The sequence below is a fragment of the Bradyrhizobium pachyrhizi genome, assembly GCF_029714545.1.
GTDB lineage: Bacteria > Pseudomonadota > Alphaproteobacteria > Rhizobiales > Xanthobacteraceae > Bradyrhizobium > Bradyrhizobium pachyrhizi.
Window position 1 is genome coordinate 3,480,242 of sequence record NZ_CP121667.1, and the last position, 115,343, is coordinate 3,595,584.

Annotated in this window: 100 protein-coding genes (2 of these 100 running past the window's edge); 67 read left to right on the forward strand and 33 right to left on the reverse strand. The window is 64.2% G+C overall.

Translation table 11 applies throughout. The features are described 5' to 3' along the window. Positions 1–325, reverse strand: the start of a protein-coding gene (locus tag QA639_RS15940) for a LysR family transcriptional regulator (protein WP_050387089.1). Its footprint begins 536 nt before the window's first position; the window shows 325 of its 861 coding nt (coding positions 1–325); it begins with the start codon at positions 323–325; the stop codon falls past the left edge of the window. A 91-nt stretch (positions 326–416) separates the two neighbouring features. Here QA639_RS15940 and QA639_RS15945 point away from each other — a divergent pair, with 91 nt between their 5' ends. Beyond that, positions 417–1,259 (forward strand): MBL fold metallo-hydrolase, encoded by an 843-nt coding sequence (locus QA639_RS15945; RefSeq protein ID WP_283090199.1) that lies wholly within the window; start codon positions 417–419, stop codon positions 1,257–1,259. Here QA639_RS15945 and QA639_RS15950 read toward each other — a convergent pair. The 3 genes from QA639_RS15950 to QA639_RS15960 are packed head-to-tail and all read right to left on the reverse strand — an operon-like array spanning position 1,256 to position 4,726. After that, on the reverse strand, positions 1,256–1,876 hold the full coding sequence (locus QA639_RS15950; RefSeq protein WP_283090200.1) for a DUF1254 domain-containing protein: 621 nt from the start codon (positions 1,874–1,876) through the stop codon (positions 1,256–1,258). The genes QA639_RS15945 and QA639_RS15950 overlap by 4 nt on opposite strands. Further along, positions 1,873–2,451 (reverse strand): DUF1214 domain-containing protein, encoded by a 579-nt coding sequence (locus tag QA639_RS15955; RefSeq protein ID WP_028331627.1) that lies wholly within the window; start codon positions 2,449–2,451, stop codon positions 1,873–1,875. Before QA639_RS15955 ends, QA639_RS15950 begins: the two co-directional genes overlap by 4 nt. Before the next feature lies 1 nt (position 2,452). After that, positions 2,453–4,726: a transglycosylase domain-containing protein gene (locus tag QA639_RS15960; protein WP_283090201.1), complete on the reverse strand. Its 2,274-nt coding sequence runs from the start codon at positions 4,724–4,726 to the stop codon at positions 2,453–2,455. 288 nt (positions 4,727–5,014) lie between these two features. Between QA639_RS15960 and QA639_RS15965 the strand changes: the two genes are divergently transcribed. The 7 genes from QA639_RS15965 to QA639_RS15995 all read left to right on the forward strand — a co-directional run bounded on the left by QA639_RS15965 (position 5,015) and on the right by QA639_RS15995 (position 13,693). Further along, positions 5,015–5,551, forward strand: a complete 537-nt coding sequence (locus tag QA639_RS15965; protein WP_028331625.1) for a YcgN family cysteine cluster protein — start codon at positions 5,015–5,017, stop codon at positions 5,549–5,551. Between the two features lie 157 nt (positions 5,552–5,708). Continuing rightward, a complete protein-coding gene (locus QA639_RS15970) occupies positions 5,709–7,304 on the forward strand; it encodes an MDR family MFS transporter (RefSeq protein ID WP_283090202.1) in 1,596 nt (531 codons plus the stop codon). 502 nt (positions 7,305–7,806) lie between these two features. Beyond that, on the forward strand, positions 7,807–9,030 hold the full coding sequence (locus QA639_RS15975; protein ID WP_157347391.1) for an ABC transporter substrate-binding protein: 1,224 nt from the start codon (positions 7,807–7,809) through the stop codon (positions 9,028–9,030). A gap of 94 nt (positions 9,031–9,124) precedes the next feature. Next, on the forward strand, positions 9,125–10,000 hold the full coding sequence (locus tag QA639_RS15980) for a branched-chain amino acid ABC transporter permease (RefSeq protein WP_283090203.1): 876 nt from the start codon (positions 9,125–9,127) through the stop codon (positions 9,998–10,000). Between the two features lies 1 nt (position 10,001). Further along, positions 10,002–10,928, forward strand: coding sequence for a branched-chain amino acid ABC transporter permease (locus QA639_RS15985; protein ID WP_028331622.1), 927 nt, complete (start codon positions 10,002–10,004; stop codon positions 10,926–10,928). Then, a complete protein-coding gene (locus tag QA639_RS15990) occupies positions 10,929–12,407 on the forward strand; it encodes an ATP-binding cassette domain-containing protein (RefSeq protein WP_028331621.1) in 1,479 nt (492 codons plus the stop codon). It begins immediately after the preceding gene. Between the two features lie 41 nt (positions 12,408–12,448). Further along, positions 12,449–13,693, forward strand: a complete 1,245-nt coding sequence (locus tag QA639_RS15995) for an ABC transporter substrate-binding protein (protein ID WP_028331620.1) — start codon at positions 12,449–12,451, stop codon at positions 13,691–13,693. Positions 13,694–13,868: 175 nt separating this feature from the next. Here QA639_RS15995 and QA639_RS16000 read toward each other — a convergent pair whose 3' ends face one another. After that, a complete protein-coding gene (locus tag QA639_RS16000) occupies positions 13,869–15,083 on the reverse strand; it encodes an NAD(P)/FAD-dependent oxidoreductase (RefSeq protein ID WP_157347389.1) in 1,215 nt (404 codons plus the stop codon). Positions 15,084–15,167: 84 nt separating this feature from the next. Further along, on the reverse strand, positions 15,168–16,802 hold the full coding sequence (locus QA639_RS16005; RefSeq protein ID WP_157347387.1) for a thiamine pyrophosphate-requiring protein: 1,635 nt from the start codon (positions 16,800–16,802) through the stop codon (positions 15,168–15,170). Positions 16,803–17,226: 424 nt separating this feature from the next. Between QA639_RS16005 and QA639_RS16010 the strand changes: the two genes are divergently transcribed. Continuing rightward, positions 17,227–17,391 carry a Flp family type IVb pilin gene (locus QA639_RS16010; RefSeq protein ID WP_016841801.1) on the forward strand — a complete coding sequence of 55 codons (165 nt, stop codon included), beginning with the start codon at positions 17,227–17,229 and terminating at the stop codon, positions 17,389–17,391. Between the two features lie 30 nt (positions 17,392–17,421). Here the strand turns inward: QA639_RS16010 and QA639_RS16015 are convergent, their stop codons facing one another. Continuing rightward, positions 17,422–17,649 carry a hypothetical protein gene (locus QA639_RS16015; protein ID WP_016841800.1) on the reverse strand — a complete coding sequence of 76 codons (228 nt, stop codon included), beginning with the start codon at positions 17,647–17,649 and terminating at the stop codon, positions 17,422–17,424. Positions 17,650–17,709: 60 nt separating this feature from the next. Next, entirely contained in the window at positions 17,710–18,687 is a 978-nt protein-coding gene (gene ku, locus QA639_RS16020; RefSeq protein ID WP_283090204.1) for a non-homologous end joining protein Ku, read from the reverse strand. Positions 18,688–18,952: 265 nt separating this feature from the next. On the opposite strand from ku, the gene QA639_RS16025 reads away from it, so the two are divergent. The 7 genes from QA639_RS16025 to QA639_RS16055 all read left to right on the forward strand — a co-directional run bounded on the left by QA639_RS16025 (position 18,953) and on the right by QA639_RS16055 (position 23,391). Then, complete coding sequence (locus QA639_RS16025; RefSeq protein ID WP_016841798.1) at positions 18,953–19,105, forward strand: hypothetical protein; 153 nt, start codon at positions 18,953–18,955, stop codon at positions 19,103–19,105. Positions 19,106–19,418: 313 nt separating this feature from the next. Then, positions 19,419–19,577 (forward strand): hypothetical protein, encoded by a 159-nt coding sequence (locus QA639_RS16030; protein WP_167350445.1) that lies wholly within the window; start codon positions 19,419–19,421, stop codon positions 19,575–19,577. Between the two features lie 525 nt (positions 19,578–20,102). Beyond that, complete coding sequence (locus QA639_RS16035) at positions 20,103–20,381, forward strand: hypothetical protein (protein ID WP_028331615.1); 279 nt, start codon at positions 20,103–20,105, stop codon at positions 20,379–20,381. Positions 20,382–20,437: 56 nt separating this feature from the next. Then, positions 20,438–20,854 carry a hypothetical protein gene (locus QA639_RS16040; RefSeq protein ID WP_028331614.1) on the forward strand — a complete coding sequence of 139 codons (417 nt, stop codon included), beginning with the start codon at positions 20,438–20,440 and terminating at the stop codon, positions 20,852–20,854. 94 nt (positions 20,855–20,948) lie between these two features. After that, positions 20,949–21,977, forward strand: a complete 1,029-nt coding sequence (locus QA639_RS16045) for an NAD-dependent epimerase (RefSeq protein ID WP_410712161.1) — start codon at positions 20,949–20,951, stop codon at positions 21,975–21,977. 221 nt (positions 21,978–22,198) lie between these two features. Continuing rightward, complete coding sequence (locus tag QA639_RS16050) at positions 22,199–22,414, forward strand: hypothetical protein (protein ID WP_050387174.1); 216 nt, start codon at positions 22,199–22,201, stop codon at positions 22,412–22,414. A gap of 767 nt (positions 22,415–23,181) precedes the next feature. Continuing rightward, positions 23,182–23,391 (forward strand): hypothetical protein, encoded by a 210-nt coding sequence (locus QA639_RS16055; protein WP_016841790.1) that lies wholly within the window; start codon positions 23,182–23,184, stop codon positions 23,389–23,391. Positions 23,392–23,571: 180 nt separating this feature from the next. Here QA639_RS16055 and QA639_RS16060 read toward each other — a convergent pair whose 3' ends face one another. Beyond that, positions 23,572–23,760 (reverse strand): hypothetical protein, encoded by a 189-nt coding sequence (locus QA639_RS16060; protein WP_028331611.1) that lies wholly within the window; start codon positions 23,758–23,760, stop codon positions 23,572–23,574. A 667-nt stretch (positions 23,761–24,427) separates the two neighbouring features. On the opposite strand from QA639_RS16060, the gene QA639_RS16065 reads away from it, so the two are divergent. Beyond that, a complete protein-coding gene (locus QA639_RS16065) occupies positions 24,428–24,802 on the forward strand; it encodes a helix-turn-helix domain-containing protein (protein ID WP_018270679.1) in 375 nt (124 codons plus the stop codon). Between the two features lie 13 nt (positions 24,803–24,815). Here QA639_RS16065 and QA639_RS16070 read toward each other — a convergent pair whose 3' ends face one another. Beyond that, on the reverse strand, positions 24,816–25,121 hold the full coding sequence (locus QA639_RS16070) for a hypothetical protein (protein WP_050387077.1): 306 nt from the start codon (positions 25,119–25,121) through the stop codon (positions 24,816–24,818). Positions 25,122–25,216: 95 nt separating this feature from the next. Between QA639_RS16070 and QA639_RS16075 the strand changes: the two genes are divergently transcribed. Beyond that, complete coding sequence (locus tag QA639_RS16075; RefSeq protein WP_283090206.1) at positions 25,217–26,659, forward strand: exopolysaccharide biosynthesis polyprenyl glycosylphosphotransferase; 1,443 nt, start codon at positions 25,217–25,219, stop codon at positions 26,657–26,659. Positions 26,660–26,692: 33 nt separating this feature from the next. Here the strand turns inward: QA639_RS16075 and QA639_RS16080 are convergent, their stop codons facing one another. From QA639_RS16080 to QA639_RS16100, 5 genes are all read right to left on the reverse strand, one after another. Continuing rightward, the gene (locus QA639_RS16080) at positions 26,693–27,277 is read right to left on the reverse strand and encodes a hypothetical protein (protein ID WP_157347381.1); all 585 of its coding nucleotides are present in this window, start codon (positions 27,275–27,277) and stop codon (positions 26,693–26,695) included. Between the two features lie 16 nt (positions 27,278–27,293). Next, entirely contained in the window at positions 27,294–28,070 is a 777-nt protein-coding gene (locus QA639_RS16085; protein WP_283090207.1) for a metallophosphoesterase family protein, read from the reverse strand. A gap of 7 nt (positions 28,071–28,077) precedes the next feature. Then, positions 28,078–29,361, reverse strand: coding sequence for a hypothetical protein (locus tag QA639_RS16090; RefSeq protein WP_283090208.1), 1,284 nt, complete (start codon positions 29,359–29,361; stop codon positions 28,078–28,080). A 110-nt stretch (positions 29,362–29,471) separates the two neighbouring features. Beyond that, positions 29,472–29,756, reverse strand: coding sequence for a hypothetical protein (locus QA639_RS16095; RefSeq protein ID WP_160321813.1), 285 nt, complete (start codon positions 29,754–29,756; stop codon positions 29,472–29,474). 106 nt (positions 29,757–29,862) lie between these two features. After that, the gene (locus QA639_RS16100; RefSeq protein WP_152977856.1) at positions 29,863–30,171 is read right to left on the reverse strand and encodes a hypothetical protein; all 309 of its coding nucleotides are present in this window, start codon (positions 30,169–30,171) and stop codon (positions 29,863–29,865) included. Positions 30,172–30,468: 297 nt separating this feature from the next. Between QA639_RS16100 and QA639_RS16105 the strand changes: the two genes are divergently transcribed. The 11 genes from QA639_RS16105 to QA639_RS16155 all read left to right on the forward strand — a co-directional run bounded on the left by QA639_RS16105 (position 30,469) and on the right by QA639_RS16155 (position 42,927). After that, entirely contained in the window at positions 30,469–31,581 is a 1,113-nt protein-coding gene (locus tag QA639_RS16105; RefSeq protein WP_283090209.1) for a polysaccharide biosynthesis/export family protein, read from the forward strand. 31 nt (positions 31,582–31,612) lie between these two features. After that, positions 31,613–33,115 carry an O-antigen ligase family protein gene (locus QA639_RS16110; RefSeq protein WP_283090210.1) on the forward strand — a complete coding sequence of 501 codons (1,503 nt, stop codon included), beginning with the start codon at positions 31,613–31,615 and terminating at the stop codon, positions 33,113–33,115. A 58-nt stretch (positions 33,116–33,173) separates the two neighbouring features. Continuing rightward, a complete protein-coding gene (locus tag QA639_RS16115) occupies positions 33,174–33,839 on the forward strand; it encodes a hypothetical protein (RefSeq protein ID WP_244482553.1) in 666 nt (221 codons plus the stop codon). A gap of 129 nt (positions 33,840–33,968) precedes the next feature. Then, complete coding sequence (locus QA639_RS16120) at positions 33,969–36,242, forward strand: polysaccharide biosynthesis tyrosine autokinase (RefSeq protein ID WP_283090211.1); 2,274 nt, start codon at positions 33,969–33,971, stop codon at positions 36,240–36,242. Positions 36,243–36,255: 13 nt separating this feature from the next. Beyond that, the gene (locus QA639_RS16125) at positions 36,256–37,068 is read left to right on the forward strand and encodes a hypothetical protein (protein WP_283090212.1); all 813 of its coding nucleotides are present in this window, start codon (positions 36,256–36,258) and stop codon (positions 37,066–37,068) included. Continuing rightward, positions 37,065–37,823 carry a class I SAM-dependent methyltransferase gene (locus QA639_RS16130; RefSeq protein WP_050387071.1) on the forward strand — a complete coding sequence of 253 codons (759 nt, stop codon included), beginning with the start codon at positions 37,065–37,067 and terminating at the stop codon, positions 37,821–37,823. The genes QA639_RS16125 and QA639_RS16130 overlap by 4 nt, the downstream gene beginning before the upstream one ends. 3 nt (positions 37,824–37,826) lie before the next feature. Further along, positions 37,827–38,942, forward strand: a complete 1,116-nt coding sequence (locus tag QA639_RS16135; RefSeq protein WP_283090213.1) for a glycosyltransferase family 4 protein — start codon at positions 37,827–37,829, stop codon at positions 38,940–38,942. Then, the gene (locus tag QA639_RS16140; protein WP_050387069.1) at positions 38,939–40,231 is read left to right on the forward strand and encodes an O-antigen ligase family protein; all 1,293 of its coding nucleotides are present in this window, start codon (positions 38,939–38,941) and stop codon (positions 40,229–40,231) included. The genes QA639_RS16135 and QA639_RS16140 overlap by 4 nt, the downstream gene beginning before the upstream one ends. Continuing rightward, complete coding sequence (locus tag QA639_RS16145; RefSeq protein ID WP_283090214.1) at positions 40,228–41,547, forward strand: MATE family efflux transporter; 1,320 nt, start codon at positions 40,228–40,230, stop codon at positions 41,545–41,547. Before QA639_RS16140 ends, QA639_RS16145 begins: the two co-directional genes overlap by 4 nt. Then, the gene (locus tag QA639_RS16150) at positions 41,544–42,170 is read left to right on the forward strand and encodes a class I SAM-dependent methyltransferase (RefSeq protein WP_157347366.1); all 627 of its coding nucleotides are present in this window, start codon (positions 41,544–41,546) and stop codon (positions 42,168–42,170) included. The genes QA639_RS16145 and QA639_RS16150 overlap by 4 nt, the downstream gene beginning before the upstream one ends. Before the next feature lie 79 nt (positions 42,171–42,249). Beyond that, the gene (locus QA639_RS16155; RefSeq protein WP_283090215.1) at positions 42,250–42,927 is read left to right on the forward strand and encodes a class I SAM-dependent methyltransferase; all 678 of its coding nucleotides are present in this window, start codon (positions 42,250–42,252) and stop codon (positions 42,925–42,927) included. A 20-nt stretch (positions 42,928–42,947) separates the two neighbouring features. On the opposite strand, the gene QA639_RS16160 is transcribed toward QA639_RS16155, so the two are convergent. From QA639_RS16160 to QA639_RS16170, 3 genes are all read right to left on the reverse strand, one after another. Next, positions 42,948–43,667, reverse strand: a complete 720-nt coding sequence (locus QA639_RS16160; protein WP_050387067.1) for a class I SAM-dependent methyltransferase — start codon at positions 43,665–43,667, stop codon at positions 42,948–42,950. Between the two features lie 8 nt (positions 43,668–43,675). Further along, a complete protein-coding gene (locus QA639_RS16165) occupies positions 43,676–44,986 on the reverse strand; it encodes a nucleotide sugar dehydrogenase (RefSeq protein WP_157347364.1) in 1,311 nt (436 codons plus the stop codon). A 78-nt stretch (positions 44,987–45,064) separates the two neighbouring features. Further along, entirely contained in the window at positions 45,065–46,369 is a 1,305-nt protein-coding gene (locus QA639_RS16170) for a glycosyltransferase family 4 protein (RefSeq protein ID WP_157347362.1), read from the reverse strand. A gap of 117 nt (positions 46,370–46,486) precedes the next feature. Between QA639_RS16170 and QA639_RS16175 the strand changes: the two genes are divergently transcribed. The 11 genes from QA639_RS16175 to QA639_RS16225 all read left to right on the forward strand — a co-directional run bounded on the left by QA639_RS16175 (position 46,487) and on the right by QA639_RS16225 (position 65,451). Further along, the gene (locus QA639_RS16175) at positions 46,487–47,737 is read left to right on the forward strand and encodes a glycosyl hydrolase (RefSeq protein ID WP_244978716.1); all 1,251 of its coding nucleotides are present in this window, start codon (positions 46,487–46,489) and stop codon (positions 47,735–47,737) included. 111 nt (positions 47,738–47,848) lie between these two features. Continuing rightward, entirely contained in the window at positions 47,849–50,029 is a 2,181-nt protein-coding gene (locus QA639_RS16180; protein ID WP_283090216.1) for a bi-domain-containing oxidoreductase, read from the forward strand. A 1-nt stretch (position 50,030) separates the two neighbouring features. Continuing rightward, a complete protein-coding gene (locus QA639_RS16185; protein WP_157347361.1) occupies positions 50,031–52,019 on the forward strand; it encodes a heparinase II/III family protein in 1,989 nt (662 codons plus the stop codon). After that, the gene (locus QA639_RS16190) at positions 52,016–53,170 is read left to right on the forward strand and encodes a glycosyltransferase (RefSeq protein ID WP_157347359.1); all 1,155 of its coding nucleotides are present in this window, start codon (positions 52,016–52,018) and stop codon (positions 53,168–53,170) included. Before QA639_RS16185 ends, QA639_RS16190 begins: the two co-directional genes overlap by 4 nt. 671 nt (positions 53,171–53,841) lie before the next feature. Further along, on the forward strand, positions 53,842–55,113 hold the full coding sequence (locus QA639_RS16195; RefSeq protein WP_050387064.1) for a calcium-binding protein: 1,272 nt from the start codon (positions 53,842–53,844) through the stop codon (positions 55,111–55,113). A gap of 451 nt (positions 55,114–55,564) precedes the next feature. Further along, on the forward strand, positions 55,565–56,179 hold the full coding sequence (locus QA639_RS16200; RefSeq protein WP_028331586.1) for a class I SAM-dependent methyltransferase: 615 nt from the start codon (positions 55,565–55,567) through the stop codon (positions 56,177–56,179). A 196-nt stretch (positions 56,180–56,375) separates the two neighbouring features. Next, positions 56,376–58,613 (forward strand): peptidase domain-containing ABC transporter, encoded by a 2,238-nt coding sequence (locus QA639_RS16205; protein WP_050387063.1) that lies wholly within the window; start codon positions 56,376–56,378, stop codon positions 58,611–58,613. Continuing rightward, the gene (locus QA639_RS16210; RefSeq protein WP_050387062.1) at positions 58,603–59,949 is read left to right on the forward strand and encodes an HlyD family type I secretion periplasmic adaptor subunit; all 1,347 of its coding nucleotides are present in this window, start codon (positions 58,603–58,605) and stop codon (positions 59,947–59,949) included. Before QA639_RS16205 ends, QA639_RS16210 begins: the two co-directional genes overlap by 11 nt. Further along, positions 59,949–61,982: a tetratricopeptide repeat protein gene (locus tag QA639_RS16215; RefSeq protein ID WP_428841177.1), complete on the forward strand. Its 2,034-nt coding sequence runs from the start codon at positions 59,949–59,951 to the stop codon at positions 61,980–61,982. The genes QA639_RS16210 and QA639_RS16215 overlap by 1 nt, the downstream gene beginning before the upstream one ends. A gap of 322 nt (positions 61,983–62,304) precedes the next feature. After that, positions 62,305–64,515, forward strand: a complete 2,211-nt coding sequence (locus tag QA639_RS16220) for a glycosyltransferase WbsX family protein (protein ID WP_157347353.1) — start codon at positions 62,305–62,307, stop codon at positions 64,513–64,515. 12 nt (positions 64,516–64,527) lie between these two features. Next, entirely contained in the window at positions 64,528–65,451 is a 924-nt protein-coding gene (locus QA639_RS16225; protein ID WP_028331581.1) for a glycosyltransferase family 2 protein, read from the forward strand. A 65-nt stretch (positions 65,452–65,516) separates the two neighbouring features. On the opposite strand, the gene QA639_RS16230 is transcribed toward QA639_RS16225, so the two are convergent. Then, complete coding sequence (locus tag QA639_RS16230; protein ID WP_050387059.1) at positions 65,517–66,677, reverse strand: glycoside hydrolase family 71/99 protein; 1,161 nt, start codon at positions 66,675–66,677, stop codon at positions 65,517–65,519. A 169-nt stretch (positions 66,678–66,846) separates the two neighbouring features. Here QA639_RS16230 and QA639_RS16235 point away from each other — a divergent pair, with 169 nt between their 5' ends. Then, positions 66,847–67,815, forward strand: coding sequence for a hypothetical protein (locus QA639_RS16235; protein WP_028331579.1), 969 nt, complete (start codon positions 66,847–66,849; stop codon positions 67,813–67,815). 102 nt (positions 67,816–67,917) lie between these two features. On the opposite strand, the gene QA639_RS16240 is transcribed toward QA639_RS16235, so the two are convergent. The 3 genes from QA639_RS16240 to rfbA form a co-directional block, all read right to left on the reverse strand. Beyond that, positions 67,918–68,466, reverse strand: a complete 549-nt coding sequence (locus tag QA639_RS16240) for a hypothetical protein (protein ID WP_283090218.1) — start codon at positions 68,464–68,466, stop codon at positions 67,918–67,920. 271 nt (positions 68,467–68,737) lie between these two features. After that, positions 68,738–69,805: a dTDP-glucose 4,6-dehydratase gene (gene rfbB / locus QA639_RS16245; RefSeq protein WP_283090219.1), complete on the reverse strand. Its 1,068-nt coding sequence runs from the start codon at positions 69,803–69,805 to the stop codon at positions 68,738–68,740. Next, positions 69,795–70,706, reverse strand: a complete 912-nt coding sequence (gene rfbA, locus QA639_RS16250) for a glucose-1-phosphate thymidylyltransferase RfbA (protein ID WP_018270712.1) — start codon at positions 70,704–70,706, stop codon at positions 69,795–69,797. Before rfbA ends, rfbB begins: the two co-directional genes overlap by 11 nt. 109 nt (positions 70,707–70,815) lie before the next feature. On the opposite strand from rfbA, the gene rfbC reads away from it, so the two are divergent. Continuing rightward, on the forward strand, positions 70,816–71,370 hold the full coding sequence (gene rfbC, locus QA639_RS16255; protein WP_028331576.1) for a dTDP-4-dehydrorhamnose 3,5-epimerase: 555 nt from the start codon (positions 70,816–70,818) through the stop codon (positions 71,368–71,370). Then, positions 71,370–72,281, forward strand: coding sequence for a dTDP-4-dehydrorhamnose reductase (gene rfbD, locus QA639_RS16260; protein ID WP_157347347.1), 912 nt, complete (start codon positions 71,370–71,372; stop codon positions 72,279–72,281). The genes rfbC and rfbD overlap by 1 nt, the downstream gene beginning before the upstream one ends. A gap of 135 nt (positions 72,282–72,416) precedes the next feature. On the opposite strand, the gene QA639_RS16265 is transcribed toward rfbD, so the two are convergent. After that, positions 72,417–73,724, reverse strand: coding sequence for a UDP-glucose dehydrogenase family protein (locus QA639_RS16265; RefSeq protein WP_028331574.1), 1,308 nt, complete (start codon positions 73,722–73,724; stop codon positions 72,417–72,419). A gap of 232 nt (positions 73,725–73,956) precedes the next feature. Between QA639_RS16265 and QA639_RS16270 the strand changes: the two genes are divergently transcribed. Next, positions 73,957–76,296: a glycosyltransferase family 2 protein gene (locus tag QA639_RS16270; protein ID WP_244978714.1), complete on the forward strand. Its 2,340-nt coding sequence runs from the start codon at positions 73,957–73,959 to the stop codon at positions 76,294–76,296. Here the strand turns inward: QA639_RS16270 and QA639_RS16275 are convergent. Together QA639_RS16275 and QA639_RS16280 are read right to left on the reverse strand one after the other, a co-directional pair. After that, complete coding sequence (locus QA639_RS16275) at positions 76,237–78,519, reverse strand: glycosyltransferase (RefSeq protein WP_346283744.1); 2,283 nt, start codon at positions 78,517–78,519, stop codon at positions 76,237–76,239. The genes QA639_RS16270 and QA639_RS16275 overlap by 60 nt on opposite strands. A 298-nt stretch (positions 78,520–78,817) precedes the next feature. Beyond that, positions 78,818–79,741: a hypothetical protein gene (locus QA639_RS16280; RefSeq protein ID WP_283090220.1), complete on the reverse strand. Its 924-nt coding sequence runs from the start codon at positions 79,739–79,741 to the stop codon at positions 78,818–78,820. Between the two features lie 194 nt (positions 79,742–79,935). On the opposite strand from QA639_RS16280, the gene QA639_RS16285 reads away from it, so the two are divergent. From QA639_RS16285 to galE, 5 genes are all read left to right on the forward strand, one after another. Then, a complete protein-coding gene (locus QA639_RS16285; RefSeq protein WP_028331571.1) occupies positions 79,936–81,171 on the forward strand; it encodes a glycosyltransferase family 4 protein in 1,236 nt (411 codons plus the stop codon). Positions 81,172–81,186: 15 nt separating this feature from the next. Beyond that, entirely contained in the window at positions 81,187–81,849 is a 663-nt protein-coding gene (locus QA639_RS16290; protein WP_028331570.1) for a ParA family protein, read from the forward strand. Between the two features lie 323 nt (positions 81,850–82,172). Next, the gene (locus QA639_RS16295) at positions 82,173–82,802 is read left to right on the forward strand and encodes a transglutaminase-like cysteine peptidase (protein ID WP_283090221.1); all 630 of its coding nucleotides are present in this window, start codon (positions 82,173–82,175) and stop codon (positions 82,800–82,802) included. A 158-nt stretch (positions 82,803–82,960) separates the two neighbouring features. Then, the gene (locus QA639_RS16300; RefSeq protein ID WP_152977855.1) at positions 82,961–83,215 is read left to right on the forward strand and encodes a hypothetical protein; all 255 of its coding nucleotides are present in this window, start codon (positions 82,961–82,963) and stop codon (positions 83,213–83,215) included. 139 nt (positions 83,216–83,354) lie between these two features. Further along, a complete protein-coding gene (galE, locus tag QA639_RS16305; protein WP_283090222.1) occupies positions 83,355–84,350 on the forward strand; it encodes a UDP-glucose 4-epimerase GalE in 996 nt (331 codons plus the stop codon). Between the two features lie 100 nt (positions 84,351–84,450). Here galE and QA639_RS16310 read toward each other — a convergent pair whose 3' ends face one another. Both QA639_RS16310 and QA639_RS16315 read right to left on the reverse strand, forming a co-directional pair. Next, the gene (locus tag QA639_RS16310) at positions 84,451–85,437 is read right to left on the reverse strand and encodes a UbiA family prenyltransferase (RefSeq protein ID WP_028331567.1); all 987 of its coding nucleotides are present in this window, start codon (positions 85,435–85,437) and stop codon (positions 84,451–84,453) included. A 36-nt stretch (positions 85,438–85,473) separates the two neighbouring features. Beyond that, entirely contained in the window at positions 85,474–87,042 is a 1,569-nt protein-coding gene (locus QA639_RS16315) for a hypothetical protein (RefSeq protein ID WP_283090223.1), read from the reverse strand. A gap of 126 nt (positions 87,043–87,168) precedes the next feature. Between QA639_RS16315 and QA639_RS16320 the strand changes: the two genes are divergently transcribed. Both QA639_RS16320 and QA639_RS16325 read left to right on the forward strand, forming a co-directional pair. Beyond that, positions 87,169–88,323 carry a hypothetical protein gene (locus QA639_RS16320; RefSeq protein WP_283090224.1) on the forward strand — a complete coding sequence of 385 codons (1,155 nt, stop codon included), beginning with the start codon at positions 87,169–87,171 and terminating at the stop codon, positions 88,321–88,323. Beyond that, a complete protein-coding gene (locus QA639_RS16325; RefSeq protein ID WP_244482546.1) occupies positions 88,320–88,553 on the forward strand; it encodes a hypothetical protein in 234 nt (77 codons plus the stop codon). Before QA639_RS16320 ends, QA639_RS16325 begins: the two co-directional genes overlap by 4 nt. 18 nt (positions 88,554–88,571) lie before the next feature. Here the strand turns inward: QA639_RS16325 and QA639_RS16330 are convergent, their stop codons facing one another. Beyond that, positions 88,572–88,931, reverse strand: a complete 360-nt coding sequence (locus tag QA639_RS16330; RefSeq protein WP_283090225.1) for a VanZ family protein — start codon at positions 88,929–88,931, stop codon at positions 88,572–88,574. Between the two features lie 410 nt (positions 88,932–89,341). On the opposite strand from QA639_RS16330, the gene QA639_RS16335 reads away from it, so the two are divergent. From QA639_RS16335 to QA639_RS16400, 14 genes are all read left to right on the forward strand, one after another. Then, positions 89,342–90,004, forward strand: coding sequence for a response regulator transcription factor (locus QA639_RS16335; RefSeq protein WP_028331562.1), 663 nt, complete (start codon positions 89,342–89,344; stop codon positions 90,002–90,004). Between the two features lie 216 nt (positions 90,005–90,220). Then, complete coding sequence (locus QA639_RS16340; RefSeq protein WP_050387046.1) at positions 90,221–91,597, forward strand: sensor histidine kinase; 1,377 nt, start codon at positions 90,221–90,223, stop codon at positions 91,595–91,597. 385 nt (positions 91,598–91,982) lie between these two features. Then, entirely contained in the window at positions 91,983–92,984 is a 1,002-nt protein-coding gene (locus QA639_RS16345) for a helix-turn-helix transcriptional regulator (protein ID WP_160321812.1), read from the forward strand. A 284-nt stretch (positions 92,985–93,268) separates the two neighbouring features. After that, positions 93,269–93,403 (forward strand): hypothetical protein, encoded by a 135-nt coding sequence (locus QA639_RS16350; RefSeq protein ID WP_283090226.1) that lies wholly within the window; start codon positions 93,269–93,271, stop codon positions 93,401–93,403. A gap of 162 nt (positions 93,404–93,565) precedes the next feature. Next, entirely contained in the window at positions 93,566–93,937 is a 372-nt protein-coding gene (locus tag QA639_RS16355) for a hypothetical protein (protein WP_051375973.1), read from the forward strand. A gap of 264 nt (positions 93,938–94,201) precedes the next feature. Continuing rightward, positions 94,202–95,596, forward strand: coding sequence for a hypothetical protein (locus tag QA639_RS16360; RefSeq protein ID WP_283090227.1), 1,395 nt, complete (start codon positions 94,202–94,204; stop codon positions 95,594–95,596). 358 nt (positions 95,597–95,954) lie between these two features. Further along, positions 95,955–97,076, forward strand: coding sequence for a c-type cytochrome biogenesis protein CcmI (gene ccmI, locus QA639_RS16365; protein ID WP_283090228.1), 1,122 nt, complete (start codon positions 95,955–95,957; stop codon positions 97,074–97,076). Between the two features lie 59 nt (positions 97,077–97,135). Continuing rightward, complete coding sequence (ccmE, locus tag QA639_RS16370; protein WP_283090229.1) at positions 97,136–97,621, forward strand: cytochrome c maturation protein CcmE; 486 nt, start codon at positions 97,136–97,138, stop codon at positions 97,619–97,621. Continuing rightward, entirely contained in the window at positions 97,618–99,600 is a 1,983-nt protein-coding gene (locus tag QA639_RS16375) for a heme lyase CcmF/NrfE family subunit (protein WP_283090230.1), read from the forward strand. The genes ccmE and QA639_RS16375 overlap by 4 nt, the downstream gene beginning before the upstream one ends. Further along, a complete protein-coding gene (locus tag QA639_RS16380) occupies positions 99,600–100,106 on the forward strand; it encodes a cytochrome c-type biogenesis protein (protein WP_283090231.1) in 507 nt (168 codons plus the stop codon). The genes QA639_RS16375 and QA639_RS16380 overlap by 1 nt, the downstream gene beginning before the upstream one ends. 170 nt (positions 100,107–100,276) lie before the next feature. After that, positions 100,277–101,860 (forward strand): Do family serine endopeptidase, encoded by a 1,584-nt coding sequence (locus tag QA639_RS16385; protein ID WP_028331553.1) that lies wholly within the window; start codon positions 100,277–100,279, stop codon positions 101,858–101,860. Positions 101,861–102,125: 265 nt separating this feature from the next. Then, positions 102,126–102,806, forward strand: a complete 681-nt coding sequence (locus QA639_RS16390; RefSeq protein ID WP_028331552.1) for a response regulator transcription factor — start codon at positions 102,126–102,128, stop codon at positions 102,804–102,806. Continuing rightward, the gene (locus tag QA639_RS16395) at positions 102,790–104,244 is read left to right on the forward strand and encodes a sensor histidine kinase (RefSeq protein WP_050387037.1); all 1,455 of its coding nucleotides are present in this window, start codon (positions 102,790–102,792) and stop codon (positions 104,242–104,244) included. Before QA639_RS16390 ends, QA639_RS16395 begins: the two co-directional genes overlap by 17 nt. Next, positions 104,241–107,195: a bifunctional [glutamine synthetase] adenylyltransferase/[glutamine synthetase]-adenylyl-L-tyrosine phosphorylase gene (locus tag QA639_RS16400; RefSeq protein WP_283090232.1), complete on the forward strand. Its 2,955-nt coding sequence runs from the start codon at positions 104,241–104,243 to the stop codon at positions 107,193–107,195. Before QA639_RS16395 ends, QA639_RS16400 begins: the two co-directional genes overlap by 4 nt. Positions 107,196–107,375: 180 nt before the next feature. Here QA639_RS16400 and QA639_RS16405 read toward each other — a convergent pair whose 3' ends face one another. The 5 genes from QA639_RS16405 to QA639_RS16425 are packed head-to-tail and all read right to left on the reverse strand — an operon-like array spanning position 107,376 to position 113,351. Then, the gene (locus tag QA639_RS16405) at positions 107,376–107,597 is read right to left on the reverse strand and encodes a formate dehydrogenase subunit delta (protein WP_028331549.1); all 222 of its coding nucleotides are present in this window, start codon (positions 107,595–107,597) and stop codon (positions 107,376–107,378) included. Next, entirely contained in the window at positions 107,581–108,417 is an 837-nt protein-coding gene (gene fdhD / locus QA639_RS16410) for a formate dehydrogenase accessory sulfurtransferase FdhD (RefSeq protein WP_050387035.1), read from the reverse strand. The genes QA639_RS16405 and fdhD overlap by 17 nt, the downstream gene beginning before the upstream one ends. Positions 108,418–108,419: 2 nt before the next feature. After that, the gene (gene fdhF, locus QA639_RS16415) at positions 108,420–111,296 is read right to left on the reverse strand and encodes a formate dehydrogenase subunit alpha (protein ID WP_157347321.1); all 2,877 of its coding nucleotides are present in this window, start codon (positions 111,294–111,296) and stop codon (positions 108,420–108,422) included. A 13-nt stretch (positions 111,297–111,309) separates the two neighbouring features. After that, positions 111,310–112,878, reverse strand: coding sequence for a formate dehydrogenase beta subunit (locus QA639_RS16420; protein ID WP_028331546.1), 1,569 nt, complete (start codon positions 112,876–112,878; stop codon positions 111,310–111,312). Then, positions 112,875–113,351 (reverse strand): formate dehydrogenase subunit gamma, encoded by a 477-nt coding sequence (locus QA639_RS16425; RefSeq protein WP_028331545.1) that lies wholly within the window; start codon positions 113,349–113,351, stop codon positions 112,875–112,877. Before QA639_RS16425 ends, QA639_RS16420 begins: the two co-directional genes overlap by 4 nt. 256 nt (positions 113,352–113,607) lie before the next feature. Between QA639_RS16425 and QA639_RS16430 the strand changes: the two genes are divergently transcribed. Beyond that, positions 113,608–114,504 carry a LysR family transcriptional regulator gene (locus tag QA639_RS16430; RefSeq protein ID WP_018270739.1) on the forward strand — a complete coding sequence of 299 codons (897 nt, stop codon included), beginning with the start codon at positions 113,608–113,610 and terminating at the stop codon, positions 114,502–114,504. A 242-nt stretch (positions 114,505–114,746) separates the two neighbouring features. Then, positions 114,747–115,343, forward strand: the start of a protein-coding gene (locus tag QA639_RS16435) for a glucan biosynthesis protein G (protein ID WP_283090589.1). It continues 870 nt past the right edge of the window; the window shows 597 of its 1,467 coding nt (coding positions 1–597); it begins with the start codon at positions 114,747–114,749; the stop codon falls past the right edge of the window.

Here is a 115,343-nt window from a genome sequence, read left to right on the forward strand (position 1 = left end):
TCAGCAGTGCGATGGTCCGGGCCTGATCGAGCGTCCGCAACAGGCCGAGCGTCAGCGCCTGCCGCGTCGCCGGCTTGCGGAAGAGATTTCGCGCCGCGTCCGCCTCGTCGATGATCCTGCGGGCGATGCCGTGAAACTGCGCGGCTGAGGCGGTCGGGGCCATGCCTTTCTTGTGCCGGATGAACAGCGTGGTGCCGAGCTCGGCCTCGAGATTGGTGATCGCCGCCGAAATCGACGGCTGCGAGATGAAGCAGCGCTTTGCTGCGGCGGTCAGATTGCGCTCGCGGTAGACCGCGGCGAAGTAGCGGAGTTCGCGGATATCCATAGGTGTATCCTATCACATGGATAGAAAGACAATATTTTACCTATGGAAACGCGAGTGGCAAGTCTGCGCCCGTTACAGCGGAGGACCTGTCATGCGCATCCACCATCTCAACACCGGCACGATGTGCCCGATCGGAAAGCGGCTCGTGAACGGCAGCGGCAGCATCTTCCAGCGCGCGCGGATGGTCTGTCATTGCCTGCTGGTCGAGAGCAATGATGGCCTCGTGCTGGTCGACACCGGCATCGGGCTCGACGACATCGGCGACCCGCCGCGGCTCGGACGCAAATGGGTGCGGCAGACGACGCCGCGGCTCGATCCGGCCGAAACGGCGGTGCGGCAGGTCAAGGCGCTCGGCTTCTCGCCAGACGATGTGCGCCATGTGCTGCTGACGCATCTCGATCGCGATCACGCCGGCGGCGTACCGGACTTTCCGATGGCCAAGGTGCACGTCCATCGCAAGGAGTACGACATGGCAGTGACGCATCAGGTCGCGCCGCCGATAGGGCGCTACATCACGGCGCAGTGGCAGCACGGGCCGGACTGGACGTTCTATGGTGCCGACGGCGAGGACTGGTTCGGCTTCAAGGGCGTGCGCGCGCTCGGCGACCGCGAGCCTGACATCCTGATGATCCCGTTGCCGGGCCACACACTCGGCCATTGCGGGATCGCGGTGCGCGACAAGGACAGGTGGCTGCTGCACGCCGGCGACGCTTATTTCCACCACGCGCAGCTCGATGCCAGGCCGCGGATCCCGCTGGTGCTCGGCATGTTCCAGCGCCGGGCGGACATGGATCGCGCGACGCGCATCCAGAACCAGGAGCGGCTGCGGCAATTGAAGGCGGCGCATGGCGCCGATGTGATGATCGTCAACAGCCACGATCCCGTCGACTACGAGACCTGCCGCTGCGGCCGGCACGCGCTCGCAACCAACTAGCGCTTGCGGGCGGCGGGCGGCGAGGCCGGCACAGGCAGCGGCGGCGGCGCCTCCTGCTTGGCCGCGACCGGCTCGGTCTGCACCTTGCAGGAGGAGGCGGCGAGCGAGGCCTGCGCCTGCGGCATCAGGCCGGGCTCCGGCGCCAGCGCCTTCAGCAGGATCAGGCCGGTTGAGGTCGGCGAGTCGATGATCAGCCGGTCGGCGGCGGTGATTTCCTCGTCTTCCGGCAGCTCGTTGTGCTGCGCCTCCGTCATCAGGTCGAGTTCGATCACCTTCTTGCCGGCGGAGCGGTCGTTGATTGCGTAATAGGCGACCTCGTTGCGGGTATAGAACGACACCGACGTATAGGCCTGGCTGACCGGCACGGTGAGCTTGAGTGGACCGGTCGAGAGATCGTAGCGGCAGATCGCGACCGCGAAGGCCGGATCCATCAGCGGCATCGGCGAATGGCTCGGGTCGGCCAGCGGCAGCTGCGTCACCTCGTTGAGCTTGGTCATCGGCGTCAGCCGCGAATAGGCGTCCTGCGAGGCGATGCGCGGCAGCGCCAGCACGCTGACGAGATGCACCACGCCGCCGAGCAGCACGCCTGCGAGGATGGTGAGCAGCACGCGAATCATGGGCAGCCCGTCGTCGTGATCGAGGGCATCGGCGCGTCGCGCTGGGTGCGGGTCGCGACCCCGACCGGTGTGTCGTAGAGGCGCAGCATCAGCGCGTAGCGCTCGATGCCGCCGGTCGGCAGCCAGTTGCCGGCGCGCGAGCGCGAGGCGATGTGGATCTCGAACGTGCCGTCGGAGGCGCGCATGATCTCCTGGCTGGTGAAGCCGTAGCGCTGCAACGTGTTGGCGACCAGGTGCCCCTTGCGGTCGAAAAGCGTCAGCGTCCAGAACCGCGCCGCCGGCGTCACGCCGCTGACCACGATGTCGCAGCGGCCGTCGAGCGGCTTGTTCTTGTCGTCTGATGTCGCCGAGAACGCGATGCCGTCACCGGTGCCGATCGGCAGCTCGCCGCTGCGCGCGATGGTGGCGCGCGAATAGGGATCGACGTCGGAGGTGCCGCTCTTCGGCCGCGCGGTCCAGGCGCCGATCTTCAGCGTGCCGAGATCGGTGCCGCGCGTCGCCGTCGCGTAGGTCAGGCCGAGGCCGACGGCCGTGGCGATGACGAGTGCCAGCAAGGTGGTGAGGAGGAGCCGCACGTCAGTTCTTGCGTGGCGCTGCCGGTGTCGCGCCGTCCGGCCCGGCCGCGGCAACGTAGTTTTCGGGGAACGCCAGCGCGCTCGAGGACTCGGCCTTGCCGGTCTTCGAGGGCTCGTTCAGCGTGGTCTTGCCGGCGGTCCTGGCGGCGTCATCGAGCAGCTTCTCGACCCGCACCAGGATATCCGCGCCGCGCTTGGTCAAGACCGGCGGCGGGCCCGGCTTGGTTTCCAATACGCGCGGCGCCGCGTTGGCCTGGGCATTGGCCTGCGCCGGCTGCGGCGGCAGCTTCTGGCCCATGCCGACGCCGACGAGCTCCTTGACCTCCACGCCCTGATGCGCCGCGACCATGATGTCGTGCCAGGTTTGCGCCGGCAACGAGCCGCCGGTCATGCGGTTGGTCGGCGAATAGTCGTCATTGCCGTACCAGACCGCGCAGGTGAAGTTACCTGTGTAGCCGACGAACCAGGCGTCGCGATAGGCGTTGGTGGTGCCGGTCTTGCCCGCGGTCGGAATGCCGTCGAGCGCCGCGCGGCGCGCGGTGCCTTCGCTGACCACGTGGCTCATCATGCCGGCCATGTCGGCGGCGATGTTCGGCGGAATCGCCTGCCGCGGCTTCGGACCGTCGCGGTCCCAGCGCCAGACCAGGTCGCCGGCGCCGGTGCGCACCTCGAGCACGGAATGCGGCGTCACCGCCTTGCCGCGGTTCGGGAAGGTCGCATAGGCGACGGCATGCTCCAGCACCGTGACTTCGTCGGAGCCGATCGGCAGCGACGGCGTATCGGGCAGCGGCGCCTTGAGGCCGAAGCGGCGCGCGACCTCGACGATCTTGGCGCGGCCCGCCTTCGGTCCTTCCTTGCCGCCCATCATGATCGAGAGCTTGACCGGCACCACGTTGATCGAGCGGGTGATCGCCTGCGTCAGCGTGACCTGACCCGAATAGGAGTGGCCATAGTTCTGCGGGCACCAGTTGCCGATGCAGACCGGGCCGTCCACGATCTTCGAGTTCGGCGTGAAGCCGTTCAGCAGCGCCGTGGTGTAGACATAGGGTTTGAACGACGAGCCCGGCTGGCGATAGGCATCGGTGGCGCGGTTGAACTGGCTTGCACCATAGTCGCGGCCGCCGACCATGGCGCGGATGCCGCCGTCGAGATCGGACACCACGGTCGCGGCCTGCGTCGCGTGATAGTCGCGCCCGAACTGGCGCAGCTGGTTCTCGATCGCTTCCTCGGCTGCCTTCTGCACGTTCATGTCGATCGCGGTGCGGACCACGAAGACGCGCTCGGTGTAGGATTTCGGGAAGGTGTCGACCAGCTTGCGCATCTCGTCGAAGGCGTAGTCGAGATAGTAGTTCGGCGAGTTCTCGTCGCGCCGGTCGACCGCGACCGCGGGATTGCGACGGGCGCCGAACACCTGGCCCTCGGTCATGAAGCCGGCATCGACGAGGTTGTCGAGCACGACATTGGCGCGGGCGCGGGCCGCGGGCAGGTTGATGTGCGGGGCGTATTTGGTCGGCGCCTTGAACAGGCCGGCGAGCATCGCGGCCTCCGCGAGGTTCACGTCGCGCACCGACTTGTTGAAGTAGAAGTGCGCCGCGCCGTCGACGCCGAAGGTGCCGCCGCCCATATAGGCGCGGTCGAGATAGAGCTTCAGGATCTCGTTCTTGGTGAGCCGCGTCTCCAGCCAGATCGCGAGGAAGGCTTCCTTCACCTTGCGCTCGATGGTGCGCTCGTTGTTCAGGAACAGGTTCTTGGCGAGCTGCTGGGTGATCGACGAACCGCCCTGGCGGACGCCGCCGGCCTGCGCGTTGGTGACCAGCGCGCGGGCGAGGCCCGGCACGTCGATGCCGAAATGGTCGTAGAAGCGGCGGTCCTCGGTCGCGAGCGTCGCCTTGATCAGATTGTCCGGAAAATCTTCCAGCGGGATCGAGTCATTATGCTTGATGCCGCGGCTGCCGATCGGGTTGCCGTAACGGTCGAGGAAGGTCACGGCGAGGTCGGACTTCTTCAACCAATCCTCGTCGGCGGTCTCGCGGAAGGCGGGGATCGCGAGCGTCAGCATCAGGATCATGCCGCCGAGCCCGAGGGTCGCGGCCTCCGACAGCGGCTCGATGAACACCCAGCGCTTCCAGCGGCCAACATAGAAGCGGTCCATGAAGGTGGAATAGCGCTCATAGAGCTCGCGCAGGCCCTTGCCCGACGAGAACAGCGTCGAGTCGATACGCGCATCGAGGTCCAGGAAGAAGTTCCGGACCCTCTGTTTCCAATGCGACGGCATGATCTGAAAGGACCGGACCCTTGATCAGTTCGACAGCGCTGCGGGCGCCCAAACCGGGCACAGGGCAGCGTCTTGCTTCGATGTTGCGGCAATCCCAAGGCGCTTTTGCGTCGATGGGGACTCGTTCGTTGTTCTATCCGAGCGGCTGCCATAAACCAATGGCGCGGCTTGTGAATTTAATGGGAGCCCTAACGCTGCCCACCGGCTTTTTCGACTCCGCAATACCACCCCCTTGCGCAAGCGTTGCCGGCATCCCAAGAAGAGTTGCACCGCCATTCCAGGGATATCATGACCGCACCGCCCAAGCGCCCGTCGGACCAGGAGGGATTCTTCTGGAAAACCAAGACGTTGGAAGAGATGTCCAACGCCGAATGGGAGAGCCTGTGTGACGGCTGCGCACGGTGCTGCCTGGAGAAGCTCGAGGACGAGGACACCGGCAAGATCTATTTCACCCATATCTCCTGCAAGCTGCTCGATGCCGGCCTTTGCACCTGCAAGGACTACCCGAACCGTTCCGACCAGGTTCCGGATTGCGTCCGCCTGACGCCCGAAAACGTCCGGACGTTGAACTGGCTGCCGCCGAGCTGCGGCTACCGGCTGGTGGCCGAGGGGCGGGACCTTTATTGGTGGCACCCGCTGATCTCGGGCGATCCCAACACCGTCCATGAAGCCGGGGTCTCGGTGCGCGGGCGGGTGGAAGGCACCGAGCTCGACGTCAACGACGCCGATCTCGAGGATCATATCGTGCGATGGCCGGCGTTGCTGCCGAAACGGGCACAATTGAAGAAGCGGCCAAAAATGCTGGGCAAGACGACCAAAGCGTGACGTCGTCGCCGCGTCCGCGATCACGTCACCGCGAGAACATCGCGGCGGGATGCACCCATGCGCTGGGGTGCCTGCCTCAGCATTCAATTGCTGCATAAGTTGCGAAGCAGAGAATGATTCCATCGCGGGACGCGCCCGCAGCAGCATTACGCCTCAAATGAACAAGTATGAACGGCAGAGCCGGATTCCTGCCGACCAAGCGACATTGCCCGACGACATTGCCGAAGAGCTGTCCCGCCTTCCGAGCGAGGTGATCGAACTCAGCGAAGCGCCGCCGCTGGCGCCGCCGGCCCCGCTCAATCCGGACGAAGTCCGCACCATCGTCATCAGCCTGATGCTGACGATGTTCCTGGCCGCGCTCGACCAGACCATCGTCGCGACCGCGCTGCCGACGATCGGGCGCCAGTTTCACGACGTCACCAACCTGTCCTGGGTGATCACGGCCTATCTCTTGGCCTCCACCGCGGTGGCGCCGGTGTTCGGCACGCTGAGCGACATCTATGGCCGCCGGGTCATGATCATCACCTCGCTCAGCCTGTTCGTGGTCGGCTCGGTGCTGTGCGCGATCGCGCCCAGCATGACCATGCTGATCGTTGCCCGCGGCCTGCAGGGGCTCGGCGGCGGCGGCATCATGCCGGTGGTCCAGACCGTGATCTCCGACGTGGTGAGCCCGCGCGAGCGCGGCCGCTATCAGGCATATTTCTCCAGCGTCTGGATGGCCGGCGGCATCCTCGGCCCGGTGGTCGGCGGCGTGTTCGCCGAGCATCTGCACTGGTCGATGATTTTCTGGATCAATTTGCCGCTCGCGGCGGCGGCGCTGGCGCTGCTGCTGCCGAAGATGGGCAAGATCCCGGTGTTCCACCGCAAGCGCAAGGTCGACTGGCTCGGCGGCATCCTGCTGATGGCCTCGGCCGTGGTGTTGATGCTGGTGCTGACCTGGGGCGGTACCCGTCTGTCCTGGCTGTCGCCGACCATCACCGCGATGGTGGGCGCCTCGATCGCGCTCGCCGGCGCCTTCGTCTGGCACGCGCGCCGCGCCGACGAGCCGTTCCTGCCGCTGTCGCTGCTCGGCGGCTCGGTGGTGCCGTTTGCGATGGGGGCGGGCGGCTGTGCGCTCGGCGCCATGGTCGGCCTCACCGTCCACCTGCCGCTCTATTACGAGGTGGTCTATCACCTCACCGCCAGCGAGGCCGGCCTCGCGCTGATCCCGCTCGCGGCGATCTCGACCTTCGGTGCGGCGATCGCCGGCCGGACCATGGCGAAGGCCAAGCACTACAAGCGCGTCGCGATCGTCGGCACCTCGGTGGCGGCGATCTGCGCCGTCGGCATGGCGGTGACGACGCTGCCGCTGTGGGGATTGTTGCTGTTGATGAGCGTGTTCGCGCTCGGGCTCGGCACCACATTCCCGATCAGCGTGGTGTCGTTGCAGAACGCGGTGGCGCGGCCGCAGGTCGGCACCGTGACCGGCGCGATGAACTTCTTCCGCGCGATGATGGCCTCCTTCACGGTCGCCGCCTTCACCACCATCCTGCTGATGACGCTCGGGACCGACATCTCGCTCGCCGGCGAGCATCATGCCGGCTCCGCCAGCACCGTCAGCGCGATCCCGATGGCCGACATGATCCATGCGTTCCGCTACGTGTTCGGCGCCGCCGCCGTGCTGCTGACCACCGCCTCGATCTGCATGATCACGATGGAAGAGCGCCCGCTCGCCGGTCCCGCCGCCCACCCGCCGGCGGAGATGGCGGAGTAGGGGCGCTCGCCTCATTCACCAATGTCGTCCCGGCGAAAGCCGGGACCCATACGCCGCGGCGGATGTTGTGAATGGCACTCGTCGTTCCAAATCGCGTAACAATCAGCAACCGTGGTTGTGGGTCCCTGCTTTCGCAGGGACGACACTGAGCTTGTCGCACGGCCAGCGGGCAACAATCCGCGTTCTCGCGATGAATTGCCCGAGCCTTGCTTTTCGTTCAGCTCTCTCCGCTTCGCTCACCCTGCGTAATTTGCGCAGCGGGGAACGACGATCTGAGAGATCGGCGCCCCACGACCTTTTATTCCCCCTCTGCCTCAAATTTATTCAGCCGCACCGCGCCGACCCACTACTTTAGTCGCCGTCCATGCATGGCGATCTGCACGCAGTTTCACTTGCTGCGCATTTTGTCGCGGCTATAGTCGCGCCCCAAGAGCTCGAAGCAGCCGAAGAACAAGAGGAGAGAAACAGGGTGACAAGAACATCGCGACTCCCCGTGCATGCGATGCAGAAACTTGCAGGAGCGGCCGTGTTGGGCCTGTTGGCTGCGGCGCCCAGCGGAGCGCTGGCTGCCGACACCCTCAAGATCGGCGTGATCGCCGAAGCGCAGGCGATTGCCGGTGCATCGATCCCGCAGGCGGCGCAGCTGGCCGCCGACGAGATCAACGGCAAGGGCGGCATCGACGGCCGCAAGATCGAGATCGTCAGCTACGACAACCACTCGTCCTCGGCGGATTCGGTGCGTGCGTTCCAGCGCGCCGTCAACGAGGACAAGGTCAATGTCGTCATTTCGAGCTATATCAGCGAAGTGGTGCTGGCGCTCGAGCCCTGGGCTTCGCGCCTGAAGACACCGTTCGTCACGCCCGGCGCCGCCTCCAACGAGATCAGCAAGAGCGTCCACGCCGATTACGAGAAGAACAAGTACACCTTCCACGGCTACCTGACCTCGGCTGCGCTGGCGTTGTCGGTCTGCGACGCCGCCAAGGAGCTCCTCGTCGATCAGAAGCACATGAAGACCGCGGTCATCATGAGCGAGGATGCCGCGTGGACCAAGCCGCTCGATGTCGGCTACGAGGAGTGCCTGCCGAAAATCGGGCTCAAGGTCGTCGACCATATCCGTTTCTCGCCCGACACCACCGACTTCACGCCGATCTTCAACAAGGTCGAAGGCTCCAAGCCTGACGTGATCATCACCGGCATCTCGCATGTCGGCGTGCAGCCGACGGTGCAGTGGAAGAACCAGCAGGTGCCGATCCCGATGTTCGGCATTTCCTCGCAGGCGACCAACGAGACCTTCGGCAAGGACACCAACGACGCGGCGGAAGGCGTGCTGTATCAGGGCGTGTCCGGCCCGAACGTCGCGGTGACGCCGAAGTCGGTGCCGTTCGCGGAGGGCTTCAAGAAGCGCTACGGCAACTATCCGTCCTATGCGGGCTACACCGCCTATGACGAGGTCTACTACATCGCGGATGCGGTGAAGCGCGCCGGCTCGGTCGAGGCCGACAAGATGGTCGATGCGCTGGAGAAGACCGACTGGGAAGGCACCATCGGACGTGTCCAGTTCTACGGCAAGGACGATCCGTTCACCCATTCGATCAAGTACGGCAAGGGCCTGATCACCGGACTGATGCTGCAGTGGCAGGGCGGCAAGCAGGTCGCGGTCTGGCCGAAGGAGGTCGCCAAGAGCGACCTCAAGTTCCCGAGCTTCATCAAGCTCACCACCAACTAGCTGATGGCAATGCTCCCGGGCTGTTCCCGGGAGCATCCCTATTCAGTTCCGCGTCCTCCACAACAGGCAGCCTTGCTGCCGCGGCCAATCTGAGATGCTTGCCCTACAAATCCTGATCGATGGCTTTGCCATCAGCGCGCTCTATGCGCTCGGCGCCACCGGTTTCACCCTGATCTTCGGTGTCTCCGGCGTCCTCAACCTCTCCCACGGTGCCATCATGGTGGCCGCAGCGGTCGCGGCCTGGGCCGCGGCCAGCGTGCTGCACCTCGACATCTACACCGGCGCGCTGTTCGGTGTCGGCGTCGCGCTGATCGTGTCGTTCGCGACCTATTTCGCGGTCGTCAAGCCGATCCAGAATTCGAGGCGGATCCCCAACGAGGAGAAGGAAATCTTCGTCCTCACCGGCACGTTGCTGTGGGGCATCATGATCCAGGAGCTGATCGCCTATTTCTTCACCAACAACGCCAAGACGGTGTTGCCGATCGTCGAGGGCGTCGTCGATATTTTCGGCAACCGCACGCCGCGCAACAATATCTTCACCGCGCTGGTCTGCTGCCTCGTGATCGGCCTGCTGTGGCTGCTGGTGAACCGCACCAGGACCGGCAAGGCGGTGCTGGCGGCCTCGATGAACCCGCGCGGCGTCACGCTGCTCGGGCTCGAGCTCACCCAGATCTACATCGTGGTGTGGGGCATCTACGGGATTCTCGCCGGCATCGCCGGCGTGCTGCTCGGCATGTTCCTCGGCGTCAGCTCCTACAGCGTCGGGCCGCTGACCGCGAGCGCGTTCTCGATCGTCGTGCTCGGCGGCCTCGGCAGCGTGTCGGGCTCGCTGATCGCAGCCTTCGTCGTCGGCTATCTCGAGACCATCACGGCCTACATGATCTCGCCGGCCTATCGCACCATTCCGGCGCTGCTGCTTCTGGTGCTCGTGATGTATATCCGGCCTCAAGGCCTGCTCGGGAGGCGCTGAGATGGCCAGCTTCTTTTCCTCGCGCCTGTTCTTCATTTCGCTGGTCTGCGTGGTGATCGCCGCGACGCTGCCGTTCTACGTCTCGGGCTACATCCTCGGGCTGCTGACCGTCGCGTTCTATTTCGGCGTGTTCGCGATGGCCTGGGACCTCTTGTTCGGCTTCGCCGGCGAGGTCAATTTCGGCCCGACCTTCCTGATCGGCACCGGCGCCTACACCGCCGGGATCCTCAACAATCAGTTCGGCTGGTCGGTCTATCTCTGCATCCTGCTCGGCGCGCTGGCCTCGGTCGTCGCAGGCTTCGTGCTGGCGCTGCCGGCGCTGCGGGTGAGGGGGCCGTATTTCGGCCTGACCACGCTGGTGGCGGTCTTGATGCTGCAGAACTTCGTCGTGGTGTTCGCCGATCTCACCGGCGGCGAGATCGGGCTCACCATCCCCGACGTCATCACCATCAATGCCGGTGCCAATTACTGGATCGCGCTCGGCTTCATGACCGTGAGCGCGGCCATCCTCTATGGCCTGTCGCAATCGCCTGTCGGTCTCGTGCTGCAGGCCAGCGGGCAGGACCCAGTGCAGGCCGGCGCGCTCGGCTTTAACATCGTCAAGCACAAGCTCGCAGCCTTCATCGTCAGCGCCTTCTTCTCGGGATTGTCGGGCGCGCTGCTCGTGTTCTACTTCGGCACCGCCTCGGTCGGCACAGTGGTCGACGTCGCGGTCGGCGTGAACGTGATCGTTTCCGCCGTGCTCGGCGGCCGGCGCACGGTGCTGGGGGCCGCGCTGGGCGCGATCTTCCTGATCGTCGCCGGCGAATTCCTGCGCCCGACCGGCGAGCTTGCGACCTTCATCGTCTCGGCGGTGGCGCTGCTCGTCGTCCTGTTCTTCCCCGGCGGTTTCCTCGGAGCGGCCCTGTCACGCGAGGCGCGCTCTTAAATGGATCAGACTGTGACCACAGCAACGCTCACCGTCCGCGGGCTCACCAAGCGATTCGGCGGGTTGACCGCGGTGAAGAACCTGTCGTTCGATCTGCATCCCGGCGAGATCCTCGGCCTGATCGGGCCGAACGGCTCGGGCAAGTCGACCGCGATGAAGAGCGTGATGGGCATCGAGCGCCCGACCGCGGGCGAGGTGCTGTTCGAAGGCGAGAACGTCGCCGGGCTGCCTGCGCACAAGATCGCGCGCAAGGGTTTTGGCATGGTGTTCCAGCACTCGCGGCCGCTGAATCGGCAGACCGTGCTGGAGAACATCATGGTCGCGCTGTTGCCCGACAGCCTGTTCATGCTGTTTCCCGACAAGGCGCTGACCGAGCGCGCCAAGTGGATCGCCGAGCGCGTCGGGTTGGGGGCAGTGATGGACCGCCGTCCGCCGACGCTGCCGTTCGCCGACCTGCGCCGGCTGGAGTTGGCGAAGGCGATCGCGCGCGACCCCAAGGTCGTGCTGGTCGACGAGCCCTTCGCCGGTCTCACCAGCGCCGAGGTCGGCACCTTCTCCGCATTGATCCGCAGCTTCCGCGACGAGGGCCGCGCGGTGATGCTGGTCGACCACAACGTCAAGAGCGTCGCGGCGCTGGTCGACCGCGTGCTCGCGATGTATCTCGGCGAGGAGATCACGACCGGCCGCGCCGAGGACGTGATGAAGAACGAGACCGTGCGGCGGGTCTATCTCGGCGGCGCGATCGAGACCCATGCGCGGCCCGAGACCTCGTTCAAGGACAAGGTGCCGCTGCTGCAGGTCGAGAATGTCAGCGTGCATTACGGCAAGGCGCAGGCGCTGGAGAACGTCTCGATCCACGTCCATGAGGGCGAGTTCGTCTCCGTCGTCGGCCTCAACGGTGCCGGCAAGACCACACTGTTCAACACCATCTCGGGTTTCCTGCCGTATACCGGCGAGATCCTGCGCGGCGGGCAGCCACTGCGCGGCACGGGACCGGCGAAGATCGCCCGCTCCGGCCTCGTGCAATGTCCGGAATCGCGCGAATTGTTCGGCGAGATGACGGTGCGGGAGAATCTCGACCTCGGCGGCCAGCATCTCGACGACGCGGCGAGGGCCAAGCAGCTCGCCTGGCTGTTCGAGCTGTTCCCGATCCTGAAGGAGCGCCAGGGCCAGATGGCGCAGACGCTGTCCGGCGGCGAGCAGCAGATGCTGGCGATCGGCCGCGCGCTGATGATGCAGCCGCAGATCCTGATCCTGGACGAGCCGACGCTGGGGCTTGCGCCGGTTATCCTCGAGCTGCTGTCGAAGGCGCTGGAGAAGCTGCGCCAGACCACCAAGATCACGGTGCTGCTCGGCGAGCAGAACGTGACGTTTGCGCTCCCGCATGCCGACCGCGTCTATGTGCTGGAGCACGCGCGGATCGTCTGGGAAGGCGATCCGGGCCGGTTCGCCGCGGAGGCCGGCAAGGACTTTCTGTGACGTTCGATCATTAACAACAAGAAAGCAAAGCAAGGGAGATCATGATGACAGCATATTCAACCGCGACCCGCGTCAGCCTGTTGGCCTCGGCGCTCGCGCTCTGCCTCGCGGCGCCGGCCTATGCGCAGTCCAAGGACCCGATCAAGATCGGCATCATTGCCGAAGTGCAGTCGATCGCGGGTGCGGCGACGCCGGGCGGCGCGCAGATTGCAGCCGACGAGATCAACGCCAAGGGCGGCGTAATGGGCCGCAAGATCGAGATCGTCACCTACGACAACAAGAGCTCGTCGGCCGATTCAGTGCGCGCCTTCCAGCGCGCGGTGAGCGAGGACAAGGTTTCGGCCGTGATCGCGAGCTATATCAGCGAGGTCGTGCTGGCGCTCGAGCCGTGGGCTGCGCGGCTGAAGATGCCGCTGATCACGCCCGGCGCCGCTTCGAACGAGATCACCAAGGCGATCCACAACGACTATGAGAAGAACAAGTACACCTTCCACGGCTACCTGACCTCGGCCGCGCAGGCGCAGCTGGTCTGCGACGCGGCCAAGGAGCTGTTGGTCGACCAGCTCAAGTTCAAGTCGGTCGCGATCATGAGCGAGGACGCGGCCTGGACCAAGCCGCTCGATGTCGGCTACGAGGCCTGCCTGCCGAAAGCAGGCCTGAAGGTGGTCGAGCACATTCGCTTCTCGCCCGACACCACCGACTTCACGCCGATCTTCAACAAGATGGAAGCCGCCAAGCCCGACGTGATCGTCACCGGCATCTCCCATGTCGGCGTGCAGCCGACCGTGCAGTGGAAGAACCAGCAGGTACCGATCCCGATGTTCGGCATCAGCGCGCAGGCGCTGAGCCCGACCTTCTGGGGCGACACCAATGGCGCGGCCGAGGGCGTGCCCTCGCTCGCGGTGGCAACGCCCGATGTTGCCGTCACGCCGAAGACCAAGCCGTTCGCGGCGGCGTTCAAGGCCAAGTTCGGCACGCCGCCGGCCTATACCGGCTACACCGCCTATGACGAGGTCTACATCATCGCCGAGGCGATCCAGCGCGCCGGCTCGACCGATCCGGACAAGATGGTGACCGAGCTCGAGAAGACCGACTTCGAGGGCACGATCGGCAAGATCCAGTTCTACGGCAAGAACGACGAGTTCACCCACGGCATCAAGTCCGGTCCGGGCGCGGTGACCGGCCTCGTGTTCCAGTGGCAGGGCGGCAAGCAGATCACGGTCTGGCCGAAGGCGATCGCCGAGGGCCAGATGAAGTTTCCGAACTTCGTGAAGCTGTCGCAGTAGCAGACGTACTCGCCGTCATTGCGAGCCACCCGGTAGGCGCGAAGCGCCGCCGGATGACAGGCTCCGCGAAGCAATCCATCATACCACTCGGGATGGATGGATTGCTTCGTCGCTTCAGCGCAAAATTGCTTTGCAATTTTGTCGCGAGCTCCTCGCAATGACGGCGTGGCTTCTCTTATGACTTCGTCGGCGGCGCCGTCTGGATCGTCGGTGCGGCCGCCGCGAGCAGCGCGGCGCGGTCGCCGTTGCGCGGCGGATAGATGCGCTGCTGGTTGATGGTCTGCTTCGTGAGCTTTGCGGCGGCACCTGTGGTGTGCACCTCGCGATCCCAGCCGGTGGTGTAGAGCGCGCCCCAGGCGCCGAGATCGAGCACCGTCACATACCAGTCGATATTGAGCGGCAGCAGCTTCTCGCCAAACAGGTCCGCGACCACATTGTGGCCGGCGAAGCGGCCCATCGGCCGCGCGAACTGACACGACATCACGGTCGGGTGCTCGCCGTCGATCAGGCAGGCGGCGACGTCGCCGGCGGCGAAGACGTCCGCAAGGCCTTCGACGTGCATGGTGTGGTCGACTTTGATCCGGCCGAGCGCGTCGCGCCTCGCCGGCAGCGAGGCGGCGAGGGGGCTGGCGCGCATGCCGGCGCACCAGACCACGGTTTTGGTCGGAATGATCTCGCCGCTATCGAGCGTGATGCTGTCGGCGCCGACGGCACGGACCCGGACATTCAGCCGCATCTCGACGCCGAGCGTGGCCAGCGCCTCGTTGATGACCGGGCGGCCATGCGCGCCGAAGGTCGCGCCGACCACGGGATTGGGATCGATCAGGATGACCCGATGATCGCCGGTAATGCCGGCGTGCGCCAGCTTGGCCGGCATCTCGGCCGCGACCTCGATCCCGGTGAACCCTGCACCGATGATCGCGACGCTCGCGCGCGCCTCTGACGGCGGTTGTTTGCCGAGCACCGCCAGATGCGCGTCGAGCCGCATCGCTGCTTCATACGTGTCGACATCGAAGCCGTGGGCGGCAAGGCCCGAGATGGCGGGGCGGACCAACTCGCTGCCGGTGGTCAGCACCAGCCGGTCGTAGCTCAGAACCTCCGCGCCCGCGCCGGTCTTGATCGTGACCGCGCGCGTCGCCGGATCGATCGCCGCGACTTCGGCCACCCTATGCCTGACGTCGACCGGATCGAGCAGGTCCTTGAGCGGCAGCGCGACATCGCCGAGATCGACCTCGTAGTTGCGCACCCGGATGTTGTGATAGGCGTTGCGATCGACGACCAGGATTTCGGTGTCCACTGCCCGCGCACCGATTTCGTCGCGCTTGCGGGCTGCGCCGAGCGCGGCCCATAGCCCGGCAAAGCCGGCCCCCAGCACCAGGATGCGCGCCATCTCTCCCTCCGAAGTTGCACCGGAGGGAGCTTGCCTGCGCTGGCGCGGTCAAATCAAGTGGCAGAGCGGGCGTGTGAGGTGCCGTCACGTCCCCGGCCGCGACACCTCGGTCTCCTTGCTGGTGATGAATTCCAGCAGCACCGGCACGCCTTCCTTGGTCTTCTGGATGCCGCGCTTGATCGCGGGGATGATGTCCTCGGGCTTGGTCACTCGTTCGCCGTAGCCGCCGAAGGCCCTGGCCATCGCGGCGTAATCGCCGGAGATGTCGGTCGAGCGGTATTTCTCGGTCGAGATCGGCATCACCTTCAGTTCGATCGCCATCGAGAAATTGTTGAGCAGGATCGACATGATCGGAATCCGCTCGCGCACCGCGGTCTCGAAGTCCATCCCCGTAAAGCCGATCGCGGCGTCGCCCCAGACATTGATGCAGAGCTTGTCCGGCTTGGCGAGCTTGGCACCCATCGCGAGGCCGAGACCATAGCCGAGCTGCGTGGTCTTGCCCCAGCCGATATAGGACAGCGGCTCGACCGACTTCCAGAACGGCGAGAGCTGGTCGCGCGGGCTGCCGGCGTCGTGGGTGATGATGGTGTTGTGGATGTCGACGGTGTGCTGCAAGTCCCACAGCACGCGGTAGGGGTTGAGCGGCGCGTCGTTGTGCGTCAGCTTCGGCATCCACTTGGCGAGCCACTCCTTGTGGGAAGCGGCGATCTCCTCGGCGACCGCGCTTGCGTTGCGGTCCGAGGTCACGGTCTTGCCGATCTCCTCCAGCAGCGCGTCGAGCACCAGGCCGGCGTCGCCGACCAGGCCGACCTTGGCCTCGACATCCTTGTTGATGTGGTTCGGATCGAGCGTCGAATGGATGATGGTCTTGCCCTTCGGCATCGCGATGCCGAACGACGTCTCGGTGAAGGAGCAGCCGATGCCGAAGATCACGTCGGCTTCGGAAAGAAATTTCGGCACCGCGCGCGGCACGGCGAGGCCGCCGGAGCCGAGCGAGAGCGGATGCGTCTCGGGGAAGGACGACTTGCCGCCAAGGCTGGTGGTGACCGGGATCGCGAGCCGTTCGGCGAGGCGCTTCAGCTGCGGCCAGGCCTTTGCATAGTGCACGCCCTGGCCGGCATAGATCACCGGACGCTTGGCGCCAACGAGCAGGGCGGCCGCTTCCTTCACATGGACGGGGTCGGCGCCGGTGCGGGTGCGCAGCACCGGCGTGTAGTTCAAGGGCTCCGGCACCTCCTCGTTCCACATGTCGGCGGGGATTTCGACGATGACCGGCCCGCCGCGGCCGTTCTTCAATTTTGTAAACGCCCGCCGAAAGATGTTGCCGACCTCGGCTGCGATGTTGATCGGCTCCGACGATTTTGAAAACGCCTTCATCGCCTGGCTGGAATTGAAGTTCGGGTCGATATTCGCCAGCCGCCGGGCATAGCCCATCGGCAGCACCAGGACGGGTACGGATTCGCCATAGCACTGCGCGACGCCGCCCATCGCGTTCTCGGCGCCCGGGCCATGCTGCATGCAGAAGGCGCCGATCTTCTCGCCCGAGGTGACGCGGGAAATCGCGTCCGCCATGTGCACGCCGATGCGCTCCTGGCGCACCATCACCGGGCGGATGTCGGCATTGGCGGCGTATTCGATCAGGTGGTTGACCGGGTAGCCCGTGAGGATCTCGATGCCCTCACGCTTCATGATTTCCGCGATCGCGGTGCCGAGCTTCATGACGGTCACTCCCTTTGCATGCGGCCGGTTCGTTCCGGCCTCGTTGTCGCCTGTCCGATAAAGGAACAGGATTCCGCGGCACCGGTAAAGCGCGGCCGGGGCCGTATCAGGTAGTTCTGATATGCGTTTACGACTGGAGCTGTTCCCGGTCAGACAGGATCAGAACGGAGCTCTAGATTCTTGTTTTGACGCGTTTTCTTCGCGCGAGCCGGTGTCCACTTCGCCGGAAAGCGCTCCGGTCCCGGCCCGGTGTCTCGCCCGGCGGCACCCTGATGCAGGCAGAACTAGCATGGAAATTCCCTGCAACCTTTAAGCGATCGTTCATCCTTTCCCTCAATGGGCCGTCAACCAATGCGGCCTAGTTTGGCAGGCATATTACTACGGCGCGGGAGAAAAAGCCGCGAGCGTCGGACAGGAGCTTTTCATGCGCGCGTTGATGGCAAGGTTTCTGCGTGATGAGGTCGGGGCTACGGCCATTGAATACGCCATCATCGCCGGTGGCATCAGCATCGTGATCGTCGCCGGCGTCAGGGGCATCGGCACCAGTGTAAGCGGTCAATTCAATGCCGTCAGTTCGGCATTCAAGTAAACGCTGCCGGCAGTTCGGCATTTTCCAGATTCAGTCGTCCCCATTCAACGCGCGCAGCATCGCGATGCGCGCGAACATCAACCAGCCGGCACCTTGTTCCGCCGCATTGATCAGATGCTCGACCGCGATCTGCCAGCGCGTCTCCTGCTGAGTGTCTTCCGATAGCTTCATGATGTAGTCGGCAGCGTGCTGCAGCGTCACCAGTGTGCCGCCGCGATGCAGCGCGATCGGTTCGTCAAACGGCGTCGACCAGGGCATCTCGACCAGGACATCTCAGGCGCTGCGGACCGGGCTCATCTTGCGGTCGCGGTCGCTGCGCTAGCCTGCCTTCTTCCGCGCCGCGGTGCCCTGGGCGCGCGTTGTCTTCTCGGCCCTCTTCGGCTCGGGCTTGGCGGCCTCCTTGGGCTCGCGCTTGCCGCTGCCCGAGATCGGCAGCAGCATTTCGCGCTGGCCCTCGATGCGCTTCTTCGGCTTCTTGCCCTTCGCGGCCTTTGCCTCGGCCTTGGCGGGCGCGGCCTGCTTCTCGTTGGCGAGGCTCTTCTTCAGCGCGTCCATCAGGTTGATGACGTTGCCGCTGGTCTTCGCCGCGGGCTTGGCGACCTTGATGCCGTTGCGCTTCTGGTTGATCAGGTCGATCAGCGCCTGCTCGTAGCGGTCCTCGAACTCCTCCGGATCGAAGTCGGCGGACTTCTGCTCGACGATGTGCTTGGCGAGATCGAGCATGTCCTTGGTGATCTTCACGTCCTGGATGTCGTCGAAATACTCCTTCTCGCTGCGCACCTCATACGGGTAGCGCAACAGCGTGCCCATCAGCCCGTTGTCGAGCGGCTCGAGCGCGATGATGTGTTCGCGGTTGGTCAGCACCACGCGGCCGATCGCGACCTTGTTCAGGCTGCGGATGGTCTCACGGATCACCGCAAAGGCGTCGTGGCCGACCTTGCCGTCGGGAACGAGATAGTAGGGGCGGATCAGATAGCGGCTGTCGATCTCGCTGCGCGGCACGAATTCGTCGATCTCGATGGTGCGGGTCGAATCCAGCGCGATGTCGTCGAGCTCTTCCTTGGTGACCTCGACATAGGTGTCGGTATCGACCTTGTAGCCCTTCATGATGTCTTCGCTGGAGACTTCCTCGCCGGTCTCGGCGTCGACCTTGGCGTATTTGATCCGGTGGCCGGTCTTGCGGTTGATCTGGTTGAAGGAGACCTTTTCGGTATCCGATGTCGCCGGGTACAGGGCAACCGGGCAAGTCACGAGCGAAAGGCGCAAAAAGCCCTTCCAATTGGCGCGAGGGGCCATGGGGGAAACTCCAGGGAAACTCCGATTACGCAACCGACAGACCGGTCAAGGATAACACCGGGAACCCCAGTTTGAAACAACACGGCCCGGTGAATCTCGCAACGGCGTTAACCGTGTCCTCGAGCTGCGCCCGTTTGACGCGGCGGGCGGGACTGCCGTCGGCCCAGCCGTCAACGCGCTCGGAACATCGCTCCCGATCACGCGTTGGCTGTCGAAGGGGCACGGCAAACGCCGGAATTACAGGCACTTAAGCAAAGAGGTTGCCATGGCAACGGAACGACACGGCCAAATCGTCGAAACCCCGACCGAGGCGCGCCAGGCCGAGCCTGGACCTTCGGTTCTCGCGCTGCTCACGGCCTCGACAGGGCTGGCCGTCCTGATCCTCGGCATCGTCTGGTTCGCCTTTTTCCGCGTGTGAGGCGATTATCGTTGGTTGGTCGCGTGCGAGGACTTGTTTGTTAAGCTGAGAGGCGGGGCGAAGCGGGCAGATTGCTGCCGGGAAGAATCCATTCGGTCGATCGCGCCGGCCTCCGGCGCGCGGGCCGCCGCGATCGCCAACGTCGAATTCCTGATCGTGTCGAACGGAATTTCCACTGAGCGATGGCGTGCGGCTTGGCGGCGTTTTGCAGCGATGATCTGTGGTGCGCAAGGCGAATGGCTGTGGCATCGCGTCACGAGATCATCGAAATTGACTGCTAGCTGATTTGAATCAGATACGTCTTGAGCCTGAGATGTTCTATTCGCAAGAAGAAAAAAACTCATTGCTGGCGCGCCTCAAGGAGAAAAGCGTTTCAGGTGCCTTCGTCGGACTGACGGTGCTGGCTATGGCGGGGTGGATTTATCTTCTCAGCTCGATGTTCCTGAAATTCATGCTCTGGTGGTTCTCTTGAGACGTTCTCTCGCGAGAACAATTATTGTCGACGCCTGATTATTGTTGCGTCGTTCGATTGCACAAAAATTCCAGCGGCTGAACAATCTTTCGGCGCGTCCAATCATGATGTCGTCACAACTTCGAATGTTAATAACATCGGGGCGAACGTGGACGGTTGTGATGGTTTCTCCTGCTCTCATTCTCGCGGCGGTGTTCGTCGCAGGCTTCTTCTCCGGTTTCGCTGCGCGCTCGTGGAGGTCGCACAAGCGCCGCGCGCAATATCGGATCTATGCACCGTATGTGGCGCCATCAGCCGCGAAATCGTCGAGGCGGGAACCGGTCAGCGCGTTTGGCCACATGCGTCGCGCGTTCTAGCGGAGTAGTTCGATCGAGGTAGCGCGACGGTGTGCGGCGAGTTGGGGTTGGCTGGCAACATGCAATCGGTCATCATATCTGTGTCCGTTGCGGCAGGCGGGTTGGTTGCGTGCCAGCGTGCGCCTGATCTCGTCGCCGGCCCCGCGGATCGCAAGGGAACTTTCACGTCATGAGTGATCTCAGGGGGCATTCGCCAAGGCGGTATGTCGTCGATGTCAGTGGCCGGCGCGTGCTGGTCGGACTGACGCTTGAGGAGACGTCGGAGTTCGAGGACCTGGACTCCTCGCTGCCGGTATTGGCGGACGGGGACGGTAGGGGAACGGGCTTGGTGCCGTCAGCCGGTGAGGGACGGTGGCTCGAACTCTATGACAAGCACGACAAGGCCTGGATCAAGTGGAAAGCCGACCTGAGGGCCGGGCACGAGGGCAATTCACCCTTTTTTAACTAAGACCGGGCGATTTTCGACCTGAGCTGCCTGAATGGGCCCGAACCGGATACTGACAGATGTTTCAGCTGTTTTTGCGGTCTCGCGCGCATGACCTGATCAAATCGCGGCGCGGCGAGGAAGGTTTCAAGGCACGCTCGGCCGAGCGCGATGCCGAGACCGATCGCGCCCGGATCGGATCGATCATGGCCGCGATCGAGGCCGCGTTGCAGGCGGCCGAAAGCGAGCAATCCGGTCTTGGCCGCCGTGTCGATGATGTTCTGGCCCGCGCCGCGGTGACCCTCGGCAACGGCACCGACGAATATCTGGAACGCGAGGCGCTTGACAACTATCATCAGGACCTGTTTGACGCCGAGATCTCCAACGGCCAGCGCCGGCTGAAGGAATTGGCGACCGAGATCGCGCACTTCAAGTTCATGAAGGCCGCCGTCCTGAGCCGCTTTCCGGACTACAAGCCTCCGGCCGCCAGCAACTGACGCCTAGCGGCGCGCAGAGCGAAGGCAGCCGCGGCTGCCGCGTGTAACGGCTTATTCGAATGGTCCGGCGCAAGGCGAAAGGCACAGGCAAGACGTGGTGATCGCAGGCAATCTACTGGTCACGGGCTGCGCCGGCTTCATCGGCTTCCATCTGGTGGAGCATCTGCTGCGGGCAGGGCAGCCGGTCATCGGCATCGACAATCTGAACGACTATTACGACCCGGCGCTCAAGCGCGCGCGCCTCGATCTGCTCAAGCAGCACCGTGGCTTCACCTTCGTGGAGCTCGACCTCGCCGACCGAGCCGGCATGAAGGCGCTGTTCGAGCGTTATCGCTTCGAGATCGTGGTACATCTCGCCGCGCAGGCCGGCGTGCGTTATTCCCTGCAGAACCCGCACGCCTATGCGGATTCCAATCTGGAGGGCTTCCTCAACGTCCTCGAGGGCTGCCGGCACACCGCGTGCAAGCACCTGTTGTTTGCGTCCTCATCGTCGGTCTATGGCGCCAACACCAAGCTGCCGTTTTCGGTCCACGACAATGTCGACCATCCCGTCAGCCTGTACGCCGCGACCAAGAAGGCCAACGAGCTGATCGCCCATTCCTATAGCCATCTCTATCGCGTACCGGCGACCGGGCTGCGGTTTTTCACCGTGTATGGGACGTGGTATCGGCCGGACATGGCGCTCTATGCGTTCGCCGACGCGATCACCACGGGCAAGCCGATCCAGCTGTTCAACAACGGCAACATGCGGCGCGACTTCACCTATGTCGACGACGTGGTCGAGGCGATGGTGCGGTTGATCGGCCGCGCGCCGGAGAGCGATGTCAACTGGTCGGGAGCGCATCCCGATCCGGGTTCGAGCCGGGCGCCGTGGCGGGTCTACAATATCGGCAACAGCAGGCCGGAAGAACTGATGCATGTGGTGGCGCTGCTCGAGCAGGGCTTGGGGCGGCAGGCCGAAAAGCAGTTGCTGCCGATGCAACCGGGAGATGTACTGGAGACGTCGGCCGACGTCTCCGACCTGGAGCGTGAAATCGGCTTCCGCCCGCAGACGCGGATCGAGGATGGCATTGCCAGGTTTGTCGCCTGGTATCGGGCCTATCACGACGTCGATCGGAACTAAGCGCCGCGAGAATCGTCGTCGCGTTCCAGCTCGCGGTCAGAGCTGATCTTCGCGCAAACGCGATCGGCGTTTGTCGCGACGGAAAACCGCTTCGCACTTTTCCGGATCATGCTCTAGTGCGCTCCTTGCGAATCCGGGCTCGAGAAAAAAACTGATTCAGTTTGGAACGGAGTGTGGCAATGCGAGTTATCTCGGGTTTTGCGATCGCCTTAGCCGTGATCATGATCTCCAGCGCAATGGCTCCGGCGCATGCGATCGACGTGCAGGTGGCGCGCGCCTGCGATGCCTTGGTGGCGAAGGCATTTCCGCCGCTACAGCCCGGCAATCCCGCTTCCGGGAGCGCGCGGGGCGGTGCCAAAGCCCAGCGGGACTATTTCAACAAGTGCGTCGCCAATGGTGGCAGGATGGACGACGATACGCCTCCTAAATCGAAATAGCGCGCGATCGCGACGCGTGGCGAATTAGCAATGCTTATGGCGAATCTTCGCTGTCGCTGCTGTTCGTGGGGACTGTGCAAGCGCGTGCGAATGCAGCGACAGGCGCGCGAAAGGCGTTCGCTCCCTCTGTTCAAGCCGGACGCTTCGGTCCCGCTCATTTTAATTAGAATAGCGTTAGCGCGGCTGGGTCCGGCGGAGGCGAAATCGCGCTTGATCCGATGTCCAGCGTTGAATTCATTTCGCTGGATTGCTCGAGCGCTTCAGGACCCGTCAGTCGCTTCAATATTCGCAACCGGTCGAAACACTCTGCGATCCTTGATGGACGTAGCAGCAGCAGATTTTGCGTCTACGGAGCAGCTTTGGTGGAATATCTTGTGTGCACCTGAGCGCGTCCCTTGAAGCGCGATCGCTGTAACACGGCGACATTGTGATAGCCGGACAATGCGCGTTCGGTTGCACGACACGGCAGCCATCAACGATCACCAAGCAATATCATGCGCTTGGTAGAGCTTCTGACCCACATCGAGCCGCGTTGTCCAGCCGCGCGCCTTATCGCTGCCGCTGCCAACTCATCCGTACGACACATCAAAGGCCGCCGATCGAGCGCTTCGCGATCAGGTTGTGGAACCTGATTGAGAAAATTTAACTCGGAGCCATGTTGGTCGCAAACCTGCCCCATTAACCGCCTTCCATGTGCGCGGAATAACCCTGTCATCGAAACTTCAATCACATCGCTCATACCCTTAACCGCAGAGCGAGGGCGCGCCATGAAGCAGCACAAAGTTCAACATTTGCATCAGCCGATCGAAGAGGCGTTGCTCGCGACCAATCAATCGCTGCGCAACGAAGTCGTTGCGCTGATGCTTGATATCGCTGAGTTACGTGAAATCCAGGAACGCCCGGGCTCGTCGCGTTCGTTCGGCATGTCTCGTGAGCAGAATACCCCGCGCGTCGCGCTGCGCCGGGTTCACAGCTGAAGTCCGTCAGCCTCTTTCTCATCGGCAGAATATGCGGCCACATCCTCGCCAAGCCGGCGAGCATGCTGGCGCGTCTGCAGTTGCGGACATTTCAATTTTAAATTGAATGATGCGCTGGCCCAATGCTCGTTTAGGCGAGCTGGCGGACGTTGCTGCGGACGGTCGTGAGGGTGGGGGCGGTCAGTGCTCCAGCGGCACGGACTTGCGTGCCCCGACATCGGACAGACGCTCGCGCAGGATCCAATTCTGCAAGACCAGTTCGACCGCGGTATGCCGGAGCTCGCAATTCTCTGCGACGAGGCGTTCCAGGATGTCGGCCGCCTCGCTTGACGCGGGTTGGTTCCCCTCGAAGACCTTGAGACGCGCCATGGTGTCGATCCTCGCAAAAAAGTTGATCAGAGACTGGCTCCGACAAGCGTCAGCACAGAATGGTTCGCGGATTATCGGGCGGACGTGGTTCCGCCTGATGGCCTCGGGTGGGAAAGCGCTTAATTGATAATTCGTGGATCGAGATATGAGCGTTAGGTCTCGTTAAAATAATCCTCAAATATGTTGAAACCCTCATGACGCCTAACGTCCTAGTAACTACTGCTGGGCGTGTACGCCCGCAAGCGGCCGGACGCGAAAGTCGCGGGATTAATTTGTTAGAAATTTGTGAAAGTTGCGCTTGACCGATGGGGCGATTATCGCGGCGAGGCATGGCGCACTCACAATCTGTCGAGAGACCGATTGAATATTCTCATTTGCTTCCCGTTTGAGAATGCAAACAGTGCGCCAGTTATCCCGATCAAACTCTCATACACAGAAAGTCGTATAACTTTTTTTATCGGGCCCTTTCAGCGGAGGAATATTCCCCGTATATTCCAGTCAATACCTTGCAGCTTCGGCGTTTCTTCGCACTATGTGTTGCTGCCGACCGGCAAGTTCGAGGCTCCCGAAAGGCCCCCGGGAAACCCTCAATTTGAATTTCCTGTTGCATTTACATAGCTTATAGGCCATGCGATGATTGCTAATCTAGGGGGCAATGAGATGACCAATGAGGCGTCATTCTACTGAGGAGATCAGTTCCAAGGTCAAACAGGCCGAGGAGCTCATGGCGCGGGGGCAGTCCCAGGCTCAAGCGTGCAAGGTGCTGGGCGTTAGCGTGATGACATTTCATCGCTGGCGCAAGCAGGAGGCCGCACGTGGCCATCAGGCGAATGGTACTGTTACCGAATTCGCCGCTCGCACCGATGATCGAGATGGGATCCCCCCTGTCCATAACCGTATTGATGAATTACGGCTGGAAAATGAACGGCTGCGCCGGATCGTGACCGACTTGCTGCTCGAGAAAATGAAGATCGAGGAAAAGCTTGCGCTCAGGTCCGGCGGCGGGAGCGGCTTGCCCCGCCGTGGTGAAGCCCAAAGCTGACGTAAGCTATCCGTTAGTGGATGCGTGAAGGCCTGGGAGCCAGCAGCAGCTGGTCGCTCAGATGTGCCTTCTCCGACCTTGCGCGCAGCTCTTCGAAGATCGGACGCAGTCTGGCCTGTGCAAGGTCCAGACCCCTGACGATGTCCTCATTCGGCATGTCGGCCGGGAAGCGGGCCGCGCGCAGCTTTGTCTCGATCGCCTTGACCAGCACCTCGACGTCGTCGCGGTGCTGGCCCGCGACGAGCTCGGCGCCCATCAGGCGGATGAGATGGAGGAGGGCCACCAGCGCGGCCTCGGTTTCGCCAGCCGATGAACTCATGCGCGCTCTCTATCCGATATTAGCAGCAGGTCTTGCGAGCTCACGACCTGCCTGATAATACACATATGAATTGTTAACACGAATGTTAATTCCCGATGACCGACCTTTCGGACGCTCGATTGGCGAAGGTACCGGTTAACTTCGGCGCCTTCTCGTTCGCTTTCGCCTCCCTCGAGGCGTTTGCCGTCGCGTTCGAGATGATAATCGTCGTGCTGTCCAGCATCGTTGGCGGCGCGGCCTATCACCTCTTTTACTACCACACGGTTTATAGCAACAGCTTCGAGGGTTTTCTAGGGATCGGGGTCCTCGCCGCCATCCTTCACATGTTCGTGGCGAAGTCGCAGGGCCTCAACAATGCGCAGGTGCTGGCCGGTCTCGACCGGCGCTGGAGCAGCCTGCTCGGCGGATGGCTGCTGGTCGTTCTGCTGATGACCCTGATCATCTTCCTCTTGAAGGTGGGTTCCGGCGTTTCGCGCGGATCGGTGCTGTCATTTGGCCTGATCGGCGGCCTCGGGCTGGTCGGCGGACGGATGCTGCTGCAGGCGCCGCTGCAACGCGCGATCGACCGCGGCATGCTGGCCACGCGGCGCGCGGTCGTGGTCGGGATGGCGGACGAATTGTCCCGGGTGCGGCAAGCGAGCCTGCTGCGCGATTTCGGCCTCAGCGAGGTGCGACGGGTTCAGCTCCCCGGACCGTCCGACGACGCCGACGACCGGGCCGCCGTCGCGTCAGCCATTCGTGCAGCCCGCGAGTGCGGCGCCGACGAGATCGTCCTGGCCATGCCCTGGCAGCAGGAGCCGCGCATCCAGTTCGTGTGCGATCAGCTGCGGGCATCGCCGCTGCCGGTGCGGCTGCTGCCGGACCGGACCGCGGAGCGGTTCCTGGCGCTGCGGATGGTGGCGACCGGCCCGATCCCGACGCTGGAAATGCAGCGCGCGCCGCTTTCTTCGCTCGAGCGCGCCGGCAAGCGGCTGTTCGACATCGTGGCGTCCAGCGGCCTCCTGGTGCTGTTCGCACCGCTGCTGATTGGAACGGCGGTTGCGATCAAGCTCGACTCCAGGGGGCCGATCCTGTTCCGGCAGCGCCGTAACGGCTTCGACGGCAAGCAATTCACCATTCTCAAATTCCGCTCGATGCACGTGCTCGAGGATGGCGATGTCATCACGCAGGCCCGCCCGAACGATCCGCGGCTGACCGGAATCGGCGCGACGCTGCGTCGCCGCAGCATCGACGAGTTGCCGCAGCTGGTGAACGTATTGCGCGGCGACATGTCGCTGGTCGGGCCGCGGCCGCACGCGCTGGCGCATGACGACAAATATTCGAAGCTGATCGCGAGCTATGCAGAGCGCCAGCACGTCAAGCCCGGCATCACCGGTCTCGCGCAGGTGCAGGGGCTGCGCGGCGCAACCCCGGCGATCGAGGACATGCAGCTGCGCGTGGCGCACGACCTCATCTACATCAAGAGCTGGAGCTTCGTGCTCGACCTGCGCATCCTGCTGCGCACCGTCGGCGCGGTGTTGCGCCACAAGGGTATCTGACGGCTGGGCACCTGGGCGCCAGGCGCGCGCGCCTTACTGCGGAATGCTCTGGTTGGCGTCCTTGAACTCCGCCTCGATGATGCGCCGGTTGGCGTCGCCAGCCACGCGATAGGCCTGCCCGATCGCGCCCTTCAGCTCCGGCGCCCGCGTGAGGATCAGGCGGATCTGCCGCTGCAGCAGGTCGACCAATTCGACATCGCGCGTGGTGTCGACCTGCGCCAGAAGGATCAGGCGCGGCGCGATCAGGTCGCTGCGGTTGAAGCCGGTATAGTAGGACATCTTGAGCGCCTTCGACGCGGTCGGGTTCAGCCAGTCGAACCGTCCGGTTGCCGAGGCGAGGCCGAACCAGGCGCCGGCGTCCATCGGCGACAGGCGAAGCGCGCGCGTGAACGCGGCCTCGGCCGCCTCCGGTGACGTCTGCAATTGGCTCCAGCCGTCGCGCAGCCACAGCTCGCCTCGGACCATGCCGACCTCTGCGGCGATCGCCGGTCTGCCGCGCAATGCATCGGCGGCAAGCCACCAGACCGACAAGGCCAGCGTCGCCGCGCCGATCGCAGCGGCCGCCGGCACGAAGGCCGGCGAGAGGCGCCTCGCATTCCGGCCGATCGCGTCAGTCATCGTGTTCGCCATCGCATTAGCCATGGCGCACGGCCCGGTTGCCGGTCATCAGCAGGGTTCGTCGGGCTCCCTCGAGCTTGACGCAGGTCAGGCGGCCGGTCGCATAGGCGCCGGTGTCGACATTGATGCGGTTGCGCAGCAGCTCGGCCTCATGCACCGGCGTATGGCCGTGGACCACGACCTTGCCGAAATCATCTTCCGAGATCAGGAAGTCGTCGCGGATCCAGAGCAAATCCTCCTTGCGCTGTTGGTTGAGTGCGACACCAGGCCTGACGCCGGCATGGACGAAGAAGTAGCGTTTGTGCACATAACAGAGCGGCAGCGAGCGCAGGAAGGCGAGGTGGGCGGGCGGCATCTGGCGGATCAATTGCCGGGCGAGCGCCCTGCGTTCGGAAGCGTCGGGATTGGGCGAGGGCGTCAGTCCGTAGGACATCAGCGTTTGCAAGCCGCCGAACTGCCGCCATTGCGCGAGCATGTCGGGATTGACGAGAAACTCCAGCAGGCAGGCCTCGTGATTGCCGAGCAGGCAGACCATGCTGCAGCTGCGGCGGCGTTGATCGAGCATGGCGATGACATCGCGCGAATCCGGTCCGCGATCGATATAGTCGCCGAGGAACACCTGGATCGGTCGCGCCGGCCGGAACCGACGGATGTCGGCATCGATGCGGGCGCAGATCTCGTGCAGCAGGTCGGCATGACCGTGGATATCGCCGACGGCGTAGATGCAGGTCTCGTCGCCCTCATGTTCGAGATCGCCGGTCTGGCCGACAAGACGCTGGAGGAAGCTGCGCATCTGGCGTCTAGCCCGCCTGCAACTGTGAACGGCTGATCCGCTGTGCCAGTCCTGTTCCGATCACGGCTCCCAACACGATCACTCCGGGCAGCGCCGGCAATTCCGGCAAGGTGAAGCTGGCTAGCAGCAGCGTCAGCAGGACGGCTGCTGCCGATGCAGGGTAGGACCAGTCGCGGCCGCGATTGCGCGCACCGGCCGTGAACGCTGTGATGCCGACGATGATAGCCGCGACTAAAGTCCAGAACATGGCGGAACCGAACTGGGCGATCAACGCCGCCGCGCTCGTCGCAACCACGGGGCGCGTGGTGGCGCCCTGCCAGTCCATATAGGTCGACGCCAGTGTTGCCGTGGTGCCGGCGCCGCTGCCGAGCGCGGGCAGGTCGGCGAGCAGATTGTGGGTCGATTGCACGAACTCGGACGGTGCATGAACAAAGGCGACCGCAAGCGGTACGTCGGGATGACGGTTGCCGATCGCCGTCGCCAGGGCGATCAGCGCGATCGCTGTCGCAGCAGCAGCGCTGCTCCAGCGGTGCAGATGAAGTTTCCGCGCGGCGAAGGTCATCAGGACGAGGGCGATGCCCGCGGCGATCGCGATCGCGGCGCCGCGCCGCCCAACCCAGCAGGCGCTGGCGGCGCAGAGCAGCGCGCCGGCGGCGAGCAGCCAGCGCAGCCGTGTCAATTGGGCCGCGGTGCGGCCATCGGCGTGTCCACCGACGTCGAGCGCGCGCGCAACACTGAGCGGAACGCCAACGAGAACGACGACCAGGAATCCGTTTGCCGTCTCATCGCGCGCAGCGCCAGGCCAGATTTTGACCGGATCGCTTGATAGCAGCAGGATCAGGGCTGCGACGGCCGCCGTTGCTGCAATGGTGCGGGCCACCATATCGGCGCGGCGGGCGTCGATCGCGATCGCGGCGGCGGTGATCATGACCGACATGAGTGACAGCCAGATCAGCAGCGCGCCGAGGCTTGCGCCGGTGTCGATCGTGATACTGCCGCTGAGCTGTGCTCCCAGCGTTTCGCCGGCGAACTTCCACACCGGATGCGCCAGGGCCGCCAGGGGAAGCATCTGCAGGACGATCCAGAGCACCGGCAGAAGCGCCGCCGCAACAGCGGGGCCGACGACCGACTTCAGGAACGACAGCTCGCCTGGACGGATCGCCACGAGGCTTGCGAGCAGCCCGAGCGACGTCGCCGCGCCGACGAGACCCTTCGCGAGCGATGCGTCGATGAGATCGAGCGGAAGCGACGTCCCGATCAAGATGCAGATGAAGGCCGTGACGTTCCACACGAGAGGGGGAGGTCCTGCAGAGGATGAGACGCAAGGCAGCGGGATGCCCCGGGCCTGCCGCGACGTCAACGGAAATCGGGCACGCCAAAAGGGGGCAGTGTTATGCCCTGCTATTGCGAACGGCGCAGGGCGAGACGTGGCGTCGAGGTGCGAGACCAGAACAGCGGCGCGAAGGTGCTTGCCAGATATCCGACTTGCAGCGCTACGATCGCAGCGATCATGAGCAGCGCGGTTTCCGACCACGACAGGCGCGCGACTCCGATGGCGGCCAGAAGCGCGAGTTCCGCGAGCGCCACCGGCGCCAGCACCAGACAGTGCTGGCGCAGCCCGAGAACGGTGCCGCCGATCAAATTGCCAAGGAAAACAAATAACATAACCAAACCCTGCGCCCCCAAGATATCGGGCCGGGCCTAAGCCGGGGTTAACCCGCACGTCGCAGAGCCGCCGGCGCGGTGCCGGCCGGCGCTCGAATGGCCTGTGGTTTTGTTAGTCGATTAACATTCAGAACGGGCGCAGATCGCCGTAACTATAGGCAGCCCAATAATCGCGGCCGCCATACGGTCCATAGGCGCCGTAGAGCGGCGCGCAAGAGTAGCGATCGGGACAGCCGTGCCAGCAGACCCGCTTCCACTGGCAGACGTCGCCACGACAATATTGCAGCCGCTGACAATTGCCGCTGACCCGTTGCACGGTGCGCGGCGCTGGGGAAACGCTTAGTTCTGCGGCAGAAACGGCGGAGCCGCCGAGGGCGTCTATCAGCGGCAAGGCGACCATTCCCAACGCGATCGCGGGTAGCTTCCTGCGGGCCATCGAACCCTCAATTGGTTAACTCAAACCATCTCATTCACAGATAACGGGGAGATTGGACGAAAGCAAAGCCGGAGTGACGGCGCGCGGGGCATTGTCTCACCGCGGTGCGCCGGTGTCGCCGAATTGCCTCACCTCGTTAACATTATTTATCAATTGCATCGCAATATATCGCGTAACCTTGTGATTGTGATAGTCGGCGTGTTACGGCACGGCCGGAGTATTTAAATGTCGCGTGCGAATTTCATTCGGGTAATGTTATTGCTTGCGGCCGCCTGTTGTGTCAGCGGTTGCCATTACATGCCGACCAACGGTCCGACGAGCTCCGATGTCGTGGCCGGGCAGCGCGATCCTGAAAGCCTGCCCTATGCGATGGTCAGGATCACACCGCAGATCGAGAATGTGCTGGCATCATTCGCGCCGCAGCTCGCCGGCGGCATCCAGGGCCCGCCGCCGAAGGACATCCGCTTCGGCATCGGCGACGTCGTCAGCGTCACGATCTTCGAGGCCGCCGCCGGCGGTCTGTTCATTCCGGTCGAGGCCGGCGTGCGTCCCGGCAACTACATCACGTTGCCGAACCAGAACGTCGATACCGACGGCAACATCTCGGTGCCCTATGCCGGCGCGATCCGCGCCAAGAACCGCACGCCGACCGAAGTGCAGCGCTCGATCGTCGATGCGCTGAAGAACCGCGCGATCGAGCCGCAGGCCGTGGTCGCCCTGATCGAGCAGCGCACCTCGCTGATCTCCGTGCTCGGCGAGGTCAATTCGCCGAATCGCTTCCCCGCCAACGCCGCGGGTGAGCACGTGCTCGACGCCATCACGCGCGCCGGCGGCCCGAAAGGGCAGGGTTTTGACACATGGGTCATGCTCGAGCGCGACGGCAAGCGCACCACGGTGCCGTTCGGCCAGCTGGTCTACGAGCCCAAGAGCAACATCTACGCTCATCCCGGTGACACCATTTATGTCTACCGCGAGCCGCAGACCTTCGTCGCCTTCGGCGCCTCGGGCGCGCAGGGCCAGTTCAATTTCGAGGCCTGGCGCATCTCGCTCGCCGAAGCCGTCGCCAAGGCGGGCGGCCTGAACGACTCCTCGGCCGATCCGGCCTCGGTGTTCGTCTATCGCGGCGAATTGCCGGAAGTGGCCGCCAAGCTTGGCGTCGACGTCAGCAAATATTCAGGGCCGATCATCCCGGTCGTCTACAACATCAATTTCCGCGATCCGGCCGGTTATTTCCTGGCTACGCGTTTCCAGTTGCGCAACAAGGACGTGCTCTATGCGTCGAACGCGGCATCCGTCGAGGACGCCAAGGTGATGCAGCAGATCCGCCTCGTGACCGCAACGGCGAACGATCCGATCGTGGCCGCCTACAACGCAACCTTACTTCGTAATTCGATCAAGCTTGCGCCCTGATACTGGGGCGTGAGCCGGCACGGCCGGCTTCATGACACGTTTGCGATTAGCTTCCGGCTCAAGCGAGGCGATGCCGTGGCCGGTGCGCTGGTCATCGTGGCTGTTCTGCGCCGTCGTCGCTTTGGCGCCGCTGCCACTCGGCTCGGTCGGTACAGTTGCGCCCGCGATCTGGTCGATCCTGCTCGGGATTGCACTGCTCGGGGTGTTGCCGATGCGCCTGCGCGGCAGTCAGCTCGCGATCCTCGCCGTGACCGTGCTGTTGACGGCGCTTGCCATGCTGGTGCTGCACGAACAGTCGGCCGTCCGGCCCTGGTCGGGTGTGGCGCCGAACGCGTTGTGGGCGCAGGCCGGCAAATTGCTGCCTGCCGAGCTGCCGCCGGCCGTGTCGATCGCGCGCGGTCAGCCGTTCTATTCGATCGGCGTCGGGATCGTTTGCCTGCTGAGCTTCGCCATCGGAGTCGTGCTCGGTGCCAACCGTAGACTGGCGCGCGGGTTGTTGCGGGCGGTGGCCGCGGCGGGCCTGGTCTATGCGATCTGCGGCATCATCACTTTCGCGATCGATCCCACCCGGATCTACCTGCTGCACGAGAAGCAGGCGCACCTGGCGTGGCTGACATCTCCCTTCGTCAATCGCAACACGGCCGGCATCTATTACGGTTGCTGCGCGCTGATCTGGCTGTTGTTCGGCTGCGAACTGATCGAGCGGCATTGGCCGCCGCGCCGTGCCGGCCTGTCACGGCTGATCGCGCGCCTCGATATGCCGGCGCGGCGCCGGCTCGCCGGCCATGCGTTCGGCTGGCTCACTTGCCTGCTGGCGATGTTTCTGACCGGCTCGCGCGGCGGCGTCGGGATCTCGCTGCTCGCTGCGGTCGCAGTTGCCGCGATCTTCTTTCGCAACCGCGTGCCGCACCGCTACGGCATGATCGTGGCGCTCGGCGTCGGCAGCCTGGTCGCGCTGGCACTGATGCAGCTTCTCGGCGGCGGTGTCGGCGCGCGCTTCAGCACGATGGGCCTGTCGGACGAGGGACGGTTCTCGACCTATCGCGCAACGTTGCGGATGATCTGGGATCACCCGTGGCTCGGCGACGGTTTCGGGACCTTCGAATGGGTCTATCCGGCCTATCGCACCGACGACATCTCGCTGCGCGGGACCTGGAACCGGGCGCATAACAGCTGGCTCGAACTGGCGTCCGACGGCGGAATGTTAATGGCCGGTGCCGCCATGATCGCGCTGCTCGCAGCGTTCGGCGTGCTCGCGCATGGCGTGCGGACACGTCGCCGCGACGTGATCGTGCCGCTCGCGGCGCTCTGCGCGTCGGCCGCCGGCGCGCTTCATTCGTTGATCGATTTCTCGCTCCAGATCACCGGATATGCCGTTGTAATCGCGGCCTTGCTCGGGGCGGGCCTGTCGCAATCCTTCCGCTCGGGCAGGGGCGGCGGCGGCTCCGACCGTGACGCCCGTGTGACGGTCGGGCGGCCGGTTAACGCTGATTTCGCGCGCCAACGCCCGGCCGCGGCTGGCGAGGCTATTTAATTGGCGCGATAACTGTGACTATGCTAACGAACTGTTAGTATTCGTTAGGGAGATGGCTGTGTTCACATTTGAGCGATCCGGCGGCTTTTCCGCTCCGCGCCTGACGATGTTGGTGGTGATGTTGGCGCTCGCGATGCCCGGTGGCGCGGCGCTGGCGGAAACTCCTGGCGGGCTGATCCAACTGTCCCAGGCGGTCGCCAATTTCAAGGCCAGCCCGGAGCAACTGCTGACCCAATATCCGAATGCGGGCGTAGAATTGACCTCGCGGGCGCGCGACTTCGCCCTCAACGATCCGACATCGCTCGATCCGTTGATTGCGCTGCTCGCCAAGGCAAGCAAGGACCAGAAGACGGCGATCGCCGCCGGCCTCGCCCAGGCCGCGCGCATCGTGGTCCGCAGCAACCAGCCCTACGCGACGCGCATCCAGCAGGCGATTGCCGACACCAAGGATCTCGACACCGTGATGGCGTTTGCCGCTGCGTCGGGTGACAGCGGCACCGCCGCAACCGGCGCCGGCGGCGCGGGCAGCGCCGGTGCATCCGGCGGCCAGACCAGCGCGCTGGTCGCCAGCGGCGCCGGCGGCGGCACGCTCGAGGCCATCGACGGCAACAGCGTGAACACCGGCATCTTCAGCTTCACCTCGTCGGTCAGCAGTTCTGGCAGCACGACGACCGGTACGGCCACGGGCACCGGCACCACCCTCATTTCGACAGTCACCCCCTGAGCGGACGTCCGATCGCCAATGGAGAACTTTCTGCAGCAACGCGCTTCGGTGTCGGCGGCGGGACGCTTCCCAGGATCATTGGAGGGCGCGAGGGCAGGATCCATCCTGCCGGCGCGGCGATAGGACGAAATGCTTCAGCGCAACCAGATTTCGCCGTCTGTCGATCTGAGAAATCGTCCGGCCGAACTGCCGTCGCTGGCGGAAACCTTCGACGCCTTCGTCACCTATCTGCTCCGGCAATACTGGGTCATCCTCGGGACCGCCGCGCTCTGCCTGTTCGGCGGCATCTGCTATCTGATGACGGCGGCGCCGAGCTATACGGCGCTTGCCACGATGATCATCGACACGCGCAAATTCCAGGCCTTCCAGCAGCAATCGCCGGTGAGCGAGGCCCCGGTCGATTCCGCCGCGGTCGAGAGCCAGGTCGAAATCCTGAAGTCGGAGAATGTGGCGCTCGCGGTGATCCGCGACCTCAAGCTCAACGAGGATCCGGAATTCGTCGGCTCGCGGGCCGGCGCGGTAGGAGCCGTGCTCGATTTCGTGTCCGGCCTGCTCGCCGGCGGTGCGCCGCCCACCGAGTTCGACCGGACCCGGCGCGCGGTCCGCACGTTCCAGAAGCAGCTCGATGTCCGCCGCCGCGGCATGACCTATGTGATCGAGGTCAGCTTCCGCTCGCTCGATCCCGAGCGCGCGGCGCAGATCGCCAACGCCGTCGCCGACGCCTACATCGTCGACCAGCTCGATTCCAAGTATCAGGCGACGCGTCGCGCCAGCGTCTGGCTGCAGGACCGCATCCAGGAGCTGCGCACGCAGGCATCCAACGCCGAGCGCGCGGTGCTCGACTACAAGAAGACCAACAACATCGTCACCTCCAGCGGCAAGCTGCTCAACGAGCAGCAGCTCGGCGAGCTCAACACCCAGCTGCTCCACGTGAAGTCGCAGGTCACCGACGCCAAGGCCAAGCTCGACCGCATCGAGGCGGTGGTGAAGGGGGGCGTCCCCGATGCGACGGTGGCCGATACCCTGAACAATCAGGTCATCACCAAGCTGCGCTCGCAATATCTCGAGCTGGCCAACCGCGAGGCCGACTGGTCGTCGCGCTACGGCTACAATCACTTGGCCGCCGTCAACCTGCGCAACCAGATGCGCGAGATCCAGTCGTCGATTGTGGACGAGCTGAAGCGGCTCGCCGAAAGCTACAAGAGCGACTATGCGATCGCCCTGCAGCGCCAAAACGAGATCGAGCGCGCCGTGAATGACTCGGTGTCGCAGTCGCAGTCGACCAACCAGGCGCAGGTCACGCTGCGCGAGCTCGAGAGCTCGGCGCAGACCTATCGCTCGCTCTACGACAATTTCCTGCAGCGCTACATGGAAAACGTGCAGCAGCAGTCGTTCCCGGTCAGCGAGGCGCGGGTGATCACCCGTGCCTCGCGTCCGCTCAGCAAGAGCCATCCGCAAACCTTGGTCGTGCTCGCGCTCTCGGCGCTCGGCGGCCTGATCGCCGGGCTCGGGCTCGGCGTGTTGCGCGACCTCTATGACCGGGTGTTCCGCACCGCTGAAATGGTCGAGACGATCCTCGAGGCCGACTGCGTCGCCATCGTTCCCCGCGTCTCGCCGGGCCAGATCAAGGCGCCGGTCGCCGGTCGTCCCAATCTGCCGATCGGTCCGCGCACGATCCGGCGCGGCGACGAGCCGGTGCTGTGGGCGGCGATCGATTCGCCATTCTCACGGTTCTCGGAAGCGATCCGCTCGATCAAGGTCAATGCCGACCTCAACGTCACCAAGCCGTCAAAGATCCTCGGCCTGACCTCGGCGCTGCCCAACGAGGGCAAGTCGACGCTGGCCTTCGTATTTGCGCAACTGGTTGCCCAGAGCGGGGCCCGCGTGCTCCTGATCGATTGCGATCTGCGCAATCCCTCGCTCAGCCGCAAGGTCGCCGCGACTGCCGAGCGCGGCATCCTCGACGTGCTGTCGAACAATGCGACATTGCAGGACACGCTATGGCGCGATCCTGAGACGGGCCTCGCCTTCCTGCCTGGCGCCACGCGATCGCGCATCGCCCATTCGCACGACGTACTGGCCTCCGACCAGATGAGGGATTTCATCGACGGGGCCCGCAGCCATTATGACTACGTGATCGTCGATTTCCCGCCGCTCACGCCGGTGGTCGATGTCCGCATCACCGCCCACTTCGTCGATTCCTTCGTCTTCATCGTTGAATGGGGCAAGACCCAGGTGCAGGTGGTCGAGCGCGCGTTGCGCAGTGCGCGAGCGGTCAACGAGAACCTGCTCGGCGTCGTGCTCAACAAGGCCGATATTGCCGCGATGAGCCGCTATGGCGGCTACGGCGGCAAGAACTACTACTACAACTCGCATTATGGGCGATATGGCTACACCGAGTGAGACGCACGGCGGGATGCCCGGGCGCGCAGCCGCCTGGCTTGCGCGCGGCGTGCTGGCCGCGGTCGCGTGCTCGTCCGTCGCCTGGGGCGCGACCACCTTGCCGGCCCTTGTCGACCAGACCCGGCTCGACGGCGCAAAGGACCTGATCCTTCGCAACGTACCGGTCAGCGACGCCGAGCTCGACGACCTCGGTCCGCTGCTGTCGCGCGCCGTGGCGGAGAAGGATTGCATGCCGGCCATCGATCGCAGCGTGGCGGTGATCCGGCTGCGGCTCGCCGAGAACGCGCTCGCATCCGGCGCGCAGGTCGACGCCCGGATGGGCGAGCTTGACGAAGCGGTCCGCAAATCGCTCGGCTGCGCGCCGGCCGATCCCTATCTTTGGCTCGTGCTGTTCTGGCTTCGTAATATACGGCAGGGCTTGAGCGACGCCAATTTCGAACTGCTGCGGATGTCGTACCGGCTCGGACCCAATGAGGGCTGGATCGTGGTCAAGCGCAGCGCGATGGCGCTCGCAATGTTCGACGCGCTGCCGTCTGACCTTTCGTCCGACGTGGTCGCCGAGTTCGCGCGTCTCGTGAAGACCGAACTGTACACCGAGGCAATCGATCTCCTGAAGGGACCGGGCTGGGCGCACCGTGACAAGCTGCTGGCCGGCCTCGCAGCTGTCCCGCAACGGAACGTCGATATCCTGACCCGCACCATGGCCGACATTGGATACGATCTCGACAGCCGCTCGCCGGCGGAACGGCGCATTTGGCAGCACAAATCGAACGACCGCCTCGACGAGCCTGCCCGAATGCCGCCGGAGGCGAGTGCTAGGCCATGACGATGGAATTCAGCGTCGGACAGCACAACGCGCACTACGAGGGCCTCTATTCGGCGCAGGAACGCGACTGGCGCCGCGTCTGCGCGGTCGACAAGGCCGATCATATCGCCGGCTTGCTCGGCGCAGCCGTCGCGAAGGTCGGCAATGTGCTCGAGGTCGGCTGCGGCACCGGCGCCGTGCTGGCGCGGCTGTCGGCGATCGGCATCGGCCGTGACTTCACCGGCATCGACGTGATCGATCCCGCGACCAACCTGGAGATCGGCGGCGCCGCTTCAGCCCCGTTTCGCTGGTCCAGCTATGACGGCGCGACGATCCCGTTCGCCGACGGATCGTTCGACCTCGTCTATGCCAGCCACGTCCTGGAGCACGTGCCCGAACCGCGCGCATTCCTGCACGAGCTCGCCCGGGTCGCGCGGACCTTCGTCTATGTCGAGGTGCCGTGCGAGCTGCATGCGCGGACCAATCGCCGGGCGTTGCAATCGACGCTCGACATCGGCCATATCAATTTCTACACGCCCGACACGTTCCGCCTGGTGCTGGAGACGGCGGGGCTCCATGTCACGGGCTTCGGCACCTATGACCACAGCCTGCCGGTTCACGCGTTCCATTCGTCGCGGGTGAGGGGGCTCGCCAAAAGCATTGTGCGGAAGTCGCTGTTGTCGGTCGGCCCGGCGTTCGCGACCCGGCTTGCGACCTATCATTGCGGGGCGCTCTGCCGGCGCGACGAGGCGCAGGCGCTGCCGCGGGATCGGTAAACCATGGCGCCGCGCGTGGTCGTCTTCAACAACATGATCACACCGTACACCAACCGTCTCTACAACGAGCTGGCCAGCCGAGGGCTGGATCTTGCCGTGCTGTCCTGTACACCGCAGGAGGCCGATCGCTCGTGGGCCGGCTCGTTCACGCCGCGCTACGTCACGCGCACGGTGCCGGGTGTATCGATCCCGCTGTCGCGGTCGCGTCACACCCATGTCAATATCGGGATCGGGCGCGCCTTGAATGCGCTCGCGCCCGACCTGCTGTTCGTCAACGGTCTCTACCCCTCGATGTTGGCCGGCGCGGCATGGGCGCGCGCCAACGGCAAGGCGCTCGCGCTGACGATCGACGGCTGGCGCGAGACCATGCCCAACACCGCCTATCACCGTCTGGCGCGGCCCTGGCTGCTGCGCCAGTGCGGCGCGGTGGTGTGTTGCAGCGACAAGGGCAGGGCGTATTTCCGCGGCGAAGGCGTGCGCGCCGACGATCTGTTCGTGGTGCCGTTGGTGCCGGCATGGGATCCGCCGGCGGTCGTGCCGGCATTGGACGACCGTCCATTTCATCTGCTCTGGTGCGCCCGCCTCAATGACGACGCCAAGAACGCCATCTTCTTCGAGAACGTCGCGATTGCGCTTGGTGGGATCCTGCCAGGGCTGAAGGTGCGTGTGGTCGGGTCCGGCGCCGCCGAACGGCGCATGCTGGCGCGGCTCGGCGGTGCCGGCATCGACGTCTGCCATGACAGCTACCTGCCGTGGCAGGCGATATCGGACGCTTTTCTGCAGTCGCGGCTGCTGCTGCTGCCCTCATTGCTGGAACCGTGGGGCCTGGTGTGCAACGAGGCCCTGCAGTGCGGTGTTCCCTGCCTGGTGTCGCCCCATGTCGGGGCAGGCGGCGAGTTGGTCCGTGACCAGGATAACGGCTATGTTTGCGCGCTCGATGAACAGATTTGGGTGGAGGCGGCGCGCGGCTTGCTCGAACATCCCGCGCGCTGGGAGGCGATGTCGCGACAGGCCCGGCAGAGCGTGCGACGCGACGCGCTTGCCGACGCCGCGGCGCGCTTCACGGCCGCGGTCGATCATCTCTTGAGGGCACCGGCCCGGCAGGAGGCCGTGCAATGATCGGCAGATGGTGGCTGCGAACCGATCTCTTTCTGCACGCCTATCTGGTCATGGTGCTCGGCTGCATCTATTTCCTGTTCAATTTCATCGAGGGCATCTCGTTCGCGGAAAGGGCCGGGGAATCCACGCTGTTCCGCGGCGCATGGCTGCTGCTCTACATCCTCTTGATGCTGCACATTGCGATCGATCGGAATCGCTTCGGCCTGCTGATGCTGCAGTCGCATCTCTATCTGACGTTCATCGCCTTCGCTCTGGTATCACTGGCGCTGAGCGCCGACCCCGCCGGCTCGTCGATCAAGTTCGCGATGTATGTCCTGACCACGATGTTCTCGGCATGGGTCGTGATCAGCTGCCCGGTCGATCGCCTCGTCGATACGCTGTTCCGGATCGGGATCGTGGTGCTGATCGTTCACGTCCTGCTGTTTCCGGTGATCGGCTCGCAATGGGATTACGACCCGCTGCACCGGCCGACGGTGCTCGGAACCCAGGCCTATGCCGGCGTGTTCGGCCACAAGAACCTCGCGGGCGCTTTCTTCGGTCTCATGGTGCTGATCTGCTTCGTGCGCATGCTGGCAGGACCGCGGCGCCAGTTCGGCTGGACGCTGCTGCTGATGGGATGTCATCTGTTTGCGCTCGCCGCGGCCGGCGCCGCAGGTCCGCTGATCAGCATGTTGACGGCGCTTGCCGTGACCTTCGGGCTCGTGCTCGTGGTGCTCGGGCACAGGGGGGCTGCCTCGATCTACTGGCTTGGCCTTGCTCTTGTTGCGCTCGTCGTGTTCGCCCTGCCGAGCGACGAGTTGTATGGGCTGGTCGGCCGCAGCGGAAACCTGACCGGCCGCTCGTTCCTCTGGTCGGTCTGGCCGCACTTCTTCTGGCAGCACCCCTGGCTCGGCTATGGGTTTTCGGGATTCTTCAACGAACTGCCGAACTCGCCGGTGAACGAGTTGACGAGCATGGCTCCGTGGAACACCGAGTTCGGCTCGTTCGAGAACTCCTATCTCGACGCCTTTCTCCAGTTCGGCCTGCTCGGCGGTGCGCTCTATATGCTGCTGCTGGCGCGCGCGTTGTGGAACACGATCGTCTTTGCGTTCGAGCGGACAGGGATGTACTGGCTGGCACCATTCGCGATGCTGCTGTTCGTCGTGATCGCGTCGGCCAATGACTCCAGCCAGCTGCTGCACAACTATTTCGGCTGCGTGCTGGTGTTCTGGTGCTATTTCGGCCCGGAGGCCAGGCTGCAAATGGCGCCGCGGCGGACTTTCAACAGATTGCGGGTGAGTGAGGCGTGAGTGCGTTGACCGACAGGCTGGACCGGGTGGCGGCTCAGACCCGGGTCGCCGGTGCCGTGAGCGGATTGCTCCGCCGGCTGCGGCGTGCCGGGGGCAATGTCGCGCTCGGCCTGATCGATCAGGCGCTGCTGAGCGGCTCAGCCTTCGTGCTGACGATCGTGCTCGCCAATGTGCTCGATATCAATTCCTTCGGCAGGTTCAGCGTCGCCTGGTCGCTCTCGATCCTGATCGAGGCGGTGTTTCTGCGCGGCCTGTTCGACGACGGCTTGCCGGCGACTGCGCACCGCATCCCGAAATCGCTATGGCCGCAGCTGCGGCTCGGCCTCTATCTGTCGTCGCTGCTCGTCTCGGGTGCGCTCGGCCTGCTGCTGGTGAGTGCGGGCCTTGTGATCGCAGCCGTCGGCGGGGAGGCCGGCGGGCTCGTGATCGCAACCGGGCTTGCGATCCCGGCGGTTCGCCTGCAGAGCATGCTCCGCCGGATCTGCTATCTCGACGGCAGACTGCCGCGCGCGCTGGCGTCCTCGCTGACCTATTGCGTGGCGCTGGTCGTCTCGGCCGGGCTGATGATCGCACTCAAGCTCACCGGCCCCGCTGCGGCGATGGCGTGTATCGCGATCTCGGCCGCGTTCGCCGGCAGCTTGCTGCTGGCCCACACCAGCGAGCTGGCCTGGCCGCAAGCCAGAATCTTCCGCGGCTCGCTGCGGCGGCTGTTTCGGAACGGGCGCTGGTTCGTCGCGACCTCGCTCACCTACTGGATCGGCAGCATCGGGCTGATCCCGGTGTGCGGCTTTCTGATCGGGCTGGACGCGAGCGCGTCGCTGCGGATCCTGCTCTTGGTGTTCGCACCCCTCAGCCAGTTCTGCGCGACGATGTTCTCGGTTCGTCTGCCGGAAATCGCGGCCGAACTGCGCGCCGGCCGGCGCAGCGCAGTCGCCGCGGCCGCGCGCGAAAATGCCCTGCTGCTCGGTTCGATCGCCGCCGCCTATGGCGCGGTGGTCGTGCTGTTCGGCCAGCGCATTCTCGCGCTTGTCATTCACGGACAGAGCTATGAGATCGGCACCGGCAGCCTCGCCTTGATGGGAGCTGCGATGGCGCTCGACGCGGTGTGGCTGGGCCTCGCGCTGCCGCTGTTTGCGACCGGCAAGCCGCAGCGATTCATGCTGAGCCGGATTGCCGGCCTCGTCGCGCTGTGCTGCGTCCTGCCGTTCGCGGCCGAGGCCTGGCAGGTGATGGGCGCGGTCGCGGCGATGGTGGCCTCCAGCGCGGCGTCGGTGATCACGGTTGTGCTGACCAATTCGGCGCGGGAGCGGACATGACCGACGACGCGCGCGGCGGCTCGCTCGAAAAGCTGCACATCGGCGCCTTCAATTGCGGCATCGCGGGCTGGATCAATACCGACATCACGATGCACCTGTGGATCGCGCGGATTCCGTTCGCGGCGAAAGCGCTGCATCTCGCTGGCCTCCTCAGCGATGCCCGCTATGCCGAGCATCGCCAGGGCAAGTTTGCCGGGCTCCGCCACATGAACCTGACCAGGCCGCTGCCGTTCACGGACGGCAGCCTCTCGGCGGTGTTCAGCGCGCACGTCTTCGAGCACCTGTTTCCCGACGAGATCGAGCGGCTGGCGCGCGAGATCGCGCGGGTGCTGGCGCCTGGCGGGGTATGTCGCATCGTCGTCCCCGACATGGACCGGATCGTCGCGCTCTACGATCCGGCGGCGCCGCAGGCTTTCCTCAAGGGCGTATTCGAGATCGATCGCCGCAAGGAGGCCGCCTTCGCGCATCACTGGGGCTTTACCCGCGCCTCGCTCGCCGCGCTGTTCCGCGACGCCGGCTGTTCGCAAACCCACACCCGTGCCTATCGCGAGGGCGTCTGTCCCGACATCGACCGGCTCGACAACCGGCCGGACGAGTCGATCTTCTTCGAGGCCATCAAGTGAGCGCGACAGGAAAATCGATGCATCGTAGCGTGAGGGATCGCGCATGCCGTGCTAGAGCGAACCGACCGGTAGCAGGAGAGTGACCTTGCTGGGTGCGATTCAAGCCCGATTTTCCAATGCAGCGCGCCAGCGGCGCGGCGAATTCCTCGTCCGCACCGTGAACCTGCCGCTCGATGCGAAAATCCTCGATCTTGGCGGCGGCACCGGCCGGCACATTCGCGCGATCCTGCCGCGCCATACCGACATCACGGTCTGCGACATCTCGACCGACGATCTCAAGGCCGCGCGCGAGCGCTTCGGCTTCAAGACGGTCCTGCTGCGGGAGACCGAGCGCTTGCCGTTCGACGATCAGGCGTTCGACTTCTGCTTCTGCTCGTCGGTGATCGAGCATGTCACCGGGCCGAAGCAGGATGTCGTCACGATCGAGGACGGAGCGGCGTTTCAGAGCATCGCGCGCGAGCATCAGAACCGTTTTGCGGGCGAGATCTCGCGGGTCGCAAAGTCCTTCTACGTGCAGACGCCGTACCGGTACTTTCCGATCGAAAGCCATACCTGGCTGCCGGGCATCATCGTCCTGCTGCCGAGGCGGCTGCAGATCGCGCTGATCGAGCGGTTCAATCGCTTCTGGTTCAAGCGCACCGCGCCCGACTGGCATCTGTTCGACTGGCGCGAGATGACCGAAACGTTTCCGGACGCGAAGATCTATCGCGAACGCTATCTCGGCATGACCAAATCGCTGATGGCGATCAAGGCGTGAGACAGCTATCCGCCTGCACGTCAGTCGTCGCGCCGGGCCAGGATGTTGATCAGCGTGCCCACTGCGGGCTGGCGATCGAGTGCCGGCGGCAGCGGGGAGCCGGCAAAGCTGCTCCCCAGCATCGTGAGGCCATGTTGTCGGAGCAGACCCTGCATGGCCGCCGGCGAGGTGTCGAATCTGGAGAATGCGAGATAGCGAAACAGCGGCCGCGCCGACACGCGTGAAGAGGCCGCATGCGCGAGCTTGTAGCTCCGTCGCAGCAGCGATCCGCGGTTGGGGATCGAGAGCAGCAACCGCCCCCCGGGCATGAGCACGCGATGCATCTCGGCGAGGCACTGCGCCACGTCGGGAACATATTCCAGCACGCTCGCGCACAGCGCGCCGTCGAAGGATCGATCGGGAAACGGCAGGCTTGCGATGGTCGGGATCTGCTGGAATGTGAGCCGCCCGGCGAGCGTGCCGTCGGCGCTGTGGCCGCGAGCCGCCGCAATCATCTCCGATGATGCGTCGACGCCGGTGACGTCGCAGCCGCGTGCGGCGAGCAGGCGGGACAGCGTTCCGGTGCCGCAACCGGCGTCGAGCCAGCGCTGTCCGTTGAGGTCCGCGTTCCCGAGCAGGCCGAACATCGCGGCCGTCCGTGCCTTGAAGGTGCGGCTCTGATGCAGCATCTCCCACCCCGACGAAATCTCGTCGTGAAAGCGGATTTCGGGTCGCTCGCGGGTCTGGCCCATGGTGGCCATGATATTCCCTACCAGTGGAAGCCGCTCACTTTGGCGCGCACCTGTTCGGGCAATCCGATCTCCGACAGTTCGAGCACGACCTGGTCGGGACGGGTCGCCGTCAGCGCCGCAACGAAGCGCGGATCGGCCGTCGTCAGCACGATAATGTCGGCCCATTCGATGGTTGCCGTCACGTCGTCGTTCAACAGGCCGACCAGCTCCGGATTGCGCATCAGGAAATCCCGGTTGGCGCCGATCAGTTGCGACAGCTGCACATTGGGGTCGTAGATCCGGATGTCGCGCCGCTGACCGCGCAGGCTCTTCACCAGCCTCACGAAGGGACTGTCGCGGACGTCGTCGGTGCCGGCCTTGAAGCTGATGCCGAGAAATGCAATGCGGCGGCCCTCATGCGACAGGATCCAGTCGGCGCCGCGCGACATGATCATGTCATTGCTCGGCAGGATGCTCTCAAGCACCGGCGTCGACAGTCCGCGGCTGTGCGCAAGGTGTTTCAGCGCCTTGACGTCCTTGGGCAGGCACGAGCCGCCGAACGCAAAGCCCGGCCGCAAATAGGCCGGCGAGATGTTGAGCCTCGTGTCCTGCATGAAGATGTTCATGACGTCGCGGCCGTCGATGCCGAGCGTCTTCGCGATGGTGCCGATCTCGTTGGCAAAGCTGACCTTGAGCGCATGCCAGCTGTTGTCGACATATTTTACCAGTTCCGCGGTCTCGACCGGCGGCGTGATCTTGGCGCCGGGCAGATCCTTGTAGAGCGCCATGACGCGGTCGGCGGTTTCCTGGTTGAAAGCGCCAACCACGGTCTTGGACGGCGCGTTGAAATCCGCAATGGCGCTGCCCTCGCGCAGGAACTCGGGATTGAAGGCAAGGTCGAAATCGCGTCCGATCCTGTTGCCGGAGGCTTCCTCGATCAGGGGGCCGACGGTGCCGCGGGTGGTGCCAGGCAGCACGGTGGAGCGGATCGTCACGGTGTGCGGCGCGTTCTTGGCGCGCAGTCCGCGGCCGATCTCGATTGCGACCTGTCGGATCGCGGTCAGGTCGAGGTTGCCGTTGCCGGACGAGGGCGTGCCGACGCAGACCATCGATATGTCGCTGTTGACGATCGCTTCGGTGGCATCGGTGGTCGCGGTCAGCTGACCGGTTGCCACCGCGCGCGCCACCTTGTCCGAGATGCCCGGCTCGACGACCGGCGATCTACCTCCGCGGATCAGGTCGACCTTCGCAACGCTCTTGTCGACGCCGATGATCTGGTGGCCGAGCTCGGTGAAGCAGGCGGCGCAAACCGTTCCGACATAGCCGAGGCCGAAAATGCTGACGTTCATGCTTCGACCTTCAACAATCCAGGACGTGCGCGTGGCCGCGGCCGCATCGCGTTTGACGTGAGTGAGGCGGCTGCGCGTTCAAGACGATGCCCGCCCGGCGGCTGCGTTCGCGCTGGAAGGTTGCGAGGTCGGCCGCTCGGCGGGGGCATGCGCGCGCGGTGCACGGCTTTGCGCGGGGACCTTCCCGGCGAACAACGCCTCATAGGCCGCGAGCAGCTTCGGCTCCTCATGCGTCCACGACAGCGCCCGCTCGACGCGGTTGCGGCCAAATGCCCCCATCGTCTGCCGCAATGACGGATCGTCGATCAACGCGATGATCTTGCTGGCGAAATCCTTCGGGTCGTTCTTCGCAGCATAGAGCGAGGCGTCGAGCGCCGAGCGGCGGCCTTCGCGAACGTCGAACTGAACGATCGGCCGTCCGAGCGCCATGTACTCCATGATCTTGTTCATGGTGGAGATGTCGTTCATCGGCGTGACGCGGTCCGGATTGACGCAGACGTCAGCGGTCGAGAGCATCGTGAACAGCGCCTCATCCGCGATGGCGCCGGTGAAGTTCACGTAGTCGGAGAGCTGCATCTCCTCGCAGAGCTTGACCACCGCATTCCACTCCGGCCCGGTGCCGGCGATGTTGAACTGGATGTCGGTGCGGCCGAGATCGTGCACGATGTGGCCGATCGACTGCAGCAAGAGATCAATGCCTTCCGACTGGCCGATCACGCCGACATAGCCGACGCTGTAGCGCCGGCCACGGCGCCAGGCCGGATCGGCCGGCCGCGAGCGCACCCGGTCGAGATTGGGGCCGGATCGCACCACGAAAACCCGGTTGGCCGGCATGCCGCCGCGCGTGATCGCGATCTCGCGGTAGGATTCGTTGGTCGCGACCGAGATGCTCGCCGTCTTGAAGGTGAGATATTCGACCAGCCGCAGCAGCTGCCAGAAGAAGTCCCTGCGGCCGAATTTTGCTTCGTAGAGCTCGGGATTGACGTCGTGATGATCGAACACGAAGCGCTTGCCGCCGAGCTTGAACAACAGGCCGATCAGGAAGATCAGGTCGGGCGGATTGCAGCCCTGGATCACGTCGAAGCCGTGCTTCCACGCCACCTTGATCGCGAGCAGCGTCTCCCAGAACAGCGCGACCGGATATTCGATCAGGTAGGCGGCGATCCCACGCGCTTCCACCGGCATCGGATGGCGATAAATGTGAATGCCCTCGAGGCATTCGTAGGATTCGTCATGGCCGCGCCCCTTCGGGCAGATCACGGAAACTTCATAGCCCGCCTTGCGCAGCGACGTTGCTTCGCACCACACCCTGCGATCGAAAGGAACCGGAAGGTTCTCGACGATGATCAGGATCCGCCGCGGTGATGGTTCAGCTCTCGACATCTGAGATGATCTATACCATTGACCTAACAACATCACAATCCGACTAACATCGGCATTAACATGCGCGGCTTCCACTATGCAATCCCGGCACCGATGTGACGGCGACGAGACAGGGACATGGCAGGCAGAGTGAGGGATTTGGGCCAAAGGGCATTGATTGCGCTGGTTTTGAGCGCGCTGCTGCCGCTGGCCTACAAATGGCCGCTGCAGTGGAATAGTTCGACGTCAAACAATGCGCTGACTGCGAGCCGCGTGAACGCGGTGATCCCTCCGACGCTTTTCGGCATGACGATCAACGCGATCGGGCAGTCACCGCCAAAGTCGCAGCCCTGGCCCGAGCTCAAATTCGACGGCGTTCGGCTGTGGGGTGCGATCTACTGGGCGCAGATCAATCCGGCGCCCGGCATCTACAATTGGGCGCGCTTCGACGCCATCCTTGCCGCGGCGGAGCGCGAGCACGTCGAGATCGTTCTCAATCTCGCCTATACGCCGCGCTGGGCCGCGTCGGTGAAGGATGCGCCGCCGGCGTTCACGCCCGGCGCAAGCTCACCGCCGGCCGACCTGGCGTCATGGGATGACTGGGTGCGCGCGGCCGTGGCGCGCGCCGCCGGCCGCATCAAATACTGGGAAATCTGGAACGAGCCCGAGGATCCCAAATATTACTCGGGCAACATCGCGACCATGGTCCAGCTGCAGAAGCGGGCCTACGAGATCATCAAAGCCAGCGATCCCACCCTGACCGTGCTGACACCGCCGTCCAACGGCACGCCGGACGGATATCGCTGGCAACAGGCCTTCATGGCGCAAGGCGGCGGACAATATGCCGATGTGTTCGCCTTTCACGGCTATACGAGCGAGCCCGAGGCGGTGATTGGAATCATTGCGCGCTTCAAGAAAATCCTTGCCGCGCACGACCTGTCCGCGAGGCCGATCTGGGACACCGAGGCCGGCTGGTCGTCCTATGAGGACAATCCGGACGGGTGTCTCGCACGCGCCTACATCCTGAAATGGATCAGCGGCGTCGACCGGTTCTATTGGTACGAGTTTGCCGGAGGCGGCAGCGACTTTGGAAAATTATGGGACCCGGCGCGCGGGCTGCTGCCGAGCGGAATTGCCTACCGCACGATCCAGTCCTGGCTGGTCGGTGCAAGCGTCGTGGCAGCAGGCAGGACGTCGCCGACGACCTGGCGCGTCGAGCTTCGCATGCCGGATGGCCGTAACGGCTTGATCCTCTGGACCACCAAAGGCCGGTCCGTTTATCGGGCCGACCCGCGTTTTAGCCTTTACGAGGGCCTCGACGGCGGCGAAGGGCCTGTCGCCAACGGCGAAGTCGAGATCTCGCCAAAACCGGTCCTATTGCTGGAATGATAACAATGTTAAGTCTCCGGCAATAAGATAATTATGACGATGTTCTTAGCTTCATTGCGGGCGTTGGGCGCGATACAAGGAGCGCTGTTAACTTGAGGCGATTGACCGACTGTGAAGCAGATCGCGCAAAACTATAAGAGCGGCGAGCTCAAGCTGATCGATGTGCCGGCGCCGCGCTGCCGTCCCGGCGGGGTTTTGGTGCGCACGGCGTTCTCGGCGGTGTCGACCGGCACCGAGATGATGAAGTTCACCGAAGGCCGCCTGTCGCTGCTCGGCAAGGCGCGCGCGCGACCTGACCAGGTTGCCAAGGTGATGCGCTCGGTCCGTCAGCAGGGGTTGGCTGCGACCTATCAGAAGGTGATGAACCGCCTCGATTCCTACACGCCGCTCGGCTACTCGCTGTCAGGCACCGTCGTGGAAGTGGGCGAGGGCGTCGGCGGCTTCTCGGTCGGACAGCGCGTCTGCTGCGGCGGCAATCAATATGCAACCCACGCCGAATATAATTGGGTACCGGTGAACCTCTGCGTGCCGCTGCCGGACAGCGCTGCGCTAGACCAGGCCGCATTCACCACGATCGCCTCGATCGCCCTGCAGGCGATGCGCCAGTCGGAGATCCGTTTCGGCGAGACCGCCTGCGTGATCGGGCTTGGCCTGATCGGCCAGATCATGGTGCGGCTGCTGCGCAGCGCCGGTGTCGTGGTCGCCGGGCTCGACCGGCTGGAGGCGCGATGCCGCCAGGCGGAGGCTGCGGGCGCCGCGGTCTGCGCCGTCGCATCGGATGATGCCGCGGCGGAATTCCGCGCCCGGATCGACCAGCTGACCGCAGGCAACGGCGTCGATTGCGTGTTCATCACCGCGAGCAGCGACGATCCCGATCTCGCATCGCGTTCGGCGGCGCTGCTGCGCGACCGCGGGCGCATTGTCGATATCGGCAAATGCACGCTGAACCTGCCGTGGAACGAATTCTACGACAAGGAGCTCGATGTGCGCTTCTCGCGCTCCTACGGCCCCGGCCGCTACGATCCGCTCTATGAGGAGGGCGGCATCGACTATCCGATCGGTCATGTGCGCTGGACCGAGAAGCGCAATATGGAAGCGATCGTCGCGCTGCTCGCCGACGGGCGGCTCGATTTTTCCTCGCTGATTTCCGAAACGGTGCCGCTGGAGCAGGCGACGTCGGCGTTCGAGCGCATGAGCCGCGGCGAGGTCGGTCTCGGCATGGTGTTCGCCTATCCGCACGCCGCTCTCCGCGCGATGCAGATGATCTATCGTCCGGCGGTTGCCCTGCGCAGCGGCCGGGTGCGGCTCGGCGTCATCGGCGCCGGCAACTATGCCTCCAGCATGCTGTTGCCGCAGCTTGCGAGCAGCCCGCGCGTCGATCTTGTCGAGGTCGCCACCAATACTGGCCTCAGCGGCGCCACGGCGGTCCGCAAATTCGGCTTCGCGCGTGCCTCGACGGACGCGGCCTCGGTGCTTGGCGCCGACGACATCGACGCCGTGCTGATCGCAACGCGCCATGCCTCCCATGCCGACCTCGCGACGCAGGCGCTGCGCGCCGGCAAGGCCGTGTTTGTCGAAAAGCCCTTGGCGATCGATACAAACTCGCTCGATCGATTGGAGCAGGTGATCCGGGAAACCGGCAACAACCGGCTGATGGTCGGCTTCAACCGCCGCTTTTCGTCGCTGCTGCAGGGCATGCGCGCGGCGTTCGCGCCGGCAGGACCGCAGACCCTGCAATATCGCGTCATCGCCGGGCCGCTGGAGAAATCGTCTTGGTATCTGCAGGCCGAGAGCGAAGGCAGCCGCTTCGTCGGCGAGGGCGGCCATTTCATCGACGTGTTGTGCTGGTGGGTCGGCGCCGAGCCGGTGCGTGTCTCCGCGAGCACGGCAGGCAAGGACGTCGACAATCTCGTCGCCACCTTCGATTTTGCCGACGGTTCGGTCGCAAGCCTCAGCTATCTCACCGGCGGCGATCCGCGGGTGCCGAAGGAAGCGCTCGAGATATCGGCAAGCACGGGTTTTGCCGCCTTCGACAATTTCTCGCGCTTCGAGGTCTGGCACGCCGGACAGCACACGGCGAAGACAGCGCGGCTCGACAAGGGCCAGCGGCCGATGCTGGATGCCTTCATCGCGGCGGTCGCATCGGGAGCTGCGATGCCGATCGCGCTCGATTCGCTGCTGGCGATCACGCGCGCAACGCTTGCCGTCCAGGAAAGCGCGGCCGCCGGGATGCCGATCGATCTGACGGCCGACACAGCAGAGCAGGGCGTCGCTCGCGCCTCGACGGCGTGAGATGAATCCGGCCTGGTATCTGCGCAGGCTGCGGCGCATGGAGCCGTCGGAGCTTGCGGGACGGGTGAACGACCAGGTGCTGCATTTGCTCTGGCGGATCACTCCGCCCGACATCGCACGGCGTGCAGGCGCCAGGCTCGCTGCCGGCCCGCGGCAGCCGCGCCTGAAGCCGCTGCCTTTGCCAGCCCACGCCCCGGGACAGGCCGCCGAACGGGTGATCCACAGCGCCGACCGGATTCTCGCCGGGCACTGGCGGATTTTCGCCAGGGATCACGGGGCGCTCGGCGAACGGCCTGACTGGTTCGTCGATATCAAAAGCGGCAAGCGGGCGCCGGCCGGTGTGCACGCATTCGCGGTTCCCTATCGTGACGAAACCGCGGTCGGAAACATCAAATACATCTGGGAGCCTTCGCGTCACCACCATCTCACGGTGCTCGCGGCCGCGTACTACCTGACCTCCGACGAGCGCTATGCCAGGCGCGCGGCCGAGCATCTGATGAGCTGGTGGCGCGAAAATCCGTTCCCGCGCGGCCCGCACTGGATCAGCGGCATCGAGCTTGGCGTGCGGCTGATCTCGTGGGCCTGGGTGCGCCAGCTGCTGCAGACCTGGCCTGGTGCTGCTGCGCTGTTCGAGGACAACGATCTGTTCCTGACGCAGCTCTATGCACACCAATACTGGCTGTCGCAGTTCCCAAGCCGTGGCTCCTCGGCCAACAACCACCTCATCGCGGAGGCTGCCGGGCAGTTCGTGGCGGCTTGCGTGTTTCCGTTCTTCCAGGACAGTGCGCGATGGCGCGAGCAATCGGCCGCCACGCTGGCACACGAAGCCGTTGCGCAGACGCTTGCCTGCGGCAGCAACAGCGAGCTCGCGACCGACTATCATGGCTTTGTTCTCGAACTGCTGCTGGCGGCGGCAGTGCAGGGCGAGTCGTCCGGACATCCGCTTGGCGATGCGGTCTGGACTACGATGTGCCGCATGAGCGACGTCATTGCCGCGATGCTGGACGATCGCGGTCATCCGTCGCGGCAGGGCGATGGCGACGACGGCATCGGCCTGCTGCTCGACGATCACGCCGGCAATCGCTGGCTCGGCTTGCTTAGCAGCGGCGCGCGCTTGTTCGGCGCTCTGCCATGGTGGCCCAAATCGCCGGAGCCCGATCTGCGTAGCTTTGTGCTCACCGACGGCATCGGGGCCCGTGCGATCGCCGGGCGGCCCAAGCGCCGCCCGCATTTGCTTGAGGGGGCGGGACAGACCTTTCTGATCGATTCTGAGCGCGCGGTGTGGTGCCGTTGTGACCACGGCCCCCATGGCTTCGGCCGCATTGCCGCCCACGCCCATGCGGACGCGCTGTCGCTCGAATGCAGGATCGGCGGTGTCGAGATCTTCGCCGACCCCGGCACCTATTGCTACCATGGCGACCCGCGATGGCGGGCCTACTTCCGCTCCACGCTGGCGCACAACACGCTCTGCCTGTTCGCGCGCGACCAGTCGGTGTCGGGCGGGCCGTTTCTCTGGACACGGCATGCGCAGAGCCGGCTTGTCGCAGCAAGCGGCCTGGACGATCGCGATGCGGATGCGAGCTGGGTCGCGGAGCATTCGGGATATCGCGACGAAGCAGGTGTCGTGCATCGCCGCTCGGCGCAATTGCAGCGCCGGATGGCGCGGCTCGTCGTCACCGATGTCGTGCTTGCTGATGAAGAGCTTGCGGTGCCGGCGAGCCTCAGCTGGCATCTCGGTCCCGACGTCGAATGCAGGCTCGAAGGGCACAGGGCGCAGCTCGCATGGCCGGGCGGGCGCGGCGAGCTCGATCTGCCGGCGGCCCTCAGCTGGATTGCGTATCGGGGCGACGAGGCCATGCCGGCCGGCTGGTATTCGCCGTCCTTCGATCTCAAAGTGCCGGCGACGACCTTGATCGGCTCCGGTACGCTCGCGGGCGGCCAAAGCCTGGTGACCGAGCTGCGCTGGTTTTCAGACCCGGCCGGATCATGAAGATCCTGGTCGCTCACAACAGGTATCAGGGACGCGGCGGCGAGGACGTCGTGTTTGAAGCGGAAGTCGACCTGCTGCGCGCCGCTGGACACAGCGTTGAAACGCTCACGGTCAGCAACGCGGCGATCAATTCGCTCGCCGCGCGCATCACGACCACGTTGTCGATCGCCGATAATCCGGAGGGAAAGCGGGTTGTGGCTGAGGCGATCGATCGCTTTCGCCCTGACGTCGTCCACGTCCACAATTTCTTCCCGCTGCTGTCGCCCGCGATATTCGATCTCTGTCGGCAAAAATGCGTACCCGCGGTGGTGACGCTGCACAATTATCGCAGCATCTGCACCGGCGGCATGCTGCTGCGCGATGGCCGCATTTGCCACAAGTGTCTGGACCGCGGACATCTCTGGGGCGTCGTGCACCGCTGCTACCGCGGATCGCTTCCGGGCTCGATCGCCTCGGCCTACATGATCGCGCGGCATCAGCGCCGTGGCACCTGGACGCGTCCTGGCCTGCGCCTGATCGCGCTGACGCAGTTTGCCAAAACCCTGTTCACGCAGGCCGGCTTCGACGCGGACCGGATCGACGTGAAGCCGAACTTCATGGCCGATCCGGGGGCGCCCGATCCGGCGGCGCCGCGCAGCGGGCTGCTCTATGTTGGACGGCTGAGCCGCGAGAAAGGCGTCGGCGTGCTGCTCGAGGCCGTTGCGGGGACCGGTGTGCCCTTGCGCGTCGTGGGTGAGGGACCGGAGCGTGCTGCGTTGGAGGCTCGGGCGCCCGATCATGTCACCTTCCTGGGCGGGCTCTCGCGCGATGAGGTGCTGCGGGAAATGGCGAATGCGAGGGCATTGGTGGTACCGTCGCTATGGTACGAAGGATTTCCGATGGTCGTGGTCGAGGCCTTCGCGCGCGGCACGCCTGTCGTCGCCTCCGAGATCGGCGGACTTGCCGAGGTGGTGAGCGACGGCAAGACCGGCGCGCTGGTGCCGCCGGGCGACGCGGCCGCGCTCCGAAAGCGGATCAGTGAGGTTCTCGGCGCCGCCGAACTGACCGCCGCATGGGGACGGGCCGCACGAGCCGCCTATCTCGAGCGCTACGCGCCGGACGAGAACTGCCGGCTGCTCGAGGCTATCTACGCGCGCGCCGCCGGTGGATGATCGCCGCAGGTCGGAGCTCTGCGCGCGATCGGGCATCGTCCCGCCGGTTCCAAGGCGGCGTCGCTAACATATTGCGGCAAATCTGGTGTTAATTTGTTACATCAGGGTGTCTGATCGGCATCGCGCCAGGTTTTGATCCCGCGGTCGGACGGCGCTGATTCTGCGGGTGATTCCATGATCTCGCTTGATCGAGCCCGCAAACTGCCGCCAGGCGGCGTTATAACACTGGTCGGTGGGGCGCCGGCAGCGAAGTTTGACGCTTTTTTGCAAAACGTCTCATGCGATGCAGAAATATTTTTTTCAGATCGGAAAATCGCGTCGAAGCGCTCACGGCATCAGTGAAATTCCACGCTCCCGCGGTATCCCGGGCCCCCGTGAAACCCCGTATAATCGCTACCCTTTTTTGCGTCGCGGCTAACATTGGCGATTGACCTGCGCTGAATGTTATAGTGCATTCGAACTAGTGCTAAGTCTCACATAAATCTCAGGGAACCAGGTGTTAACAGCGCATTGCTGATTGACACTCCGGCCTAGCGGACTTAACAATGGACTTAACAAGTTCGTAACCTGGGTCCACATTTGGGTTGCATCGCAACAAACCAGTTGTGAATCAACAGCTTAAGTGTGGGCGAGCGGCTTGAATCCTCGTATCCCAAGCAGGGGCTACATCGATGGCGACTTACAATCTAGACCAGACCGACCTCAAAGCGGCGATCAACTCCACGATCGATCATTCGACCCAGCAACAGATTCTTGACTATCTGATCAACGCGGGGATCGGATACACCAGCCCGGACAACGGCGCGACGATTCCGGTGCAGGAGGGGGCTGGGATCACCAACCCGGATCCGAACGCCAATGTTCTGATCGAAACCAACCCCGTTAACACTGTTAACACCGACGCCAACCTGAAGGCGATCATTGAGGACACCAACCAGGACGTCACGCTGACGGTGAACGGCAGCACCCCGGTGCTGGTCGCGACCGGCCACGGCAACGATCAGGTGTTCATCAACAACACCGGCGACACGACGGTTCTCACCGGCTCCGGCAACGACACCATCTTCGGCGGTGCCGGTCACGACTCGATCGATGCAGGCTCCGGCAACGACGTGCTGGTCGACAACGTCTCCGGCCACAGCACGCTGGATGGCGGCAAGGGCAACGATCTGCTGTTCGGCTCCGGTGCCGACACGCTGAACGGTGGCTCCGGCAACGACACGCTTTACGGCGGCAGCTCGTCGCAGCTGAGCGGCGGCAACGGCAACGATGTGCTGGCGTCCGGCAGCACCGCCGGCAATTCCAGCACGCTGGATGGCGGCAAGGGCAACGATGCGCTGTACGCTGGTGCGGGCAACGACAGCCTGGACGGCGGCGCCGGCAACGACTCGCTGTATGGCGGTTCCGGTATCGACACGCTGCATGGCGGCAACGGCAACGATCTCCTTGTCGGCGGTGCCCAGACTGCTGCTGAGTCCGGCGGCAACGGCAAGGACGTGCTCTACTCGGGCAGCGATGCGTCGCACGCGACCTCGCTCGATGGCGGTGCCGGCAACGACTCGCTCTATGGCGGTGCCGGCAACGACACGCTCCATGGCGGTTCCGGCAACGATACGCTGGTTGCCGGCTCCGGCACGCAGACCCTGATCGGCGGCGACGGCAAGGACTCGTTCGTCGGCTCCGACACCGGTACGGCCTCGATGGTTGGCGGCTCCGGTCAGGACTACTTCTACCTGAACAACGCCACCAGCAGCGACACCATCGATGGCGGTGGCGGCAACAAGGACTCCCTGACCTTCCTGGATCACGCTTCGACCGACGTGAGCGACATCAGCTCTGGATCGAACGGTTCTATGGACATCACCTTCAGCAATGGTCAGGTGACCCAGATCAGCAACATCGAATACCTGATCTTCAACGATGGTAACTCGACCAAGCTGTAAGATCCTAGGTCTGCACTAAGCGAAAGCGCCGCCCCAACAGAGGTTGAGGCGGCGCTTTTTCTTTGATCGTCGGCATGACCCGTCAGGAATGGTTGATTGAATGATCGAATACGCTGCGGTTGATGATCATGAGCACCTGCGATGAGTTCGACGGGTCGCGTCAGGAGAAGCGCATGCGCACATCCCGATTGGAACCTTGTCGACCGATCCGCGTCAGATGTATCAAATCGATCACAAGTTCCGCCCCGGGCATTTCCGCCAATGGATGTTAGAAGTTAGTCCGTCACATTCGGACCACGTAGCTTTTGTAAAGCCGTGCCGCTCGCTTGACGCAACGGAGTTGTGGCCGATGGCTATCTGCGGCCCTGGCACCTTTGGTCAAGACGAACGATCGCTGCAGAACTCAGCCGCTTAACGAACCCGCGGAGCTCTCGAATTGGCCAAGAAAAAAATGCTGAATGCCGGCGCTGGATCGACGGTTACCAAGCGCATCCAGCCGCTCCTGACATCGCATGAATGGGACGAGATTCGATTAGACGTCGACGGCGGCGTGAACCCCGACGTCGTCGGGTCGATTACCGATCTTGCCCGATTGTTCCCGGCGGCCTCGTTCGACGCGATCTGGTGTTCCCATGTCATGGAGCATCTCTATGCCCATGAGGTTCACCCCACATTCGTCCAGTTCCGCCAAGTCCTCAAGCCGGACGGATTCGCACTGATCATGTCTCCTGACCTCGAGGCGGTCGCCCAGCACATGTTGACGCGCGGCCTCGGCGCGATCGCTTACGTCTCGCCGGCAGGTCCGATCCGTCCGTTGGACATGATCTACGGGCATTCCGGCGCGATCGAGCAAGGGCGCCACTACATGGCGCACAAGACCGGCTTTTCGACCGAGCGGATGGGGAACCTGTTGCTCAGCGCCGGCTTCCCGACGGTGTCCGTTCGGAGCGGGAATTTTGAGATCTGCGCATTGGCGCTCATGCCGGAGGCCAGGGATGAGCGGATCAGGCCACAGCTGGAGGCCTGCGGATTCGACTTCCAGGAGACGGTGACCGCCGACTCGTGACTTGTCGATGTTAAACAATGTTATAAGGTTCCCTGGTTAAGTCGCACGAGAACGTGCTCGAAACTGGCTTCGCGGTCTGCCGTGAAACATATCTTTTTCGGGTGACGCGCTGAAAATGCTGCGTTAGCGAACTAACAGTGATAAGTTATATCTCGCTGGGGACCGAACCTTGCGCAGTCGAAACTTCGAGGCATCCATGACCAAACACCTCTCGCTCGTCGGCGCACCTTCGGTGGAGGCGCTGCCACCTTCGGGCCTCGCTTGTCTCGTCATCGTGGCAAGACAGCATGGTTTGCATCTGACCCCGTCCCAGCTGATCCACGACAACCTCCTGGGCGATCAGGAAGTCACGCTGGCCGAGCTTTTGAAGTGCGCGAATTCCTCGGGCATGACGGCAAAGGCCGTCACGCTGGACTGGAAGGGCCTGAGCCATCTCAAGAGGGCGCTGCCGGCCATTGTTCGGCTGCGCGACGGCAGCCACATGGTGCTGCTGCGCCTCGAAGGCGACGAGAACAGCTCCCGGGTGGTCCTGCAGGATCCGAATGCGAGCGAGGACGCGCTGCTCGTCATCGATCAACCGCGCTTTGAGGACATCTGGTCGGGCGACGTCGTCATGGCCAAGCGCGACTATGAGATTTCGGACGAGACGCAGCCGTTCAGCTTCGGTTTTGTCGTCGCCCTGGTGTTCCGCGAACGGCGCATCATGCGCGACGTCGCGATCGCGGCGCTGGTCCTGGGCTTCATGGGGCTGGCACCGATCATGTTCTGGAGGCTGCTGTCCGACAAGGTCATTTTCTACAAGGCGTACAATACGTTCTACGTGCTGTGCGTTGCGATGCTGGTGATCATCCTGTTCGAGACGGCGTTCTCGTTCCTGCGGCAATATCTTGTGCAGAGCTTGACGGCACGCCTCGACGTCAAATTGTCGACCTACGTGTTCGAAAAGGTGCTCAATCTGCCGATCGATTATTTCGAGCAGAATCCCGTCGGCCTGATTTCCCGGGACATCCGCGAAGTGTTCCGGATCCGCGGCTTCCTGACCGGGCAGTTGTTCGGGACGGTCCTCGATTCGACGACGCTGATCTTCTTCCTGCCCGTCATGTTCTTCTTCAGCCCGATCATGACGCTGATGGTCTTGGGCTTTGCCGCAATGATCGTGGTCTGGCTCATCCTGATGCTGCCCGTGTACCGGAGGAGCTCCTCGGCGGTTCTTGCCGCCGAAGGCGCGCAGGGGGCGTTTCTGATCCAGAGCCTGAACGGCATGAGGACCATCAAATCGCTGGCGCTCGACACGCGCCAGCGACACATGTGGGATGTGCTCGTTGCGCGCGCCGCCAAGGCGCGTCTTGCCGAAGGTATGACCGGAAACGCGATCCAGACGCTGGTCCGTCCGCTGGAACGGTTGGCGGTCAGCGCTCCCTATGCACTCGGCGTCTACCTCGCCGTATCGAGCGGCGATCCGGTCTATGTCGGGGCGCTGTTTGCCTTTCTGATGCTGTCGCAGCGTGTTGCCGGCCCGCTGATGAAGATGGCCCAGCTCATCAACCAGTATGACGAGGCGCGCACCGCGGTCACCATCGTCGGCAATCTGGTGAATCAGGCGCCGGAGGAGGGACGCTCCGGCCATGGCGTGCGGGTTCCGCTGAAGGGTCTGATCGAGTTCTCCGGCGTCACGTTCAAGTACAAGGGCGCGGTGTCGCCGGCGCTGAACAATATCTCCTTCGAGATTCCGCTCGGCACGACGCTCGGCGTGATGGGCAAGAGCGGCTCGGGCAAGACCACGATCACGCGGCTGTTGCAGCGCCTGCACTCCGACTATGGCGGGTTGATCAAGGTCGACGGTATCGATGTTCGCGAATACGATGTCGACCATCTGCGGCGCAACGTCGGCGTCGTGCTGCAGGAGAACTTCCTGTTCAGCGGCACGATCCGCGAGAATATTGCTGCGGCAAAGCCGGACGCGACCTTCGACGACGTCGTCAGGGCGGCGCGATTGGCCGGCGCCGAGGAATTCATCGACAAGCTGCCGCGGGGCTACGAGACCTACGTCTACGAGGGCTCCACCAACCTCTCCGGCGGGCAGCGCCAGCGCCTCGCGATCGCGCGCGCGCTGATCGTCAATCCGCCTATCCTGATCCTGGACGAAGCGACCAGCGCGCTCGATGCCGAGAGCGAGACGATCGTGAATGCGAACATTTCGCGGATCGCGCATGGCCGCACGCTGATCATCATCTCGCATCGCCTGTCGTCGCTGACGAAGGCCGACGCGATCCTCGTGCTCAATCGCGGCGTGGTCAACGATATCGGTCGCCACGAGGAACTTCTGGAGCGAAACGACATCTACAGCTCGCTCTGGTACCAGCAGAACACGCATCTTGTTCCGACGGGCCGCAACGACAAGCCTAACTTCAGGAGTCCGACCCTTGTCTCCTAACCAAGCTTCGCTCGCGACCGTTCGCCAGTTCCAGTCCGAAACCGACGCCATCCGCGAGGCGCCCGAGCCGATGATGGCCCGCGCGACGCTGTTCGTGCTGTCGGCGCTGCTGGTATCCATCGTGGCGATCATGTGCCTGACGCGCCTCGATCGTGTGATCACCAGCGTCCGGGGCAAGATCGTTCCGGTCGATCAGATCAACGTGCTGCAGGCCCTGGACCCTTCGATCATCAAGACGATCGATGTTCGGGAAGGCGAGCAGGTCGACGCGGGACAATTGCTTGCGACCCTCGACTCGACCTTCACCGCGGCCGATGTCACCCAGTACAAGCTGCAGATCGCGAGCCTTGAGGCGCAGGTTGCCCGTGACGAGGCCGAATTGTCCGGAAAGCCGCTGTCGTATGGCGACGCCAAGGATGCCGATGCCGCCCGGTACAACGCCTTGCAGAAGGCGCTCTACGACCAGCGCATCGCCCAGTACGGCGCGCAGGTGACCAGCTACGATTCCAAGATCAGCCAGACCGAGGCGACGATCCTGAAGGCGAAGAAGGACGACGAGCGATATGGTCAACGCGCCGAGATCGCCGGCAAGATCGAGGACATGCGCTCGACCCTTGCCGAAAGCGGCAGCGGCTCCAAACTGAACCTGTATCTGTCGCAGGATACGCGCCTGGAGTTACTGCGTCAGATCGACAACACACACAACACGCTGCTGGAGGCGCAACACCAGCTCGACTCGCTGAGGGCCGATCGCAAGGCCTTCATCGAGCAATGGAACGCGCAGCTGAGCCAGGATCTGGTCACGACGCGCAACAATTTGGATACGTCCCGGGCATCCTACGACAAGGCCATCAAGCATCAGGACCTGGTCCGGTGGACGGCTGCCGAGCCCTCGGTCGTCCTCACCCTCGCCAAGCTCTCGGTCGGATCCGTGCTGAAGCCGGGTGATCCCTTCATCACGCTGATGCCGCTCAAGACGCGGCTCGAGGCGGAGATCCAGGTGTTGTCCCGCGACGTCGGCTTTATCCGGCCGAATGACCCCTGCACGTTGAAGGTCGATGCCTTCAACGCGGCGGAGCACGGCACGGCGCAGGGCAAGATACGCTGGATCAGCGAAGGCGCCTTCACCACTGACGACGACGGAAAGCCCGTCGACGCCTACTACAAGGCGCGATGCTCGGTCGACCAGACCAACTTCACCAATGTTCCGAAGAATTTCCGCCTCATCCCCGGCATGACGCTGCAGGGTGACGTCAATGTCGGCACCCGTTCGGTGGCGATGTATCTGCTCAGCGACATGCTGCGCGGCATGACGGAAGCGATGCGCGAGCCATGATGGAGTCTGCGAGATCCCTGCTCGAGTTGTTCCGCCCCGACTCCTCCCGTTCAGACTCAAAGCAGTTTGAACGGGGACTGGAGGCTTACGAGAACGGGCGATACCTTGAAGCCCTGCGCTCTTGGCGGCTTGCCTCGCGGGCGGGCAACCCGGAGGCGGATTACCGGATCGGGCTGCTCTATGCGAGGAACGAGGGCGTCATCGGTAGCATTCCGGACGCGGTCGCGTGGTATGAACGCGCCGCGCTGAACGGACATCTGGATGCGCAATTCCAGCTTGGCCTGATCTATCTCAACGGGGTCAAGGCCACGCTCGGACCGAACAGGCCCGAGATGTGGCGGCAATCCACTGCGGCCCGTCTCGGCGACAAGGCGATCAACCTCCACGATCTGGTTTTCCCGAACGGGATCGGCGTGGCCAAGGACGTCGATGCCGCATTCCTCTGGATGTCGGTGGCGGCGGAAGCCGGCAAGGCGGAGGCGCAATCGATTCTCGGCAACATGTACGCCAACGGGCAAGGGTGCGCGCGGGATCACGCTGCTGCCCTGCGCTGGTATCAGGCCGCGGCCGAGCAGAAAGCGGCGTCCGGCGAATTCGCGCTCGGCGACGTGTATTATCAGGGCCGCGGCGTTCCCGTCGATTTCGCACAGGCCGCGATCTGGTATCACAAGGCCGCCGAGCAGGGCCATGTTCGCGCACAGGTTGCGCTGGCTTTCATGTGCCTCAAGGGTACCGGGCTTCCCGAAAATGTCGAAGAGGCCGCACGGCTGTTCCAGAGCGCCGCTGCCCATGACGATACGATCGCGCTCTACAACATTGCACTGCTGCGGTTGAGCGGCAAAGGGGCTGTCAAGGATCTCGACAGGGCCGAGACCGCATTGCGCAAGGCGGCGCGGAAGGACTACCTGCCGGCGGTCCAGGCGCTCGCCGAGTTCTATGCGCTCGGGACTGCCGCCGAGCCGGATCTGCGCGAGGCGGCGTATTGGTACGAGAAGGCGGCCGAGCGCGGCGATACGCAGGCGCAGTTCTTGACCGGACGCTTCTATGCCACCGGCACCGGCGTTCCGCCCAGTATCCGCCAGGCTGCGAAATGGTTCGAGCGTGCGGCGGAGGGCGGCCATGCCACGGCGGCTCACAACATTGCGGTGTTCTATCTCAATGGCAGGGGCGTGGCGCGCGATGTCGCGGCTGCGATCAAGTGGTTCGAGCGCGCGTCCGAGGGAGGCATTAGCGCCGCAGGCGTGCAGCTCGGTCGGCTCTACTCGGCAGGCAACGGCGTGCCGCGCGATCAAGCGCGCGCGGCGGAGTGGCTTAGCAAGGCGGCCGACGGCGGCGATGCCGATGCGAAGATGGCCTATGCGATGTTTCTTATCCAGGATGAACCGTCCGCGGAGCGTCTTGCGCAGGCACGTGCGCTGCTGACCGACGCTGCCGAGGCCGGCCATCCGGCCGCGGCATTTCAGCTGGGCGGGCTCCACATGGGAAGATCCGGCGGCGCCGTCGATGTTCCGGCCGCAGCCCAATGGTTCAAACGTGCGGCAGGCGCCGGTCACGTCGAAGCCCAGCACACTTTGGCGCTGCTGTATTCCGATCCCAAGAGCGGCCTCAAGGATCCGCAGGCCGCCGCCGGCTGGATCGTCAAGGCTGCGGACGGCGGCAATGCCGCGGCGCAGTTCAAGCTTGCGGTGATGTATTGCACCGGGCAGGGCGTCGAGCAGGACCTGGCCAAGGGCGTCACGTGGTACGAGGCGGCAGCGCGCCAGGGGCACACGACGGCGCAATACAACCTTGCCGTGATGCTCGGCCGGGGACAGGGGCGCGATGCCGATCCGACGAAGGCGGCCGAATGGTTCGAGGCCGCGGCGAAGCAGGGCATGGTCGAAGCCCAACTCGCGATTGGCGATGCACTGCGCGCCGGCGACGGCGTCGCGCAGGATCGCGATCAGGCGTTGCACTGGTATCGACAAGCGGCACAGCAGAACAACGAAGGCGCGCGACGTCGTCTGCAGGCAATGGGCGAGAGCGTTGGCTGAGATTGTTGGAGGCGGGCTTCGCACGCGGTTGCAGATGCTGAGCCGCGGCTTTGTTTTTAGGCGCGAAGGCGGCGAAGCAGGCAGCTTCGCGTGACAATCTGGGCAGAACTAACGATGGCTTTCATATCGACGACAGAGAGATTGCGTTAATGTGGCCGTCGCCAACAAATACTCATTGTGGTTGTGTGAAGTTGACTGATAAGCATCAGGTCACGATCCGGGGCAGGCTCGAACGCCAACGCGATCTCGGGATATCGATCTTCCGCACGGCTGATAAAGAAACTGGAACCAGCGTTAGACGTTGGTAGGAGATTGAGAAGCGATGAACAAGATGGTGGAACGGAGCGTCAGGGATACGAAGGATATGTTGCCCGTTGCCAGTCCGGTTCAGCAGGACGATCAATCGCAGAGCGTATTCCTGGATCCCGATGTCAGCGATCTCCAGTCGGGACCGAGACTGCGTGGTGCGATCCTGGAGCAGTCCGGGCGAGTGATCTCTGGCTGGATCGTGGATGCGCAGTCGCCTGCATCGACCGTTGCGATATCGCTCTTTGTTGCTTCCCACTGTGTCGAAGAGGGACGGACGGGCCGATCGGTGCCGGCCAGCGTCGGTCCGCACACAGTGATCGGGCGTCCCGGATTTCGCGTCAACCTGTCCACGCCAGGCATGCGCCGTCGTCTGGCTCGCGCCCTGAAAAATACGCTGCTGGAAGGCAAGCCTGTGCAGATCTACCTGCGCATCAGCCTCAACGACGGCGAATATTACGAAATACCGCTGTTCGAGAAACTCGAGTCGAACGAGGTGGTCGTCGCGCTCGGCTTCTCCACCGACGATTACGACGATCTGTTGTTTCCGAACAACGACAAGAAATTTGTTGCCGCCATGGCAGGCGCCGCCTCCGTGAAGGAGGTGCGCTACGTTTGCTTCTACCTGCCGCAATTCCATTCATTCGCGGAGAACGACCGTTGGTGGGGTCCTGGCTTCACCGAATGGACCAACGTCTCCCAGATGCGTCCGCAGTTTCCCACGCACCAGTCTCCGTGGTTGCCCGCGGATCTCGGCTTCTATGACATGAGATTGGTCGAGACTCGCCAGCAACAGGCAGACCTGGCTCGCCGTTACGGCGTCCACGGCTTTTGCTATTACGCCTACTGGTTTCAAGGGCGAAGATTGCTGGAGCGACCGCTGCGGCTTTTGCTGGAGGACGGAGAGCCGAACATTCCGTTCTGCATCTGCTGGGCCAACGAAAACTGGTCACGCCGATGGGATGGTTCTGATACCGAACTCCTGCTCGGTCAGAACCACTCCCTCGAGGATGATGTCCGCTTCATCGACGATATGGCCGATATCCTGCTGGATGATCGCTACATCACGGTCGACGGTCGCAAGATCCTTCTCGTCTACCGTCCCTCGCTGATCCCGGACAAGGAGCGCCTGTTCCAGACCTGGCGTGTGCGTGCAAGGCAACTAGGCATCGGCGAGCTGCTGATTTGCAATGCGATGACTTTCGGCGAGTTCGATCCACGAGAATTCCATTGCGATGCCGCCGTGGAATTCCCGCCTCATACCGTCAATGCGCGGGAGCTGAGCCGGGCGGAGGTCGAGACGCCGCCGGATTTCTCCGGCAAGCTCTACGACTATCTCGAAGCCATGCGCTCGACGCTTGGCAAGGTCTATGAGTTTCCGTTCTTTCCAACCGTGATGCCGCGCTGGGACAACACGCCGCGCAAGGGCTCGCGTGGACATGTGTTCGTCAGATCAAGCCCTGAGGCATTCGAAGTCTGGCTTCGTGAGGCGACCGAGCGGGCGCGCCGGAGTTCTTTCGAACAGCCGATCGTGTTCATCAACTCGTGGAACGAGTGGGCCGAGGGAGCCCATTTGGAGCCGGACTCGCGTTTCGGCCGTGCCTATCTCGACGTCGTCAGACGGGTGTCTGCCGGCGAGTCGATCTCGGCAGAACTGCGCGCGAACTCTGCCCTGCTGGACTGCTTGAGCAGGTCGGAGCTCGAGCAGACGATCAAGAGTGCTGCAGTTCATGTCGAAGTACTCGCCAATCTGCAGCGCAATGAAGTCGCGCTCACCGGATTCCAGAGCATTCGCGAGGGCTTGCCGGTCGAAATCGAGGGAGCCATCGCAAGTCCGGATGGCTCGATGTTCGTGATCGAGAACATCAATTCGCAAACGGAGGAGCGCGTGGTGGTGGACCCGCGCTACAGAGTGCTGGTCCGAGGGTGGGTTTTTGCCAAGGATGGCTTCGAGCCCCTGAGAAACCGCATTTCGTTTCTGGTGTTGTCTCCGGAAGGAGAGACGAACGCCGGCAAGAGCGGGTACTGCCTCGTCATCGATTGGCACGAGCGAATGGACGTCACGGAGTATATGAAGGCGACCGCTCGCGAGTGCTGCTTCGGCTTCGAGGTCAGCTTCATGCTCAAGGGACTGCCGGACGGAGAGTACAGGCTTTCGATGCTTGAGGTTGGCGAAGGAGAAAACCTGCTGGTTGGATCAAGCCATTCCCTGGTCGTTCGGCATTGAGTTGAGAGTCCTATGTTAGCCAGCGTGGTGATTGCTTGTTACAAGCACGAGGCCTATCTCGAGCATTGTCTCGAGACGGTCTTCGACCAGACCTATCCCAAACTCGAGCTGATCATCGTCGACGACAATTCGCCGGACAACAGCTTCCAGCTGGCCGAAAGGCTTCTGAAGAGGAAGTCGTTCGCAAAGCGCTTTGCATCATGCAAATTGCTCAAGAATCCCACCAACATGGGAGCGCACTTTACCTGGAATCGCGCGCTGTCCCTTGCAACGGGCGAGATGCTCTTCCTGCTCAATTCGGACGACGCCTTTTCGAAGGAGCGGGTCGAGACATTTGTCGGCCGCCATGGCGCTGAAAAGCTGTTCTTCGGCTTCTCCGCGATCGAACCCATCGACGAGAACGGGAAGTCCATCAAGAGCTTTCAGTTTCCGGCGCGTCTCAGATACGCAACGAGTCAAGCGGTAAGCTCCGATCGCCCACTGTCGTGGTCCTTCCTGGAGTCGCAGATCGCTGCCTCGACGGGAAATTTTGTGTTGAGCGCCGAACTATTGCGGCAGGCTGGGTGGTTCGCGGACCTCAAATATTGTCACGATTGGGAATTCGCGCTGCGAGCGATCACGATCGTCGAGCCGAAATACGTGGAATCCGATCAGTACATGTATCGATTGCATGCGACCAACAGCTTCCGCGGACTAAGTTCGGTGGCCGAAAGCGAAACGCGGGCTTGCATGCAAAGTTATTCGTTGCGCGCGATGACGTCCAAGCCACAGAACGGGACCTGTCTCAGTCCGCTGAACATGGGGGACGCCTTCTACAAGCTGATCAGGAATTACCCGAACTTCCGCTTCTGGATGCGGCAGCTCTACGCGCCTTATCTTGCCGAGCACAGGACCGTGGAGCTGAACCAATGGACGGTCCCGGCTGAATGGCGCTAGCACAACGCGGCTGACGCCAGATCACGGCTGAACAAGCTCACGGCGTCAGCCGCACAACATCGGAGCTAGCAAAGGTTTGGCCTTTGCGTGGATTGGGCGTCTTTCAGGACCTTGCGCAAGGCCTCCAGGCGCTCGGTCTTACAGGGCAAGGTGGGGACAAGCCATCCGCCTTCGTCGTTTTCGTTCCAGGCATAAATCAGGATCGCAGGGGACTTCATCTCACCCGGCTGGGCAGCTCTCCATTCGATCGAGCGACGGAGATGATCCGACAGCTCCAGCCCGGTCGGCGCAATGAAGAAGTTTTCCATTCCCACGCCCGGGCGCTGCTTGGCTTCCCAGGGCACTGGGCGTTCGATGCGTGGACGGCGGTCCCAGCCGGTCATCACGGTGGGGATGACGGGAAGGCGGCTTTTGGCTAGTTCATTCCAGTCGCGCTCTGCGCCGCGCGTGAGGTCGGCATACGAACCACGGACGCTGCCGTAAACGCCGGCATAGGAGCTGACCGCATCGGCAGTTAGAAAGGCGCCCTGTTCATTGAGCAGTTTCTTGTCGCCGGTGAGCACCAGGTACGGATCTCCGTGTCCCGCCGCCTTTACCCGCGCTCTGAATTGCTCGATCTGGGCTCGAAGGTTCTCGATCCCGCCCCATCGCTTCTCAACGTCGGCAACATGTATGAAGCCGAGAAAATACAGCGGCCTTCCGCCCGCTACTTTCAGGTAGTTGCTGTCGCCCATGAGCTTGACGTGTTCGTCAATCAGCGGGCTTACCTTGTCGTGGGAGCCCCATCGAGGGAACTCGGTAAAGATGCAGTACGAGATCTCGTTCTTGATCGGGCTTTCCCTGAAGACTTTCAGAGCCCTCGACATCGGATCGGCGGAGCCGTAGGCGACAAAGGCCCAGTAGTCGATGCCCGCGAAAACGGCCTGCTTGATTTCCTTGTCGATCGTTTGTTGCGTGATCTCCGGAAAGGCAACCTCACTGCGGCTCTTTCCGGTGGTTTCCTTCGCAAAGAATGGAACTCGCCAATGGTACTGCTGGGGAGAGAGCGATGTTTCAACCGCCTTGGTTGGCGTTGATCCGGGAGCATACCAGGCGTCCCACCGCAGCGCGCCCACCAGAGGCCGGTCGGTGCGCGCAGCTACCTGCTTGGCGGCGAGGGCGCGCGTAACCGTATAGCTAAGGGCTCCAGCTGAGCCCAGGGCCAGGAACAATCGTCGTGTCAGCATCTTCGAGCGCTCGCCGTTGTTTTCCCAAACATCCTGTTGATTCTCTTCAAAAACGCCCTAATGATCAACTGACAGTGCGGCTAATGATGGGCCAAACTTTTTCTGCGCGATGAGCTTAGATTGGCTAAAACCAGTCGATGTTGATTGCAACGCACAGGGACCGTGTTTGATGCAGCTGGTTGCATGGGAAAATGAATCTACGGCGATTTGCGATCGCATCCGGAGCAGCCGTGGAGCGCTCAAGATCGTCCTCAAGACCAAGGATGATCCGTTTTTCCTTGCGGATTGGGTGGACCATCACAGGAAGATCGTGGGCGACGCGAACCTGATCATTTTCGACAATGGATCTGCCGACAGCAAGGTCTTGTCGGTTTACGAAGAGCTGGGGCCGGACTTGCTGATCGCGAGCTTCGGCGGATTTCACAACAATCTGCACAATCCCAAAAACTTCGAGGAGCTGTACGCCAGCCTGTCGGCTTCTTCCGATTTCCATTGCTTCCTGGATACGGACGAGTTTCTGGCGTTCTATGACGGCGAGCGCTTCACGAGCGACGCTTCGATATTGCGTCACCTGAACGACAATGAAGGTGGTGCGTTTATCCCATCGACCTGGCTGTACAACGCGCCTTCCTATCGCGATCGGATGTTGTGCGGCACCGATTTGGGCACGCTCCGCAATGGCCTCACCTGGGGCAAGCCTTTGATCCGCTCGGCTGCCGCGCCTTTCTCGGGAGAGGTGAATCACAACTGCCAGATCGCCAAGGGAAAGAAGGCGCCCGCGCCGTTGTTCGGATTTTTCCTGCTGCATATGGCGACCTTGTCGCCCGCGCAGAGGATCCGCGCCAATCTGAACAAGCTGATTGCCCGCGGATTCATGCAACGCGGGGACTCCGTCGAGAAAGTGTTGGAACGGGATATATCGCGAGCGACAGAGAACGAGAAGCTGTACGTGACCGAGATCAAGCGGATGCTCTCTCTTCGGGAAGACCGCGGTCCCGAGACGGCTCCCTTGGGAACGGGGTCGATGCGAATTGACCAGTCCGGCAAAGTTGAGTTTGCGTCGCCCGCCGAGGAGCGCGTCTTTGCCGAGTTCGCTGCATCCTTCGACGCGCTATGCGCGCAAACGCTGCCTTCCTGAGGTTGGATCCGGCTGCTTTGTCGGGGCATTGCCGCCTTGAACGCTCAGGCGGCAAGCCATGATGCAACGTCGCCTTCGACGTCTGTCGGGAGAGCTCGCCGGTTAGGACGGCTCTCCGCTGAACGATTGCAGTATCGCTTCGGCAGCCTCTCTTTTCGCAAGCGGCATGAAGAACGACATGTCGCCGGCGGTCGCAATCTCGCGAGCGATCTCTCTTACGCAGTGATAGGCCGGGCGAGAGCTGAAGTCGTGCATGCCGATGATTGCAGTCGGGCTGCAGTGCAGGACGATCTGGGCGAAGCATGCGACCCTGAAACGACCGTCGACGAGATACAGGTCAGCATCGGCGCTTTGCGGCTTTTTCCAGATGGTCGAGTGATAGTCCGGCCAACGCGGCTTTGTTGACGGGTCAACCGGGAAACCCCAATCGCCGGTCCGTCCGATGTCGATGAACGTCAAATGAGGTTTCGTACGAGCCGAGGCGCAAGCACGATCGACCTGATCCAGCCAGTCCTGTGAGGAATCGATGGACAGTATCGAGTTCGTGACATGCTTTGATGCGATGACCGTACTTCCGCCGGTTCCGAATTCGACGTAATCGCGGCTATTTCTCACAAACGACAAGAACAGTTCCGCTTCTTCCCGCGACATTCTTGGTAGCAATTGAGGTCTCCTCCATGTTGCAGCCCCTGGGACAATTTCTCCTCACCGGGGGCGTTGGACGTGTCTGATGCCAGCGCGTCCTTGCATCTTCAGGCCGCGTTGCAGTTCATCCACGCCAACTCATCAACGCCAAGTCATGATCGCCGAGGCCTGCATCCCTGCACCCGATCGGCCGGACATCTTCCGGCCGAGGGATATTCCGCAAGTCCCACGATGATCGGCGCTGTCACCGTTGCTGATGATCCGCGGTGATCGGCGGCTACTGGTTCAGGCCGACGCGCTCCACCTTGTAGCCGCCCTCCAGGATGGCGCGCCACCAGGGTTGCTCGTCGACATACCAGCGCACGGTCTTGGCGATGCCGGTCTCGAAATTCTCCTCGGCGCGCCAGCCGAGCTCGGTCTCGAGCTTGGTGGCGTCGATGGCGTAGCGGCGGTCGTGGCCGGGGCGGTCTGCGACGAAATTGATCAGCTGGCGGCGCGGGCCTGCCGCGGCCGGCACGACCTCGTCGAGCAGGTCGCAGATGCTCTCGACCACGTGCAGGTTGGTGCGCTCGTTGCGGCCGCCGACATTGTAGGTCTCGCCGATCTCGCCGCGCTCCAGCACCAGCGTCAGCGCCTTGGCGTGATCCTCGACGAACAGCCAGTCGCGAATGTTCTTGCCGTCGCCATAGACCGGCAGCGGCTCGCCGGCGAGCCCCTTGATGATCATGTGCGGGATCAGCTTTTCCGGGAAGTGATAGGGGCCGTAATTGTTGGAGCAGTTGGTCACCAGGGTCGGCAGCTCGTAGGTCTCGCGCCAGGCCCGCACCAAATGATCGGACGACGCCTTGCTGGCCGAATAGGGCGAGTTCGGCGCATACGCCGTGGTCTCGGTGAACAGCCCTTCGTCGCCGAGCGACCCGAACACCTCGTCGGTCGAGATATGCAGGAAGCGGAAGCGGTCGCGCTTCTCGGGCGAGAGCGAACGCCAGTGACGCAGCGTCTCCTGCAGGATCGTGAAGGTGCCGACGATGTTGGTCTGGATGAATTCGCCGGGGCCGTCGATCGAGCGGTCGACATGGCTTTCCGCGGCAAGGTTCATCACCGCATCGGGCTGATATTTCTCGAACAGCCGACGCAGGTTCTGCGCCTCGCAGATGCATGCCTTCTCGAAAGTGTAGTTCAGGCTTTCGGCGGCGCGGGGCAGCGAGGCCAGGTTTGCCGCATAGGTCAGCTTGTCGATATTGACGACGCGGGCGTGGGTGTCTCGCAGCAGGTGGCGGACCACGGCGGAGCCGATGAAGCCGGCGCCGCCGGTGACGAAGATCGTCGATCCCTTAAACCGCATGTTTGAATACCTCCGCCGCGCGCGGCTCGCCGTGGAATGAGCGGTAGACCGACAGCAGGTACTCGCCGTAGCTGCTCTTGGCGGTCTTCTGTGCGACCCTCGCGAAGGCTTCGAGCGAGATGTAGCCCTGGCGCAGCGCGATCTCCTCGGGGCAGGCGATGCGCAGGCCCTGACGCTGCTCCAGGATCTGGACGAAATGGCTGGCTTCGACCAGCGAGGAATGGGTGCCGGTGTCGAGCCAGGCAAAGCCGCGGCCGAGCACCTCGACATAGAGGTCGCCGCGTTCGAGATAGGCCTTGTTGACGTCGGTGATCTCGATCTCGCCGCGCGGCGATGGCCTGATGCCCGCCGCGATGTCGACCACATCATTGTCATAGAAGTAGAGGCCGGTGACCGCGACGTTGGATTTCGGCCGCTTCGGCTTCTCTTCGATCGACAATGCCCGGCCGGTGCCGTCCAGCTCGATCACGCCGTACTGTTCAGGCGCGTTCACGACGTAGCCGAACACGGTGGCGCCTTTCTTGCGGATCGAGGCGGACGACAGCATGCTCGGCAGGCCGTGGCCGTAGAAAATGTTATCCCCTAACACAAGGGCAACAGAGTCATCACCGATGAAGTCGCGTCCGACGATGAAGGCGTCGGCAAGGCCCCGCGGGGTCTCCTGCGTCGCATAGGCGAACCGAACACCCATCTCGCTGCCATCGCCGAGCAAGCGCTGGAACAGCGGCTTGTCCTGCGGCGTGGAAATGATCAGGATATCGCGGATTCCGCCCAGCATCAGCGTCGACAGCGGATAGTAGATCATCGGCTTGTCGAACACGGGCAGCAGTTGCTTGGAGACGACTGTCGTCACCGGATAGAGGCGCGAGCCGGTGCCACCGGCAAGGATAATGCCTTTCATGGTCCCTCACAATTTGACTATCAGAACATAACATATAGCGTGCGCTGCACAAGTTTGTTATGAGAGGGAAATTAACATTTCAAGCGCGTCAAACTGGAACAAATGTTAGATGAACGTCATCAAGACCGAGCTTCCTGAAGTCCTGATCGTCGAGCCGAAGCTGTTCGGCGACCAGCGCGGCTTCTTCCTCGAGACCTACCAGTCTCCGCGTTATGTCGAGCACGGCATCACGCGTCCGTTCGTGCAGGACAACATGTCCCGCTCGGCCTATGGCGTGCTGCGCGGGCTGCATCTGCAAAACCCGGTCACCCAGGGCAAGCTCGTCTCCGTGCTGCGCGGCAAGGTGCTGGACGTTGCCGTCGACGTGCGCGTCGGCAGTCCGAATTTCGGCAAGCATGTCGCGGTCGAATTGAGCGAGGAGAACCGCCGACAATTATGGGTGCCGCGCGGCTTCGCCCACGGCTTCGTGGTGCTCTCGGAGACCGCCGACTTCTTCTACAAATGCGATGATTTCTACAGCCCCAAGGACGAGCTCTCGATCCGGTGGAATGATCCCGCGATCGGGATCAAATGGGGCGTCGACAAGCCACAGCTGTCGGCCAAGGATGCGGACGCGCCGCTCCTCGCCGACGCCAGCAACCTTCCGACCTATGGACAAATCTGATGCGGATCTTGTTGACGGGAACACGCGGCCAGGTTGGCAGTGCGCTCAAGCCTTTGCTGGAAAGCCACGGCACGATCATCGCGCCACCCACCGCGGAGTTCGATCTGTCGAAGCCGGAGATGCTGACGAGCCAACTTGAGAGTCTGAAGCCCGATCTCATCATCAATCCGGCGGCCTATACCGCCGTCGATCGCGCCGAGGACGAACGCGAGCTGGCGTTCCTGGTCAACGCGAAGGGACCTGAAGCGATCGCCAAATGGGCTGCGGCGAACCGCGTGCCGCTGGTGCATTTCTCCACGGACTACGTCTTCAATGGTTCGGGCGACAGGCCGTGGCGCGAGGACAGCCCGACCGAACCGCTGTCGGTCTACGGCGCCAGCAAGCTTGCCGGCGATGTCGCGATCCAGGCGGCGGGCGGGGCGCATCTGATCGCGCGCACCTCATGGGTTTATGCCGCAAAGGGCACGAATTTCCTGCGCACCATCGCGCGGCTCGCCGGCGAGCGTAAGGAGCTGCGGATCGTGGCCGATCAGATCGGTGCGCCGACCACGGCATCAGCGATCGCCGGAGCGGTCGCCGGCATCGTCCTGCCGAACCTCACCACGTTGCACGATCAGCTCGTGCGCAGGGGCGGTGTCGTCAATCTCGTCTGCGCCGGCGAAACCAGCTGGCACGGCTTCGCAACCGCCATTGTCGGCGGGCTGAGATCTCGCGGCGTCACGCTGGCGGTCGAGAACATCGCTCCGATCGCAGCCGCCGACTTTCCGACCAAGGCGGTGCGTCCGGGTAATTCGCGGCTGGATCTGTCGCGGCTGAAGGCGCAGTTCGGCGTGGCGATGCCGACCTGGCAGGAAGCGCTGGCGCGCGAACTGGATGCATTTGTCCAGCTTGGCGCGCCCGCCCACGCTTAAGGCGCCTTCGGAAGCGGATGCCGGTGCGCGTGCAGAAAACGCGTCAGACAAGAAGAGAGCCTTGGTCCTGATTTGATCAGAACCAAGGCTCCAGGATTGAACCGGCCGGCGGCTATCGCCGCCGGGCGCGAGCGCTCAACGCGGCCGACCGATACTGTCGTAGGTGAAGCCGTGTGCGGCCATCTCGTCCGGACGGTAGATGTTGCGCAGGTCGACGACGACCGGATGCTTCATCTCCTGCTTGATGCGCTTGAGATCGAGCGCGCGGAACTGGCGCCACTCGGTCACGATGACAAGCGCATCGGCCTGGCGCGCGCATTCATAGGCATCCTTGCAGTACTCGATTTCAGGCAATTCCTTGCGCGCCTGCTCCATGCCGATGGGATCGTAGGCACGAACCTTGGCGCCGAAGTCGATCAGGCCGTTGATCAGCGGGATCGAAGGGGCCTCGCGCATGTCGTCCGTATCGGGCTTGAAGGTCAGGCCGAGCACGCCGATGGTCTTGCCGCGCAGCTCGCCGCCGAGCACGTTGGCGACCTTGCGCGCCATCGCGCGCTTGCGGTTGTCGTTCGCGGTCAGCGTGGCCTCGACGATTTTCAGCTGGACGTCGTGGTCGAGCGCGGTCTTGAACAGCGCACGGGTGTCCTTCGGGAAGCAGGAGCCGCCATAGCCGGCGCCGGCATGCAGGAACTTGGTTCCGATCCGGTTGTCGAGCCCGATGCCGCGCGCCACCTCCTGCACGTTCGCCCCGACTCTTTCGGAGAGATCGGCGATCTCGTTGATGAAGGTGATCTTGGTGGCAAGGAAGGCATTCGCGGCGTATTTGATCAATTCAGCCGTGCGTCGCGCGGTATAGAGGATCGGCGCCTGGTTCAGATAGAGCGGACGATAGACTTCGCCCATCACCCTCTTGGCGCGATCGTCCTCGGTGCCGACGACGATGCGGTCGGGGTGGCGAAAATCCTGGATCGCGGCGCCTTCGCGGAGGAATTCGGGGTTCGACGCAACGGCGAAGTCGGCGTCGGGATTGGTTTCGCGGATCAGGCGTTCAACCTCGTCGCCGGTGCCCACGGGCACGGTCGATTTCGTCACCACCACGGTGAACTTCTTGAGCGCCGCGCCGATTTCCTTGGCGGCAGCATAGACGTAGCTCAGGTCCGCATGGCCGTCGCCGCGCCGCGAGGGCGTTCCGACCGCGATGAACACGGCATCGGCGTCCGCGACGGCGCCCGCAAGCTCCGTCGTGAAGGTCAGCCGTCCGGCCGCGGCGTTGGTCTCGACGAGCTTATCGAGGTCAGTTTCGTAGATCGGGATCTTGCCGCGCTTCAGGGCTTCGATCTTGCCGGCGTCTTTGTCGACGCAAACGACCTGGTGGCCGAAATCGGCAAAACACGCTCCGGATACGAGACCTACATATCCCGTTCCAACCATTGCAATCTTCATGAATCCGCTCGTCGATCAGTGTGGAGAGGAGGAGTTAGCACTAGCACAATTGGCGCCGATAACGCCAAGTTTTATAGCGTATAGTTTGTGTTGGAGGTCGGCGGCTTTTTGTGCAAACGGTGATCGCCTCGGTGCAGCTGAGCGCCCGCTAGTCACCTCGGGCGCACCATGGACACATTCTCAACTTGAAATCGACCGACAATCGAGCTGCCGTTTGAGGGTGGACATGAGCATGAAGACGATTGGCAAGCAGAAGCCCTCGGGAGCTGAATACGCGTCGTTGCAAACGCAGTTCTCCAGATCCGATCGCACGACGTTTTCCGGGTTTGTCTATGATCGCGCCGATCTCGGCCGACGCTACACCGTCGACCTGCTCGTCGACGGCGAGCCATACATGTCATCATTGTGTGACGAGTTCGTAACAGAGCTTGCCGACGCCGGGATCGGTGATGCTCGATTTGGCTTTACTTTCAACGTGCAGGATCAGGTCAGCGCGAACGCCGGGATCATTGAGGCAAGGCTGGCAAATATCGGCACTCCCGTCGGTGCTCCGATTCGCTGCGATGTCGCTGCGCCGGAAGCGCGATGGCACCGGATCGGCGATATCGAGTGGGTCGGAGGTCTGCGCTTCGAAGGCTGGCTTGCTCAGGACATCGACGAGGACATCGAAATCCTGATCGCGCAACGTCCGGTGATGACCGTGAAGCCGACCGGGTGGACCAACGTTGCGCGGGGCGGCGAGTTCGGCGTCGGCCGCCGGATCGATTTTCATCTGCCCGAGCATTTTGCGGACGGTCGCATGCGCGGACTATCCGCGCGGACGACTTCGGGACGGAGCCTGATCTCGGAGCCGATTTCCTTCGTCGCATTCGATCGCGGATTGGAGCAGACGCTCGCGGATCTCGGGCGCTGGGAGAGCGAGCGGCTTCGAGGAGAGCTGTTCGACCGGGTGCTGCCGGCCTCGCTGCCGTTTCACGCCTATCGCGGCTGGAAAGAGCGCTTCTCGCCGACGACGCAATCCGAACAGTCTGATGTTGCATCCGAGGCGGCAGTGGTCCTGATCGGCGATGTCAGGGTGGACGAGAGCATCGAAAGCCTCGAAGCGCAACGGCACTCCGCCTGGTCGGCGGTGTCCCTGCCGGCGCGGGCGTTCAGTCAATTCGATACAAAAGCAGCGCGCGAGTTTGTCGAGGGCGATGCCGCCGGCAGCGCGTTCTTTGTGTTTTGTCTGAGCGGAACGATCCTCGCGGACGACGCCTTGCAGCGCTTCGCCGATCTATTCGCGTCCGAACCCGGCTGCGACCTCGTCTATGGCGACGTCGAGGTTGCTGCGGGCGCCGGCGCTGTCTGGCCGCTGGCGTTTTCGGCATTCGATCTCGAACGCGCGCTCGAGCAGGGCTATGGGGCGTATTGTTTTGCGGTGCGCCGGGAACGTGCCCTGGAAGCGCTGCGATCGGCGACGTCGCTCTACGACATCTTCCTCTGCTGCGCGGAGCCGGATCGAACCTATCATCTTCCGGGATCGGTTGCGGCATTGCCGCGGATCGATGCATCGGCCGCCACCGCCGAACTGGTCGCCGCAAGCAAGGCGTATTTTGCCAGGGCCGGCATCGAGGCCAATGTCGAGCCGCGAAAAGCAGGTCTTCTTCCGGCCGTTCAGGTCAAGCGCGCTGTCGATTGGAACGAGCGCACCACCATCATCATCCCGACCAGAAATCGCGCCGAGCTGCTCAAGCGATGCATCGAGACCGTCATGCCAGCGGCAAATGAGACGAACGCCCGGATCCTCGTCGTCGACAACAGCTCGACCGAGCCGGAAACGCTGGACTATCTGGAGAGCCTCTCGCAGGAAATCGACGTCATCTCGGTCGAGGGGCCCTTCAACTTCGCATTCATCAACAACGCCGCCGTCGCTTGCGTCGATACCGAGAACATCTGCTTTCTCAACAATGACGTCGAGGCGCTCGACGACAGCTGGCTGGCGGAGATGCTGTGGCGGCTCGCCGCTCCCGATGTCGGAGCCGTCGGTGCAAAGCTGCTCTGGCCGAGCAGCGTCGTGCAGCACGGTGGAGTGGTGCTGGGGGCCAATTTCTCGGCCGCGCACGCCTTCAACGACCGGATGGATGGTGATCCCGGCTATGGCGATCTGCTTCAGGTGGCGCACGAATGCTCGGCGGTGACGGGCGCGTGCCTCTTGATGCGCAAGCGCGATTTCGTGGCCGTCGGCGGCATGGACGAGATCCGCTTTCCGATCAGCTTCAACGATATCGATTTGTGCCTGAAGCTGCGCCAGCTCGGAAAGCGGATCGTGTTCACGCCGGACGCGAAACTCGTTCATCTAGAGTCGGCAAGCCGCGGTCGCGATTCCGCGCCGGATCGCAGGGCACGCTTCAGGCGCGAGTTGTCGATCCTGCGCGCGAAATGGGGAGAGGTGCTGCTCGACGATCCCTATTACAGCCCGCTGCTGGGGCTGGATTCGACGCCGTTCTCCTCGCTCGCATGGCCGCCGCGATCATGGAAGCCGCGTGCCAACCTGCCGCCGGTGTCGACCGCTCCTCCGATCGGGTTGTAGCAGGACGTCCTCGACCGCCCAGTCGCGTACGGCAGCAATCGTTGCATCGGCATCAAAGCCTGGCTGCAGCTTCAGGTCCGTGCGGCGGCCATGCCCCGGAGGCGTCGGGCTCCATTCCGTCGCGGCGATCGGCAGCCCGGTTGCCAGTAGCGCTTCCACCAATGGATGACCAAATGCTGGTTCGCCGATGTCGAGAACCAATTTCGTGATGCCGTGACCTTCGATGAGCGTGGCGACGTCGTCGACGGCAATATCGCCGGTGACGATGACATTCGTGCGCTGCATCAGCTTGAGATCGTCGAGCGTACTCCCCAGCACGACGATCTCGATGTCTTCGTCGGCGTCGGCCAGTTGATCGCTCAACGCTCGTATGAAGCGAAATTCCGCGGCGCTGGTGTGCAGGACCAGCAGGCCGAGACGCGCGGGGCCGCTCACCTCGGGATACAGCGCCGGCGGTACGGGCGGGTCGCTCAGCCTCACGACTTGCAGGCCGAGAACGGCTTCCGAAAAGGCTGCGCCGTCGTCATCGATCGCAGTCACGCGCCGCGCTTCGGCGACCAGGCTTGTCCAAGCCGGATGAACGCCCGATCCGACCGCCGTGCGCATTGCAAGCGCGGTGTCGGTGATCAGGAGGTCGTAGGCAAAGTGTTGCGTGAGCTGCGCCAGATATGCGCCGGGAATGCGGTTCGGCTCCGCAATCTCGAGCGACCGGATTCCGAGATCGGCGAGAAACCTCAGAAGAGCTTCGCGATCCTCAGGCGTCGCAACGTCGAGTGCGATCGACTGCGGCGTTCCGCCATCCGGATCAAACATCGCAGCCAGCTGGCGTTGTCCCTCGGAGCGGATCTGCACGACCAGGCCGTGCTGGCCCTCTGCAGCCAGCTGCCGGCAGCGCCTGATGGCAATTGCGCGGCCGGCGGACGAGCCGCAGAGGATGACAGATGGGCCGGCGGCGACCTGCTGGCTCGCGAGCAGCTTGAGCTCAAGTGCTGCGCGGCAATCGCGGAGTGGATCGGCAAGCAGGAATGCGGCGCAGTCCGTCGCATAGCGCCGGTAACGGTGTTCGAGAACGCGAAGATTTCGCATCACGAGCGAACGCTTCTCGCCCAGAAACGAGCGCGAGCCCTCGTGCCCGACGAAAACCGAAGGAATACACACGTTGCGGAAGCCGGCCTCCGCTGCGCGTAGGCAGAAGTCGACGTCTTCGAGATAGCCGCGATAGAAGTCATCGGAGAGCTCGCGCACGGCGTCGAGGCATTCGCGGGTAATGTAGAGGCAGAACCCGATGCCGTTGGGGATGTCGATCGCAATCCCGGAATTGGCTCTGCCTGCAAGTTCGTCCAGCAATTCGATTTCGCCGGCCGCGGGCAGGGGATTTGACCGGTTCGGGATTGGAAAACTGGTGTATTCGCCGTTGTTCGACAGCGGGGTCGCCGTGCCCACCCTCGGCGTCGATTGCACCGCGCTGCGCAGGCGTTGCAGCGCGTATTTCGGCACGATCGTGTCCGAGTTCAGCAGCACGACGTCGCCGGCGCCGGTCTCGCCGAGCGCGCGGTTGACCGCACCGACAAAGCCGAGATTGTGCTCGTTGGTCAGGAGCCGGATGCGGAACTCGGCGGCGAGCTCGCTGAGCAAGCGCTTGATGTCGGGCTCGGGCGACGCATCGTCCACGACGACGATGGTCGAGCCCGGCGTGCAGGCGAGCGCATTCAACGCGCTGTCGATGCAGGCTCGCGTTGCGGCGAGATCCCCATATACCGGGATGATGATGGTGAGCGGAGAAGGTTCGCCGTTTCGAAGGCGCGCCGGCCGGCGTGGTGCGGCCCGGTGATCCGGAACGCGGTTGGCCGGGAGTTGAACACTTGCGATCACCCGGTCCGCCTGCGTGATCTGCAGGCGCTGCGAGGTCGCGGACGCGGGCCGGATCAGACGGAAGCTCGCAGCCTGTCGCCCGTCACGCGCGAATCTGTGGCGTGGATCGGCGGGAAGCTGGATCGTGCTGGATTGATCCGCCTGCGCCAGCGAAAGGTGCGGGTCGCCCGGCCCGCGCCACGTCACCCATCCCTTCACCTCTTCGTCCAGAAAGTCGATGCGGGCGCAGCTGTCCTGGCCGCTCTGTTCGAGCAACAGCAGGGCGGCCCTGACCGAATCCGGATCGTCGTCACGCCGCGTGACGCTTCGCGCCGCCTCGATCTGCTGAAGGTCGTCGCCCCAAGCCATCATTCGCCGGGCAGCGACCAGATCGTCCGGCTCGAGCTCGAGCGCCCTCGCGACGCCGGCGATGGCCGCATCCCTGAGGTCGAGATGAAACAGCGCTTCCGCGCGCAGCAGATGGGCGCGGGCGCCCGGATGCGGCAGGATCCGGCAGCGGCGGTCGGCGAGCGCGAACGCCAGGCGGAAATCACGCGCCTCGAGCGCCCCGACAGCGGCCCGCTCGAGATCGACGTGGTGGAGCGTTTTGGACGTAAAGGCGACCCTGCGCGCGTCGGCGGTCAAGTGGCGCCCTTATCTGCCCGCATGGTCAGCCTGCCGTCTTGACGGCGCCCTGCCGGCTCCGGAACACGCGCACCCGTCCCTCGAGGCGGGGTCCGTCCTGGTGCGGCATCGGAGTGGCGGGTTCGACCCGCCTCGGCTGCTGGGGCGCGAGAGGGGCTGCCTGCACCCGGCGCTCCTCGAGATTGAGCTTGAGGCCCACCAGCGGTTCCCGTCCGGAAGGACCCGACACCACAATACGGTTCCCGGTGACCCGCAGGGTCGGAGCTCCCAGGAAGATGGTTTCAGCCGCGATGGCGTAGCGATCCGCGCCGGGACCCGAGGCCTCCAGCGAGAACCCCGTGATGGCCAATGCGCGTCCCCGGGTTCCGGCAAAGGTTCCGAGAGGAACGAACTGGTTGTCGCCCCGCTGCGGCCTGGCGAACTTGACGGCGTATTGCAGGTGGAGATCGTGCGGCTTGTTGGGCCATTCGAGGGAAATTCCCTCGATCCGGGCCGGCGCGGACGGTCCGGCAATCCAGACATTCGAGCCGACGGTCACGTCGCCCAGACCCGCGACATGCGCGAGCAGCTTGAGGTCGCTCAACTTGCCGGGTCCAGCCTCCGGCTCGAACATGTCGAATGGCTGGCCGGCCGGCTGCTCAGCCGGCTGTCCCTGGGTCAGCGGCTCGATCTTGATATTGGCGGCGGTCGACCCGCCGACGCGCCCTGCCGTGACCTCGACGATCAGGCGGCTCGGTCGGGCGACCGACACGACCAGCGCGGTCTCGGGCGCGAACAGGGTTCCATTGACCACGTCAGGTCCGGTAATGATATTACAATTGTTAAGACTGGCGCGATCCGCGTATACGCGCACCACCGGAGGTGACACCTTATCATCTGCGCCATTGTATCGAACCAGGAAGAGACCCCGTGCCAGATCAATGGTTTTCTGCTGAATCTGTTCGTTCATTGTCGCCTGCGAGCCTAACGGAATGGATTGATAAGTCTCCCGCAGTGTGCCCCAAAAATCTGTGTGATAGAAGGGGGCTTAATGTTAATCCGGTAAGATAGTTTTGCTCGCCAATCGATGACATACCGCCGGTGATGATGCAGACCCTGACCCCAATCGAAGACCGCGCGGCCGGGGGGCGCGCTCGCCCGCCAATGAACGTCCTGTTCGTCCACAATAACTTTCCGGCCCAGTACCGCCACATTGCGCGTGCGCTCGCAGAGCAGCCCGGCAACAGGGTCGTTGCGGTCGGTTCATCGACCGCAAGCACGACGCCGGATATCCGGCTGCTCAAATATTCGACGACCAAGACGGATTCCGCGGTCGTCCATCCGTTTGCCCGGCGCTTCGATGTCGAATCGCGGCGTGCCGAAGAGGTTCTGTACGCGCTGTCGTCGCTGTCGGGGCAGGGCTTCGTGCCCGACCTGATCTTCGCGCATCCCGGTTGGGGCGAGACGCTGCCGCTGCGCACGATGTTTCCGCGCGCGCGGATCATCCTCTATTGCGAATTCTACTACGGTGCCGAGGGCAGGGACGTCGGCTTCGATCCCGAATTTCCCATGACCGGCCTTGATGGCAATGTCGCGCTCCATCTGAAGAATGCGACCACGCTGCTGGCGCTCACGGAATGCGACACGGGCGTCTCGCCGACGCCATGGCAGAGGTCGACCTTTCCCGCCGAGTTTCAGAGCAAGATCGAGGTGATCCACGAGGGCGTCGACACCGACGAGGTGAAGCCCAACCCGGTCGCGCGGTTTCAGCTTCCGAACGGTGCGACGCTGTCGGCGGACGACGAAGTGATCACCTACGTCTCGCGCAACCTCGAGCCGGTGCGCGGATTCCATATCTTCATGCGGTCCCTGCCGAGGATCCTCGCCGCGCGGCCGAATGCGCAGGTTGTGATCGTCGGCGGCAGCGGGACATCCTACGGCGCGAACCCACCCAAGGGTTCGAGCTGGAAGTCGATGTTCCTCGACGAGATCAAGTCGGACATCGACCTGCGCCGGGTGCATTTCCTCGGCCGGATTCCTCGGAAACCGTATCTCGAGCTGCTGCAGATCTCCTCGGTGCACGTCTATCTGACCTATCCCTTCGTGCTGTCCTGGTCGCTGCTGGAGGCGATGAGCGCGGGATGTGCGGTGGTGGCATCCGACACCGCCCCGCTTCGCGATATCGTCTCGGACGGCAACGGCCTGCTGGTGCCGTTTTTTGATATTGATGCGCTGTCGGATCAGGTAGTCTCGGTGCTGTCACGGCCCAAGGCCTTCAAGAAGATGCGGATGAAGGCGCGCAGCTTCGTGCGGGACAATTACGACGCAAAGCGGGTCTGTCTGCCGCGGATGCTGACGCTCGTTGATGAAGGTGTCCTCCCGCGTACGTACGGGGGATAACGCCAGGAGTTTGCGATGCCGCTTGTCATCTCGGTTGCCCAGCGCAAGGGCGGGGTCGGAAAGACGACCCTTGCGGTTTTGCTCGCCGCAGAACTGGATCGGCGCACGGGCGTGGTGGGACTGGTCGACGCCGACTCGCAGGCGTCCGCGTGTCACTGGGCCGAGCCCGGCAATCTGTCGTTCCCCGTCTACCAGCTTGATCCGGAAACCCGCCCCGTGGCCGAATGGGCCAAGCTGATGCGTCAGATTCCGCATCAGATCATCGTGGTGGACTCCGCGCCGAACGATCGGGTGCTGGGCGCGGTGCTCGCGGTCGCCAATATCGTGCTGATGCCGTGCACGCCGTCCGGCCTTGACATCGAGGCCACCGCGCGGACGCTCGACATTGTGCGGGAAGTGCGTGCCACGCGGCGAACGGCGCTCCGTGCCATGATCGTGCCGAACCGCGTCGACCAGCGCACGCTCGAAGGCCAGCAGCTGATCGAGGAGCTGGATACGCTCGACGAGGAGATCGGGCCGATGATCGGCAGTCGCTCGGCCTATGTTCGCGCCGTCGCCTTGGGGCAATCGGTCGCCGATTTCGCCGGCGGCACCCCCGCGGATCTCGAGATCAAGATGCTTGCCGATCTCGTCATGAGCTGGTGCGGGATCGCACCCAGGCAACGGGTGACGATTTAACAGAGCGCGCCGGCCGCTTCACGTCAGGCTAACCACGCCGGCATGGAAGCAAGCAGTTCCACGCCGCAACCAGCCCCTTGATTTGATGACGGCGTCTGATGACGGCATCCGCGGAAACCGCCAAAAAGCACAACAACGCTGCGATCTGTAGATCTTCGCGCGCGTTATCATTGGACAGCCTAAAGCGGGTCGGTGCGGGAACCTGCCCTGGTTAACAAACTGCGTACGCGCACCCTCGCATTTGAAGCAAATGCCGCCGCGCGCTTGAGCCCAAGCTCAAGACATTTCCCGTACATGCTTCCCGTCACTGTGGGGAGTGAAGAATGTACAACGTCAAGAGAGTGATGGCCCTGGTTCTGGCCGTCCTTGCGCTCGGGACAAGCGCACAGAACACCCAGGCTGGAATGGTCGGCTTCCCGCTGCCGCTGCGCGGCGTGATCGAGAAGATCCGCTTCAGCGAGCCGACGCTGGCGCCGATGGCCTACACCATGTTCTGCCTGCGCTATGCCGACGAGTGCAAGCCGAAGCCACGCGCCCGGCTGGTGTTCCGCGGCGGCGCCACACGGCTGACCAAGCAGCGCATCGCCGACCTGATCGAGGTCAACGCGTCGGTCAATCGCAGCATCGCGCCGCAGCGCAACGAGCGCGGCCTTGCCGGCGAGGAATGGTTGATCAATCCGGCGCGCGGCGATTGCAACGACTACGCGGTCAGCAAGCGCCACGAACTGCTGGCGCGCGGCTGGCCGATGCGCGACCTTCTGCTGAGCGAGGTCGTGACCTCCTCCGGCGAGCATCATCTCGTGCTGGTGGTCCGCGCCAAGGGTGGAGACATCGTGCTCGACAATCTGAATGCGCAGATCCGCAGCTGGTCGCAGGCGCGTTATCGTTGGGTCAGGATGCAGACCCCGGCGAACCCCGACCACTGGGCCGGCGTTGTGCAGGCCGGCGCCTGAATTTCTGAACGAGCCCCATCGATCGAACGTGGCGCGGCGAGACATTTCGCCGCGCCATTTTTCGCATCAGCGACGATCGTCAGCGCGCTGCGACGACATTACCGGAACGATTGGAGGCATCGACGGTTGATCCCGGTCCAACCTATCGAGGCATCGACATGAAGCTGGCCGGCCTTGTCACAACAGCGGCGCTGGTCGTCGCCACCGCCCCGGCGCTTGCACAGGGCACCGGACAGACCACGCAGGGCGCAACGCGCTATTCGATCGATGGACCGGGCGGTGGTGTTCCGACATCGCGGCCGCAGGCGACCCGGCCGGTCCCGCCGGCAACACCGGCTTACCCTTACGGGAGACCGTCGCGGCACGGGCCGCCGGTCGGGCAACGGACCAACGTGCCGCTCGGGTCGCGCTAACCGTCGCTTCGGCTGCAAATCCGTTCGGTCTTAACGCTATTCCTATCGTCATTTTGCCGCCTCGGACGGAATGTCGTACCCATGCGGCCGTTGCGTCAGTTGAGACGCAGGATTTGTCGCGCGAGGACGACAGTTTCAAATGGCGAGCAGGGGTTCGATCCTCATCACGGGCGGCGCGGGATATATCGGATCCCATTGCGCCAAGGCGGTTGCCGAGGCCGGGTTTCTGCCGGTCGTCTACGACAATTTGTCCACCGGTCACCGTGATTTCGTGCGATGGGGGCCGCTCGTGATCGGCGACGTCGCCGACCACGACAAGATCGCCGCCACTATCGGCGAGCACAAAGCGCTTGCGGTGATGCATTTCGCTGCGTTCAGTGCGGTCGGCGAGTCCGTGGCGGATCCGCAGAAGTACTTCAGCAATAACGTTGCCGGCACGCTCGACCTGCTGCGCGGCATGCGTGAGGCGGGCTGCGACCGCCTGGTTTTTTCCAGCACCGGCGCGGTCTATGGCAACGCCGGCCGCGATCCAATTCCCGAGAGTGCCGCAGGTCCGACCGTCAATCCCTACGGCCGCTCCAAATTCATGATCGAGCAGATCCTGGCCGACTATCGCGCGGCCTATCGGTTCAACTCGGTCTGCCTGCGCTATTTCAATGCCTGCGGCGCCGACGCCTCCGTCACCATCGGCGAACTTCGCGATCCCGAGACGCATTTGATTCCGCGCGCGCTGATGGCGCTGCTGGGGCACGTGCCGGACTTTGCGATCTTCGGCGAAGATTATGACACGCCTGATGGCACCGCGGTGCGCGACTACATTCATGTCGACGATCTCGCGAGCGCCCATATCGCGGCGCTCGAGCTGCTGCTGAGGGGTGACGCCGGCGGCGTGTTCAATCTCGGCACCGGCACCGGCTATTCGGTGCGCCAGGTGCTCGATGCGATCCGCGCCGAGACCGGTGAAGCGGTGCCGAGCGTCGTGCGCGAGCGCCGGGCCGGCGATCCGCCGATCCTGGTGGCCGATCCCTCCAGGTCGGAGCGCGGCCTCGGCTTCAAGGCCAGCCGGTCCGATCTCGGCTACATCATTCGCTCGGCCTGGGCCTGGCATCAGAAGGCGCATCCGCGCCGGCGGTAGAGCATGATCCGGAAAAGTGCGAAGCGGTTTTCCCTCGCGACAAACGCGGAACGCGTTTGCGCGGAGATCATGCTCAAATATCGATCAAGCCGCGAGAGGCTCAATTCAATGTGATGTAGTGCTGTTCGGCCAATCGCGCGAGGAACGGCATGTCGACAAGGCTTGCTACCAGGAAGACGGCAACCAGCGCCAGCACGAGCAGCATCAGGCCGCGCTCGCCATAGAGCTTCTCGGGTTTCTGCGCCGACGAACCCGGCGACGTCGACATCGAGAAGTAGGTGGTGAACAGCATCACCACCAGCGGCATCGCGAGGACATACTCGATGCGGTACTTCACCAGGAACACCGAGAGGAAGAACACCGAGAACAGCGAATAGCTGAGGCACGAGGCCGTCAGCGACACTTCGGTATAGTGCGCGAAGCTCGCGCGGTAGCGCGCCAGCAGCTCCCTGCCGTGGGACGCGGCAATCTCGCGATATTCGGACAGCCGCTTGGCCGCCATCAGGAACGCGCCGCCAAACCAGTAGCACAGGATCACCGAGCCCGGCGGCAACGAGGTCGGGTCGATCATCGCCCAGCCGATCAACAGCCGCAGCGGATTGTTGACGGATTCCGAGATGACGTCGAAATAGGCCTTGTCCTTGCTGCGGAGCGGCGGGACATTGTAGACGACGCCCTGCAGGGCGAAGATGCCGGTTGCGAACAGCATCAGGCGGCTGCTCGCAGATGCGCAGACGAGGCCTAGCGCGACCAGCAGCAGCCACTCTAGCCCGATGATCTTGCCGTCCATCGCGCTCTGCACCGCGGAGCGTTGCGATTTGGTCGGGTGATGCCGGTCGAAGTCGCGGTCGAACCATTCATTGATCACATAATTGGCCGACGCGATGCAGATCGCGGCCACGAGGCCGAGGACGATCGCGCTTGCGATATGCTCGCCTCTCGGGCCGCGCAACAGCCAGGCGAGGACAATCCCGGGAACGATGAAGATGTGCTTGGTGCTGTGATCGAGCCGCAGGATGGCGAGATACTGCCGGATGCTTGCGGCCGGCGGCTTGCCGGCTTCGACCTTGCTGTCCATCAGCGCCATCGCGCGGTCCTTTTTCTGTCGTCGTTGATCGATCGCCTAGTTGAGGAGGTAGACGTCGAAACTCTCGTCGGTCTTGGCGGGGCCGAAGCGGCGGAGCATCGTGGTCGCTTCGCGGAAATCGCGGATCTGCGCCGCTGAGGCACGGAACGTCCGCCAATCCTTGCCTTCGTCGTAGATCCGGTCGGGCGTGATCTCGTCGAGCCGGTAGGCCAGCAGGATGATGACGGGCGCGCTGGTCGTGTCGCGAAGCTCGCGGGCAAGGCGCAGGGTCTCGCCGAGATCGCTGTCCATCTTGCCCTTGCGCGAGAAGATCACGACGCTGCCGAATTTGTGGTCGCGCGCCAGATAAGTCCGGTTCTTGACGTAGTAGGGCAGCGCCTCGACCAGCCATTCCGGCTCGCCGAGGATCAGTGCATTGGTGAGATCGGCGCGCGAGGCGATCAGGCGGCCGAGATCGGCGCTGCGGCTCGCAACCATGCCGGTCACCGCGTTGCGCAAATCGTTGATGCCGGCGGCGGTCTGGATCGCGAGCACCAGCAGGAGCGACACGCGTCCGATCGCCGGCAAGCGCCGGTCGAGCCACGCCCGAGAGCCGGTTGGCGCGGTGACCCGGCTCCAGCCGATCCAGTAAAGCGCGATCAGGAAGCTGAGCCAGACCGCGGCATGTCGGTAGGCACCGTTGGCGGCGACGGCGAAGAACAACGACGTCAGCAACACGGCGGCGATGGCGGCGAGGAAGGCCGGTCGCCGCGGCAAGAGCCCGAGCGTCGCGCCGAACAGCAGCACCGATCCCGCGACCCCCGGCAGCAGATTGGCAAACAGCGCGCCCAGCGACGTCGCGCCGGGGTTCACCAGGGACAGGATTGCCGCCGCCAGCGGTGACTCGTGCGACCAGTCCCGGGCCGCGGCGTCATTATAGGTCGGCAGCATCGTCACGGCGCAGATCACGACGCCTGACGTCGCGATGATGGCATTGATCGCGAAATTGGTGAGAGGCGGCGACCAGCGCCAGCCATCGGTCTCGAGCAGGTCGAGCAGCCAGAACAGCAGGAATGCGCCGGCCATGATCGCGCCGACGACGTTGGTGTTGGCGAGCAGGAATAGCAGCGCACCGAGCAGCAAACCACGGTCGCGGTGGGCCCGATAGCAGGCCGCGATCGCGAACAGGAACAGGGCCGAGATGCCGTAGTTCCTGGCCATCACGACATACTCAAATAACAGCCCATGGCCCGTGATCAGCAGCAGGACCAACGGTCGTGGGAATGGTGACCGGAAGATCAGCAGTGCGACCGTGATGACCCCGACCACGAAGGCGACGGCGGGCAGCACCTCGACCCGATCGAACACGGCATGCGCGCCGCGCAGCAGAAGGTACCAAAGGGCAGGGTGGCCCTCGCCATGCAACCCTCTCAGCATGGCGACCGGATCGTCGCCGTTCAGGGCAATGGTGAGCGCGCGGACCTCGTCGCGCCACATCACGTGACGGCCGATCTGGAAGCCGACCAGCGCGACCCATCCCGCGAGGAGCAGAACGTCCGGCCAGGATCGGCGGTCCCGCTTGGGCGCGAACAACCACTGGTCCATGATGTGCAGAGAACGGGTCAAAGAATCCTGCTGCTGCTCGGATCGGGACGGTCAAACCGTGGCGTCATCTGCCGGTCTGGTGGTTTGTGTTAACAGTAAAATCCACATAGAATGTTGTAACATTACGGGCAAGCCAGACTAACATTTATGACGCCGACGCCGGCCCAGAGAACGGTCAGGGACATCGGTCCTGCGCACCCCGAGGTGGAGTTCGCGCTGGTGCTGGCGCGAACCATCGATTCCGTGAGCGCCGACCCGCAGCAGCTGCGCAGCGCGGTCTACGAGCTCGCGCGGCAGAAGCTGCAGCAGCTCGCGCACGAGGATCCGACGGAAAAGCAGCGTCTGATGCAGGCGCTGGAAGTGGCGATCGAAGGCGTCGAAGCGCACACCAAGAGCAATGTGATCGAGAAATTCGCGGTGCCGCCGGCACGGGCGCTGCCCGCATTCCTCGAGGCGGCGGGCGCCGCGCGGCGGATCGAGGCACCGCCGCGGATCGATGCCGAGGCGGCATTTGTCACGACCCTCGATCGCGTCGAGCCTGCGGTGGCGCGCGGTCCGCGATGGTCGTCGTCGGCGCCACTTCGTTACGTTGTCATGCTGGCGTTCTTCGGGCTGATCGCGGCCGTTGTCCTGCTGCAGCAACGCGGCGTGTCGTTGGCCGCGGCCCGCGCAATGATTGCCGGCACGCTGGCATCGGCGCCGCCTGAAACCCAAAGGCCGGCGGTGGTCGCGGCCGTCCCGGCGCCGGTCGCTGCGGCCGAGCCGCCGGCGCCGAGACGGCCATTGCCGACCGCGTACGGCGTCTACGCCGAGAGCGGCGGCAAGCTCTACGAGCTGCAGCTGATCCAGGGGCGTGCGCCGGATCCGCGGGTGGCGATCTCGGCGGCGATCACCAGGCCGAGCGAGACCACGCTGCCGGACGGACATCTCCGCTTCTTCGTGTTCCGGCGCGAGGGTGCCGGCGGCGCCTCCGACCCGATCGATGTGCGTCTGATCGCGCATGTGAGCCAGCAGACCACGTTCGACGCGACCGGCAAGCCGGTGGTCTCGCCGGGCGACGATACCTGGGTGATCCGCAACATCTCGATCCCGTTCCGCGCGGCGCCGCTCAAGGACGATCCGCAGATGTTCGAGGTCCTGCCGCGCGACGACGCGCCGCTGCCGCCGGGACGTTACGCGTTGATCCTGAAGGCGCAGGCCTACGATTTCACGGTCGAGGGCGCGGTCACCGACAAGCGGCATTGCCTGCAGCGGCTGGCGGCTGCGAACGGCGTGTTCTACTCGGAATGCGAGAAACCGTGAGCGGGGTGTCCGTCCGGTTCAGTGTCGTGCTGGCGCTCCTGCTGGCATCGCGTGCCGCCGTCGCCGCACCGGCCGCCGAGACCGCAAAGCGCTGCCTGCGCGCGGCCTACATGGTCTACCCCTACAAGCGACCGGGGGCCGTGCCGATGAATGGCGATCGGCTGCATTTCTTTCAGCAATGCATGGCGCAAGACGACACGAAGTCGGCGGAAGCGCCGAAGCGCGATTGAGCGCAATGCGCCGGCCGCTCAGTTCGCGGACTGTTCCACGTCCGACCTCAGCCGGCCGAGCTGGTAGCGCAGCGCGAGCAGCATGAAGCGACCGACGCCGATGCCGACGAGACCTCCCGCCACCTTGACGATCGCGTCGATCAGGCGGCCGTGACGGTCCGGTGTCAGGAATTGCATTGCTTCGAGCGTGAACGCGCTGAAGATGACAAGGAGCACGATCAGCGCAGTGCGCCGCGGGTAGCCCAGCACGAAGGCCAGCGCCATCACGGCGAAAGCAGCGAAATGCTCGATCTGCGGATGGAATAGCGAGGGACGGTCCTGGATCGGGGACAGTGTCACGAAGGCGATCAACGCAAGCGCAAGCCAGCCTGCAATCACGCCGAACCTCCGTATCTTTGAAACAAGCAACGCGTTCTTCCCGGTCCATGTGCGCTGGGCGCGCCGGGGTTGAATTAGCGCATCGCCGGTGTCAGCGACATGGAAATGGTCGTCGAAGGTTAACTTGCCGGTCGACTGCAAATGACCCGACATGTTGCCCGTGCTCTGTCCGCTTGAAGGTTGCCAGCAACAATTGGTTTCAAGTTTTGGGTATTTAAATACCTTAGACTGAAACCCAATCTCACTTCGCGCGCATCTCATGGAGGGAACCAGGGGTGCTTGCGCGGGTTCCCGGGATGGTGCACCTGACGAAAAATAAGCGGCGCCTTGCGGGTCCATTCATAAGCCGTTCACGGCCGGAAGCCTCATTTGGTGCCGGAATGTCGTAATGCTCACTCTCGGAGGCCAAAGTGCGTCTGCTCGTCGTTGAGGATGACCCGGATCTGAACCGCCAGCTCACCACCGCCCTGACGGACGCCGGCTATGTGGTCGATCGCGCGTTCGACGGCGAGGAGGGGCATTTCCTTGGCGACAGCGAGCCCTATGACGCGGTCGTGCTGGATATCGGGCTGCCGAAAATGGACGGTATCTCGGTGCTTGAGGCCTGGCGGCGGAACAAGCGGGTGATGCCGGTGCTGATCCTCACCGCACGAGATCGCTGGAGCGACAAGGTTCAGGGCTTCGACGCCGGCGCCGACGACTATGTCGCCAAGCCCTTCCACCTCGAGGAGGTGCTGGCGCGGATCCGCGCGCTGCTGCGCCGCGCGACCGGGCATGCCCAGGTCGAACTGAACTGCGGGCCGGTGGCGCTCAATACCCGCACCAAGCGGGTCACCGTCAACGGCAATCCGATCAAGCTGACCTCGCACGAGTACAATCTGCTCGACTATCTGATGCACCACACCGGGCGGGTGGTCTCGCGCACCGAACTGGTCGAGCATCTCTACGACCAGGACTTCGACCGCGACTCCAACACGATCGAGGTGTTCGTCGGGCGCATTCGCAAGAAGCTGGATGTCGATATCATCCAGACCGTTCGCGGCCTCGGCTACATGCTGTCGCCGCCGACCTAAACCATTTTCGAGCGAAGTGGACGCCGGTTCGTTCGCGTGAAGAAAGCGCGGACCAAACAACAGGATAAGAGCATGTCCTATTCAATCGGATCATGCTCTTAAGGTGCTTGATCGCGATGCGGGCATTGGCATGATCCGCGCCAGGAGGACTGGATTCGCCATGTCTGAACTCGCCTTGTCGCGGCCCGCTGACGCGATGTTCGAGCTCGTGCCCTGATGGGCGGCAGCTCGCTTGCGACACGCCTGTTCGTCTCGGCGACCGCCTGGGTGGTGGTGATCCTGGCGATCACGGGCGTCATCCTGTCGTCGGTCTATCGCGACGCGACCGAGCGCGCCTTCGACCGGCGGCTCAATCTCTATCTGCGCACCCTGATCGCCGAAGTGGCGACGCCGGACGAGCCGGCGGACCGCCAGTTCCAGTCGCTCGGCGAGCCGCTGTTCGACCTGCCGTTGTCGGGCTGGTACTGGCAGATCACCCGGACCGATACCGAAAAGGGCGAGACCCGCGCCTCGCGCTCGCTGTGGGACAAGAAGCTGCCCAAGCTCGAGGAGCACGGCGCCGAGCTGACCGCCGCCGGGGTCCGCCTCGGCTATGTCGACGGGCCCGAAGGCCAGAGCCTGCGCGTGGTGGAGCGGCCGGTCGATCTCGGCGCCGACGGCAAGTTCCTGGTCAGCGTCGCCGGCGATGCCACCGAGATCTTCGATGAGACGCGCAGCTTCGACTATTATCTCGGCGGCACCTTCGCCGCGCTCGGCGTCGTGCTGCTGCTGACCACGGTCTTCCAGGTGCGCTACGGCCTCGCGCCGCTCAAGCGGATCTCGGATGCGATTGCCGATATCCGCTCCGGCCGCGCCGAGCGGCTGGAAGGCCGGTTTCCGGTCGAGATCGCGCCGCTGGCGCGCGAGACCAATGCGCTGATCGATGCCAACCGGGAGATCGTCGAGCGCTCGCGCACCCATGTCGGCAATCTCGCCCATGCGATCAAGACGCCGCTGTCGGTGATCGTGAACGAGGCGGCCGCCCATGCCGCCGATCCCTTCGCCAGCAAGGTGCTGGAGCAGGCCGATTTGATGCGGGACCAGGTCGCGCACCATCTCGAGCGCGCGCGGATCGCCGCCCGTGCCACCATCGTCAGCACCATCACCGACGTCGCACCTGTGATCGAGGCGCTGCGCCGGACCATGGAGAAGATCCATCGCGATCGCGACCTCTCGATTGAGGCGAAGGCCGATCCGGCGGCACGGTTTCGCGGCGAGCGGCAGGATCTGGAGGAAATGGTCGGCAATCTCGTCGACAACGCCTGCAAATGGGCGGCTTCGCAGGTGTCCGTCGAGGTCACCGTGGTCTCGCCCGAGGCCTCGGGCGCCGGGCCGAGGCTGCGCATTGTGGTCGACGACGACGGGCGCGGCCTGTCGGAAGCCGAGCGTGCCCAGGTGTCGCGGCGCGGCCAGCGGCTCGACGAGTCGAAACCCGGCTCGGGGCTCGGCCTGTCGATCGTGACCGACCTCGCCGGCCTCTATGGCGGCAATCTCGCCCTGAACAACGCGCCGATCGGCGGCCTGCGGGCCGTGCTGATGCTGCCGGCGGTGTAGTATTGTATCTCTGATAGTCTGTCATTCCGGGGCGCGACGAAGTCGCGAACCCGGAATCCGGAGGTTGTGGATCGAGATTCCGGGTTCTCGCTTCGCGAGCCCCGGAATGACGCTGAGTGAATCACACATCAAAAGACACAACACTAAAGCATGATCCGGAAAAGTGCGAAGCGGTTTTCCGAAAAGATCATGCTCAAACAAAGAGCTAAGGCGCGATGACGATTCAACCTAATCTCATCGCGCTTTAGCGTCAGAAGCGGACAAAAGAGGTGCGCTTAGTCGTGTCGGTCAAGCGCCGACAACGGACCATATCGTTTACGATTGCTTAACTGACGTGCCCTTTGTAATGATTTATCGAGGGGCTGCCCCAAGACGGGAGGTCGAGATGCCAACGTCATCTCACCTTTTGCGGTGGTCGACCGAGATGCTTCCGGAGCGCACGCGGTTCTCGACGTTTCGTGAGGAGTTTGCGCGGCTGAACCTCGCGTTGGACGTGATAGACCACAGCGGTGGCCGCCCACGTATCGAAGTCACCTACTTGTCGCTCGGTGCGGTTGGCGTTTGTCGCCTTGTCACGACGCCGGTGGAGTTTATTCGTCACAAACACCACCTCAAGGATAGCCGTGAACAATTCGGACTGAACCTCGTCGAGGCCGGACCGGTCCAATTTGCAAATGCTGGCCAAGAGCATGCCTATGACGTCGGCTCCGCTTGTTTGGTCGATCGGGGAAGGACGCTGCGAGTATTTGGGCCGCGTGGGGGGAGCGTCAAATTCGTAACCGTGCAGGCTGCCGCCCTTAGGTCTCTGGTTGCCAACCCGGAAGATCTATCAGGTCGGCCAGTGCGTTCCGGACCGGCGCTGAGCCTCGTCAACCGCTACCTTCGGTCGCTCGCATCCTTTAAAGAACCTCCGTCATCACAACTGGCCGCCACCGTCAGCGTCCATCTCCTCGATCTTGTAGCTGCGACGCTCGGGCCGACCAACCAAGCAGCAGACATCGTTAGGGAGCGCGGTGTGAAGGCAGCAAAGCTGCAGGCGATCCTGGCGGAGGTCGCGCGACGCTCCAGCGATCCCAATTTCGATTTGAACAAGGTCGCTGGAGCGATCGGCATGTCGCGGCGATACGTGCAAAAATTGCTCGACGAGGGGACCGGAAAGTCGTTCACCGAGCACCTTGCAGGATGCCGGCTTCAGCGTGCCTTCGCGATGTTGACTGACCCACACCATCTGCATTTGGCCATCATAGATATCGCGTATGCAGCCGGCTTTGGTGACGTTTCTTATTTCAATCGCACGTTCCGCCGGCACTTCGGCGAGACGCCCTCAGGTGTGCGCGCCGCATCGACCATACGAGAGCAGAAGCGATCCTCCGCCCCCTCACAGTAAGCAATGCATGGGCAGAAGAACCAAACCTGAAAAACACCCGGGTTAAATATCCTCAAGGGGGACAGTCCCGCGTACCCGCTTTCCGAGGCAGGCGCTAAAGTACCTACGCCATCGTCGCCGACCCGGTTCACAGTGCTAGAATTTATAGGCCCATCAATTTTTTTGGACCTCGTTTATCGATCGACCACCAATTCCTGCCATTATCCCACCATTGCAGGTAGGTCGCGATCAGCGGCAGCGAATTCCGAAATTCTCTTGGACCCTTCTTTTCCGAAGGAGAGGCCATGCTCAAAGGCTTCGCAATTGCAATCATCGCGCTGTCTAGCGCATCGCAAGTCGATCAGTACTTCACCAATGGCAGGTACACCGACGCCGTCATGGCGATGCTGAGGCAGATGAGGCACTCGTTCGGCATTTGAACCGCGCGGATCAACCGGGCTTCCCAAGCGCGTCTGCTTGCAGCCCGAAATCGGACGTGAGGGTGACTTCCGCGTGGGACCACAAGCGGAAGAACCTGATCGTATCGTCTCGGGTCCGTCGCCTACCTTGATCCAAGCCACATCATTCTGCGCCAGCGCGAGGTGTTTCTTCTGCGCGTGACAGGGCGATGTCAGAATGCCTTTGAGTGGACCCTGCGCGTTCACTATTTTGCCGACAATGCAGGCTTGACCGAAGCGCAACTGCGCGCATCGGTCCACGGCACTGCCGATGACACCTGTTGGGAATCCGGTGACCGCATCCTCATCCGCCTTGCTGATGAACTGCATGACACGGCCACGATCGGCGATGCACTTTGGGACGACATGCGCCCCGTCATCACCGATGAAGCGATCCTGCAGCTGATATTGCTGGCGGGTCACTATCGAACCAATGCTTACATCTCGAAGGGGCTGCGGGTTCCCGTGGAATCTCGGATCAACCGCCCATTTCCGGTCGCAAAAGTGGAAGTCTGAACCACGTAACCAAATTTCGACGCGCAGGGAGCGCCAGGCGAGCCCATGCGACCTGCGAGGAACGTTCGACGAGGTCCGCCTTGGGACAAGGCGATATCGCTGACGTCCGGTCCGCGTGTCTGCTTCGCCCCTGAAGGCGGGCGTCCCTGTTCTCGCTTCGGCGCCGCTATTATTCCTAAACGGCTTCTTAACGGGCCCGCCGCTATCATTGCGGGCGGACGGGCTGCGGCTTTTGCCGGGTACCAAGCTTTCACGACCGGGCGCATGAGCCAGAAATCGACCGAGCGGCTGAGGGATTATCTCGCACAGCTTCCGCCGCAATCGCAGGCGCTGCTGATGCGCGAGCTGGAGCGCGCCGTCGAACGTGGCGACGACGTCGCGGTCGCCAATCTGGTCCTCGAACAGCTGCGCAAGATCGTGCGCGGGGCCGAGGAGGACGAGCAGATCCAGCCGCGCAGCGATGATCCGGCGCGGCTCCTGTTCCGGCCGCTCGAGCCATTCCTCGCCGAGACCAATTTCCCGACCCGGCCGGGCCAGCTCCGGCGCGCCTCGCTGCTGCCGATCTGGCAATGGCTGGCCCGCGAGGGCGCGCCCGAGGCGGCTCGCGCGTTCGAGGCGGCGCTCGCCGCGGCCACGGAGAGCGGTCCGATGGAAACTGCCGCGCGCAAGTTCCAGCTTGCGGCCGCGGACGCCATCCTCAAGATCGCGGGGCCAAGTCAGGACGATCGCCAACGCGCGCTGTCGCGGGTCGGTCCGCCAAACGTGGTCGAGGACCTGCTGCCGATCGGCCTCGTCCTGCAGGCCCGCGAGGCGCTGGAAACCCTGGGCAGCCGGCTGCCGAGCCAGATCCGCGTGTTCGCCGATTCCCAGATCGCCTCCGCCACGGAAGCGCTCAAGCTGCCGTCGCTGCAGACGCCGCAAATGCTGCCGTTTGCGCTGTCATTGATTGCGCAGCGGCTCGCCGCGCCCTGGCAGATCGTCCGCCTCGCCATCAAGATGGCGGCCTCCGACGACGAACTGCGGGTTGCGGCGACGCCGTACGGTATCGCCGTCACCATCGCGCTGCACGACCTGTCGTTCGTCGCGGCCTGCCTGCGCACCGACATCAGGCGCGGGCATTTCGATTATGTCGGCGAGCAGCTCAAGACCCTGCATGACGGCGTCCGCGGCCTGCGCACCGAGCTCGATCTGCGCAACGATTCCACCTGGGGCCGCCAGCTCACCTCGGTCCGCGCCGATACCTCCAATGCGCTGCAATCGGAGATCGACAGCGTGCCCGGCCGGGTCCGCCGCATCCTGCGCCAGCGCGCCGACAAGGACATCATGGCCGGCGCCAAGATCGACCAGTCCGAAGTCGAGGACGCCGCCGCGCTGATCGATTTCGTCGCGGTGTGCCGCACCTATGCCAGCGAGCTCGCCATCAACGAGGTGACCCTGCGGACCTTCTCCGACCTGCAACATTATGTCGAGCAGTCGACCGAGGGGCTGGTGCAGTCGCTGCGCGGCGGCGACGCGCGGGTCCGGGCCTTCCGCCAGCAGCAGGTCAAGGCCGCGATCCGCTTCTGCGAGGTGCTGTTCGGCCACGACTACGCCTCGTTGATGAACCGGGCGGCCGAAAACGCCGTGACCGGTGAGCGCAAATCTTCCCGCGCGGGGTAGCGAGATCGCGCAATTCGCGAGCATGTTCGACGGCAAGCCGACCCGCCAAGGCGGGACGATGGGCATTTGCGTTATTTCGGAATAATGGAAGTGTGGCACTGATTTGCCCGACGTGTCAACCATCAATCGAGCGCCGGCGACCGCCCCGCTACTTTGCATGGGGTTGTTTTCGATATTTTGGCAGCGCGCGCCTTCGCCAGGAGACACCGTTGCGATCCCGTCGGAAGGGCACCGAAAACCGCCTGATTTCGACCTTCCGCCGATCCAGTAATTGTCAATTGCCGGGCTCGCCGCCGGTAGTGTAAAGCGATTCTAAGGCGGCTTGCCGGAAGCCGCCGTTCCATCCGGGAACCGCTTGATGACGCTGTGGTTTGTGTTCGCGCTGATGACGGTCGCGGCGATCTTTGCCGTGCTGTGGCCGCTCAGCCGCCGCGGGCGCGCGGATACCGGTGGCAGCGAGGTCGTGGTCTACCGCGACCAGCTCGCCGAAATCGACCGCGACATGGCCGCCGGCATCATCGGTGCGGCCGAGGCCGATGCCGCGCGGGTCGAGATCAGCCGCCGGCTGCTGGCCGCCGCCGACCAGGGCGGACGTGAGGCCCCGGTGCAAGGCAGCCTCAATCTGCGGCGCACTGCCGCGATCGTCGGCCTGGTCGGATTGCCTGTGATTGCCTCGAGCTTCTATCTCGCGCTCGGCTCGCCGCGCCTTGGTGACTTCCCGCTCGCCGAGCGCGGTCGGGTGGCCGACGCCAACCAGCCGCTCGCCAATCTGGTCGCCCAGGTCGAGGCGCATCTGGAAAAGAACCCGACCGACGGCCGCGGCTGGACGGTGCTGGCGCCGGTGCTGTCGCGCCTCGGCCGCTACGATGACGCCGTCCGCGCCTATCGCAACGCCATCACCTATGCCGGCGACAGCGCCGATCGCCGCGCCGATCTCGGCGAGGCGCTGATGGGGACTGCCGGCGGCGTCGTCACCGCGGACGCCAAGGCGGAATTCGAGCGCGCGGTCGCGCTGAATGGCGACGATGCCAAGGCGAACTATTTCCTCGGCCTCGCCGCCGAGCAGGACGGCCGCAAGGCCGATGCCGCGTCGCTGTGGCAGAAGATGCTGGCGAAGGCGCCGGCGGACGCGCCGTGGCGGCCGCTGGTGCAGGCCGCGCTCGTGAGGGTCGGCGGCAGCTCGCCCGGCGGCGTCAGCGCACCGGCGTTGCCGGACAGTGCGGTGGCCGCGGCCAGGGACATGAGCGAGGCCGATCGCGGCACCATGATCAAAGGCATGGTCGATCGGCTGGCGACGCGGCTGAAGGCCAATGGCGACGACGTCGAGGGTTGGCTGCGGCTGGTCCGCGCCTATCTCGTGATGGGCGAGCGCGACAAGGCGATGAGCGCGCTCGCGGATGCCCGTCAGGCGGTCGCCAACGATGCGGACCGGTTGCGTCAGCTCAATGAGGGGCTGAAGAATCTCGGGCTGGATGGATAACGCATGACGCCGAAAAGTGCGCAGCGGTTTTCGGAGGATGTCATGCGCAAGGATGGAACATGACCAGGAAGCAACGGCGTTTGACACTGATCGGCTGCGCGCTTGTCGTGCTCGCGATCGCCGCGGGCCTGGTGCTGAACGCGCTGCGCGATTCCATCGTGTTCTTCTCGACGCCGTCGATGGTCGCCGAAAAGCACCTTGGTCCGGGCAAGCGTTTCCGCCTCGGCGGCCTGGTGGAGCAGGGCTCGCTGAAGCGCGGCGACAATCTCGCCGTGACCTTCACCGTCGGCGACGGCGGCGCGACGCTGCCGGTCGCCTACAAGGGCATCCTGCCGGATCTGTTCCGCGAGGGGCAGGGCGTGGTCGCCGAAGGCGCGCTCGACGCGAGCGGCGTGTTCCGCGCCGACACCGTGCTCGCCAAACATGACGAGACCTACATGCCGAAGGACGTCGCCGACGCCTTGAAGAAGCAGGGCCACTGGAAGGACGACTACGGTGCGAAGCCGAGCGCCTCCGCGGCGCCGACACAGGGAGCCATGCGGTGATTGCCGAAAGCGGACATTACGCCCTGGTGCTCGCGCTCGCCCTGGCGCTGATCCAGTCCATCGTGCCGATCGTCGGCGCGCGCTGGCGCGATGCGGCGCTGATGAACGTCGCGCGCTCGACCGCGCTCGCCCAGTTGCTGTTCGTCGCGGCGTCGTTCGCAGCGCTGGTCACGCTGCACGTCACCTCGGATTTCTCGGTCGCCAATGTCTACGAGAATTCGCATTCGCTGAAGCCGCTGCTCTACAAGATCACCGGCGTGTGGGGAAACCATGAAGGATCGATGCTGCTGTGGGTGTCGATCCTGGCGCTGTTCGGCGGCCTCGTCGCGGCCTTCGGCAACAATCTGCCGCTGTCGCTGCGTGCGCATGTGCTGGCGGTGCAGGCCTGGGTCGCCAGCGCGTTCTACTTGTTCATCCTGATCACCTCGAACCCGTTCCTGCGCATCGCCAATCCGCCGCTCGAGGGCCGCGACCTCAATCCGGTGCTGCAGGATATCGGCCTCGCGGTGCATCCGCCGATGCTCTATCTCGGCTATGTCGGCTTCTCGATCTCGTTCTCGTTCGCGGTGGCGGCGCTGCTCGAGGGACGGATCGACGCCGCCTGGGCGCGCTGGGTGCGGCCGTGGACGCTGATGGCGTGGATATTCCTGACGCTCGGCATCGCGATGGGCTCCTACTGGGCCTATTACGAGCTCGGCTGGGGCGGCTGGTGGTTCTGGGATCCGGTCGAGAACGCCTCGCTGATGCCGTGGCTTGCCGGCACCGCGCTGTTGCATTCGGCGCTGGTGATGGAGAAGCGCAACGCGCTGAAGGTCTGGACCGTCCTGTTGTCGATCCTGACCTTCTCGCTGTCGCTGCTCGGCACCTTCCTGGTGCGCTCCGGCGTGCTGACCTCGGTCCATGCCTTCGCCACCGATCCGACGCGCGGCGTGTTCATCCTGCTGATCCTGTTCGTCTTCATCGGCGGCAGCCTGTCGCTGTACGCCTGGCGCGCGCCGGCGCTGAAGCAGGGCGGGCTGTTCGCGCCGATCTCGCGCGAGGGGGCGCTGGTGCTCAACAATTTGCTGCTCACCACCGCCTGCGCGACCGTGTTCATCGGCACGCTGTATCCGCTGGCGCTCGAGGTGCTGACCGGTGAGAAGATCTCGGTCGGCGCGCCGTTCTTCAATTTCACCTTCGCGCCGCTGTTCGTGCCGCTGCTGCTCGCGGTGCCGTTCGGGCCGCTGCTGGCCTGGAAGCGCGGCGACCTGCTCGGCGCGGCGCAGCGGCTGATGGTGGCCGGCATCGTCGCGCTGGTTGCGATGGCGCTGGTGTTGGCGTGGACCTATGGCGGCGCGACCTTGGCGCCGCTTGCGATCGGGCTGGCGGTGTTCGTGATCATGGGCGCGCTGTGCGATCTCGCCGAGCGCATCGCGCTGTTCCGGATTCCGTTGTCGCTCTCGCTGCGCCGCGCGCGCGGGTTGCCACGCGCGACCTGGGGCACGGCGTTCGCGCATGCCGGTCTCGGCGTCGCGCTGATCGGGATCGTCTGCGAGACCACCTGGAACAGCGAATATATCGGCGCGATGAAGCCCGACGACGTCGCCCGCGTCGCCGGCTACCAGCTGCGGCTCGACGGCCTGAACCCGCGGCAGGGGCCGAACTTCCGCGAGATGGTCGCGCAATTCACCGTGACGCGTGACGGCGAGAAGGTCAGCGTGATGACGCCGTCGAAGCGCAACTTCACAACGCGCGGCGCCTCGACGACCGAGGCCGCGCTGATGACGCGCGGCGCAAGCCAGCTCTACATCTCGCTCGGCGATACCTCGGCCGACGGCGCGATCGCGGTGCGCATCTATCACAAGCCGCTGGTGCTGATGATCTGGTGGGGACCGGTGCTGATGGCGTTCGGCGGCATGCTGTCGCTGTCCGACCGCCGCTTGCGGGTCGGCGCCCCGAAACCGGCCAAAGCAGCACGCGCATTGCAGGCGGCCGAGTGATGCGGTCGCGCGCGCTTGCAGCCGCCGTGCTTGCGGCGACCCTGATGCTCGGTGCGATGCCCGCCCGGGCGGTGCTGCCCGACGAGGTCATGGCGGATCCGGCGAAGGAGGCGAGGGCGCGCGAGCTCTCCAAGGAGCTGCGCTGCATGGTTTGCCAGAACCAGTCGATCGACGATTCGGAGGCGCCGCTGGCGCGCGATCTCCGTCTTTTGGTGCGTGAACGCATCTCGGCCGGCGACAGCGACGTCCAGGTGATCGATTTCCTGGTGGCCCGCTACGGCGAATTCGTGCTGCTGAAGCCGCGTCTCAACGAGCACACGCTGCTGCTGTGGCTGACCCCGCCGCTGGCGCTGCTGCTGGGCGGCTTTGCGCTCTGGCGGCTCGGCCGGCGCAAGGCAAATCCGGCTGCCGGCGGGGGCGATTCCGCCCCCGGACTGACGTCCGACGAGCGTGCGCGCCTGGAACGCCTGCTGGCGGCGGAATCCGCGCCGGACAAGTCGCTTTAGTTCCCTTTTAAGTCCTTTATTTACCTGCGCTATTCTGCCGCAGCGGTGGCCGCCTCAATTACAAAAGTTTAATTCCGCAGCCAGCGCGCCGTAAGGCTGATGACCCCATGTTCAGACCCATCAGGTGCTTGCCCCGGCACCAATGATTCTGGCCCTGGAGATTTCAAGACATGACCGACCGTCCCGACCTCTCGACCCTTCCGTCCTACAAGGCGCCGAAGCGCTCGCTGTTCTCTGCCCGCAAACTCGCGCTGATGGCGTCGGTCGTGGCCGGCCTCGGTGCCGCCACCTATGGCTTCAGCCCCTCGCACAACCCCGCCGACCTGTTCACGACGCCCGCGCATGCGCAGGTCAATAACGAGGTCAAGAAGGTTCAGCAGCCGGTCGGATTTGCCGACATCGTCGAGCGCGTGAAGCCGTCGGTGATCTCGGTCAAGGTCAACATTCGCGAGAAGGTCGCGAAGGACGACAGCGGCAATGACGATTCGCCGTTCCAGCCGGGTTCGCCGATGGAGCGCTTCTTCCGCCGCTTCGGCGGTCCGGATGGCTTGCCCCCGGGCCTGCGCGGTGGACCGCGTGGCGGTGGCGTGGTGACGGGCCAGGGCTCCGGCTTCTTCATCTCGGCTGACGGCTTTGCCGTGACCAACAATCACGTCGTTGACGGCGCCGACAAGGTCGAAGTCACCACCGACGACGGCAAGACCTATTCCGCCAAGGTGATCGGCACCGATCCGCGCACCGACCTCGCGCTGATCAAGGTCGAGGGCGGCTCCAACTTCCAGTTTGCCAAGCTGTCCGACTCCAAGCCGCGCATCGGCGACTGGGTGCTGGCGGTCGGCAATCCGTTCGGCCTCGGCGGCACCGTGACCGCGGGCATCGTCTCGGCCTCCGGCCGCGACATCGGTAACGGTCCGTATGACGATTTCATCCAGATCGATGCGCCCGTGAACAAGGGCAATTCGGGTGGCCCGGCGTTCGACGTGTCCGGTGAGGTGATGGGCGTCAACACGGCGATCTACTCGCCGTCCGGCGGCAGCGTCGGCATCGCGTTCTCGATCCCGGCCCAGACCGTCAAGAGCGTCGTCGCCCAGCTGAAGGACAAGGGCGCGGTCAGCCGTGGCTGGATCGGCGTCCAGATCCAGCCGGTGACCTCCGACATCGCCGACAGCCTCGGCATGAAGAAGGCCGAAGGCGCGCTGGTTGCCGAACCGCAGGCCAACGGCCCCGCGGCCAAGGCAGGCATCGAGTCCGGTGACGTCATCACCGCCGTCAACGGCGAGCCGGTGAAGGATGCGCGCGAGCTCGCCCGCACCATCGGTGGCCTCGCGCCCGGCAATGCCGTGAAGCTGAACGTGCTGCACAAGGGACAGGACAAGACCGTCAACCTCACGCTCGGCCAGCTGCCGAACAACCTGGAAGCCAAGGCTGACACCGACAAGAGCGACAAGGGCAATTCGTCCCGCGGCACCGACGTGCCGAAGCTCGGCCTCACCGTGGCGCCCGCCAACAGCGTGGCCGGCGCCGGCAAGGAAGGCGTGGTCGTGACCGAAGTCGATCCCAAGAGTGCTGCCGCTGAGCGGGGCTTCAAGGAAGGCGACGTGATCCTCGAGGTCGCCGGCAAGTCCGTCGGCACCGCCGGTGAAGTGCGGGATGCGATCACCGCGGCGCGCAATGACAGCAAGAACAGCGTTCTCATGCGCGTGAAGAGCGGCGGTTCGTCGCGCTTTGTGGCAGTGCCGCTGGCGAAGGGATAACTATCTATGAGTTGGAAGGCGTCGCCGGCATCAGTCGCCCCCGCCGACGGCGCCTTCCGGGGGGCGGGCCCCTTGCTCGCTCCCTACGTTGCCTTTCGATGGAATATGCCCCCCTCTGTCGGAAGGTCTCAGGGCGGTGAGGTCCCCCAGCTTCACCGCCCACTTTTTTCAAGCAATCGAGAATATGCGCGGTCGTCTTGCATGTGCAGGCCGGCCGCGTCATGCTGACAGAGGGCCAATTTCCGTGACCGCAATCGCTCCGCAAATGCGCATCCTGATCATCGAAGACGACCGTGAGTCAGCCGACTATCTGGTCAAGGCATTCCGCGAAGTCGGCTATATCGCCGATCTCGCCTCCGATGGCGAGGAAGGGCTGTCGATGGCCGAGTCCGGCGACTACGACGTGCTGGTTGTGGATCGCATGCTGCCGAAGCGTGACGGCCTGTCGCTGATCGGCAGCCTGCGCGACAAGGGCAACCGGACGCCGGTGCTGATCCTCTCGGCGCTCGGCCAGGTCGATGACCGCATCAAGGGCCTGCGTGCCGGCGGCGACGACTACCTGCCGAAACCCTATTCCTTCGCCGAGCTGCTCGCGCGCGTCGAGGTGCTCTCCCGGCGCAATGTCGGCCCGGCCGAGGAGACGACCTACCGGGTCGGCGACCTCGAGCTCGATCGGCTGTCGCACCGCGTCGCCCGCGGCAAGGACGAGCTGACCTTGCAGCCGCGCGAGTTCCGCCTGCTCGAATATCTCATGAAGCATGCCGGGCAGGTGGTGACGCGCACCATGCTGCTCGAGAATGTCTGGGATTATCATTTCGATCCGCAGACCAACGTCATCGACGTCCACATCTCGCGGCTGCGCTCCAAGATCGACAAGGGTTTTGAGCGGCCGCTGCTGCATACCATCCGCGGTGCGGGGTATATGATCCGTGACGGCATTCGGTAAACTGATCCGGACCACGGCGTTTCGGCTGACGCTGGTCTACCTGTTCCTGTTCGCGCTGTTCGCCGCCTCGCTGCTGGCTTACTTCGCCTGGAACACGCGGCGGCTGATCACCGAGCAGATCACGACGACGGTCAATGTCGAGATCAGCGAGATCACCGACATCTACAACCGCCGCGGCCTGCGCGGCCTGCTGAGCACCATGGGCAATCGTGCGCTGCGGCCGGGCGCCAACCTCTATCTAGTGACGGCGCCGAACGGGCAGATGCTCGCCGGCAATGTCGGCGCGCTGGCCCCGGGCGTGATGAGCACGCAGGGCTGGACCGAGACCGCCTATCGCCGGCTCGACGACCAGGACAAGACCGATCACCGCGCGCTGGTGCGGGTCACCCAGATGGACAACGGTTTCCGCCTGCTGGTCGGGCGCGACCTTGAGGAGCGGCGGCGGCTGTTCGGCATCGTCGCCAAGGCCGCGCAATGGTCGATCCTCGTCGTCGTCGTGCTCGGCATCGGCGGCGGCATCTTCGTCGCCCGCCGCGTGCTGCACCGGATCGACGCCATGACCGGCACCACCAAGCGCATCATGGCGGGCGATCTGTCCGGCCGGCTGCCGGTCGGCCGCAGCGGCGACGAGCTCGATCGCCTGGCGGAAAATCTCAACGCCATGCTGGAGCGCATCGAGGCGCTGATGACGGGGCTGAAGGAGGTCTCCGACAACATCGCCCATGACCTCAAGACGCCGCTGACGCGGCTGCGCAACCGCGCCGAGGAGGCGCTGGCGCGGTCGGGCTGCGAGGCCGACTATCGGGCGGCGCTGGAACGCACCATCGAGGAATCCGACGGGCTGATCCGCACCTTCAACGCCCTGTTGATGATCGCGCGTGCCGAGTCCGGCCAGGCGCGCGGCAACATGGACGATTTCGACGGTGCCGACGTCGCCAACGGCATCCATGAACTATACGAGCCGCTGGCCGAGGACGACGGCATGACGCTGCAGGTGAAGACCGTGCCGGCGCCGATTCACGGCAACCGCGAATTGATCAGCCAGGCGGTCGCCAACCTGGTCGAGAATGCCATCAAATACGGCAAGCCCGACGTGAGCGTGCAGCCGCTCAATGCGGATGCCCGGGAGATCCTGATCGAGGCGCGGCGCGAGGGCGACCAGGTCCTGCTCAGCGTCACCGACCACGGTCCGGGCATTCCCGAGGCCGACCGCAAGCACGCTGTCGAGCGCTTCGTCCGGCTCGAGGCGAGCCGGACCTTACCCGGTTCCGGTCTCGGCCTCAGCCTGGCCTCGGCGGTCGCCACGCTTCATGGCGGCGAGCTCAGGCTCGGCGATGCCCATCCGGGGCTGATCGCCACCCTGGTGCTGCCCGCGCGGGCGGGCGGCAGTGACAGGCTTGCGGCTCAAACGCAGGATGTGCCACAGAAGGCGGCATGAATGCCGCCGCGCCGGGAAACGCGGATCGACATCGTCTGGCCGCGCGGTTCGCGGACGGACCGCGTGTCGCCGCGCCCGTATCCGCCGATCAGCGCCTGACCGACTGGTTCGCCGAGCTCGAGCCGGCGCAATCGGGCGCGCTCAATGCATTGCTCGAACATCCGTTCGCACGGGACATCCTGCGCGGCATCGCCGAGTTCTCGCCCTACCTGTTCGAGCTCGCGCGTGCCGACGCCGCGCGCCTGATCCGGATCCTGTCATGCGACCCGGAACAGCATCTGGCCAACCTGATCGAGACGACGTCGCGCGATGTGTTCGCCGCCGGCAGCGAGGCCGACGTGATGGTTCTGCTTCGCCGCATGAAGGCGGAGGCCGCGCTGATGATCGCGCTGTGCGACATCGGCGGCGTCTGGCCGGTGATGCGGGTGACGGCGGCGCTGACCGACATCGCGGTGAATTCGGTGCAATCGGCGCTGCGATATTTGTTCCGGCAGGAAGTAGCTCGCGGCCGGATGACCGCCGCCGATCCCGATCACCCCGAAGCGGGTTCGGGCCTGATCGTGCTCGCGATGGGCAAGATGGGGGCCGGCGAGCTGAACTATTCCAGCGACATCGACCTGATCGTGTTCTTCGATCGCGCGGCCACCTCGCTCGCCGAGGACATCGAGCCGCAGCCGTTCTTCGTGCGCGTCACCCAGGCGATGGCGCGGATGCTGCAGCAGCGCTCGGGCGACGGCTATGTGTTCCGGGTCGATCTCAGGCTGCGTCCGGACCCGGCCTCGACCCAGGTCGCGATCTCGACCGACGCAGCGTTGCATTATTACGAGCGCGAGGGACGCACCTGGGAGCGCGCCGCGATGATCAAGGCGCGGCCCTGTGCCGGCGATCCGAAGGCCGGCGAGGCGCTGATCGGCGAGCTCGCGCCGTTCGTCTGGCGCAAGCATCTGGATTTTGCCGCGCTTGCCGATGTCCACGACATGAAGCGGCAGATGCAGACCTATCGCGGCCAGAGCGAGATCTCGGTCGAGGGCCATAACGTCAAGGTCGGCCGCGGCGGCATCCGCGAGATCGAGTTCTTCGCCCAGACCCAGCAGCTGATCGCCGGCGGCCGCCATCCGGAGTTGCGGGTGCGGCCGACGCTGGAGGCGCTCAATGTGCTCGCCAACAGCAACTGGATCACCTATGAGGCGCGCGACGAACTGACGACGGCCTATGAATTCCTGCGCCGGGTCGAGCACCGGCTGCAGATGATCGCCGACGAGCAGACCCATTCGCTGCCCGAGGACGTCGAGCGTTTTGCGCATTTCTTCGGCTACGAAAATCGCGAGGCCTTCGCCAGGGACCTGCTCGGCCAGCTCAAGATCGTGCAGAACCACTACGGCAAGCTGTTCGAGGGCGACGATCCGACCGGCACCGCGAAGCTGCCGGACATCGACTACGGCGCCGGGCCCGAGGACGCCCGCCTGATCGAGCATCTCGCCAATCTCGGCTTCAAGAAGCCCATTGCGGTTGCCGGCACCGTGCAGCAATGGATCGAGGGCGACTATCGCGCGCTACGCGTCGAGGCGACGCGCGCCGCGTTCCTCGAATTCATTCCCGGCCTGATCGACGGCCTCGCGAATGCCGAGGAGCCGGACGATGCGGTGGCGGCGTTCGACCGTTTCCTCGGCGCGCTGCAGCGGGGCGGGCGGCTGATCTCGCTGCTCAGCCAGAACCGCGATTTCGTCGCGCTGGTGGCGCTGATCCTCGGCGCGGCTCCGCGGCTCGGCGACATGCTGGCGCGGCAGCCGCAGATCATGGACGGCCTGGTCGACCCGCGCTTCTTCGGCGCCATGCCGGACAAGAAGGAACTGTCGGAGCGGCTCGCCGCCACGCTGCAGGATGCCTCGTCCTACGAGGATTTCCTCGATCGTCTGAGATTGTTCGGCCAGGAGAGCCTGTTTTTGATCGGCACCCGGATCCTGTCCGGCACGGTATCGGCGCAGCACGCCAGCACCGCCTTTGCCGATGTGGCCGAGGGGATCGTCCACACCGTGCACGGCCTCGTCACCGACCAGTTCGCCGCGCAATATGGCCGGATCAAGGGGCAGGAGACCGCGATCATCGCGATGGGCCGGCTCGGCAGTCGCGAGATGACGGCGTCCTCCGACCTCGATTTGATCCTGCTGTACGATTTCGACGGCGAGGCGCCGGATTCCGACGGCGAGCGCTCGCTGCATGGCGCGCAGTATTTTGCCCGCTTCACCCAGCGCCTGATCAGCGCCTTCACGACCCGGACCAATTACGGCGTGCTCTATGAGGTCGACATGCGGCTGCGCCCGTCGGGGCGCGCCGGCCCGGTCGCCTCGCGAATCGATTCATTCTCCGACTATCAGGAGCGCGAGGCCTGGACCTGGGAGCACATGGCGCTGACGCGCGCCCGCGTGATCTCGTCGTCGCCTGGGTTCCGCGAGAAGATCGAGACGATCATCCGCAGCGTGCTGACCCGGCCGCGCGATGCGGCATCGGCCGCGGCCGACGTCGCCGACATGCGGCGCGCGATCGCGCTGGAGAAGGGCGAGGACGACGTCTGGGATCTCAAGCTCGCCGCCGGCGGGCTCGTCGACATCGATTTCATCGCGCAGTATCTCCAGCTCGCGCATGCCGCGGGGAAGCCGGAAATCCTCAGCGTCTCCACGCTGCAGGTGCTCGACAACGCCGCCAGGCTCGGCCTGCTCGGCCAGTCCGAGGCCGAGATCCTGCGCTCGGCGGCGCGGCTCTATCATGACCTGACGCAGATCCTGCGGCTCTGCGTCACCGGCAAGTTCAATCCGGAGACCGCGGGCGAAGACCTGCTGCGCGTGATGGCGCGGGCCGGGGACACGCCGGATTTCTCCGCACTGGAAGCCCGCCTGCGCGAGACCCAGAGCGAGGTGCGCCGCGTCTTCAACGCGATCGTGGGCGGGGGCTGATCCGACTGCGATGCTCGACCCGTCATCGCTGAGGTGCGAGCTCTTGCGAGCCTCGAAGGATGCACGGCCACAGTCGGGCCGCCGACCCTTCGAGACGGCCGCTTTGCGGCCTCCTCCAGCGACAATGGCAAAGCCATTGTGCGGGCGTGACGGTGCGAGAGCTGAGCCTGCAAAAGCGCCCTACGCCTGCTGCTTCAGCTTCTGCAGGGCATCGCGGACGTCGGGATCGAGGCCGGTGCCGCCGGCGTCGAGATGGGCGAAGATCTGCTTGCGCATCCGCGGATCCCAGAACTTCCAGATGTGCTCGGAAATGCCCTGCACGGCGCGGTCGCGCCCCTGGCTCTGGAAGAACTTTCCGATCTGGTTCGCCATATAGACCAGTTTGTCAGGCGACGACGACATAAGCGGACTCCTTGCCGGCCACCGCGCCTGTGACGCGTTCCGGATGCGTAAAGATTTCAAATCCATCGGCGCGAGCGATCGCGGCGAGCGTGATGCCGGCGGCATCCGCCATCCGTACCGCAAGCGCGGTCGGCGCCGACACCGCGGCGATCAGCGGCGCGCCGATCGCGGCGGTCTTCTGCACCATTTCGACCGAAACGCGGCTGGTGAGCAGCACCATGCCTTCGCTGGCATTGACCTTGTCGCGGGCCAGCGCGCCGGCGAGCTTGTCGAGCGCATTGTGGCGACCGACATCCTCGCGCAGCGCCACGATGCCGCGCGCGCCCGTCCAGAATGCCGCGGCGTGCACGGCGCGGGTCTGGTGGTTGATCTCCTGCAGCGGCGCGACCGCCGCCATCGCCGCCATGATCTCGCGCGGCGAGAATACGCGGCCGGCGCGCACCACCGCGGCCGGCCGGACCGCCTCGCTGATGGAATCGAGGCCGCACAGGCCGCAGCCGGTCGGTCCGGCGATGTTGCGCCGCCGCTCGGCGATCCGCTCGGCCCTGTCAGGCCTGAGCCACATCCGAAGCTCGATGCCGTCATCGAGCTCGACGATGTCGAGGGTCTCGATCTCGTCGGCCGCTTGCACGATGCCTTCGCTCAGGCTGAATCCAACGGCGAAGTCGCCGAGGTCCTCGGGCGAGCCCATCATCACGGCGTAGGTGCCGCCATTATAGGTCAGCGCGAGCGGCGTCTCTTCCGGGATCAGGCGCGCGCCGTCGCTGAAGACGCCGTCACGCCAGACTTTCCGCCTCGATTGGTGGACGGGCTCGCGCATCGTTACTCCGCAGCTTCCACCACCGGCGCGATGCGGCGGGAGTGGCGTGCCTGCTCGTCATAGGCCTTCTGCCAGTCGGACGGACCGTTCGACGGCGAGATCTGCACCGCGGTGACCTTGTACTCCGGACAGTTGGTGGCCCAGTCGGAGAAATCGGTCGTGATGACGTTGGCCTGGGTGTCAGGGTGGTGGAACGTGGTGTAGACCACGCCCGGTGCCACGCGGTCGGTGATCTCGGCGCGCAACGTGGTCTCGCCGGCGCGGCTTGCCAGCCGCACCCAGTCGCCATCGCGCACGCCGCGCTGCTCGGCGTCATGCGGATGGATCTCCAGCCGGTCCTCGGCGTGCCACACCACGTTCTCGGTGCGGCGAGTCTGCGCGCCGACATTGTACTGGCTGAGGATGCGGCCGGTGGTGAGCAGCAGCGGATAGCGCGGGCCGGTGCGTTCGTCGGTCGCGATATATTCGGTGAGGATGAACTTGCCCTTGCCGCGCACGAAGCCGCCGATATGCATCACCGGGGTGCCTTCCGGCGCCTTTTCGTTGCAGGGCCACTGCACCGAGCCGAGCTCGTCGAGCCTGGCATAGGAGACGCCCGCGAAGGTCGGCGTCAGCGCGGCGATCTCGTCCATGATCTCGGATGGATGGGCGTAGTTCATCTCAAAGCCCATCGCCTTGCCGAGCATGATCGTCACTTCCCAGTCGGCATAGCCGTTGAGCGGCGTCATCACCTTGCGGACGCGCTGGATGCGGCGTTCGGCATTGGTGAAAGTGCCGTCCTTCTCGAGGAAGGTCGAGCCGGGCAGGAAGACGTGGGCGTAGTTCGCGGTCTCGTTCAGGAAGAGATCGTGGACGATGACGCATTCCATCGCCGACAGCGCCGCCACCACATGCTTGGTGTTGGGGTCGGACTGCAGGATGTCCTCGCCCTGCACGTAGAGCCCCATGAAGCTGCCTTCGATCGCGGCGTCGAACATGTTCGGGATGCGCAGGCCCGGCTCGTTGTTGAGCTTGACGTTCCACATCGCCTCGAACTGCTCGCGCACCGCATCGCCGGCGATGTGGCGGTAGCCCGGCAGCTCGTGCGGGAACGAGCCCATGTCGCAGGAGCCCTGCACGTTGTTCTGGCCGCGCAGCGGGTTCACGCCGACGCCGGGCCGGCCGATATTGCCGGTCGCCATCGCGAGGTTGGCGATCGCGATCACCGTGGTCGAGCCCTGGCTGTGCTCGGTGACGCCGAGCCCGTAATAGATCGCGCCGTTGCCGCCGGTGGCATAGACCCGGGCCGCCTCGCGCAGCACCTTCGGATCGACGCCGGTCATGATCGCGGTGGCTTCCGGGCTGTGCTTGGGATCGGCGACGAAAGCCGCCCAGTCCTGGAACTCGCTCCAGTCGCAGCGCTCGCGCACGAAGGTCTCATCGACGAGCCCTTCGGTCACGATGACATGGGCGAGCGCGGTGAGCACGGCGACGTTGGTGCCGGGCATCAGCGGCAGATGCAGCGCCTTCACATGCGGCGACTCCACCATCTCGGTGCGGCGCGGATCGATCACGATCAACCTGGCGCCCTGGCGCAGCCGCTTCTTCAGCCGCGAAGCGAACACCGGATGGGCGGAAGCCGGATTGGCGCCGATGATCAGCACGACGTCGGTGTCCTCCACCGAATCGAAATCCTGCGTGCCGGCCGAAGTCCCGAAGGTTTGCGACAGGCCGTAGCCGGTCGGCGAATGGCAGACGCGGGCGCAGGTGTCGACATTGTTGTTGCCGAAGCCGGCGCGGATCAGCTTCTGCACCAGATAGGTTTCTTCATTGGTGCAGCGTGACGAGGTGATGCCGCCGACCGCGTCGCGGCCGTATTTCTGCTGGATGCCCTTGAACTTCGCGGCGGCGAAATTCAGCGCCTCGTCCCACGACACTTCCTGCCAGGGGTCCTCGATCCGTTCGCGGATCATCGGCTTCAGGATACGCTCCTTGTGGGTGGTGTAACCCCAGGCGAAGCGGCCCTTGACGCAGGAATGGCCGCGATTGGCCTTGCCGTCCTTCCAGGGCACCATGCGCACCACTTCCTCGCCGCGCATCTCGGCCTTGAAGGCGCAGCCGACGCCGCAATAGGCGCAGGTGGTGACGACCGAATGCTCGGGCTGGCCGATCTCGATCACGGATTTCTCGGTCAGCGTCGCGGTGGGGCAGGCCTGCACGCAGGCGCCGCAGGATACGCATTCGGAGCCGAGGAAGCTCTCGTTCATGCCGGGCGAGACGCGGCTGTCGAAGCCGCGGCCGGAGATCGTCAGCGCGAAGGTGCCTTGCACTTCCTCGCAGGCGCGGACGCAGCGCGAGCAGACGATGCACTTCGAGGGGTCGTAGGTGAAGTACGGATTCGACTCGTCCTTCGGCATCCAGTTGTCGTTTTCGCAGCCGTGCGATTTGGCGAAGACGTGGTTCTCGCCTTCATAACCGTAGCGCACGTCGCGCAGGCCGACCGCACCCGCCATGTCCTGCAATTCGCAGTCGCCGTTCGCGGCGCAGGTCAGGCAGTCCAGCGGGTGGTCGGAGATGTAGAGCTCCATCACGCCCTTGCGCAGCTGCTTCAGCCGCCCGCTCTGGGTGTGCACGACGAGGCCGGGCATCACCGGCGTGGTGCAGGAGGCCGGCGTGCCGGCGCGGCCCTCGATCTCGACGAGGCAGAGCCGGCAGGAGCCGAAGGCGTCCACCATGTCGGTCGCGCAGAGCTTCGGAATCTGGGTGCCGGCTTCCATCGCCGCGCGCATGATCGAGGTGCCCTCGGGCACCGTGATCTGATTGCCGTCGATGGTCAGCGTGACCATCGTCTCGGATTTGGATTTGGGCGTGCCGAAATCGGTTTCCTGGATCAGCGACATCGTGATTTCCTTGCTATTCCGCGGCCTGCAGCCGGGCCGGTGCGGGACCTAGATCTCCGCCAAAATCTTCCCGGAAGTGTTTCAATGCGCTCATCACGGGGTAGGGCGTGAAGCCGCCGAGTGCGCACAGCGAGCCGAATTTCATGGTGTTGCAGAGGTCTTCGACAACCGCGAGGTTTTCCGCCACGCGCTCGCCATTGATGATCTTGTTGATGGTCTCGACGCCGCGGGTCGAGCCGATCCGGCACGGCGTGCACTTGCCGCAGGATTCGACCGCGCAGAATTCCATCGCAAAGCGGGCCTGCTTCGCCATGTCGACGCTGTCGTCGAACACCACGATCCCGCCATGGCCGATCAGGCCGTCGCGCGCGGCGAACGCTTCATAGTCGAACGGCGTGTCGAACAGCGCGCGGGGGAAGTAGGCCCCGAGCGGGCCGCCGACCTGGACCGCGCGCACCTCGCGCCCGGTGAAGGTGCCGCCGCCGATCTCGTCGACGAGTTCGCCGAGGGTGACGCCGAAGGCGGTCTCGAACAGCCCGCCATATCTGATGTTGCCGGCGAGCTGGATCGGCATCGTGCCGCGCGAGCGGCCCATGCCGAAATCGGCGTAGGCCCTGGCGCCGTTGTCGAGGATGAAGGGAATCGCCGCGAACGACAGCACGTTGTTGATCACGCTCGGGCGGCCGAACAGGCCCTTATGCGCCGGCAGCGGCGGCTTGGCCCGCACGATGCCGCGGCGGCCCTCGAGGCTTTCCAGCAGCGAGGTCTCTTCGCCGCAGACATAGGCGCCGGCGCCGACCCGCACCTCGAGATCGAACTCATGGGCGGAGCCGCCGATGCGCTTGCCGAGCAAACCGGCGCGGCGGGCGGCCACGATCGCCGCGTTCATCGCGTCGACCGCGTGCGGATATTCCGAGCGGATGTAGATGTAGCCCTTGGTGGCGCCTACCGTGATACCTGCGATCGTCATGCCCTCGATCACGACGAAGGGGTCGCCTTCCATGATCATGCGGTCGGCGAAGGTACCGCTGTCGCCTTCGTCGGCGTTGCAGACGATGTATTTGCGGTCGGCGCTGGCCTGCGCCACGGTCTTCCACTTGATGCCGGTGGGGAAGCCGGCGCCGCCGCGGCCGCGCAGACCGGACGTCGTGACGTCGGCGAGGATCTGGTCGGAGGTCAGCGTCAGCGCCCGCTCCAGGCCCTTGTAGCCGCCATGGGCGCGGTAGTCGTCGACCGAGCGCGGATCGATCACGCCGCAGCGGGCGAAGGTCAGCCGGGTCTGGCGCTTCAGCCAGGGAATCTCGTCCGTGACACCAAGCCGCAGCGCGTGCTGACCAGTGCCGGCCATCGCGTCGAGCAGGGATGGAACGTCCGCCGGCGTCGCCGGGCCGAATCCGACGCGGCCCTGGGCGGTCGCCAGTTCGACCATCGGCTCCAGCCAGTAGAGGCCGCGCGAACCGGTCCTGACGATCTCAACCGGCATGCCGCGCGCTGCCGCGGCCTGCTCGAAGGCGAGGGCGACGTCGTCGGCGCCGACGGCAACCGCGCCGGCGTCGCGGGGAATGAAGATCCGCATCGTCATCGCTGTGCCTCCGCGACCAGCGCGTCGATGCGCGCTTCATCGAGCCGGCCGACCACGCGGCCATCCAGCATCGCCGAGGGCGCGGTGGCGCACAGCCCGAGGCAGTAGATCGGCTCCAGCGTCACGCGGTCATCCGCCGTGGTGTTGCCGAGGGCAACGCCGAGCTTGGCTTCCGCGCGCGCCGCGAGCGCATCGCCGCCGGCGGCCTGGCAGGCCTCGGCGCGGCACAGCTTGAGGACGTGGCGTCCGGCAGGTTGCTTCCGGAAATCATGGTAGAAGGTGAAGACGCCGTGCACCTCGGCGCGCGACAGGTTGAGCGCCTCCGCCACCATCGGGATCGCCGGCTCCGGCACGTAGCCGAAGGCCTCCTGCAGCGCGTGCAGGATCACCAGCGTGGCGCCTTCAAGCCCGGCATGCTCGGCGATGATTTCAGCGCCGCGCGCCTTGTCCCAAGGTTCGTATCCCACCGTCATCAGCGCTTCTCACGATCAGTTTTTTGCTTCGCACATGAGAGTTGGAATCCTTCGAAACATCAATAAAGCTGTCTCATGCGGCGATTGCGAAACGCGATTAATAGCGTCGTCGAATGGATCGATGCGGTTTCGTAATAATGTTCTGGAATCACGCACTTCCGCGGCGCTTTGGATTTCGGGATCGCACCCCGATCGTGCTACCTATGGACGTGTTGGGCTGCCGCTTGGGGCACCGTTTTCCGAGGGGGTTTGAACCTTGATCGACAAGCTGGAACTTCTGCTGGCGCTGGCCAAGGAACGGCATTTCGGCCGGGCTGCGGAGGCCTGCGGCGTCACCCAGCCGACGATGTCGACCAGCCTCAAGCAGCTCGAGGAGATCCTCGGCGTCATGCTGGTGCAGCGCGGATCCCGCTTCCAGGGCTTTACGCCGGAAGGGGAGCGGACGCTGGACTGGGCGCGGCGCATCGTCGGCGATGCGCGCGCGATGAAGCAGGAGATCAACAGCCTCAAGGACAAGCTGTCGGGCGAGATCCGGATCGCGGCGATCCCGACCGCGCTCGGCATGGTGGCCTCGCTCACCACACCGTTCCGGGCGCGCCATCCCGACGTGCGGTTCCGCATCCAGTCGTGCACGTCGGCCGACGTGCTCGGCCTGCTCGAGAATCTCGAGGTCGATGCCGGGCTGACCTATATCGAGAACGAGCCGATCGGCAAGGTCCGCACCATCCCGCTCTACAATGAGAGCTATCGCTTGCTGACGGCGCCGGATGCGATGTTCGGCGACCGCAAGCAGGTGACGTGGAAGGAAGTTGGCACCGTGCCGCTCTGTCTGCTCACGCCCGACATGCAGAACCGCCGCATCATCGATCGCGCGTTGACCTCGGTCGGCGCTGAGGCGACGCCAACGCTGACGTCGAACTCACTGCTCGTGCTCTACACCCATGTGAAGACCGGCCGCTGGGCCAGCGTGATGCCGGCCAAGCTCGCCGAGACGCTCGGCCTTGCGGATGCGGTGCGCAGCATTCCGATCGTCGATCCGGTCGTGGACTACAGCATCGGCCTCGTGATCCCGCAGCGCGATCCGATGACGCCGTTGATCGCAGCCTTGGTGCAGGTCGCACGCGAGGTCGCGCCGACGCTCGAGAGCGCGTAGCTCTCGGCATTCTTTCGTAGCCTTTCCGCCACGGTTCCGGCACAGCAGCAACCGACCACGCGTTGTGTGCTTGCGTTGAAGCAAGTCCTGGTGTTCAGCCGGCGGACAATCTTCGCTTGCTCGCAGCAAAGATGGAACTCAGCGCCGGCTCGGCGGTTGCATTGCGGCGTCCCGGTCAGCGAGCAGGAGCTGCTTTGAATCGTCGCCAGTTACTCCACGGATCGGCCGTGTTGCCGACACTCATGTTCTTGCCACAGCGCCAAGCCGCCGCCGCAGGGAGCGCGACGGACGCACCCTTCAACCCAGGCATGGTCAGGGAGCTTGCGCGCAATCTCGCCAGCAAGTCGTTCGAGGCGCCGGACGAGAAGTTGCCGAACGGCCTGACGGACCTCAACTACGACCAGTACCGGTCGATCCGCTTCACGCCCGAGCGCGCGCTGTGGCGCGGTTCGAAGCTGCCGTTCGAAGCGCAGTTCTTCCACCGCGGTTTCTTCTACAAGAACAAGGTCAAGATCTTCGAGGTCGCCGACGGCAAGATCAGCGAAGTCAAGTATAGCAAGGACATGTTCTCGTTCGGCGAGACCGTGCCTGACTTCACCGAGACCGACCTCGGCTTTGCCGGATTTCGCATCCACGCGCCGATCAACAAGCCGAACTACTATGACGAGGTCTGCGTCTTCCTCGGCGCGAGCTATTTCCGCGCGGTCGCCAAGGAGGAGACCTATGGCCTGTCGGCGCGCGGCCTGTCGATCGATACCGGCGAGGCCAAGGGCGAGGAGTTTCCGTTCTTCAAGGCGTTCTGGCTCGAGCGCCCGGTGCCCAACGCGACCTCGCTGGTC

Excerpts from the sequence above, each read along its gene's own strand:
- QA639_RS15945 (WP_283090199.1), top strand. The coding sequence starts at position 417 with ATGCGCATCCACCATCTCAACACCGGCACGATGTGCCCGATCGGAAAG.
- QA639_RS15950 (WP_283090200.1), bottom strand. The coding sequence starts at position 1,876 with ATGATTCGCGTGCTGCTCACCATCCTCGCAGGCGTGCTGCTCGGCGGC.
- QA639_RS15960 (WP_283090201.1), bottom strand. The coding sequence starts at position 4,726 with ATGCCGTCGCATTGGAAACAGAGGGTCCGGAACTTCTTCCTGGACCTC.
- QA639_RS15965 (WP_028331625.1), top strand. The coding sequence starts at position 5,015 with ATGACCGCACCGCCCAAGCGCCCGTCGGACCAGGAGGGATTCTTCTGG.
- QA639_RS15970 (WP_283090202.1), top strand. The coding sequence starts at position 5,709 with ATGAACAAGTATGAACGGCAGAGCCGGATTCCTGCCGACCAAGCGACA.
- QA639_RS15975 (WP_157347391.1), top strand. The coding sequence starts at position 7,807 with ATGCAGAAACTTGCAGGAGCGGCCGTGTTGGGCCTGTTGGCTGCGGCG.
- QA639_RS15980 (WP_283090203.1), top strand. The coding sequence starts at position 9,125 with ATGCTTGCCCTACAAATCCTGATCGATGGCTTTGCCATCAGCGCGCTC.
- QA639_RS15985 (WP_028331622.1), top strand. The coding sequence starts at position 10,002 with ATGGCCAGCTTCTTTTCCTCGCGCCTGTTCTTCATTTCGCTGGTCTGC.
- QA639_RS15990 (WP_028331621.1), top strand. The coding sequence starts at position 10,929 with ATGGATCAGACTGTGACCACAGCAACGCTCACCGTCCGCGGGCTCACC.
- QA639_RS15995 (WP_028331620.1), top strand. The coding sequence starts at position 12,449 with ATGATGACAGCATATTCAACCGCGACCCGCGTCAGCCTGTTGGCCTCG.
- QA639_RS16000 (WP_157347389.1), bottom strand. The coding sequence starts at position 15,083 with ATGGCGCGCATCCTGGTGCTGGGGGCCGGCTTTGCCGGGCTATGGGCC.
- QA639_RS16005 (WP_157347387.1), bottom strand. The coding sequence starts at position 16,802 with ATGAAGCTCGGCACCGCGATCGCGGAAATCATGAAGCGTGAGGGCATC.
- QA639_RS16010 (WP_016841801.1), top strand. The coding sequence starts at position 17,227 with ATGCGCGCGTTGATGGCAAGGTTTCTGCGTGATGAGGTCGGGGCTACG.
- QA639_RS16015 (WP_016841800.1), bottom strand. The coding sequence starts at position 17,649 with ATGCCCTGGTCGACGCCGTTTGACGAACCGATCGCGCTGCATCGCGGC.
- ku (WP_283090204.1), bottom strand. The coding sequence starts at position 18,687 with ATGGCCCCTCGCGCCAATTGGAAGGGCTTTTTGCGCCTTTCGCTCGTG.
- QA639_RS16025 (WP_016841798.1), top strand. The coding sequence starts at position 18,953 with ATGGCAACGGAACGACACGGCCAAATCGTCGAAACCCCGACCGAGGCG.
- QA639_RS16030 (WP_167350445.1), top strand. The coding sequence starts at position 19,419 with ATGTTCTATTCGCAAGAAGAAAAAAACTCATTGCTGGCGCGCCTCAAG.
- QA639_RS16035 (WP_028331615.1), top strand. The coding sequence starts at position 20,103 with ATGAGTGATCTCAGGGGGCATTCGCCAAGGCGGTATGTCGTCGATGTC.
- QA639_RS16040 (WP_028331614.1), top strand. The coding sequence starts at position 20,438 with ATGTTTCAGCTGTTTTTGCGGTCTCGCGCGCATGACCTGATCAAATCG.
- QA639_RS16050 (WP_050387174.1), top strand. The coding sequence starts at position 22,199 with ATGATCTCCAGCGCAATGGCTCCGGCGCATGCGATCGACGTGCAGGTG.
- QA639_RS16055 (WP_016841790.1), top strand. The coding sequence starts at position 23,182 with ATGAAGCAGCACAAAGTTCAACATTTGCATCAGCCGATCGAAGAGGCG.
- QA639_RS16060 (WP_028331611.1), bottom strand. The coding sequence starts at position 23,760 with ATGGCGCGTCTCAAGGTCTTCGAGGGGAACCAACCCGCGTCAAGCGAG.
- QA639_RS16065 (WP_018270679.1), top strand. The coding sequence starts at position 24,428 with ATGAGGCGTCATTCTACTGAGGAGATCAGTTCCAAGGTCAAACAGGCC.
- QA639_RS16070 (WP_050387077.1), bottom strand. The coding sequence starts at position 25,121 with ATGAGTTCATCGGCTGGCGAAACCGAGGCCGCGCTGGTGGCCCTCCTC.
- QA639_RS16075 (WP_283090206.1), top strand. The coding sequence starts at position 25,217 with ATGACCGACCTTTCGGACGCTCGATTGGCGAAGGTACCGGTTAACTTC.
- QA639_RS16080 (WP_157347381.1), bottom strand. The coding sequence starts at position 27,277 with ATGACTGACGCGATCGGCCGGAATGCGAGGCGCCTCTCGCCGGCCTTC.
- QA639_RS16085 (WP_283090207.1), bottom strand. The coding sequence starts at position 28,070 with ATGCGCAGCTTCCTCCAGCGTCTTGTCGGCCAGACCGGCGATCTCGAA.
- QA639_RS16100 (WP_152977856.1), bottom strand. The coding sequence starts at position 30,171 with ATGGCCCGCAGGAAGCTACCCGCGATCGCGTTGGGAATGGTCGCCTTG.
- QA639_RS16105 (WP_283090209.1), top strand. The coding sequence starts at position 30,469 with ATGCCGACCAACGGTCCGACGAGCTCCGATGTCGTGGCCGGGCAGCGC.
- QA639_RS16110 (WP_283090210.1), top strand. The coding sequence starts at position 31,613 with ATGACACGTTTGCGATTAGCTTCCGGCTCAAGCGAGGCGATGCCGTGG.
- QA639_RS16120 (WP_283090211.1), top strand. The coding sequence starts at position 33,969 with ATGCTTCAGCGCAACCAGATTTCGCCGTCTGTCGATCTGAGAAATCGT.
- QA639_RS16125 (WP_283090212.1), top strand. The coding sequence starts at position 36,256 with ATGCCCGGGCGCGCAGCCGCCTGGCTTGCGCGCGGCGTGCTGGCCGCG.
- QA639_RS16130 (WP_050387071.1), top strand. The coding sequence starts at position 37,065 with ATGACGATGGAATTCAGCGTCGGACAGCACAACGCGCACTACGAGGGC.
- QA639_RS16135 (WP_283090213.1), top strand. The coding sequence starts at position 37,827 with ATGGCGCCGCGCGTGGTCGTCTTCAACAACATGATCACACCGTACACC.
- QA639_RS16140 (WP_050387069.1), top strand. The coding sequence starts at position 38,939 with ATGATCGGCAGATGGTGGCTGCGAACCGATCTCTTTCTGCACGCCTAT.
- QA639_RS16150 (WP_157347366.1), top strand. The coding sequence starts at position 41,544 with ATGACCGACGACGCGCGCGGCGGCTCGCTCGAAAAGCTGCACATCGGC.
- QA639_RS16160 (WP_050387067.1), bottom strand. The coding sequence starts at position 43,667 with ATGGCCACCATGGGCCAGACCCGCGAGCGACCCGAAATCCGCTTTCAC.
- QA639_RS16165 (WP_157347364.1), bottom strand. The coding sequence starts at position 44,986 with ATGAACGTCAGCATTTTCGGCCTCGGCTATGTCGGAACGGTTTGCGCC.
- QA639_RS16170 (WP_157347362.1), bottom strand. The coding sequence starts at position 46,369 with ATGTCGAGAGCTGAACCATCACCGCGGCGGATCCTGATCATCGTCGAG.
- QA639_RS16175 (WP_244978716.1), top strand. The coding sequence starts at position 46,487 with ATGGCAGGCAGAGTGAGGGATTTGGGCCAAAGGGCATTGATTGCGCTG.
- QA639_RS16185 (WP_157347361.1), top strand. The coding sequence starts at position 50,031 with ATGAATCCGGCCTGGTATCTGCGCAGGCTGCGGCGCATGGAGCCGTCG.
- QA639_RS16190 (WP_157347359.1), top strand. The coding sequence starts at position 52,016 with ATGAAGATCCTGGTCGCTCACAACAGGTATCAGGGACGCGGCGGCGAG.
- QA639_RS16195 (WP_050387064.1), top strand. The coding sequence starts at position 53,842 with ATGGCGACTTACAATCTAGACCAGACCGACCTCAAAGCGGCGATCAAC.
- QA639_RS16200 (WP_028331586.1), top strand. The coding sequence starts at position 55,565 with ATGCTGAATGCCGGCGCTGGATCGACGGTTACCAAGCGCATCCAGCCG.
- QA639_RS16205 (WP_050387063.1), top strand. The coding sequence starts at position 56,376 with ATGACCAAACACCTCTCGCTCGTCGGCGCACCTTCGGTGGAGGCGCTG.
- QA639_RS16215 (WP_428841177.1), top strand. The coding sequence starts at position 59,949 with ATGGAGTCTGCGAGATCCCTGCTCGAGTTGTTCCGCCCCGACTCCTCC.
- QA639_RS16220 (WP_157347353.1), top strand. The coding sequence starts at position 62,305 with ATGAACAAGATGGTGGAACGGAGCGTCAGGGATACGAAGGATATGTTG.
- QA639_RS16225 (WP_028331581.1), top strand. The coding sequence starts at position 64,528 with ATGTTAGCCAGCGTGGTGATTGCTTGTTACAAGCACGAGGCCTATCTC.
- QA639_RS16230 (WP_050387059.1), bottom strand. The coding sequence starts at position 66,677 with ATGCTGACACGACGATTGTTCCTGGCCCTGGGCTCAGCTGGAGCCCTT.
- QA639_RS16235 (WP_028331579.1), top strand. The coding sequence starts at position 66,847 with ATGCAGCTGGTTGCATGGGAAAATGAATCTACGGCGATTTGCGATCGC.
- QA639_RS16240 (WP_283090218.1), bottom strand. The coding sequence starts at position 68,466 with ATGTCGCGGGAAGAAGCGGAACTGTTCTTGTCGTTTGTGAGAAATAGC.
- rfbB (WP_283090219.1), bottom strand. The coding sequence starts at position 69,805 with ATGCGGTTTAAGGGATCGACGATCTTCGTCACCGGCGGCGCCGGCTTC.
- rfbA (WP_018270712.1), bottom strand. The coding sequence starts at position 70,706 with ATGAAAGGCATTATCCTTGCCGGTGGCACCGGCTCGCGCCTCTATCCG.
- rfbC (WP_028331576.1), top strand. The coding sequence starts at position 70,816 with ATGAACGTCATCAAGACCGAGCTTCCTGAAGTCCTGATCGTCGAGCCG.
- rfbD (WP_157347347.1), top strand. The coding sequence starts at position 71,370 with ATGCGGATCTTGTTGACGGGAACACGCGGCCAGGTTGGCAGTGCGCTC.
- QA639_RS16265 (WP_028331574.1), bottom strand. The coding sequence starts at position 73,724 with ATGAAGATTGCAATGGTTGGAACGGGATATGTAGGTCTCGTATCCGGA.
- QA639_RS16270 (WP_244978714.1), top strand. The coding sequence starts at position 73,957 with ATGAAGACGATTGGCAAGCAGAAGCCCTCGGGAGCTGAATACGCGTCG.
- QA639_RS16275 (WP_346283744.1), bottom strand. The coding sequence starts at position 78,519 with ATGATGGCTTGGGGCGACGACCTTCAGCAGATCGAGGCGGCGCGAAGC.
- QA639_RS16280 (WP_283090220.1), bottom strand. The coding sequence starts at position 79,741 with ATGAACGAACAGATTCAGCAGAAAACCATTGATCTGGCACGGGGTCTC.
- QA639_RS16285 (WP_028331571.1), top strand. The coding sequence starts at position 79,936 with ATGAACGTCCTGTTCGTCCACAATAACTTTCCGGCCCAGTACCGCCAC.
- QA639_RS16290 (WP_028331570.1), top strand. The coding sequence starts at position 81,187 with ATGCCGCTTGTCATCTCGGTTGCCCAGCGCAAGGGCGGGGTCGGAAAG.
- QA639_RS16295 (WP_283090221.1), top strand. The coding sequence starts at position 82,173 with ATGTACAACGTCAAGAGAGTGATGGCCCTGGTTCTGGCCGTCCTTGCG.
- QA639_RS16300 (WP_152977855.1), top strand. The coding sequence starts at position 82,961 with ATGAAGCTGGCCGGCCTTGTCACAACAGCGGCGCTGGTCGTCGCCACC.
- galE (WP_283090222.1), top strand. The coding sequence starts at position 83,355 with ATGGCGAGCAGGGGTTCGATCCTCATCACGGGCGGCGCGGGATATATC.
- QA639_RS16310 (WP_028331567.1), bottom strand. The coding sequence starts at position 85,437 with ATGGCGCTGATGGACAGCAAGGTCGAAGCCGGCAAGCCGCCGGCCGCA.
- QA639_RS16320 (WP_283090224.1), top strand. The coding sequence starts at position 87,169 with ATGACGCCGACGCCGGCCCAGAGAACGGTCAGGGACATCGGTCCTGCG.
- QA639_RS16340 (WP_050387046.1), top strand. The coding sequence starts at position 90,221 with ATGGGCGGCAGCTCGCTTGCGACACGCCTGTTCGTCTCGGCGACCGCC.
- QA639_RS16345 (WP_160321812.1), top strand. The coding sequence starts at position 91,983 with ATGCCAACGTCATCTCACCTTTTGCGGTGGTCGACCGAGATGCTTCCG.
- QA639_RS16350 (WP_283090226.1), top strand. The coding sequence starts at position 93,269 with ATGCTCAAAGGCTTCGCAATTGCAATCATCGCGCTGTCTAGCGCATCG.
- QA639_RS16360 (WP_283090227.1), top strand. The coding sequence starts at position 94,202 with ATGAGCCAGAAATCGACCGAGCGGCTGAGGGATTATCTCGCACAGCTT.
- ccmI (WP_283090228.1), top strand. The coding sequence starts at position 95,955 with ATGACGCTGTGGTTTGTGTTCGCGCTGATGACGGTCGCGGCGATCTTT.
- ccmE (WP_283090229.1), top strand. The coding sequence starts at position 97,136 with ATGACCAGGAAGCAACGGCGTTTGACACTGATCGGCTGCGCGCTTGTC.
- QA639_RS16380 (WP_283090231.1), top strand. The coding sequence starts at position 99,600 with ATGCGGTCGCGCGCGCTTGCAGCCGCCGTGCTTGCGGCGACCCTGATG.
- QA639_RS16385 (WP_028331553.1), top strand. The coding sequence starts at position 100,277 with ATGACCGACCGTCCCGACCTCTCGACCCTTCCGTCCTACAAGGCGCCG.
- QA639_RS16390 (WP_028331552.1), top strand. The coding sequence starts at position 102,126 with ATGCGCATCCTGATCATCGAAGACGACCGTGAGTCAGCCGACTATCTG.
- QA639_RS16400 (WP_283090232.1), top strand. The coding sequence starts at position 104,241 with ATGAATGCCGCCGCGCCGGGAAACGCGGATCGACATCGTCTGGCCGCG.
- QA639_RS16405 (WP_028331549.1), bottom strand. The coding sequence starts at position 107,597 with ATGTCGTCGTCGCCTGACAAACTGGTCTATATGGCGAACCAGATCGGA.
- fdhD (WP_050387035.1), bottom strand. The coding sequence starts at position 108,417 with ATGCGCGAGCCCGTCCACCAATCGAGGCGGAAAGTCTGGCGTGACGGC.
- fdhF (WP_157347321.1), bottom strand. The coding sequence starts at position 111,296 with ATGTCGCTGATCCAGGAAACCGATTTCGGCACGCCCAAATCCAAATCC.
- QA639_RS16420 (WP_028331546.1), bottom strand. The coding sequence starts at position 112,878 with ATGACGATGCGGATCTTCATTCCCCGCGACGCCGGCGCGGTTGCCGTC.
- QA639_RS16425 (WP_028331545.1), bottom strand. The coding sequence starts at position 113,351 with ATGACGGTGGGATACGAACCTTGGGACAAGGCGCGCGGCGCTGAAATC.